This is a genomic window from Variovorax sp. GW821-FHT09D05 (assembly GCF_059416325.1).
In genome coordinates this window covers 1-109,310 of sequence record NZ_JBWKOZ010000016.1, presented here as the reverse complement: position 1 = coordinate 109,310, position 109,310 = coordinate 1, and the positions used below count along the sequence as shown (strand labels likewise).

At 67.4% G+C, this 109,310-nt stretch carries 112 protein-coding genes; 57 read left to right on the top strand and 55 right to left on the bottom strand.

The window, feature by feature from the left end:
* Positions 1-14 precede the first annotated feature (14 nt).
* From AC07O3_RS32645 to AC07O3_RS32635, 3 genes are read left to right on the top strand one after another with little or no spacing between them, the layout of a single operon-like run.
* On the top strand, positions 15-1,172 hold the full coding sequence (locus tag AC07O3_RS32645) for a DUF1963 domain-containing protein (protein WP_495341321.1): 1,158 nt from the start codon (positions 15-17) through the stop codon (positions 1,170-1,172).
* 16 nt (positions 1,173-1,188) lie between these two features.
* Entirely contained in the window at positions 1,189-1,683 is a 495-nt protein-coding gene (locus AC07O3_RS32640) for a hypothetical protein (RefSeq protein WP_495341320.1), read from the top strand.
* Positions 1,684-1,743: 60 nt separating this feature from the next.
* Positions 1,744-2,862 carry a DKNYY domain-containing protein gene (locus AC07O3_RS32635; protein WP_495341319.1) on the top strand — a complete coding sequence of 373 codons (1,119 nt, stop codon included), beginning with the start codon at positions 1,744-1,746 and terminating at the stop codon, positions 2,860-2,862.
* Between the two features lie 20 nt (positions 2,863-2,882).
* Here AC07O3_RS32635 and AC07O3_RS32630 read toward each other — a convergent pair whose 3' ends face one another.
* Positions 2,883-3,800 (bottom strand): DUF3883 domain-containing protein, encoded by a 918-nt coding sequence (locus tag AC07O3_RS32630; protein ID WP_097199512.1) that lies wholly within the window; start codon positions 3,798-3,800, stop codon positions 2,883-2,885.
* Between the two features lie 96 nt (positions 3,801-3,896).
* On the opposite strand from AC07O3_RS32630, the gene AC07O3_RS32625 reads away from it, so the two are divergent.
* The 5 genes from AC07O3_RS32625 to AC07O3_RS32605 all read left to right on the top strand — a co-directional run bounded on the left by AC07O3_RS32625 (position 3,897) and on the right by AC07O3_RS32605 (position 9,083).
* Positions 3,897-4,457: a hypothetical protein gene (locus AC07O3_RS32625; protein ID WP_093082416.1), complete on the top strand. Its 561-nt coding sequence runs from the start codon at positions 3,897-3,899 to the stop codon at positions 4,455-4,457.
* Positions 4,454-5,641, top strand: a complete 1,188-nt coding sequence (locus AC07O3_RS32620) for a PrsW family intramembrane metalloprotease (RefSeq protein ID WP_495341318.1) — start codon at positions 4,454-4,456, stop codon at positions 5,639-5,641. The genes AC07O3_RS32625 and AC07O3_RS32620 overlap by 4 nt, the downstream gene beginning before the upstream one ends.
* Entirely contained in the window at positions 5,638-7,473 is a 1,836-nt protein-coding gene (locus tag AC07O3_RS32615; protein ID WP_495341317.1) for a sensor histidine kinase, read from the top strand. The genes AC07O3_RS32620 and AC07O3_RS32615 overlap by 4 nt, the downstream gene beginning before the upstream one ends.
* A 163-nt stretch (positions 7,474-7,636) precedes the next feature.
* Positions 7,637-8,203 (top strand): PadR family transcriptional regulator, encoded by a 567-nt coding sequence (locus AC07O3_RS32610; protein WP_093059065.1) that lies wholly within the window; start codon positions 7,637-7,639, stop codon positions 8,201-8,203.
* 40 nt (positions 8,204-8,243) lie between these two features.
* Positions 8,244-9,083, top strand: a complete 840-nt coding sequence (locus AC07O3_RS32605; RefSeq protein ID WP_093082408.1) for a siderophore-interacting protein — start codon at positions 8,244-8,246, stop codon at positions 9,081-9,083.
* Between the two features lie 10 nt (positions 9,084-9,093).
* On the opposite strand, the gene AC07O3_RS32600 is transcribed toward AC07O3_RS32605, so the two are convergent.
* The 4 genes from AC07O3_RS32600 to AC07O3_RS32585 form a co-directional block, all read right to left on the bottom strand.
* Positions 9,094-10,626 carry a DHA2 family efflux MFS transporter permease subunit gene (locus AC07O3_RS32600; RefSeq protein ID WP_093059063.1) on the bottom strand — a complete coding sequence of 511 codons (1,533 nt, stop codon included), beginning with the start codon at positions 10,624-10,626 and terminating at the stop codon, positions 9,094-9,096.
* Positions 10,623-11,090, bottom strand: coding sequence for a MarR family winged helix-turn-helix transcriptional regulator (locus AC07O3_RS32595; protein WP_093082406.1), 468 nt, complete (start codon positions 11,088-11,090; stop codon positions 10,623-10,625). The genes AC07O3_RS32600 and AC07O3_RS32595 overlap by 4 nt, the downstream gene beginning before the upstream one ends.
* Positions 11,091-11,161: 71 nt before the next feature.
* Positions 11,162-12,139: a magnesium and cobalt transport protein CorA gene (locus AC07O3_RS32590; protein ID WP_354337541.1), complete on the bottom strand. Its 978-nt coding sequence runs from the start codon at positions 12,137-12,139 to the stop codon at positions 11,162-11,164.
* A gap of 32 nt (positions 12,140-12,171) precedes the next feature.
* Positions 12,172-12,801, bottom strand: coding sequence for a hypothetical protein (locus AC07O3_RS32585; protein ID WP_093082402.1), 630 nt, complete (start codon positions 12,799-12,801; stop codon positions 12,172-12,174).
* Positions 12,802-13,021: 220 nt separating this feature from the next.
* On the opposite strand from AC07O3_RS32585, the gene mutS reads away from it, so the two are divergent.
* From mutS to AC07O3_RS32570, 3 genes are read left to right on the top strand one after another with little or no spacing between them, the layout of a single operon-like run.
* Entirely contained in the window at positions 13,022-15,616 is a 2,595-nt protein-coding gene (mutS, locus tag AC07O3_RS32580) for a DNA mismatch repair protein MutS (RefSeq protein ID WP_495341316.1), read from the top strand.
* Between the two features lie 28 nt (positions 15,617-15,644).
* A complete protein-coding gene (locus AC07O3_RS32575; protein WP_093059103.1) occupies positions 15,645-16,484 on the top strand; it encodes a proteasome-type protease in 840 nt (279 codons plus the stop codon).
* Positions 16,485-16,489: 5 nt separating this feature from the next.
* Entirely contained in the window at positions 16,490-17,302 is an 813-nt protein-coding gene (locus tag AC07O3_RS32570) for an alpha/beta fold hydrolase (protein WP_354337544.1), read from the top strand.
* 12 nt (positions 17,303-17,314) lie between these two features.
* Here AC07O3_RS32570 and AC07O3_RS32565 read toward each other — a convergent pair whose 3' ends face one another.
* Positions 17,315-18,787, bottom strand: a complete 1,473-nt coding sequence (locus tag AC07O3_RS32565; RefSeq protein ID WP_495341315.1) for an amidase — start codon at positions 18,785-18,787, stop codon at positions 17,315-17,317.
* 127 nt (positions 18,788-18,914) lie between these two features.
* Here AC07O3_RS32565 and AC07O3_RS32560 point away from each other — a divergent pair, with 127 nt between their 5' ends.
* The 6 genes from AC07O3_RS32560 (at position 18,915) to AC07O3_RS32535 (ending at position 24,747) form a co-directional block, all read left to right on the top strand.
* The gene (locus tag AC07O3_RS32560; protein WP_495341314.1) at positions 18,915-20,162 is read left to right on the top strand and encodes an RNA polymerase sigma factor; all 1,248 of its coding nucleotides are present in this window, start codon (positions 18,915-18,917) and stop codon (positions 20,160-20,162) included.
* Between the two features lie 44 nt (positions 20,163-20,206).
* Entirely contained in the window at positions 20,207-20,587 is a 381-nt protein-coding gene (locus AC07O3_RS32555; RefSeq protein ID WP_093177748.1) for a YciI family protein, read from the top strand.
* 103 nt (positions 20,588-20,690) lie between these two features.
* Positions 20,691-21,494: an SDR family NAD(P)-dependent oxidoreductase gene (locus AC07O3_RS32550; protein ID WP_495341313.1), complete on the top strand. Its 804-nt coding sequence runs from the start codon at positions 20,691-20,693 to the stop codon at positions 21,492-21,494.
* A 51-nt stretch (positions 21,495-21,545) separates the two neighbouring features.
* A complete protein-coding gene (locus tag AC07O3_RS32545) occupies positions 21,546-22,166 on the top strand; it encodes a GNAT family N-acetyltransferase (RefSeq protein WP_495341312.1) in 621 nt (206 codons plus the stop codon).
* 47 nt (positions 22,167-22,213) lie between these two features.
* Positions 22,214-22,930, top strand: a complete 717-nt coding sequence (locus AC07O3_RS32540; protein WP_495341311.1) for a response regulator transcription factor — start codon at positions 22,214-22,216, stop codon at positions 22,928-22,930.
* A complete protein-coding gene (locus AC07O3_RS32535) occupies positions 22,840-24,747 on the top strand; it encodes a sensor histidine kinase (protein ID WP_495341310.1) in 1,908 nt (635 codons plus the stop codon). The genes AC07O3_RS32540 and AC07O3_RS32535 overlap by 91 nt, the downstream gene beginning before the upstream one ends.
* Here the strand turns inward: AC07O3_RS32535 and AC07O3_RS32530 are convergent, their stop codons facing one another.
* Both AC07O3_RS32530 and AC07O3_RS32525 read right to left on the bottom strand, forming a co-directional pair.
* Positions 24,748-27,096 (bottom strand): cytochrome P450/oxidoreductase, encoded by a 2,349-nt coding sequence (locus AC07O3_RS32530; RefSeq protein ID WP_495341309.1) that lies wholly within the window; start codon positions 27,094-27,096, stop codon positions 24,748-24,750. It lies immediately after the preceding gene.
* Positions 27,097-27,106: 10 nt separating this feature from the next.
* On the bottom strand, positions 27,107-28,066 hold the full coding sequence (locus tag AC07O3_RS32525) for a Bug family tripartite tricarboxylate transporter substrate binding protein (protein WP_495341308.1): 960 nt from the start codon (positions 28,064-28,066) through the stop codon (positions 27,107-27,109).
* Positions 28,067-28,179: 113 nt separating this feature from the next.
* Here AC07O3_RS32525 and AC07O3_RS32520 point away from each other — a divergent pair, with 113 nt between their 5' ends.
* Positions 28,180-29,001 carry an IclR family transcriptional regulator gene (locus AC07O3_RS32520; protein WP_495341307.1) on the top strand — a complete coding sequence of 274 codons (822 nt, stop codon included), beginning with the start codon at positions 28,180-28,182 and terminating at the stop codon, positions 28,999-29,001.
* Between the two features lie 15 nt (positions 29,002-29,016).
* On the opposite strand, the gene AC07O3_RS32515 is transcribed toward AC07O3_RS32520, so the two are convergent.
* On the bottom strand, positions 29,017-29,844 hold the full coding sequence (locus AC07O3_RS32515; RefSeq protein WP_093059047.1) for an undecaprenyl-diphosphate phosphatase: 828 nt from the start codon (positions 29,842-29,844) through the stop codon (positions 29,017-29,019).
* Between the two features lie 148 nt (positions 29,845-29,992).
* On the opposite strand from AC07O3_RS32515, the gene AC07O3_RS32510 reads away from it, so the two are divergent.
* Complete coding sequence (locus AC07O3_RS32510) at positions 29,993-30,877, top strand: hypothetical protein (RefSeq protein WP_093059046.1); 885 nt, start codon at positions 29,993-29,995, stop codon at positions 30,875-30,877.
* On the opposite strand, the gene AC07O3_RS32505 is transcribed toward AC07O3_RS32510, so the two are convergent.
* From AC07O3_RS32505 to AC07O3_RS32495, 3 genes are read right to left on the bottom strand one after another with little or no spacing between them, the layout of a single operon-like run.
* Positions 30,871-31,515 carry an aspartate/glutamate racemase family protein gene (locus tag AC07O3_RS32505; RefSeq protein ID WP_495341306.1) on the bottom strand — a complete coding sequence of 215 codons (645 nt, stop codon included), beginning with the start codon at positions 31,513-31,515 and terminating at the stop codon, positions 30,871-30,873. The genes AC07O3_RS32510 and AC07O3_RS32505 overlap by 7 nt on opposite strands.
* A 24-nt stretch (positions 31,516-31,539) precedes the next feature.
* Positions 31,540-32,451: a transporter substrate-binding domain-containing protein gene (locus tag AC07O3_RS32500; RefSeq protein ID WP_495341305.1), complete on the bottom strand. Its 912-nt coding sequence runs from the start codon at positions 32,449-32,451 to the stop codon at positions 31,540-31,542.
* A 55-nt stretch (positions 32,452-32,506) separates the two neighbouring features.
* Positions 32,507-33,841, bottom strand: a complete 1,335-nt coding sequence (locus AC07O3_RS32495; RefSeq protein ID WP_495341304.1) for an aspartate aminotransferase family protein — start codon at positions 33,839-33,841, stop codon at positions 32,507-32,509.
* A gap of 137 nt (positions 33,842-33,978) precedes the next feature.
* Between AC07O3_RS32495 and AC07O3_RS32490 the strand changes: the two genes are divergently transcribed.
* Positions 33,979-34,848 (top strand): MurR/RpiR family transcriptional regulator, encoded by an 870-nt coding sequence (locus tag AC07O3_RS32490; RefSeq protein ID WP_495341303.1) that lies wholly within the window; start codon positions 33,979-33,981, stop codon positions 34,846-34,848.
* 10 nt (positions 34,849-34,858) lie between these two features.
* Here AC07O3_RS32490 and AC07O3_RS32485 read toward each other — a convergent pair whose 3' ends face one another.
* Both AC07O3_RS32485 and AC07O3_RS32480 read right to left on the bottom strand, forming a co-directional pair.
* The gene (locus tag AC07O3_RS32485) at positions 34,859-35,554 is read right to left on the bottom strand and encodes a GntR family transcriptional regulator (protein ID WP_179830459.1); all 696 of its coding nucleotides are present in this window, start codon (positions 35,552-35,554) and stop codon (positions 34,859-34,861) included.
* Between the two features lie 238 nt (positions 35,555-35,792).
* Positions 35,793-36,590, bottom strand: coding sequence for an alpha/beta hydrolase (locus AC07O3_RS32480; RefSeq protein ID WP_495341302.1), 798 nt, complete (start codon positions 36,588-36,590; stop codon positions 35,793-35,795).
* 81 nt (positions 36,591-36,671) lie between these two features.
* Between AC07O3_RS32480 and AC07O3_RS32475 the strand changes: the two genes are divergently transcribed.
* Both AC07O3_RS32475 and AC07O3_RS32470 read left to right on the top strand, forming a co-directional pair.
* The gene (locus tag AC07O3_RS32475; protein ID WP_495341301.1) at positions 36,672-37,673 is read left to right on the top strand and encodes a phosphotransferase enzyme family protein; all 1,002 of its coding nucleotides are present in this window, start codon (positions 36,672-36,674) and stop codon (positions 37,671-37,673) included.
* A 78-nt stretch (positions 37,674-37,751) separates the two neighbouring features.
* Positions 37,752-38,117 carry an SPW repeat protein gene (locus tag AC07O3_RS32470; protein WP_093059100.1) on the top strand — a complete coding sequence of 122 codons (366 nt, stop codon included), beginning with the start codon at positions 37,752-37,754 and terminating at the stop codon, positions 38,115-38,117.
* A gap of 57 nt (positions 38,118-38,174) precedes the next feature.
* On the opposite strand, the gene AC07O3_RS32465 is transcribed toward AC07O3_RS32470, so the two are convergent.
* From AC07O3_RS32465 to AC07O3_RS32450, 4 genes are all read right to left on the bottom strand, one after another.
* Positions 38,175-39,677 (bottom strand): efflux transporter outer membrane subunit, encoded by a 1,503-nt coding sequence (locus AC07O3_RS32465; protein ID WP_093082355.1) that lies wholly within the window; start codon positions 39,675-39,677, stop codon positions 38,175-38,177.
* A 13-nt stretch (positions 39,678-39,690) separates the two neighbouring features.
* Complete coding sequence (locus AC07O3_RS32460) at positions 39,691-42,963, bottom strand: efflux RND transporter permease subunit (RefSeq protein WP_495341300.1); 3,273 nt, start codon at positions 42,961-42,963, stop codon at positions 39,691-39,693.
* Between the two features lie 517 nt (positions 42,964-43,480).
* Entirely contained in the window at positions 43,481-46,600 is a 3,120-nt protein-coding gene (locus AC07O3_RS32455) for an efflux RND transporter permease subunit (RefSeq protein ID WP_495341299.1), read from the bottom strand.
* Positions 46,601-46,637: 37 nt separating this feature from the next.
* Positions 46,638-48,230 (bottom strand): efflux RND transporter periplasmic adaptor subunit, encoded by a 1,593-nt coding sequence (locus tag AC07O3_RS32450; RefSeq protein ID WP_495341298.1) that lies wholly within the window; start codon positions 48,228-48,230, stop codon positions 46,638-46,640.
* 268 nt (positions 48,231-48,498) lie between these two features.
* Between AC07O3_RS32450 and AC07O3_RS32445 the strand changes: the two genes are divergently transcribed.
* Genes AC07O3_RS32445 through AC07O3_RS32425 form a run of 5 tightly spaced genes read left to right on the top strand, consistent with a single transcriptional unit; the run spans position 48,499 to position 52,234 of the window.
* Positions 48,499-49,020, top strand: a complete 522-nt coding sequence (locus AC07O3_RS32445; protein ID WP_093059199.1) for a DUF6622 family protein — start codon at positions 48,499-48,501, stop codon at positions 49,018-49,020.
* 39 nt (positions 49,021-49,059) lie between these two features.
* On the top strand, positions 49,060-50,022 hold the full coding sequence (locus AC07O3_RS32440; RefSeq protein WP_495341297.1) for a sterol desaturase family protein: 963 nt from the start codon (positions 49,060-49,062) through the stop codon (positions 50,020-50,022).
* Positions 50,019-50,315 carry a 2TM domain-containing protein gene (locus AC07O3_RS32435; protein ID WP_097199539.1) on the top strand — a complete coding sequence of 99 codons (297 nt, stop codon included), beginning with the start codon at positions 50,019-50,021 and terminating at the stop codon, positions 50,313-50,315. The genes AC07O3_RS32440 and AC07O3_RS32435 overlap by 4 nt, the downstream gene beginning before the upstream one ends.
* A 53-nt stretch (positions 50,316-50,368) precedes the next feature.
* Positions 50,369-51,382 carry a sensor histidine kinase gene (locus tag AC07O3_RS32430; protein ID WP_495341296.1) on the top strand — a complete coding sequence of 338 codons (1,014 nt, stop codon included), beginning with the start codon at positions 50,369-50,371 and terminating at the stop codon, positions 51,380-51,382.
* 24 nt (positions 51,383-51,406) lie between these two features.
* Positions 51,407-52,234, top strand: coding sequence for a LytR/AlgR family response regulator transcription factor (locus AC07O3_RS32425; RefSeq protein WP_307617253.1), 828 nt, complete (start codon positions 51,407-51,409; stop codon positions 52,232-52,234).
* An 81-nt stretch (positions 52,235-52,315) separates the two neighbouring features.
* Here AC07O3_RS32425 and AC07O3_RS32420 read toward each other — a convergent pair whose 3' ends face one another.
* The gene (locus tag AC07O3_RS32420) at positions 52,316-52,657 is read right to left on the bottom strand and encodes a hypothetical protein (RefSeq protein WP_093059189.1); all 342 of its coding nucleotides are present in this window, start codon (positions 52,655-52,657) and stop codon (positions 52,316-52,318) included.
* Positions 52,658-52,805: 148 nt separating this feature from the next.
* On the opposite strand from AC07O3_RS32420, the gene AC07O3_RS32415 reads away from it, so the two are divergent.
* The gene (locus AC07O3_RS32415; RefSeq protein WP_097199542.1) at positions 52,806-54,620 is read left to right on the top strand and encodes a glutamine--tRNA ligase/YqeY domain fusion protein; all 1,815 of its coding nucleotides are present in this window, start codon (positions 52,806-52,808) and stop codon (positions 54,618-54,620) included.
* Positions 54,621-54,639: 19 nt separating this feature from the next.
* Here AC07O3_RS32415 and AC07O3_RS32410 read toward each other — a convergent pair whose 3' ends face one another.
* Positions 54,640-54,942: a hypothetical protein gene (locus AC07O3_RS32410; protein WP_495341295.1), complete on the bottom strand. Its 303-nt coding sequence runs from the start codon at positions 54,940-54,942 to the stop codon at positions 54,640-54,642.
* A gap of 85 nt (positions 54,943-55,027) precedes the next feature.
* Between AC07O3_RS32410 and AC07O3_RS32405 the strand changes: the two genes are divergently transcribed.
* Both AC07O3_RS32405 and AC07O3_RS32400 read left to right on the top strand, forming a co-directional pair.
* Positions 55,028-55,579 carry a pseudouridine synthase gene (locus tag AC07O3_RS32405; RefSeq protein ID WP_093059185.1) on the top strand — a complete coding sequence of 184 codons (552 nt, stop codon included), beginning with the start codon at positions 55,028-55,030 and terminating at the stop codon, positions 55,577-55,579.
* 62 nt (positions 55,580-55,641) lie between these two features.
* On the top strand, positions 55,642-56,541 hold the full coding sequence (locus AC07O3_RS32400; RefSeq protein WP_495341294.1) for a peptidoglycan DD-metalloendopeptidase family protein: 900 nt from the start codon (positions 55,642-55,644) through the stop codon (positions 56,539-56,541).
* 24 nt (positions 56,542-56,565) lie between these two features.
* Here AC07O3_RS32400 and AC07O3_RS32395 read toward each other — a convergent pair whose 3' ends face one another.
* The 3 genes from AC07O3_RS32395 to AC07O3_RS32385 form a co-directional block, all read right to left on the bottom strand.
* Positions 56,566-57,501: a M14 family metallopeptidase gene (locus AC07O3_RS32395; RefSeq protein WP_495341293.1), complete on the bottom strand. Its 936-nt coding sequence runs from the start codon at positions 57,499-57,501 to the stop codon at positions 56,566-56,568.
* Positions 57,502-57,611: 110 nt separating this feature from the next.
* On the bottom strand, positions 57,612-58,814 hold the full coding sequence (locus AC07O3_RS32390) for an ammonium transporter (protein WP_093059179.1): 1,203 nt from the start codon (positions 58,812-58,814) through the stop codon (positions 57,612-57,614).
* Positions 58,815-58,965: 151 nt separating this feature from the next.
* On the bottom strand, positions 58,966-59,859 hold the full coding sequence (locus AC07O3_RS32385) for a LytTR family DNA-binding domain-containing protein (protein ID WP_093177785.1): 894 nt from the start codon (positions 59,857-59,859) through the stop codon (positions 58,966-58,968).
* A gap of 162 nt (positions 59,860-60,021) precedes the next feature.
* Here AC07O3_RS32385 and AC07O3_RS32380 point away from each other — a divergent pair, with 162 nt between their 5' ends.
* Positions 60,022-61,242 (top strand): acyltransferase family protein, encoded by a 1,221-nt coding sequence (locus tag AC07O3_RS32380; protein WP_495341292.1) that lies wholly within the window; start codon positions 60,022-60,024, stop codon positions 61,240-61,242.
* Here the strand turns inward: AC07O3_RS32380 and AC07O3_RS32375 are convergent.
* Complete coding sequence (locus AC07O3_RS32375; protein ID WP_495341291.1) at positions 61,172-61,606, bottom strand: PaaI family thioesterase; 435 nt, start codon at positions 61,604-61,606, stop codon at positions 61,172-61,174. The genes AC07O3_RS32380 and AC07O3_RS32375 overlap by 71 nt on opposite strands.
* A 139-nt stretch (positions 61,607-61,745) precedes the next feature.
* Positions 61,746-62,840 (bottom strand): suppressor of fused domain protein, encoded by a 1,095-nt coding sequence (locus AC07O3_RS32370; RefSeq protein WP_495341290.1) that lies wholly within the window; start codon positions 62,838-62,840, stop codon positions 61,746-61,748.
* Between the two features lie 114 nt (positions 62,841-62,954).
* Here AC07O3_RS32370 and AC07O3_RS32365 point away from each other — a divergent pair, with 114 nt between their 5' ends.
* A complete protein-coding gene (locus AC07O3_RS32365; RefSeq protein ID WP_426392189.1) occupies positions 62,955-63,773 on the top strand; it encodes a hypothetical protein in 819 nt (272 codons plus the stop codon).
* Here AC07O3_RS32365 and AC07O3_RS32360 read toward each other — a convergent pair.
* Genes AC07O3_RS32360 through ylqF form a run of 3 tightly spaced genes read right to left on the bottom strand, consistent with a single transcriptional unit; the run spans position 63,680 to position 65,905 of the window.
* Complete coding sequence (locus AC07O3_RS32360) at positions 63,680-64,279, bottom strand: anthrone oxygenase family protein (RefSeq protein ID WP_495341289.1); 600 nt, start codon at positions 64,277-64,279, stop codon at positions 63,680-63,682. The genes AC07O3_RS32365 and AC07O3_RS32360 overlap by 94 nt on opposite strands.
* A gap of 59 nt (positions 64,280-64,338) precedes the next feature.
* On the bottom strand, positions 64,339-64,932 hold the full coding sequence (locus tag AC07O3_RS32355) for a Crp/Fnr family transcriptional regulator (RefSeq protein ID WP_093177792.1): 594 nt from the start codon (positions 64,930-64,932) through the stop codon (positions 64,339-64,341).
* Positions 64,933-64,942: 10 nt separating this feature from the next.
* Positions 64,943-65,905 carry a ribosome biogenesis GTPase YlqF gene (gene ylqF, locus AC07O3_RS32350; RefSeq protein ID WP_093059163.1) on the bottom strand — a complete coding sequence of 321 codons (963 nt, stop codon included), beginning with the start codon at positions 65,903-65,905 and terminating at the stop codon, positions 64,943-64,945.
* A 213-nt stretch (positions 65,906-66,118) separates the two neighbouring features.
* Here ylqF and AC07O3_RS32345 point away from each other — a divergent pair, with 213 nt between their 5' ends.
* From AC07O3_RS32345 to AC07O3_RS32335, 3 genes are all read left to right on the top strand, one after another.
* Complete coding sequence (locus AC07O3_RS32345; RefSeq protein ID WP_093177794.1) at positions 66,119-66,730, top strand: cell envelope protein SmpA; 612 nt, start codon at positions 66,119-66,121, stop codon at positions 66,728-66,730.
* Between the two features lie 147 nt (positions 66,731-66,877).
* Complete coding sequence (locus AC07O3_RS32340) at positions 66,878-67,306, top strand: CBS domain-containing protein (RefSeq protein WP_093059159.1); 429 nt, start codon at positions 66,878-66,880, stop codon at positions 67,304-67,306.
* A 118-nt stretch (positions 67,307-67,424) separates the two neighbouring features.
* Entirely contained in the window at positions 67,425-67,784 is a 360-nt protein-coding gene (locus AC07O3_RS32335) for an HPF/RaiA family ribosome-associated protein (protein ID WP_093059157.1), read from the top strand.
* On the opposite strand, the gene AC07O3_RS32330 is transcribed toward AC07O3_RS32335, so the two are convergent.
* The 5 genes from AC07O3_RS32330 to AC07O3_RS32310 form a co-directional block, all read right to left on the bottom strand.
* A complete protein-coding gene (locus tag AC07O3_RS32330; RefSeq protein ID WP_093078727.1) occupies positions 67,771-68,247 on the bottom strand; it encodes a MerR family transcriptional regulator in 477 nt (158 codons plus the stop codon). The genes AC07O3_RS32335 and AC07O3_RS32330 overlap by 14 nt on opposite strands.
* The gene (locus tag AC07O3_RS32325; protein WP_495341288.1) at positions 68,237-68,665 is read right to left on the bottom strand and encodes a nuclear transport factor 2 family protein; all 429 of its coding nucleotides are present in this window, start codon (positions 68,663-68,665) and stop codon (positions 68,237-68,239) included. The genes AC07O3_RS32330 and AC07O3_RS32325 overlap by 11 nt, the downstream gene beginning before the upstream one ends.
* Positions 68,666-68,769: 104 nt before the next feature.
* Entirely contained in the window at positions 68,770-69,702 is a 933-nt protein-coding gene (locus AC07O3_RS32320) for an SDR family NAD(P)-dependent oxidoreductase (RefSeq protein ID WP_093059151.1), read from the bottom strand.
* Between the two features lie 123 nt (positions 69,703-69,825).
* Positions 69,826-70,209 (bottom strand): response regulator, encoded by a 384-nt coding sequence (locus AC07O3_RS32315; protein ID WP_093059150.1) that lies wholly within the window; start codon positions 70,207-70,209, stop codon positions 69,826-69,828.
* Between the two features lie 130 nt (positions 70,210-70,339).
* Positions 70,340-71,020 carry a glutathione S-transferase family protein gene (locus AC07O3_RS32310; protein WP_495341287.1) on the bottom strand — a complete coding sequence of 227 codons (681 nt, stop codon included), beginning with the start codon at positions 71,018-71,020 and terminating at the stop codon, positions 70,340-70,342.
* 171 nt (positions 71,021-71,191) lie between these two features.
* Between AC07O3_RS32310 and AC07O3_RS32305 the strand changes: the two genes are divergently transcribed.
* From AC07O3_RS32305 to AC07O3_RS32280, 6 genes are all read left to right on the top strand, one after another.
* Positions 71,192-72,013, top strand: coding sequence for an SDR family oxidoreductase (locus AC07O3_RS32305; RefSeq protein WP_495341286.1), 822 nt, complete (start codon positions 71,192-71,194; stop codon positions 72,011-72,013).
* A gap of 34 nt (positions 72,014-72,047) precedes the next feature.
* Positions 72,048-73,631, top strand: a complete 1,584-nt coding sequence (locus tag AC07O3_RS32300) for a class I adenylate-forming enzyme family protein (protein ID WP_495341285.1) — start codon at positions 72,048-72,050, stop codon at positions 73,629-73,631.
* Between the two features lie 174 nt (positions 73,632-73,805).
* Positions 73,806-74,993 (top strand): alpha/beta hydrolase family protein, encoded by a 1,188-nt coding sequence (locus AC07O3_RS32295; RefSeq protein ID WP_495341284.1) that lies wholly within the window; start codon positions 73,806-73,808, stop codon positions 74,991-74,993.
* Positions 74,980-75,708: an enoyl-CoA hydratase/isomerase family protein gene (locus AC07O3_RS32290; RefSeq protein WP_495341283.1), complete on the top strand. Its 729-nt coding sequence runs from the start codon at positions 74,980-74,982 to the stop codon at positions 75,706-75,708. The genes AC07O3_RS32295 and AC07O3_RS32290 overlap by 14 nt, the downstream gene beginning before the upstream one ends.
* A gap of 51 nt (positions 75,709-75,759) precedes the next feature.
* Positions 75,760-76,731, top strand: coding sequence for a tripartite tricarboxylate transporter substrate binding protein (locus AC07O3_RS32285; protein WP_495341282.1), 972 nt, complete (start codon positions 75,760-75,762; stop codon positions 76,729-76,731).
* 34 nt (positions 76,732-76,765) lie between these two features.
* Complete coding sequence (locus AC07O3_RS32280; RefSeq protein ID WP_495341281.1) at positions 76,766-77,533, top strand: alpha/beta fold hydrolase; 768 nt, start codon at positions 76,766-76,768, stop codon at positions 77,531-77,533.
* Positions 77,534-77,550: 17 nt separating this feature from the next.
* Here the strand turns inward: AC07O3_RS32280 and AC07O3_RS32275 are convergent, their stop codons facing one another.
* A complete protein-coding gene (locus AC07O3_RS32275; RefSeq protein ID WP_097199562.1) occupies positions 77,551-78,324 on the bottom strand; it encodes an IclR family transcriptional regulator in 774 nt (257 codons plus the stop codon).
* A gap of 178 nt (positions 78,325-78,502) precedes the next feature.
* Between AC07O3_RS32275 and AC07O3_RS32270 the strand changes: the two genes are divergently transcribed.
* From AC07O3_RS32270 to AC07O3_RS32255, 4 genes are read left to right on the top strand one after another with little or no spacing between them, the layout of a single operon-like run.
* The gene (locus AC07O3_RS32270) at positions 78,503-79,264 is read left to right on the top strand and encodes an SDR family NAD(P)-dependent oxidoreductase (RefSeq protein ID WP_495341280.1); all 762 of its coding nucleotides are present in this window, start codon (positions 78,503-78,505) and stop codon (positions 79,262-79,264) included.
* Positions 79,261-79,614, top strand: a complete 354-nt coding sequence (locus AC07O3_RS32265; RefSeq protein WP_256329654.1) for an NIPSNAP family protein — start codon at positions 79,261-79,263, stop codon at positions 79,612-79,614. Before AC07O3_RS32270 ends, AC07O3_RS32265 begins: the two co-directional genes overlap by 4 nt.
* 36 nt (positions 79,615-79,650) lie before the next feature.
* The gene (hmgA, locus tag AC07O3_RS32260) at positions 79,651-80,949 is read left to right on the top strand and encodes a homogentisate 1,2-dioxygenase (RefSeq protein WP_495341279.1); all 1,299 of its coding nucleotides are present in this window, start codon (positions 79,651-79,653) and stop codon (positions 80,947-80,949) included.
* Between the two features lie 18 nt (positions 80,950-80,967).
* The gene (locus AC07O3_RS32255; protein WP_426392165.1) at positions 80,968-81,942 is read left to right on the top strand and encodes a Bug family tripartite tricarboxylate transporter substrate binding protein; all 975 of its coding nucleotides are present in this window, start codon (positions 80,968-80,970) and stop codon (positions 81,940-81,942) included.
* 3 nt (positions 81,943-81,945) lie between these two features.
* Here the strand turns inward: AC07O3_RS32255 and gshA are convergent, their stop codons facing one another.
* The 7 genes from gshA to AC07O3_RS32220 all read right to left on the bottom strand — a co-directional run bounded on the left by gshA (position 81,946) and on the right by AC07O3_RS32220 (position 89,087).
* Complete coding sequence (gene gshA, locus AC07O3_RS32250) at positions 81,946-83,502, bottom strand: glutamate--cysteine ligase (protein ID WP_093177803.1); 1,557 nt, start codon at positions 83,500-83,502, stop codon at positions 81,946-81,948.
* Positions 83,503-83,667: 165 nt separating this feature from the next.
* Entirely contained in the window at positions 83,668-83,985 is a 318-nt protein-coding gene (locus AC07O3_RS32245; protein ID WP_093059133.1) for a putative quinol monooxygenase, read from the bottom strand.
* 23 nt (positions 83,986-84,008) lie between these two features.
* Positions 84,009-84,671, bottom strand: a complete 663-nt coding sequence (locus AC07O3_RS32240) for an alpha/beta hydrolase (RefSeq protein ID WP_093059132.1) — start codon at positions 84,669-84,671, stop codon at positions 84,009-84,011.
* A 151-nt stretch (positions 84,672-84,822) separates the two neighbouring features.
* Positions 84,823-85,815: a Bug family tripartite tricarboxylate transporter substrate binding protein gene (locus AC07O3_RS32235; protein WP_495341278.1), complete on the bottom strand. Its 993-nt coding sequence runs from the start codon at positions 85,813-85,815 to the stop codon at positions 84,823-84,825.
* Between the two features lie 82 nt (positions 85,816-85,897).
* Positions 85,898-87,082: an FAD-dependent oxidoreductase gene (locus AC07O3_RS32230; RefSeq protein WP_489017095.1), complete on the bottom strand. Its 1,185-nt coding sequence runs from the start codon at positions 87,080-87,082 to the stop codon at positions 85,898-85,900.
* 7 nt (positions 87,083-87,089) lie between these two features.
* Entirely contained in the window at positions 87,090-88,025 is a 936-nt protein-coding gene (locus AC07O3_RS32225; protein WP_495341277.1) for a tryptophan 2,3-dioxygenase, read from the bottom strand.
* Between the two features lie 81 nt (positions 88,026-88,106).
* Entirely contained in the window at positions 88,107-89,087 is a 981-nt protein-coding gene (locus tag AC07O3_RS32220) for an AraC family transcriptional regulator (protein ID WP_495341276.1), read from the bottom strand.
* A gap of 128 nt (positions 89,088-89,215) precedes the next feature.
* Between AC07O3_RS32220 and AC07O3_RS32215 the strand changes: the two genes are divergently transcribed.
* Positions 89,216-89,689: a Fur family transcriptional regulator gene (locus tag AC07O3_RS32215; protein WP_495341275.1), complete on the top strand. Its 474-nt coding sequence runs from the start codon at positions 89,216-89,218 to the stop codon at positions 89,687-89,689.
* Between the two features lie 7 nt (positions 89,690-89,696).
* On the opposite strand, the gene zigA is transcribed toward AC07O3_RS32215, so the two are convergent.
* On the bottom strand, positions 89,697-90,890 hold the full coding sequence (zigA, locus tag AC07O3_RS32210; RefSeq protein ID WP_495341274.1) for a zinc metallochaperone GTPase ZigA: 1,194 nt from the start codon (positions 90,888-90,890) through the stop codon (positions 89,697-89,699).
* A gap of 111 nt (positions 90,891-91,001) precedes the next feature.
* Here zigA and AC07O3_RS32205 point away from each other — a divergent pair, with 111 nt between their 5' ends.
* The gene (locus AC07O3_RS32205; RefSeq protein WP_093059126.1) at positions 91,002-91,589 is read left to right on the top strand and encodes a GNAT family N-acetyltransferase; all 588 of its coding nucleotides are present in this window, start codon (positions 91,002-91,004) and stop codon (positions 91,587-91,589) included.
* Positions 91,590-91,591: 2 nt separating this feature from the next.
* Here AC07O3_RS32205 and AC07O3_RS32200 read toward each other — a convergent pair whose 3' ends face one another.
* Together AC07O3_RS32200 and AC07O3_RS32195 are read right to left on the bottom strand one after the other, a co-directional pair.
* A complete protein-coding gene (locus AC07O3_RS32200) occupies positions 91,592-92,488 on the bottom strand; it encodes an SDR family NAD(P)-dependent oxidoreductase (RefSeq protein WP_093177813.1) in 897 nt (298 codons plus the stop codon).
* Between the two features lie 54 nt (positions 92,489-92,542).
* Complete coding sequence (locus AC07O3_RS32195) at positions 92,543-93,418, bottom strand: helix-turn-helix domain-containing protein (RefSeq protein ID WP_495341273.1); 876 nt, start codon at positions 93,416-93,418, stop codon at positions 92,543-92,545.
* A gap of 83 nt (positions 93,419-93,501) precedes the next feature.
* Here AC07O3_RS32195 and AC07O3_RS32190 point away from each other — a divergent pair, with 83 nt between their 5' ends.
* The gene (locus tag AC07O3_RS32190) at positions 93,502-94,158 is read left to right on the top strand and encodes a glutathione S-transferase (protein ID WP_495341272.1); all 657 of its coding nucleotides are present in this window, start codon (positions 93,502-93,504) and stop codon (positions 94,156-94,158) included.
* On the opposite strand, the gene AC07O3_RS32185 is transcribed toward AC07O3_RS32190, so the two are convergent.
* The gene (locus tag AC07O3_RS32185) at positions 94,159-95,061 is read right to left on the bottom strand and encodes a LysR family transcriptional regulator (protein ID WP_093059122.1); all 903 of its coding nucleotides are present in this window, start codon (positions 95,059-95,061) and stop codon (positions 94,159-94,161) included.
* A gap of 134 nt (positions 95,062-95,195) precedes the next feature.
* Between AC07O3_RS32185 and AC07O3_RS32180 the strand changes: the two genes are divergently transcribed.
* Positions 95,196-96,530, top strand: coding sequence for an MFS transporter (locus tag AC07O3_RS32180; protein ID WP_495341271.1), 1,335 nt, complete (start codon positions 95,196-95,198; stop codon positions 96,528-96,530).
* A 40-nt stretch (positions 96,531-96,570) separates the two neighbouring features.
* A complete protein-coding gene (locus AC07O3_RS32175) occupies positions 96,571-97,677 on the top strand; it encodes a M14 family metallopeptidase (protein WP_495341270.1) in 1,107 nt (368 codons plus the stop codon).
* Between the two features lie 4 nt (positions 97,678-97,681).
* On the opposite strand, the gene AC07O3_RS32170 is transcribed toward AC07O3_RS32175, so the two are convergent.
* The 3 genes from AC07O3_RS32170 to AC07O3_RS32160 form a co-directional block, all read right to left on the bottom strand.
* Positions 97,682-98,479: an enoyl-CoA hydratase/isomerase family protein gene (locus AC07O3_RS32170; protein WP_093078754.1), complete on the bottom strand. Its 798-nt coding sequence runs from the start codon at positions 98,477-98,479 to the stop codon at positions 97,682-97,684.
* Positions 98,480-98,512: 33 nt separating this feature from the next.
* Positions 98,513-98,935 (bottom strand): hypothetical protein, encoded by a 423-nt coding sequence (locus AC07O3_RS32165; RefSeq protein ID WP_489017112.1) that lies wholly within the window; start codon positions 98,933-98,935, stop codon positions 98,513-98,515.
* 63 nt (positions 98,936-98,998) lie between these two features.
* Positions 98,999-99,271 carry a DUF2164 domain-containing protein gene (locus tag AC07O3_RS32160; protein WP_495341269.1) on the bottom strand — a complete coding sequence of 91 codons (273 nt, stop codon included), beginning with the start codon at positions 99,269-99,271 and terminating at the stop codon, positions 98,999-99,001.
* 105 nt (positions 99,272-99,376) lie between these two features.
* On the opposite strand from AC07O3_RS32160, the gene AC07O3_RS32155 reads away from it, so the two are divergent.
* The 3 genes from AC07O3_RS32155 to AC07O3_RS32145 all read left to right on the top strand — a co-directional run bounded on the left by AC07O3_RS32155 (position 99,377) and on the right by AC07O3_RS32145 (position 102,378).
* On the top strand, positions 99,377-100,573 hold the full coding sequence (locus AC07O3_RS32155) for a YncE family protein (RefSeq protein ID WP_495341268.1): 1,197 nt from the start codon (positions 99,377-99,379) through the stop codon (positions 100,571-100,573).
* Positions 100,574-100,662: 89 nt separating this feature from the next.
* Positions 100,663-102,138 (top strand): PPC domain-containing protein, encoded by a 1,476-nt coding sequence (locus AC07O3_RS32150; protein WP_093059115.1) that lies wholly within the window; start codon positions 100,663-100,665, stop codon positions 102,136-102,138.
* Positions 102,139-102,165: 27 nt separating this feature from the next.
* On the top strand, positions 102,166-102,378 hold the full coding sequence (locus AC07O3_RS32145; protein WP_093177828.1) for a hypothetical protein: 213 nt from the start codon (positions 102,166-102,168) through the stop codon (positions 102,376-102,378).
* 58 nt (positions 102,379-102,436) lie between these two features.
* Here AC07O3_RS32145 and AC07O3_RS32140 read toward each other — a convergent pair whose 3' ends face one another.
* From AC07O3_RS32140 to AC07O3_RS32130, 3 genes are all read right to left on the bottom strand, one after another.
* Entirely contained in the window at positions 102,437-103,345 is a 909-nt protein-coding gene (locus tag AC07O3_RS32140; RefSeq protein ID WP_093078757.1) for a DUF808 domain-containing protein, read from the bottom strand.
* A gap of 75 nt (positions 103,346-103,420) precedes the next feature.
* Positions 103,421-104,104, bottom strand: coding sequence for a PepSY-associated TM helix domain-containing protein (locus AC07O3_RS32135; RefSeq protein ID WP_093177831.1), 684 nt, complete (start codon positions 104,102-104,104; stop codon positions 103,421-103,423).
* A 1-nt stretch (position 104,105) separates the two neighbouring features.
* A complete protein-coding gene (locus tag AC07O3_RS32130; protein ID WP_093059111.1) occupies positions 104,106-104,624 on the bottom strand; it encodes a GNAT family N-acetyltransferase in 519 nt (172 codons plus the stop codon).
* Between the two features lie 87 nt (positions 104,625-104,711).
* On the opposite strand from AC07O3_RS32130, the gene AC07O3_RS32125 reads away from it, so the two are divergent.
* From AC07O3_RS32125 to AC07O3_RS32115, 3 genes are read left to right on the top strand one after another with little or no spacing between them, the layout of a single operon-like run.
* Complete coding sequence (locus AC07O3_RS32125) at positions 104,712-104,861, top strand: hypothetical protein (RefSeq protein WP_013542593.1); 150 nt, start codon at positions 104,712-104,714, stop codon at positions 104,859-104,861.
* Entirely contained in the window at positions 104,858-105,172 is a 315-nt protein-coding gene (locus AC07O3_RS32120; protein ID WP_495341267.1) for a VF530 family protein, read from the top strand. Before AC07O3_RS32125 ends, AC07O3_RS32120 begins: the two co-directional genes overlap by 4 nt.
* A complete protein-coding gene (locus AC07O3_RS32115) occupies positions 105,169-105,456 on the top strand; it encodes a 2Fe-2S iron-sulfur cluster-binding protein (protein WP_093059109.1) in 288 nt (95 codons plus the stop codon). The genes AC07O3_RS32120 and AC07O3_RS32115 overlap by 4 nt, the downstream gene beginning before the upstream one ends.
* On the opposite strand, the gene AC07O3_RS32110 is transcribed toward AC07O3_RS32115, so the two are convergent.
* A complete protein-coding gene (locus tag AC07O3_RS32110; RefSeq protein ID WP_495341266.1) occupies positions 105,453-106,733 on the bottom strand; it encodes an MFS transporter in 1,281 nt (426 codons plus the stop codon). The genes AC07O3_RS32115 and AC07O3_RS32110 overlap by 4 nt on opposite strands.
* A gap of 95 nt (positions 106,734-106,828) precedes the next feature.
* Here AC07O3_RS32110 and AC07O3_RS32105 point away from each other — a divergent pair, with 95 nt between their 5' ends.
* Positions 106,829-107,491, top strand: a complete 663-nt coding sequence (locus tag AC07O3_RS32105; RefSeq protein WP_495341265.1) for an RluA family pseudouridine synthase — start codon at positions 106,829-106,831, stop codon at positions 107,489-107,491.
* Positions 107,492-107,499: 8 nt separating this feature from the next.
* Here AC07O3_RS32105 and AC07O3_RS32100 read toward each other — a convergent pair whose 3' ends face one another.
* The 3 genes from AC07O3_RS32100 to AC07O3_RS32090 form a co-directional block, all read right to left on the bottom strand.
* Entirely contained in the window at positions 107,500-107,940 is a 441-nt protein-coding gene (locus AC07O3_RS32100; RefSeq protein ID WP_007833935.1) for a universal stress protein, read from the bottom strand.
* Between the two features lie 128 nt (positions 107,941-108,068).
* On the bottom strand, positions 108,069-108,824 hold the full coding sequence (locus tag AC07O3_RS32095) for a 2OG-Fe dioxygenase family protein (protein WP_495341264.1): 756 nt from the start codon (positions 108,822-108,824) through the stop codon (positions 108,069-108,071).
* Positions 108,821-109,105, bottom strand: a complete 285-nt coding sequence (locus AC07O3_RS32090) for a DUF427 domain-containing protein (RefSeq protein WP_093059105.1) — start codon at positions 109,103-109,105, stop codon at positions 108,821-108,823. Before AC07O3_RS32090 ends, AC07O3_RS32095 begins: the two co-directional genes overlap by 4 nt.
* Positions 109,106-109,310: the final 205 nt, after the last annotated feature.

Here is a 109,310-nt window from a genome sequence, read left to right as displayed (position 1 = left end):
AGCAGTCCTGATGCATGCCCGTGTTTGCTGATACCCGGGCCCTGCGCGAATCGCTGCGCAAGGCAGGGCTGAGCGACTACGCCCGGCGCATCGAGGCCTCGGTGCGGCCCGTGGTGATGTTCGTTCGCCGCCAGGAGAAGGACGACACGCTACCCGTCGGCACCAGCAAGATGGCCGGCAACCCCGACCTTCCACCCGATGCGCCGTGGCCCATGCGCCCCGCGCTGGCCGCGCCCGAGCGACATCTGGCGCAGCTTCGCAAGCAGATCGAGGACATCCGGCACCCCAAGCCGTCGATGTCCGCAAGCGATGTCGAAGGGCTGCTGCAAACGATGCGCGCCAGCGGCGCCACCGAGAAAGACCTGGCGCTCATGCGCGACGCACTGCCAGGCACCAAGCGGCGCGACCCGAAGGTCGATGCGAGCCGCATCGCGTGGCTGCAGGCTCGCATGGCCGCACTGCAGACCGAATTTCCGCTCGCCTTCATCGCGCAGCTCGACCTGGGCCAACTGTCCGCGCTCCCCGGCTTCGATCCGAAGCTGCCGCGCAGCGGCGTGCTCTTCATCTTCATGGACGCGATGCGCGACGACGATGGCAAGACGCCGCTTCACCACGTGTACTGGCACGACGCACGGCCGGCCGCGCTGCGACGCCGCGAATGGCCCGTCGAGCTCCAGCGCTGGAACGACCGCTGGTCTTTCTACGGCCATCCTGCAAGCCCCGAAGAAGCCTGGTCCCGTCTGCCGATGGCCGACCGGCTGCTGCCGCATTCCGGCCTCAGCGTGCCGCATCACTGGAAGACGGCCCTGCCGCAGCACAGCAGCAAGGCGATCTGGGCCTGGTTCCAGGGGGCAGACCCGCTGCAGCTGTCGCCCCACCTGCCTCCAGGCGACACCGCGCACGGCGGCAACTTCGGCGATCGGCTAGGCGGCTGGCCCGACGACATCCAGGGCCACGCCGAAGATGACGTGGACCCGGCGGGCGGGCACATCGCAGTGCCCGGCCAGACGCCATGGCGGCATCTGTTTTCGTACGGCGGTGAATACCATGCCGGCGCCCGTCGATCGGATTCCGTAGCCAGTGGCGACGGCAACCATTTCCTCATGATCCGCGACGAAGACCTCGCGCAACGCCGGTTCGATCGTGTGCGCGATACCTACCAGTCGACCTGAGCACCACGGAGGCAGGATGGCTGACAGCAAGAAGCGCCTGTTCTTGAGACTCATGGCAATGCCTCTCGCCATGCTTGGGCTGTCCCCGCCGGCACCCGCAAAGCCCGTGTCGGAAAACATGCAACTGATGGGCGCCATCGCCCGCGCGATCGTGAACGGCGGCAGGCTCCAGGGCGTCGACTGGGTCGAGGTTTCGGCGATCTTCGCGATCGATTCCGACGGCGACGTCAACGAGAGCTACGGATACGCCTACGACGCCCAAGGCAAAGCCCACGCGGCAACCTTTCTCGATGACGCCGTCGCGCGTGAGGTGAAGGCGTATCGCGAATGGCTGCGCCAGAAAGATGACAAGGGCATCATCAAGATGCTCTTCCAGTTCAACCGGAACACGCGGCGAGTCCGTGCGGATTTCGAATACGACGATCCCCTGCGCTGGCAGGTTACGCCGAGAAATCTCGATGCAATGATCGAGGCGCTACGGCCCAAGCTCGGATCGGCAAGCGGCAAGTGACGCAGCGATTGAGGAAACGCCGTGACCGAGCGATCTGATCTCCGAATAGGCGACGGCACCGTGCCCGTCATTCCCTACGACACCTTCGAGGCCGCGAACCTGTTCCTGGCGACCGGCCGCACACCCGAAGAAGTGCTGCCGCTGATCGGCCTGAGCCCCGCGCAATGGGAGCGGCTGCGCGAGACCTATCGATGGTTTCCCTACACCTATGGTGAAAGCCAGAGGCGCAGCTATTTCGGGGGGCTGGGTGATGCCGAGATACTGCGGCTCGTTCTGGCGCCGCGGTGGAACCTGAAGCCGGGAGACGAGCCCGATCTGCGCTCGACATGGCATGTCCGCGAAGCCGTGCGGCGCAATCCACGCATCGGGCCTTTCGCCGGTTGCGACTGGCCGATCACCTGCATCGCCCCGCATCCCGAAGCGACCCTGTGCTGCTACACGCACGATGGGCACACGGTCTACTTCGACGGCAAGCCGCTCACCGATCGCAACGGCGAGGTGCTGGAAGTGGATGCCGGGAGCTTCGAGCCCGTTGGCGGGCGCTGGCTGCGCGACAGGCATCGCATTTATGGACAGGGCGAGTTCGGATCCAGGCCGACCTTCTATTGGTACGTTGTCGAAGGCGCGGATCACGCGACTTTCAAGGCACTGAACCTTCGTTACGCGCACGACAGGGAGCGCGCCTACTACATCACTGCCAAGGCGATCCGTACGAAGAGCCCGGAGGCCTTCGAGATCGTGCCGGAGATACGGCTCAACTACCGCGACGGTACGCGCGATGAGCTGCATGACATCAGCCACATCGCTCGTGATCGTGAAGCTGTCTATTTCTACGGAACCCGCCTGAAGGGTGCCAGGCCGGAAAACTTCCGCGACCTGGGCCACGGCTATGCGACCGACGGCACGACCGTGTGGTTTCTTGACGAGAAAAAGGTGATCGAAGGCGCGGATGCGGCCACCTTCACCGTTCCCGGTCCTGGCGAACCGCATGTGCCCGGCCGCGTGCGAGGCCACGCAGCCACGGATCGCTACCGCGTCTACGTTGGGGCCGAGCTGTGCGACCCGCAAGAATGGATCGAGGATTGGCGCCCGTTCTTCGAGGCGCGGCCCGATCTCGGCGGTTGGTGGTGGCACCAGCTTGCGGGCGAAGCGGCGGGCAACAAGGGCCAGCCGCTCTAGGAGCTCTTCTTGCGCGCTGTTTACGACGGGTCGTAACCCGGCGCCGAACTGATCTCGTTCGGCTTGTAGATCTTGTGCTGCGCTACCCCGCTGCCCGCATCCGTCACCACCAGCAAGCGCCACAGCGGCTCGCGCACCGAACACGCGCTCTCTTCGCTGCTGAGCTTGAAGCTGGGCACCCCGGGCGCCGTGCCTTTCACCACGACGCGCAGAAGCGTCTGCCCCTTGGCGTTCGACACTTCGAGGTCGAAGCCGATGTTCTGGGCGATCACGTTCTCGGCCTTGTAGCCATAGCCGGTGAAGTGCTTCGTCACGTACTCGATGGCGGCTGCGTGCACTTCTTCGGGCGAAGCCTGGCCGGTTGCGACTGCTGCTGCGGGCTCGGCCACCTTCGGCACGCTGCCGCGCGCCTTCGCGGCTTGCAGGTCGGCCTCGGTCGGAACCCAGCCGCGCGGGCCGCGCACCAGCACCGCGAGCTTTTTCTCGGGCTCCCAGGTGGCGACGTGCCATTCGTCGTCGTCGCGCACGCGGGTGGAAACCTTGGCGTCCTTGTTGCTCTCCAGCTCGGCGATGGCGATGCGGTTGGTCTGCAGCACGGCACGGAAGCCCTGGCCTGCGTCGAAGGTGCGCTTGAGCAACGCAAGCCGGTCCTTGGCGCGCTGCACCTGCTGCGCGTTGCGCGGGCCGCCGCCAACGCGATGCTGCGTATCGAGCGACTCGATGCAGAACCAGCGCCCGCCCGAACCGACACTCACGAACTCGCCCCAGATGGTGGCGATGACGTTGTCGCCGGTCGCCAGCCAGGCGTGATCGAATGGCTTGTCCCGCGCGTCGAACACACCCATCTTGGCGACGATCTCGACCGGCGTGAGCCGTGGTCCTTTGAGCCGCATTTCGTCGATGACGGCGAGTACGTGGGGTTCGACTTCCTTGTCCATTCAGTGGAATTCTGGTGAGTTTGAGGGGGGTGGGAGTATGCCGCATCGCTTGCCGCGCCCACCGGGACAGGCGCGATCGTATGGCAGGATCAAAGGATGAACGAGCCCTCACGCCGAATACCGTATCGCACCTGGCCGGGCGCGCTCGCGGTGCTTCTCGCCATTGCCGTCTACGTGGGCGGCCTGACATTCTGGGACCGCCATACCTCGGGCAGCAGACCGTTGCCCGTGGGGGAGACGATAGATGTCGGCCAGGCCCGGTTCATTCCCGCCGACGGATGGGAGATGGATGTGTCGCGCTCGAAGGCAGGCAAGTCGCTGATGCTGTTCAAGGGCGGCCACAAGTTCCTGGTAACCACGGGCCGGTGGGTGGGCGGACCCGACGGCCCCCTGATACGGCAGCAGCGGCTGATGGAGCGCGGCCAGCGCCTGAGCATCGAGGGCGACGTGTCCGACTTCGTCACCTCCTGGGGCCTGCAGGGCAAGACTTTCGCTTACTACGGCTCAAAGCTGGCCGGCCGGTTCTGGCAGGTGGTCGACCTGCGGCGCAAGTCGCTGGTGCAGATCGACTTCTACGGCTCCAACGACGGCATGGACGATGCGCTGACGGAAGCGCGGCGCATGCTGGACTCGATGGACCTGGAGGCGCCGCAATGAGCTCGCCTGTCTTCGAGCAGGACGACGCGGGCTGGCCGGTTGGCACCGATTCATTCTTCCAGCCGCAGCGCGCCGCGTTCTGGGTGCTGACGGCGCTGATCGTCAACGGCCTGTTCTACACGGTCAGCATGTTCTCGATGGGGTTCCGCGTGGTGCCCGTTACCGCGTTTCTGGGGCTGCTGGTGTGGGGGCTCTACTCCCTGGCTTTCTTCCAGGCGTTTCGCACGCTGGACTTGCTCGAGCAGCATCCGCCAGAGGCTTATGTGCTGGCCTTTGCGTGGGGCGGCATGGGCGCTGTCTACTTCGCCGCGCCGGCCAACATCGCGATTCAGAGCCTGTGCGCGAAGCTGGTGTCGCCGGAGTTCGTCGCGGTCTGGGGGGCGGCGATTGCGGGGCCGATCACGGAAGAATTCCTGAAGCTGGCCGGCGTCATCCTGCTGGTGCTGGTCGCGCGCAACCAGTTTCAGACTTATCTCTCGGTGCTGATCGTCGGTGCGATGGCGGGGCTGGGCTTTCAGGTGATCGAGAACCTGAGCTACACCGTCAATTCGTCCATGCACTTTCCGCTCGAAAACCAGGTGTATCCGGTACTTCTGAACCTGCTGACGCGCGGGCTGCTGAGCGGGCTGTGGAGCCACGCGGCCTACACAACGATCGCGTCCTTCGGCGTTGCATGGTTCCTGCTCCACCCGGAGCGGCCGATGGTGATGCGGATTGCCTGCGCGCTGCTGTGCTTCGGCCTTGCGTGGGCCATGCACTTCGTGTGGAACGCGCCGTTTCTGGAAGACCTCTTCGACGGCGGATACGGCGAGATGGCCGTACTGCTGATCGTCAAGGGCATTCCCGTTGTCATCGCGGCAGGGCTCTTCTGGCGGGTTGCCGTTCGCGAGAACGGCACATACCTGCATGCCCTCGCAGCCTGGTTCGTGCCGGAGCGCGAGTTGATCCGCGACGACGAATGGGTTCGCCTGGGCGCGCCCATGCAGCGCTACAAGGTCCGCAGGGAGATGGGATGGACCTTCGGCTGGAAAGCAAGGCGCCTGAAGACTCAGCTGCAGCGCGAGCAACTACGGCTGATCCGCAAGGCCGGCACCTACGGGCGCGGAGCGCAAACGCTGCGGCATGAAGTGGCCATACGGCGGCTGCGCGCGGAGCTTGATCCGCTCATCGGGGCGAAAGCATGAGGGCACTGCTGTTGCTGATGCTCGCGGTGCTGGGAGCCGGATGGAGCGCTCCTTCGCGGGCAGTCACGCTCATCGAGCAGGCGCAGCTCACGCTGGCCTTGCGCGGTCAGGCTCCAGCCCAGGCACCGCAGCCGCAGACCGTCGCACTGCCCTATGACTGGGATCAGCGGCAGGGCGCAGTCGACGGCGAGGCGCGGTTCGCGTTCGACATACCGGTGGCCGACCCTGCCGCGCCGCTGGCGCTGTTCGTGCCGCGCCTGGGCAACAGCTTTCGTGTGCTGGTGAACGGCCAGGAACTGGCCCGATTCGGCGCCTTCCCGCCAGGCCCCTACGACGATGCCTCCGTTGCGCCGCAGTACTTCGTGCTGCCGGCCTCGGGCTCGACGGCGCCGCATCGCGTTGAAGTCGTCATCGCGGCGCAGGCTGCGAGGCAGGGAGGGCTGTCGCCCGTGGTGGTCGGCAGCAAGGCCGAGGTTCTTCCGTTGTACGAAGACGCCCTGTTCTGGCATGTCAGCGGCGGACGCTTCATTGCCATCGTGAGTGGCGTGCTGGGAGCGCTGTCGCTGCTGGTGTGGCTGCGACAGCGCGAACCGATCTACCTCTACTACGGCCTGGGAGAGTTGTTGTGGTCCGTGCAGACGGCGCGCGTGCTGTTCACGCATGTGCCGCTGCCCTGGCCCTGGTGGGGTGTGCTGCCGCTGGCTGCGTTCCAGGCGGCGGTGCCGCTGCTGTGCCGCTTCGCCCTGGCCGTGGTGGGACGCGACGACACTCGCCTGGCACGCCTGCTGGGCCTGATGGCCTGGCTGGCACCGGTTGCAGCCGTGCTGGGCATCATGGTGCCTTTGCTGTGGCTGATGCCGCTGTGGCGGTCGCTGGGCCTGCTGGCCGCACTGGCAATGATGGTCGTCGTGGTGCGCGTGGCGCTGCGCAGTGCCGTGCTGGAACACCGCGTGCTGGGCGTGGCCGTGGTGCTGGTCGTGCTGTGCGGCGCGCGCGACGTCTGGGTGATGCGCACATCGCCGGAGGCCTACGCGATGGTGCCGTGGATCCGCTTCGCCTGGGTTGGCTTCGCCATCACGCTGGCATGGGTCATCGCCGAGCGCATGCGCAAGGACGCCCGGGCGATGGCGGCAATGAACGCCTCGCTGGAAGCGGAACTCGCAGAGCGCAACGCTGCCCTGGAAGCCTCCTTCGCCCGCGAGCGGGAAGGAGAAAAAGCGCGCGGCGCGCTGGAAGAACGCCAGCGCCTGACGCAGGACCTGCACGATGGTCTCGGTGGGCAGCTGGTCGGGCTGCTGCAGATGACCCAGCAACCAGGAACGGCCCTCGGCGATGTGGCGCTGCACCTGCGCGACGCGGTGGACCAGCTCAAGCTCACGGTGGACGCCATGCATGGCTGCGAGGGCGACGTTGCCTCGGCCCTGGGCAGCGTGCGCTACCGCCTGGGGCCGCGCCTGCAGGCTGCCGGCATCGAACTGCACTGGGACGTGGGCCCCCTGCCGCTGATGACGGGCTGGAGCGCGCGCGAGTCTCATCAGACGCAGATGCTGCTGTTCGAGGCGTTCGCCAACCTGATGGCGCACGCGCAGGCGACGCGGGCCAGCCTCGGCGCGAGACTGGTGCCCACCAGCACCGGCGAAATCATCGAGATCGAGTTGCGCGACAACGGCCGCGGCTTCGATGCAGAAGCCAAGTTCGCGGGCAAGGGACTGACGAACATGCACACGCGCGCCGCCGCGCTGGGTGGCGCACTCACGGTGCGCTCTAAGCCCGGAGAGACCAGCCTGCGCCTGCGACTGCCCGTGCCGGCGGCGACAGCAGTCGGCAAATAAAAAAGAGAAGGGCTTCAGGGAGAAATTCAGGGAGAAATCGAGCGCTGCGTCGCGCTCGACAAGGCCCGTGACACCCATGCCGGGTATCCCGGTGCGTATCGATTTGACTTTATTTTAGATATATCTAAAATAATTCCGATACACATCACAAAGGATGCCCACCATGAGACATTTCCATCTCAACCATCACCACTGCCACACCGCCCGCGGCGAACATGAAGACGGCCTTTCCGGCGGCCGCGGACACCGTGGCGGCCGCGGCGGCGGCCGCGTGTTCGGCCATGGCGGCCTGCGCTTCGTGCTGCTGCAGCTCATCGCCGACAAGCCGGCCCACGGCTACGAACTGATCAAGGCCATCGAAGACCGCCTCGGCGGCAGCTATGCGCCGAGCCCCGGCGTGGTCTACCCAACCCTCACGCTGCTCGAGGAAATGGGCTACCTCAGCGTGGAAACCGCCGACGGCAGCGGCCGCAAGCGCTACAGCATCACGGCCAGCGGCCAGGAATTCCTCACGGCCAATCGCGAGATGGCCGACGCCATGATGTCCCGCATGAGCGGCGGCGTCGACGGCGCCGGCCCGCGCGGCGGACGCCCGCCGCAGGTCACGCGCGCCATCGAGAACCTCAAGCTCGCAATGCGCATGCGCCTGTCGGGCGTGCTGACCGAGCAGCAGGCCCACGACTTCGCCGCGGTGCTCGACAGCGCCGCGCAGCAGATCGAAAAGATCTGAACCCCATCTCAACCCGCCCTGCTCACCCAGGACTTCTGCAATGACTGACTTCAGTACTTCATCTGCTTCCACCGCCCCCGACCGCACGCCGCGCCGGGTGCGCCACGACCTGCGCTTTCGCCAGCTCACGGTGAAATCCGCGCAGCGCGTAACGCCGCACCTGATCCGCATCACCCTCACGGGCGACGACCTCGCGGGCTTCACCAGCCCCGGCTTCGACGACCACGCGAAGATCTTCTTTCCCGATGCCACCACCGGCAAGCTCACGCTGCCCACGGCCGGACCCGAAGGCCCGGTGTGGCCCGCAAGCGGCCGCCCCACCATGCGCGACTACACGCCGCGCCGCCACGACGCCAAGGCCGGCACGCTCGAAATCGACTTCGCGCTGCACGAAGCCGGCCCCGCCACGCAGTGGGCCGAGCAGGCCAAGCCCGGCGACGTTGTCGGTGTGGGCGGCCCGCGCGGCTCGTTCATCGTGCCGACCGAGTTCGACTGGCACCTGCTGATCGGCGACGACACCGCCCTGCCCGCCATCTCGCGTCGCCTGGCCGAACTGCCGGCCGGCTCTCGCGCGGTAGTGCTGGCGGAAGTCGACAGCGAAGCCGACGAGATTCCGTTCGACACGCAGGCCGAACTCACGTTGAAGTGGGTGCACCGCCGCGGCACCGAGCCGGGCCTGAGCCCCGTGCTGCTCGACGCGCTGAAGGCCATGCAGCTACCGGCCGGCGATTTCCATGCGTGGGTAGGCTGCGAATCGGCCATCGCCAAGGCGCTGCGCGCGCACCTGGTGGGCGAGCGCGGCGCGAACCCGAAGTGGACGCGGGCCTCGGGCTACTGGCGTCGCGGTGCGGTGGCAACGCACGACACGCACGACGAGTGATGCGGGTCTTTCAGTGCGGCACTTCGGCCGGGCCTGAGGCGGCCGCACTGCGCCTCGGGCTCTTGATCAACAACAGCAGCGGAATCGCCAGCACCGTGATGATCATCATGATCGCGAAGTCGTCCAGGTAGCCGATCAGCGCGCCCTGCCGGGTCACTTCCGCATTCAGCAGCGCCAGCCCCGTCATCGTGTCGGGCGACATCATCTGCGGCAGCGTCGACAGCGCGGTGTTGCCCGGCGCCACGGTCGACGCGATCTGCGCATGCGCCTTGCTCGAGCCTTCGGTCAGCAGCGCCTGCACGATCGAGATGCCTACGCTGCTGCCGATGTTGCGCAGCAGGCTGAAGATCGGTGTGCCCTGGTTGCGCAGCCGCGGCGCGAGCGTGGCGAAAGTCGCGGTCGACAGCGGCACGAAGGTGAAGCCGATGCCCAGGCCCTGGATGAAGCCCGAGACGATGATCAGCGTGCTGTCCATCTGCAGCGTGAGCCGCGTCATCTGGTAGAGCGAGAACGCCGTGAGGCCGAAGCCCACCGCCATGATCGCGCGCACGTCCACCTTCTGCACCAGCCGGCCCACGATGATCATCGCGATCATCGTGCCGACGCCGCGCGGCGCCGTCACCTCGCCCGTGTAGACCACCGGATAACCCATCAGCCCCTGCAGGAAGTTGGGCAGCAGCGCCATCGTCGCGAACAAGATCATGCCGACGATGAACGCGAACAGCAGGCCGGTGACGAAGTTGCGGTCTTTCAGCAGGTCGCGGTCGAAGAAAGACACGCCCTGCACCGTCCACGTGTGGACCACGAAGAAGCCGAAGGCCACCAGCGCGGCGGCGGCTTCGAGCTTGATCTCCCACGAATCGAACCAGTCGAGCTGTTCGCCACGGTCGAGAAACAGCTGCAGCATGCCGATGGCCAGGCTCAGCGTCACGAAGCCGAAGATGTCGAGCTTCTCGCCCTGCGGCCGGCTCTCGGGCAGGTAGCGTGCGATGCCCCAGAACGCGAAGATACCCACCGGCAGGTTGATGAAGAACACCCAGCGCCAGTCGAAGTTCTCGGTGAGCCAGCCGCCCAGCAGCGGCCCGAGGATGGGTCCGACCATGATGCCCGCGCCCCAGATCGCCATTGCCTGGCCGACTTTCTCGCGCGGGTTGATGTCGAGCAGCACCGCCTGCGACAGCGGCACCAGCGCCGCGCCGAAGATGCCCTGCAGCAGCCGCGCGGCCACGATGCCGACCAGCGAGGTCGCAAGCCCGCACAGCGCCGAGGCCACCGTGAAGCCGATCACCGAGATGATGAACACGCGCCGCCGGCCCCAGTGGCCGCACAGCCAGCCGGTCAGCGGCAGCGCGATGGCCGAGGCCACGATGTACGAGGTGAGCACCCAGGTGATCTGGTCCTGCGAGGCCTGCAGGCTGCCCTGCATGTGGGGCAGTGCGACGTTGGCGATCGTGGTGTCCAGCGCCTGCATGATGGTCGCCAGCATGATCGAGATGGTGATCATGCCGCGGTGCGGCACCTTGGTTCCGGGCGCGACGCTCATGGCTTCTTGCCCTCGCCCGAGGTGATTTCCACCAGGCTGCCTTGCACCTTGGCGAGCAGGCTCAGCAGTTGCGCGCGCTCGGGCTGCGACAGCACCGCCATCACGCGGGCATTGAGCCCGTCGCTGAGGCTGAGCGCGCTGTCGAGCGCTTTCTCGGCGCTGGGCTCCAGATGAATCTTGTTGACGCGGCGGTCCGTGGCGCTGGGCTCGCGGCGGATCCAGCCGGCCGCAGCCATGCGGTCGCACAGGCCGGCCACGGCCATCGGGGTCAGGTCGAGCCGCTGCGCGAGTTCGGCCTGAGAGAGGGGTTCTTCATCGCCGTGCATGGCCAGCGCGCCGAGCAGGCGGCACTGGGCGCTGGTGAGGCCGATGCGTTCGCGCGCGAGGCGGTCGAACTCTTCACTGTAGAGCTTGCCCACGCTCTTGACGAGGAAGCCGAAGCGCTGGGTGAAGTCCCTTTTCATAAGGGACTTGATTATCTACATGTTTATTAGTTGGGACTTAGCAAGCCCCCCTCGCACTCACACACTCACAGTCAAAGCCAACCGGCGCGCCTGAACCGGTAGTAGAGATAGCCGCAGGTGCTGACGATCAGCCCCAACGCCACCGCATAGCCATAGCGGAATTTCAGCTCCGGCATGTTCTCGAAGTTCATGCCCCAGATGCCGGCGAAGGCGGTGCACACCGCGAAGATGCTGGCCCAGGCCGCGAGCCGCTTGGTGACTTCGCTTTCCTCGATGGTGACCATCGACAGGTTCACCTGGATCGCCGTGCCGATGGTGTCGCGCATCGCGTCGATCGAGCCGTTGATGCGCCCCAGATGGTCGCCCACGTCGCGAAAGTATTCCTGCGAGGTCGCGCAGATCTGCGGCACGCGCCCGCCGTGCATCTTGCCCGATGCCTCCAGCAGGGGCGCCACCGCGCGCTTGAGGATCATGCTGCGCCGCTTCAGGTCGTAAAGCTGCTTGATCTTGTCGCGCGCTGCGCCGCCCTGGCCGAAAAGCTGCTGCTCGATGGCTTCGAGCTCGTCCTCCAGCGCATCGATCACCGGAAAGTAGCGGTCGACCACCGCGTCCATCAACGCATACAGCACGAAGCCCGCGCCGTTGCGCAGCAGGTCCGGCTCGCGCTCGCAGCGCTCGCGCACGCCAAGAAAGCCCTGCTTGCTGCGGTTGCGCACCGACAGCACGTAGTTGCTGCCGACGAACACGTCGACCTCGCCCACGTTCGTGCAGTGCTCGCCCTCGGGCGATGGCTCGACCATGTGCATGACGACGAAGAGCGAGTCGCCGTATTCCTCCATCTTCGGCCGCTGGTGGCCGTTGCGGGCGTCTTCCACCGCGAGCGGGTGCAGGCCGAATTCGTGCTGCATCACGCTCAGTTCTTCCGGTGAGGCGTCGCTCAGCGCCACCCAGACGAAACAGCCCGGCCGGCTGATGTAGTCGCTGATGGCCTCGACCGAGATGTCGGCGAGCTTGGCGCCGTTTTCATAAGCGACGCAATTGATCAGCATCGGTACTCTTCCATGTTCAATCTGGACGTCGATCAGGTCGTCGCGTTGGAATTCGAAGTTGCGGCCAGTTGGGCGGTGGCCGCCAGCGAAGCCTCGATGGCTTGCGTTTCGCTCCTGAGCAGCGCGAGCCCCTTTTCAGCCAGCGCGGAATGGCTCGCAACATCGGCCCACAGGCTGGCCGCGGCTTCGGAGCATGTCAGCGATGCGAATCGGATGCGGCCTTTCGCGAGATCGACGAAGCGCGCCTCGCGCAGGGGGTCGGTCCGGTCCCAGGCACCGCCGATGATCACGCGCTTGCCGCGCTTGATGCGGGGTTCGAGTTCCGCGAAGAAAGGCAGCTTCGCCGACACCCAACCCAGCATGCCGGTGCTGGCCGCGGTGTCGAAGGCGGATGGAGCGGCGTGCGCTTTCGCAAAGTCGCGCAAGGCACCCAAGTTGTAGAGCACCGGGTCCTTGGGCCCCGCTGCGCCGCCTTCCACCGGCCTGATGACAGACGGGCTGTGGCCCGCGCGCCCCTCGGGCCGTTTCGACTTTCGCAGCTCCGCAAGCTGGGCAGGTGTTATGCACAGATACAGCGCGGCAAGCTCTGCGGGCAAGGTGGCGCTGCCGGGCAGCGCAGCCGCGTTCGCTTCAAGGCCTTTGAAATCATCCAGCTGGGCCATGGGCGCCTTGTTTGTTCTTCACGCGGGGGTCGCGTCGGAGGATTTTAGAGTGGTGGGTGCGGGCCCGGCCGGCGCCTTGCGGATGTCCCATACAAGATAATCCGAGCCAAGGCTCCCTCGGATACCCCGACACAGACACAAGGCGAAATCATTGAATTCGAAGGATAAATCGACGGCATCCCCTGGCGGGGCAGAAGCAACGCTCGGGCACACCCCGATGATGGCCCAATATCTAGGCCTCAAGGCGGACCATCCGGACACCCTGCTGTTCTACCGGATGGGCGATTTCTACGAACTCTTCTGGGCCGACGCCGAAAAGGCCGCGCGCCTGCTCGACATCACGCTCACCCAGCGCGGCCAGTCGGCCGGCCAGCCGGTGGTGATGTGCGGCGTGCCCTTCCACGCGGTCGATACCTACCTGGGCCGCCTCATCAAGCTGGGCGAATCGGTCGCCATCTGCGAGCAGGTGGGCGAAGTCGGCGCCAGCAAGGGCCCGGTCGAGCGCAAGGTGGTTCGCGTGGTTACGCCCGGCACGCTGACCGACTCCGAACTGCTCAACGACAAGAGCGAATCGCTGCTGCTCGCGGTGCATGCGGGCTCGCGCAATTTCTGCGGGCTGGCATGGCTCAGCGTGACCGGTGCCGAACTGCGGCTGGCTGAATGCCCGGCCGACGCGCTCGAAGCCTGGATCGCCCGCATCGCGCCCAGCGAGCTGCTGTACAGCGCCGAAGTAACGCCGGCCTTCGAGCAGCGCCTGAAAGCCGCGCGCAGCGCCACGCCCTTCACGCTGTCGATCCGCCCGGCATGGCAGTTCGACGGCGGCCTGGGCGAGCGCAAGCTGGCCGAGCAGATGGGCAGCAACAGCCTCGCCGCCTGGAACGCCGAATCGCTGACCAACGCACATGCCGCAGCCGCCGCGCTGCTGGGCTATGCCGAGCACACCCAGGGCCGCGCGCTTTCGCACGTGCAGCGCCTGTCGGTCGAGCGCGACGGCGACCTGATCGAGCTGCCGCCCACTACGCGCCGCAACCTCGAACTGGTGCAGACGCTGCGTGGCGAAGACTCGCCCACGATGTTCTCGCTGCTCGACACCTGCATGACGGGCATGGGCAGCCGCCTGCTGAAACGCTGGCTGCTCTCGCCCCGGCGCGACCGCTCCGAAGCGCAGGCCCGGCTCGAAGCCATCGGCGCCCTGCAGTCGACCGTGCTCGGTGGCACTGCCGCACCGTGGCGCACGCTGCGTGAGCAGCTCAAGAACACGAGTGACGTGGAGCGCATTGCAGCCCGCATCGCGCTGCGGCAGGTGCGCCCGCGCGAACTGCTGGCGCTGCGGCTGGCGCTATCGAAAGCGGAGCAGCTTGCGCCCATGCTGCCTGCGTCTGCAAACCTCCTGACCCAGATCACCGAACGCCTGGCCCCGCCGCCCGGCTGCGCCGACCTGCTGACCAGCGCCATCAAGCCCGACCCGTCCGCGCTGGTGCGCGACGGCGGCGTGATCGCTACCGGCCACGACGCCGAACTCGACGAGCTGCGCGCCATCAGCGAGAACTGCGACGACTTTTTGCTGAAGCTCGAAATCAGCGAACGCGAGCGCACCGGCATCAGCAACCTGCGGGTGCAGTTCAACCGCGTGCACGGTTTCTACATCGAGGTGACTCAGAGCGCGCTCTCGAAGGTGCCCGACAACTACCGCCGCCGCCAGACGCTGAAGAACGCCGAGCGCTTCATCACGCCCGAGCTGAAAGCCTTCGAGGACAAGGCCCTGAGCGCGCAAGACCGCGCGCTGGCCCGCGAGAAGTGGCTGTACGAGCAACTGCTCGACGCGCTGCAGCCCTCGGTGCCCGCGCTCACGCAGCTGGCCGGCGGCATCGCCACGCTCGACGCGCTGTGCGCGCTGGCCGAGCGCTCGCACACGCTGCACTGGCGCGCACCGAGCTTCGTGGCGCACCCCTGCATCGAGATACAGCAGGGCCGCCACCCGGTGGTGGAAGCGCGGCTGGCCGAGAAGTCGTCGGGCGGCTTCATCGCCAACGACACGCAACTCGGTCCGCAGCAGCGCATGCAGGTCATCACCGGTCCCAACATGGGCGGTAAGTCGACGTACATGCGGCAGGTGGCCATCATCGTGCTGCTGGCCTCCATCGGCTCGCACGTGCCGGCGGCAGCCTGCCGGCTCGGGCCGATCGACGCCATACACACCCGCATCGGCGCGGCGGACGACCTGGCCAATGCGCAGTCGACCTTCATGCTCGAGATGACCGAGGCTGCGCAAATCCTGCACAGCGCCACCGCGCAGTCGCTGGTGCTGATGGACGAGATCGGCCGCGGCACCAGCACCTTCGACGGGCTTGCGCTGGCCGCCGGCATCGCGGCCCAGCTGCACGACCGCAGCAAGGCCTTCACGCTGTTCGCCACGCACTATTTCGAGCTGACCGAGTTTCCGGCCACACACCACGGCGCCGTGAACATGCACGTGAGCGCGACCGAGGCGGGCCGCGACATCGTGTTCCTGCACGAAATGCAGCCCGGCCCGGCCAGCAAGAGCTACGGCATCCAGGTGGCGCGGCTCGCGGGCATGCCCGCGGCTGTGGTCAACCATGCGCGGCAGGCGCTGGAGGCGCTTGAATCGCAGCATGCGCAAACTCGTGCACAGGTCGACCTGTTTGCACCGCCTCCGGTGGCCGAGACACCGCTGGCCAGCGCCGTAGAATCCGCGCTGGCCGCGCTCGACCCCGACACCATGAGCCCGCGCGAGGCCCTCGATGCCTTGTATGCCCTTCAAAAACTGAATAAACGTGAACTCGGTGCCGCATGATCCGGCGCCGGTCATGCCAGACGAACCCATGACTTACTGCGTAGGCATCAAACTCAACGCCGGCCTGGTGTTTCTCTCCGACTCGCGCACCAACGCGGGCGTGGACCACATCAGCACCTTCCGCAAGATGATCGTCTACGAGCAGCCGGGCGACCGCGTCATGGTGCTGCTGTCGTCGGGCAACCTGAGCATCTCGCAGTCGGTGCGAGAAATCCTCCAGATCGAGGAGCTGCGCGAAACTCGCGAAGACGGCACGCAGGGCGAGCCCATCACCATCTGGAACGCGAAGAGCATGTTCGATGCCGCGCGCGTGCTCGGCTCGGCGGTGCGCCATGTGTACGACCGCGATGCCGAGGCGCTCAAGCATGCGGGGCTGGACTTCAACGTGTCCTTCATCTTCGGCGGGCAGGTCAAGGGCGAAGGCATGCGCCTGTTCCTGGTCTACGCGGCCGGCAACTTCATCGAAGCCACCACCGAGACGCCCTACTTCCAGGTCGGCGAATCGAAGTACGGCAAGCCCGTGCTCGACCGCGTGCTCACGCCCGAGACGCCGCTCGACGAGGCAGCCAAGTGCGCACTGGTGTCGATGGACTCGACCATGAAGTCGAACCTGTCGGTTGGCCTGCCGCTCGACCTGGTGGTGTACGAGGCCAACAAGCTCGAAACCGACCGCGTGATCTGCATCGACGCCGACAACCCCTACTACCGCATGGTGCACAGCAGCTGGGGCCAGAAGCTGCGCGAGGTGTTCGACAGCATCGAAGACCCGGTGTGGGACGACAGCCAGACCGAGCATCCGCTGAAGATGCCGGCCACGCGGCACAGCCCGCTGCGCAAGATTTCCACGCCAGACGAAAAGCTGATCTGACCCCCGTGCCCCCGGTCGTCTTCTCGCACGGCAACAGCTTTCCCGCGAGCACCTACCGCGTCGTCCTCGACAGCCTGCGCAACCGCGGCTTCGAGGTCGATGCCATCGAGAAATTCGGGCACGACCCGAAGTACCCCGTCACCGACAACTGGCCGCACCTGGTGCAGCAGCTGGCCGACTTTGCAAAGCTGCGTGCCGACCGCGCGGGCGGCCCGGTGTTCCTGATCGGCCATTCGCTTGGCGGATTCCTGAGCCTGATGTGCGCGGCGCTGCACCCGGAGCTGGCACGCGGCGTGGTGCTGATCGACTCGCCCATCCTCGGCGGCTGGCGCGCGAACACGCTCAACGTGGTCAAGCGCACACCGCTCATGAAGAGCATTTCGCCCGGCGCCATCAGCCGCAAGCGCAAGAACAGCTGGGAGCATCGCGAGGCGGTGTTCGAGCATTTCCGCAGCAAGAAGGCGTTCGCGAAGTGGGATGAGCAGGTGCTGCACGACTACATCGACCACGGCACCTTCGATGCCGACAAAGCTGGCGAGGACGGCCGTTCACTGAGCTTCGACCGCGACGTCGAGACCGCCATCTACAACACCCTGCCCCACAACCTCGGCGCGCTTCTGCGCGCGCACCCGCTCAAGTGCAAGGCCGCCTTCATCGGCGGGCGCCAGTCGGCCGAGATGAAGCGGGTGGGCATGGCGATGACCGAGCAGGTCACCAAGGGCCGCATCGCCATGATGGACGGCACGCACCTGTTCCCGATGGAAAAGCCGCTGGCAACAGCCGCGGCCATCGAGGCCGCGCTGCGCAACCTGCTCTGAGCGACCGCGCCGTCACCCCTGGGTGACGTGCACCCCGGGCCGCCGGCCCGCATTCCACTTGCCATCTAGCACCCGCTCGATCTGCGCGGCCAGCTGCAGCAGCAGCCCGTCGTTCGCCTGCGCCGCCTGTGCCTGGATGCCCAGCGGCATGCCGTTTTCCTGCGAGGCCATCGGCAACGAAATGCCCGGCATGCCGCACAGGTTGGCCAGCGGCGTGTACGCGAAGTTCTTCCAGAGGTTGGCGAACCAGTCGTAGACGGACGGGTTTGTGCTCGTCGTCAGGTACTCGCTGGTGCCGACCTTGGGCGTGGGCAGCGCGGTGATCGGCGTCAGGATGACGTCCCAGCGCTGGAAGAAATCACCGAAGGCGCGCGAGGTGGTGTTGAACACCGCCTGCATCTTCGAGCGCTCGGTGTACGAGGTGTGCAGCCCGGCTTCCCAGATCTTGATGTTGATCGGCTCCAGCAGCTCGGCCGGCGGGCGCTCCAGCCCAAGCCGGTGCAGGTGGCCGTCGATGACCTGCGCGAAGTTGCTGATGTAGCAGGTGGTCTGCGCGGCAAAGGCGGCTTTGAAATCGACCTCGGGCAGCACCCATTCGACGTGATGGCCCAGCCCCTCGAGAAACTTGCCGACGCGCTCCAGCTCGGCCACGAAATGCGGCGTGGCGCGGAAGTCGCCCCACTCGTGCGACAGCGCGATGCGCAGGCGACCCGGGTCGCGCCGGATGAGTTCGCTGTACGGCTCTGCCGGCGACCAGAAGGGCATGAACTCGCCGGGCGCGCCGCCGCGGCAGTGGTCGACGAAGGCCGCCGTGTCGCGCACCGTGCGGCTGTGGCAGCCCTGGATCGACACCAACCCCGAGAGGTCCGACAGGCCCGGCGCCAGCGAGAACACGCCACGCGACACCTTCAGGCCGATGTTGCCGTTCACGCCCGCCGGAATGCGGATGGAGCCGCCGCCGTCGGTGGCATGCGAGAGCGGCAGCACACCGGCGGCAACGGCGGCGGCCGTACCGGCCGACGAGCCGCAGGTGGTGTATTCGAGGTCCCAGGGGTTGCGCGTGGTGTGCAGCGCGTTCTCCGCCGAACTGCACACGCCGAACTCCGGCGTCGTGCTGCGGCCCACGATGTTGAGGCCCGCCTTGCGCAGCTGCTGCGTAAGAAAGCTGTCGGCAGCCGGGCGATGGCCCTGCATCATCATCGAGCCGAATTCCTGCAGCCGGCCCTTCAGCGTCGGCCCGAGATCCTTCATCAGGTAGGGCAGGCCCGCGAACACGCCATCGGGGTTCATGCCGTCCTTCAGCGGATCGGCCACCACGTCGTCGAACACCTCGACCACCGCATCGAGCTGCGGGTTGAGCTTCGCGATGCCCGCCGCGGCCTGCGCCGCCAGCTCCGCCGCCGTCACGTCGCCCTTGCGGACCCTCTCGGCCAACCCGATGCCGTCGTGATCGGCCCATTCGTTCCAGCTCATTGCCAGCGTCATCCGCGGTGCTCCATTCTTTCGAGATTTCGTTTCAAGGACTGAGCGCCCGATTTTGCCGAGCGTGTCGGCGCGACGCATACTCGCTCGTCCTTGGGTGAGCAGGAACGAGGGACAACGAGCGCATCGCATGACCGACACCGCCTGGATCGCCACCACGCTGACCGCCTCGCGCCCCCGCGCGGTGGCGGCGCTGCTGCGCTACTTCCGCGAGCTGGACACGGCCGAGGAAGCCTTCCAGGAAGCCAGCCTGCGCGCCCTGCAGCACTGGCCCGCAAGCGGCCCGCCGCGCGATCCGCTGGCCTGGCTGATCTTCGTGGGGCGCAATGCGGCGCTCGACGAGGTGCGCCGGCGCAACCGGCACGACGCGCTGCCCGAGGACGACACACTCATCTCCGATCTCGAAGACACCGAGGCCCGGCTCGTCGAGCAGCTTGACCACGCCCACTACCGCGACGACGTGCTGCGCCTGCTGTTCGTCTGCTGCCACCCCGAGCTGCCGCTCACGCAGCAGATCGCGCTGGCACTGCGCATCGTCTCGGGCCTGTCGGTGCAGGAGATCGCGCGTGCCTTCCTCGTCGGCGAAAGCGCGATGGAGCAGCGCATCACGCGCGCCAAGAAGCGCGTGGCGTCGGCCGGCATTCCCTTCGACACGCCGGGCCGGCGCGAGCGCGACGGGCGGCTGGCCGCCGTGTGCACCACGGTCTACCTGCTGTTCAACGAAGGCTACTCGGCCAGCGGCGGCACCGAGCACGTGCGCGCAGCGTTGTGCGAAGAGGCGATACGCCTCGCGCGGCTGCTGCTCGCGATCTTTCCCGACGAGCCCGAGCTGATGGGCCTTGCCGCCCTGCTCCTGCTGCAGCATGCGCGCGCCGATGCGCGGCTCGATGCCGGCGGCATGGTCGTGCTGCTCGAAGACCAGGACCGCGCGCGCTGGAACCGCACGCTGATCGGCGAGGGCCTTGCGCTGGTCGAAGGCGCGCTGCGGCAACGCCGGCCCGGCCCCTACCAGCTGCAGGCGGCCATCGCAGCCACCCACGCGCAGGCCGCGCGCGCCGAAGACACGAACTGGGCCGAGATCGACCGTCTCTACGTAGCGCTCGAAACCCTTCAGCCCTCGCCGGTCGTCACGCTGAACCGCGCAGTGGCCGTGCACAAGCTGCACGGGCCGCAGGCGGCGCTGGCGCTGACGGAACCGCTGGCCGGTGCACTGGCCGACTACTTCCACTTCCACGGCCTGCAGGGCACGCTGCTGATGCAGCTCGGCCACGGCGAGGAAGCCCATGCCGCCTTCGCGCGCGCCCTCGGCCTGGCCCGCACGGCCGCGGAGGCGGCGCACATCCGAACGATGCTCGACCGCCTCGGCGCGCCGCATTGATCGATCCTCCCGAACCACGAACCACAGCCAGAAAAAGGAAGACCATGCTCTATTCCATCCTCATCTACGGTTCCGAATCCGCGGTGGCCGCCTGGGAGCCCGGCGTCGAAGAGGAGATGCTCGATCGCCACACCGACCTGCGCGACGACCTGCAGGCGCAGGGCCGGCTCGGCACGGTGTTGCGGCTGATGCCGAACGTGGCTACCACAGTGCGCCGCGCGGGCGACATGCACCCGCTGGTCACCGACGGCCCCTTTGCCGAGACGAAGGAACAGCTGATGGGCATCTACATCGTGGAGTGCGAAACCGTCGAGGAGGCCACGCATGCCGCGCACCGGCTGGCCTTCGAGACCGGCGTGTTCGAGATCAGGCCGATCACCTGGTACGACCCGGGCGTGATTCCGGCGAGGATTCCGCAGGTCTGAAGCTGCGGAAGATTTTTTCGGCGGCGTTGTCGGATCGCGCCGCCGCCGTCCGTCCTTGGCTGGAACGCCCGCATGTCGCGGGCGGCAACCCAAGGAGAAGACGATGTCCCAGACATTCAAGGACCGGTGCTTGGTGATTCATGGCGGCAGCGGCGCCATCGGCGGCGCGGTGGCCCGCGCCTTTGCCCTCGAAGGCGCCCGGGTGTTCATCACGGGGCGCAACCGCGCCAGGCTCGATGCGGCGGTGCAGGCCATCGTGGCCGAGGGCGGCCGCGCCGAGGCGGCGGTGGTCGACGCGCTCGACGAGCAGGCCATGGTCCGTCACGCCGGCGAGGTGGCCGAACGCGCCGGCGGCATCGACATCGCGCTCAACGCCATCGGTATCCTGCACGTGCAGGGCACGCCGCTGTCGGCGCTGTCGCTGGAAGACTTCTTCGTGCCCGTGCACGCCTACACCCGCAGCCCCTTTCTCACGGCCAAGGCCGTCGCGCCGCACATGGCAAAGCGCGGCGGCGGCGTAATCCTTTCAGTGTCGACACCGTCTTCGCGCCTGCCCGGCCCGGGCTATCTGGGCCACGCGGTGGCCTGCGCGGGCGTGGAGGCGTTGTCGCGCCACATGGCCGGCGAGCTGGCAGCCTTCAACATCCGAACGGTCTGCATCCGCTCGCACGCCATTCCCGAAGCGGCGTTCGGCGGCTCGCATTCCTACGAAGTGTTCCGCCCGGCCGCGGAGAGCATGGGGATCACGGTCGAGCAGATGCTCGCGGACAAGCCAGCCGGCCTGCTCGTGAAGCGGCTTCCCTCGCTCGACCAGATGGCAGCCGCCGCGCTGTTCGCCGCATCGGAAGGCGCTGACGCGATGACAGGCGCGGTGCTGAACCTCAGCGGTGGCGTCACGCTGGACTGAGGGCGGCTCCCTAGAATCGCGCGGGTCATCCTGAACCTTGCCGACCTCCGCATGTCTCTCGAACTCCCGTCAGCGCCCGCATTGACCGACGCACTCATCGTCGATCCGTTCTATCTCGCAATCTCCGTCGACTTCGAGCACGACATGCCGACCCGCAAGGCGGTGCTCGCCAGGTACTTCGCCTACTCGCTGGGCGAGGCCGCGCGAACCGGGCGCTTCCTGGCGACGGAAGACGGCAAGCTCGGCGCGGCGGCCTGGCTGCTGCCGCGCACGAATGACGTCGACGCAGCCGAGTCGGCGGCAAAGAACGAATTCCTCGCGAGCACACTGGGCCCGCGCGGCTACGACAACTACCACCGCATCGTCGAATTCATGGCCGCGCGTGCGCCGGCCGTGGTGCCGGCGGGGGCCTGGTACCTGTCGATCCTCGGCATCTCGCCCGCCGCACAGGGGCGCGGGCTGGGTGCGCAGCTGCTGGCGCCAACGCTGGTCGAAGCCGACGCGGCAGGCGCGCCGTGCTTCCTGGAAACCTTCACGCCGCGCAGCGTGGCGTTCTACGAGCGGCTGGGCTTTCGCAGCGCGGCGGAACACCTGGAGCCGGTCACGAACTCGGCGTACGCGATCATGTGCCGGCCCGCCGCGGACATACTTCGCAACAACCACGGAAAATAAGCAAATACCGTTACCCGTCGCGCCGCGCTGGCCGAAGAATCCGCCGAATGTCCCCTCTCCCGATCGAAGACGCCGAACCCGTCTCGCTGAGCCCCGCCCTCATCGTCGAGGACGACCCCGCCATGCAGGCACGCCTGCGCTACGTGCTCTCCACGCTCGGCTGCGACGAGGAGCGCATTGCGGTGACCGACAGCGTCGCCGGGGCGCAGCAACTGCTCGGCGAGCATGGCTACGGCGTGGTGCTGGTGGACATCGGTCTGCCCGACGGCAGCGGCGTGGAGCTCATCGGCTGGCTGCAGGCGCACCACCCGGGCATTCCGGCGGTGGTGATATCGGCCTGGCGCACCGAGGAAATCATCTTCGCGGCACTGCGCGCGGGCGCCATCGGCTATCTGCTGAAAGAGCGTGACGACGTCGAACTCGGCATTGCGCTGCGCAGCATCGAACAGGGCGGTGCGCCCATCGACCCCAGCATCGCGCGCCACATCCTCGCGTGGCTCGCAACGCACCAGCCGACGGCCGACGCGCAGGTGCAAGCCTCCGGCGCCGCACCCGCCGCCGATGGACTGGCCCCGCTGACGCGCCGCGAGCGCAAGGTCCTCGAGCTCGTGTCGCAAGGCCTGAGCAATCGCGACATGGCCGAGTCGCTGTCGATCTCCAGACTGACCGTGGAATGCCACACCAAGAACATCTACCGCAAGCTGGCCGTCAATTCGCGCACCGAAGCCGTCTTTCAGGCGCGAAGGCATGGTTTGCTGCGCTGACGGGCGCGCTGCTCCTCCTGCTTCTTGCGGCCAGCCCGGCCTTCGCCCAGGCAACCGCCGCGCCCGCGCTGCACGTCGAAGCCGTGCGCGGCACCGGCTGGAACGACACAGCCCCGCCCGCTGAAGGCTGGGCACCCGTCACCCTGCCCGACAGCTGGGCCACGCGCTGGCCCGGCTTCGACGGCGTGGTCTGGTACCGGCTGACGTGGCAGGAGCCGGAGCAGGTGCGCGAAACCGGCCTGCTGCTGCACTACCTCAACATGGCCGGCGAGGTGTCGCTCAACGGCACGCCGATTTCGCGCGACGACAGCCTGGTCGAGCCGCTCACGCGCGCCTGGAACACACCGCGCCACTGGCTGCTGGCGCCGCCGCTGCTCAGGCCCGGCACCAACACGCTGCTGGTGCGCGTATCGGGCCTGTTCGCCTATCAGGCGGGACTTGGGCCGGTGAGCCTGGGCGCGCCGGCCGCGATGCAGGCAGAGTTCGAGCAGGAGCGCCTCGTGCGCCGCGACCTGCAGGTGCTGGGCCTCGCGGTGAGCGCGGCGGCCTCGGCCTTCTTCGCCGCCCTGTGGCTGCTGCGTCGGCGCGAGACGGCCTACGGATGGTTCGCGCTGATGTCCGTGCTGTGGCTGCTGTTCGGCTACAACCAGATCGCAACCAGCCCCTGGCCTTTTGCCAGCAACCACAGCTGGCAGGCGCTGAACATCTCGACGCTGCTGGTCTTCGGCGTTTCCTACGTCGTCTTCGCGCTGCGCTTCTGCGGGCGGCGCATGCCCCGGCTGGAGGGCGCGGCGCTGCTGGTCGCGGTGGTCGGCGTGCTCGACCTGTGGCTGGCGCCCCACGCAGACCTGATCGCGCACCGCGCCATCTGGACGCTGGTGGGCGGCTTCACCGTCATCGCGGTGAACGGCACCTCGATCGTCCACGCCCTGCGCCACCGAAACAGCCCGATGCGCTCGCTCGCGCCGTTCATGGCGGTGTCGGCGCTGACGGACGTGCACGACCTGCTGGTGTTCACACAGGTGATCGACAGCAACACCTACTACACGACGATGTCCTCGTACATCCTGCTGCTGGGCATGGCGCTGACGCTGGCCGCGCAGTTCGTGAAGAGCCTCAAGCGCATCGAGAACTTCAACACCGAGCTGATCGAGGAAGTGAACGCGGCCAAGGCCGACCTCGCCGCCACGCTGGCGCAGCAGCACGCGCTGGAGCTGACGCATGCGCGCATCGGCGAACGCGTGAACCTGGTGAGCGACCTGCACGACGGCCTCGGCGGCATGCTGGTGGGCAGCATCGCCACGCTGGAGCGCACGCCCGAGAACCTCAGCGCGCCCGAGCTGCTCGCCATGCTCAAGCACCTGCGCGACGACCTGCGGCTGATCATCGACGCCACCGGCCGCGACGACGGCGCCCGTGCACTCGGCGAACTGCTCGCGCCGCTGCGCCACCGCAGCGCCCAACTGCTCGACGCCAACGGCATCGACTGCCGCTGGCAGGTGTCGGGCATCGACACGCTCGAACTGCCGCCTTCGCAGAGCCTCGACCTGATGCGCTTCCTGCAGGAGGCGCTGACCAATGTGCTCAAGCACAGCGCGAGCCGGCGCGTGGACGTGACCGTGGCGCGCGCGGGCGCCGAGCTCCGGCTCAGCGTGCGCGATGACGGGCGCGGCTTTGCGGTCGAAGGCACTGGCGAAGCCGGCGGCGCAGGGTTGCGCAGCCTGCGCGCGCGGGCGCGCCGCCTCGGCGCCGAGCTGCAGTTGCAGTCGCGCCCCGGCGAGACGCAGGTTGCACTGCGAATGCCACTCGCGAGCTGACTAGAGTTCGAGCACCAGGCGCCCTTCGCAGGCACGCGAGCAGCAGGCCATCATCTTCGTGTTGGCGTCGCGCTCCGTACGCGTGAGCACCACGTCGCGGTGATCGACCTTGCCGGAGAGCACGCGCACTTCGCACGAGCCACACAGGCCTTCTTCGCAATCGCTCTGCACGTCGACGTTCGCGGCGCGCAGCGCGGTCAGCAGGGTCTGGTCGGGCGGCACGGTGAGGACGAGGCCGGAGTCTTTCAGCTCGACCTCGAAGGCGTGCTCCTTCGACGGATCGAGCGTGGCGAGCGTCGACTCGAAATGCTCCACGCGCAGCGCGCCTTCGGGCCACGCGGCGCAGCAGCTTTCCAGCGCTTCGAGCATTCGCAGCGGGCCGCAGGCATAGACCTGTGCGCCGGGCACGGGTTGCGTGAGCAGGGCCTGCAGATCGTTGCGGCGCCCTTCGTCGGCAGCGTGCACGTGCAGGCGTTCGCCATGCAGCGCGGCCAGCTCATCGACGAAGGCCATGCTCGCGCGGCTGCGGCCGCTGTAGTGCAGTTCGTAGTCCATGCCCAGCGCCTTCGCGCGCCGCGCCATCGCGCTGACCGGCGTGATGCCGATGCCGCCGGCAATGAAGATCGCCTTCTTCAGCGACTCGTCGAGGCGAAAGTGGTTGCGCGGACCGCGAATGCGCAGCCGGTCGCCCGGCTTCACGTTCGCATGCACCCATGCCGAGCCTCCGCGCCCATCGGGCTCGTGCAGCACGGCGATTTCCAGCACGCCCGCCTCGTCGGGGTCGCCGCACAGCGAGTACTGGCGCGACAGCTCGGGCGTGCCGCATTCGACGTCGATGTGCGAGCCAGGCGTCCAGCGCGGCAGCGCCTTGCCGTCGGGCGAGACGAGGCGCAGCTTGACGATGCCATCGGCCGCCGGCGTCACGCGCTCGACCACCACGGGCCTCGCGATCGAATGCGCCGAAGGTTCGCCGATGCGCACGGGCACCTGCGCATCGCGCAGGCCCTTGTTCGCGCGCTCGGGGTTGGCCGCCGGGTCCCATTCCACCCACAGGTGCTCGGGCCCGCGGAACGAAGTGTTCGGCACGTAGGTGAAGCGCTGCTCCGACAGCCGCATGTGCGGCAGCCGGCGCGTGAACTCCTCCAGGAAGATCTGCATTTCCATGCGTGCCAGGTTCTTGCCCATGCACTGGTGCGAGCCGTAGCCGAAGGTCAGATGGTCGCTGGCGTTGTCGCGGCGGATGTCGAACAGGTCGGCATCGGCGAAGTGCCCTTCGTCGTGGTTGGCCGACGAGGTGACGATCAGCAGGCGCGAGCCCGCCGGCAGGTCGACGCCGTCGATCTGCGTGTCTTTCGTGACGAGCCGGCGCCATGCGGCCACCGAGCCGTTGTGGCGCAGGCACTCTTCCACCGCGTTGGGAATGAGCCCCGGGTCTTCACACAGCTCGCGCCACACGTCGGGGTGCTGCAGCAGCAGCTTCATCGCGTTGGCCGCGGCGTTGGCGGTGGTCTCGTGCGCGGCGACGATGCCGGCCATCATCATCGAGTGCAGGTACGAGTCGGTCACCACCTCGGGGTGCAGCATCTGCTTGCGGATGCCGTACTGCATCCAGCCGGGTGCGTCGGGGTCTTGCCGCATCTTCTCGAGCACCTTGCCGGCGTACTGCCAGAAGTTGCCGACCGCGTGCGCCACGGCCACCTGCTCCTCGGGCTTCGGGCGGCCCCAGGTGTTGACGGTGTGCGCGATGGAATATTTGCGCAGCGTGTCCATGTCTTCCTCGGGCACGCCAAGGAAGTGCAGCGCCACGGTGAGCGGAATTTCCCACAGCATCTGGTCGACGAGGTCGGCCTTGCCGTCGTCGATGAAGCGGTCGACATACGTGCGGGCCAGCTCGCGCACCATCGGCTCGTGGTGCTTCAGCGCCTCGGGCGTGAACGGGTCCATCAACGCGCGGCGGCGCGGCATGTGGGCGGGCTCGTCCTCGTTGACCAGCGTGCGGTTCAGCGCGAAGCCGTACGAGGCGAGCACCGCGTTGGCTTCCTCGCCGGTGGGCGTGATCTTTTCCAGCGCATTCGACGGGCTGAAAGTGATGTTGTCGCGGAACACCGCCTTGATGTCCGCATAGCGCGTGAGCACCCAGTAGCCCAGCTTCGGGCTGTAGAAGATGGGCTCCTGCTCGCGCGCCCAGCGCACGTACTCGGGCGGGTCCTGCTGGTAGCCGTCTTCGAACGGGTCGAACCCGGCGGCGCGCTGGCTCACGGGGCAGCCGGTGGGCGTGCGCTCGGAAGACAGCGGCCCGTGCGCGACGGGACAGCCGGAAGCGCGTGGTGGCAAGGCGGTGTCGGGCATGGCGGCAGACTCAGTCGAGGGTGATCTTCAGGTCGCGGATCAGCTTGTGCCAGCGCACGGTTTCGTTCTTCAGCAGCTCGGTGTACTGGGCTGGCGTGTTGCCCACCGGCTCCACGCCGAAGTCGACCATGCGCGTGCGCACCGAGGGCTCGTTGATGGCCGCGACGATCTGGCGGTTGAGCGTGTTCACCACCTCGCTGGGCGTGGCCGAAGGCACCACCACGCCGACCAGCGCGGCAGCCTCGACGTTCTTGTAGCCGAGCTCGGCGAAGGTGGGCACGTCGGGCAACTGCGGCAGGCGCGTGGGGTTAGCCACGGCCAGCGCGCGCACCTTGCCGCCCTTGATGAAGCCGGAGCCCGCGGCCAGGTCGACCATCATGGCCGGCAGTTGTCCGCCGACCACGTCGGCCAGTGCCGGCGCCGCGCCGCGGTACGGCACGTGAACCATGAAGAGCTTCGCCTCCACCTTCAGCAGCTCCATCGCGAGGTGGTGCGGGCTGCCCGCGCCGGCCGAGGCGTAGTTGATGCCGCCGGGCTTGGCCCTGGCCTGGGCGATGAAGTCCTTGGCCGAGGCGAAGCCAGAGTTCGCGCCGACCACCAGGATCATCGGGAACTTGCCCATCAGCGTGACGGGCGCGAGGTCTTTCGTCGGGCTGTAGCTCAGCGACTTGTAGAGCGCGGGGTTGAAGACCAGCGTGCCGTTGTCGGCCGAGAGGATGGTGTAGCCGTCGGCCGGGGCACGCGCGGTTTCGGCGGCGGCCAGCGCGGTGTTGCCGCCGGGCTTGTTGTCCACCAGCACCGGCTGCGCGACCTGGGTGGACAGCGTCTGGGCGACCGTGCGCGCGAGAAAGTCGGAACCACCGCCGGCCGCGTACGGAACGATCCAGCGGATCGGCTTGGCGGGAAAGGTCTGGGCGCTTGTGCTGGCAACAGCTGCCAGCGAAAGGATCACGGCAATGCACTTCTTCATGGGGTGTCTCCGGATTGGATATTGTGTATTGCGTAATTATCATACGCATAGCGTAATCACAGAATCGCGGGTTTACCCGGCCATGCAGGCCGAGCACCTAACATGAAGGCGACATGACCTCATCTCCGGAACCCAGCCCTTCCTCCCCCGCCTCCCCTGCCCGCGAGCGCCGCCAGCGCGTGCAGTCCGCCGAAACCGGCATGGCCGTGCTCAAGGGGCTGGCGCACCTGGGCGGCCGCAGCAGCCTCACGGCGCTGTCGGCGCACGTCGCCGAGAGCCCGGCCAAGGTTCACCGCTACCTCGCCAGCCTGATGGAAGCGGGCCTCGTGCTGCAGGACGCCGCTTCGCAGCACTACTACCTGGGCACCGAAGCCATCCAGATCGGCCTGGCTGCCATGCGGCAGGCCGACCCGATCCGCGCGGCCGAGCCCTGCCTGATCCGCCTGCGCGAGTCGCTGGAGGTGACGTGCTTCGTCGCGGTCATGGGAAACAAGGGCCCGACCATAGTGCGTTTCGAGGAACCGGGCCTGCCGGTGACAGTGAACGTGCGCGCCGGCTCGGTGATGTCGATGCTGTGGTCGGCCACCGGCCGCGCCTTCCTGGGGCTGCTCGACGAATCGCGCGTGCTGGCGCTGGCCGAGCAGGAGCTGGGCGAGGCCACGCCCGAAATGCGGGCGCAGCTCGACGCGAAAGACCCGATCGGGCATCTGCGCCGCGAGGTGCGACTGGCGCACTGCGCCAGCGTGAAAGACACCTACCTGCGCGGCATCAGCGCCGTGGCGGCGCCGGTGTACGACTATGCGGGCCGGGTGTGCGCCGTGATCACCGCACTGGGCGCCACAGGGGGCTTCGATCCGGCCATCGACGGGCCCATTGCCACGGCCGTGCGGCAGGAGGCCCGGGCCGCGAGCGCCCTGCTGGGCGCTGCAGCCTGAAGCTTCAGGACTGGATCAGTCGGCCCAGACCACCGTGCCGGTCCACGCCGTGGCCAGCACCAGGATGCCGAAGGCAATGCGGTACCAGGCGAACGGAATGAAGTTGTGGGTGCTGATGAACTTCAGCAGCCAACGCACGCACAGCCAGGCGCTGATGAACGAGAACACCAGCCCCACGGCGAACAGCGGGATGTCGGCCATCGACAGCGCCGCGCGCTCCTTGTAGATGCTGTAGAGCCCCGCGCCAATCAGCGTCGGAATGGCAAGGAAGAACGAGAAATCGGTCGCCGCCTGGCGCGACAGGCCCAGCAGCATGCCGCCGATGATGGTCGAGCCGCTGCGGCTGGTGCCCGGGATCATCGCGAAGCACTGCACCAGGCCGACCTTCAGCGCGTCCCACGGCGTCAGGTCGTCCACGTGCTCGACGCGCACCGAGCCCGGCGGCCGCTTCTCTGCCCACAAGATGATGAAGCCGCCGATGATGAAGGTGCTTGCCACCACGGTCGGAATGAACAGGTGCTCCTTGATGACCTTGCCGAACAGCAGGCCCAGCACCACCGCGGGAAGAAAGCCGATGAAGATGTTCAGCGCCAGTCGCTGTGCCTTCGGTTGCCGCGGCAATGCGACAACGGTCGATTTGATCTTCTGCCAATAGACCAGGATCACCGCGAAGATCGCGCCGGTCTGGATGGCGATCTCGAAAACCTTGCCCCGGTTGTCGCCGAAGCCGCCGAGCAGCGAGCCCGCAAGAATCAGATGGCCGGTCGATGAGATCGGAAGGAATTCGGTCAGCCCCTCGACGATGCCCATGACGGCGGCCTTGGCCAGCAAAACAATATCCACGCGTACTCCTTTTAAGAGCAGCCATTATCACGATGGGTCGGTCAGGAGGAATTCAGGATCCCCAGTTCCGGTGATGTTCAGATGCAGTGCGTTAACACAAAGTAGTGCATTACCGGGCATGTGTGATGTCCGAAGGAGCTTGCGCCAAATGCGAACGCCAATGCCCGCCAACGGGCACGAAGAACATAACTCGACCGTCGACGACCACGGCGAAGACCGTCGCAAGAATGCACAGGACCTCGAGCGCGAGCAGTGCGCCTCGATGCGGCGCGTTACCGAGGCCACCGGCGCGTCGGCCCACGAACTGCAGCAGCTGATGCAGCGGCTGCTCGACATCGACCGCTCGGGCTCGAGCGCCGGCATCGTCGCGCAGGGCCACATCGCGGCCGACCGCATGCAGTCGGGCATGCAGGCACTCGACCTCGGCGACGGCCACCTGGCCGAACAGCACGGCGATGCCGCGCAGAGCATCGATTTCTGGCTGCTCGAGCCGCTCGACCCGGCGCACGACAAGAAGTGGTACGCCCGCTGGAAGTTCTGGAGCTTCATCCTCGGCGTGTCCGGTTCCGAAGCCGCACTCACCCTGCAGGGCCTGGCGCTGCGCCCCACCGAGCCCGGCGACACGCACGCGGACCTGGTGGCCAAGGCGCGCAAGGTGCTGGAGGCCTGGCGCCGCACTTCGGAGCCGCTCTTCTGGGCGGCCGTGGAATGCTACGTGCGGCAACAGTCGTTCTCGCTCGAAACACAGGCCTACCTGATGCACTGCATCGCCGCCATGTTCGCGGGCGACCCGATGAAGCTGTCGAACGCGCAGAGCGAACAGCTTGCGGGCGTTCTCACCGACACCTACTGCGACGCGCTGGGCACCTCGGCGAGCATGCCCTCGGCGGACATCTACCGACGCCTGTCGCAGGGGCTGGAGGCGACTGATCGCGAAACCGGCCTTACCCGCAACCTGGGACGCAGCGACGCGGCCCAGATCGCGATCACGGCGCTGTTCTCGGTCATCGAAGGCTCGCGCTCACGCTACTGAGCCGTGCGCCGGCGCAGCGCGCGCACCGCGCTGTCGACCGTGGTCAGCACCGGCAAGCCGCTGGCGGTTTCGCAGGCAGCACGTGCCCTGGCCATGCTGAACTGCGCCAGTGCAATGCGCGTGCAGCCGCGCTCTCGCAGCGCCACAGCCTGCGCGGCGATCAAGGCATCGTGTCGCTGCACATCGCCGGCATTCAGGGCGTCGAGTGCACCCTCGGCCAGCGCGGTTTCGAGTGCTGTGCCTTGCGGAAACTCCGGCGGCATCGAGGCCAGCGTGGGCGCAAAGGTCGCGATCAACCCGAGCCGCCCCTGCCCTTGCGCCGTCTCGTCGATCATGGCCTCGTTGGGCTTGAGCACCGGAATGCCCGCATGCCGCCGCGCCACCGCCTCGATGCACGGCCCGAAGGCCGAGCAGGTGAAGAGAATGCCCTGCGCGCCCGTATCGACCGCGTACTGCGCCAGGCGCTGAAAGCGCTCGTGCATCGCGGCGTCGAGCCCCTTGCCGTTGCGCGCCAGATCGGCCGAGAGGCTGTCGTCGAGCAGGTTCATGCGCACGGCCTCGGGCCAGTCGCGCGTGAAGGCTTCGTTGATGGGTGCGACGGAGTGCGAGAGCGCGTGGATCAGGGCAATGCGGGTCATGAAATTCAGAGGCTCTTCAAAAGCTCAGATGCCCTTCGAAGAAGGATTGGCGAACGCTTCCTTCGTCTCGGCATTCAGCGGGTAGTTGATGTTGATGCCCTTCGGCGGAATCGGCGACATGAACCACTTGGCATAGAGCTTTTCCATCTCGCCCGACTTCATCATGCCCGACACCACGCGGTCGACCAGCGCCTTGAAGGCCGGGTCGTCCTTGCGGAACATCAGCGACTGGTTCTCGGTGCGCAGGCTCTCGCCGGTGATGATGAAGTCCTTCGGGTTGCGCGCATTCGCGATCTGCCCGGCCAGCAGGATGTCGTCGAGCACGAAGGCCTGGGCGCGGCCGCTTTCCACCAGCAGGAAGGAGTCGCTGTGGTCCTTGCCCGCGAGGTTGTTCACTTCGAGGCTGCGGCCGCGGTCGGCCTCGCGCAGCAGGCGGAACGAGGTGGTGCCGCTGGTGGTGGCCACCGTCTTGCCCTGCAGGTCGGCAATGCTCTTGATGCCCGAATCGGCCTTCACCAGCATGCGCACGTTGTAGCGAAAGATGTCGGGCGAGAACGCCACCTGCTTCTGCCGCTCGACCAGGTTGGTGGTGGAGCCGCATTCGATGTCGACCGTGCCGTTCTGCACCAGCGGAATGCGGTTGGCCGAGGTGACGGCCTGGTACTTGATCTCAACGGCCGGCATCTTCAGCTCGCTCTTCACCGCCTCGACGATGCGGTTGCAGATCTCGATGCTGTAGCCCACGGGCTTGAGGTTGCCGTCGAGGTACGAGAAGCCGAAGGACGACTCACGGTAGCCGAAGGTGATGGCGCCGCTGGCCTTGATCTTGGCGAGCGTGTCGCTTTCCTGGGCCTGCGCGGCCGTGAGCGGCATGAAGGCCGCAAAAATCACCGCGAGCGCGGCACCAAAGGGAAACGGCAGACGAAGCTTGGGCATGGAACGCTCCTCGGAACGATGGTTGAAGAAAAAACGGACGGGAAAGTGGTAGCGCTCAGCGCGCGGCGGCGCGTGTGACCGCATCGATGGAGGCCGCGAGCCGCGCGGCGATCTCCTGCAGGTCTTGCCGCGTGGCAATGAAGGGCGGCGCGAGCAGCACGTGGTCGCCCAGCCGGCCATCGACCGTGCCGCCGAAGGGGTAGCACAGCAGGCCGCGCGCCATGGCGTCCTTCTTGACGGTGGCGTTGACCTTCAGCGCCGGATCGAAGGGCGTCTTGCTCGCGCGGTCGACCACCAGCTCGATACCCCAGAAGAAGCCGCGGCCGCGGATGTCACCCACGTGCGGGTGCGCGCCCAGCGCCTCGGCCAGCATCGCGCCGAAGGCAACGCCGTCTTCGCGCACCTTGGCGACCAGCCCGTCGCGCCGGATCACCTGCTGCACCGCGAGCGCAGCAGCGCAGGCCATCGGGTGGCCGAGGTAGGTGTGGCCGTGCTGGAAGAAGCCGCTGCCGCTGGACATGGCCTCGACGATGCGGCGCTGCGCCAGCACAGCGCCTACCGGCTGGTAGCCGCCACCCAGGCCCTTGGCGACGGTCATGAGATCGGGCACCACGCCCTCCTGCTCGCAAGCGTGCAGCGAGCCGGTGCGGCCCATGCCGCACATCACCTCGTCGAGGATCAGCAGCACGCCGTATTTGTCGCACACCGCGCGCACCGCCTTGAAGTAACCCGGCACCGGCGTGAGCACGCCGGCCGTGGCGCCGCCAACGGTCTCTGCCACGAAGGCGATCACGCGATCGGCGCCCTGCGCGAGGATGGCCGCTTCGAGCTCTGCCGCCAGGCGCAGGCCGTACTGCCCGGCGCTTTCGTCATCGCGTTGCTCGCGGTACGGGTAGCAGGGCGACACGTGCGTGGCCGGCACGAGGATGGGTGCGAAGGGCTCGCGACGCCATGCGTTGCCGCCCACGGCCAGCGCGCCCAGCGTGTTGCCGTGATAGCTCTGGCGGCGCGCAATGAAGTGCGTGCGCTGCGGCTGGCCGATTTCGACGAAGTACTGCCGCGCCATCTTCAGCGCCGACTCCACCGCTTCCGAGCCACCGCTCACCAGGTAGACGTGGCTCATGCCCTCGGGGGCGGAGCCGATCATTTCGTCGGCCAGCTGCTCGGCCACTTCGCTCGTGAAGAAGCTGGTGTGCGCATAGGCGAGCTTGTCGATCTGCGCGTGCATGGCGGCCAGCACCTCGGGGTGCGCATGGCCGAGCGACGACACCGCCGCGCCGCCAGAGGCGTCGAGGTATTCGCGGCCTTCGGCGTCGCGGATGAACATGCCGTGGGAGCCGGCGGCAACGGGCGGGGTCTGGCGAAGGTGGCGGTGGAAGACGTGCGTCATGGGGGCTGGCAACTGGATTCGAAGGTTGGAACTAACGTTTCCGCCGGATTATTGTTTGGAACATTTGTTCCGTCAACTGCCGCCATTCGACCCCTCCGGTACATTTGTTCCAACGACAGCCGAAGAGAGACACCGCCATGGGCGCCCGAGAGCAGATCCGCCAGCGTTTCAACGAACTGAGCCCCGCCCTGCAGCAGGTGGCGCGCTACGTGCTCGACCATCCGAACGAGGTGGTCACGGGCTCGATGCGCAACGTCGGCACGCGCTCGCAGAGCACGCCCGCCACCCTCGTGCGTTTCGCGCAGCATCTGGGCTTCGAAGGCTGGCCGCAGCTCAAGGAGGCCTTCGCCGCCGACATGGGCCTGGGCTCCGTCGAGACCTACGGCGGTCGCGCCAAGCAGCTCGTCGGCCGCGCCAAGGACCAGACGCTGACCGGCGAAATGTTCGAGGTGCAGCGCCGCAATCTCGAAGCCACGCACCAGCAGAGCGAGCAGGCGCTGCAAAAGGCCTGCGCGCTGATCGAGAAGGCCCCGGCAGTGCACGCCGCGGGGTTCAGGGCGTGCTTTCCGATCGCCTTTTCATTCGTCTACGTGTACCGGCTCTTTCGCGCCAGCGTGCACCTTGTCGATGGCCAGGGCGGCTCGCTGGAAATGCAGCAACGAGCCTTCGCCAAGGGCGACGCGCTGGTGGTGGCGAGCTTCGTGCCCTACTCGCGCGAGGCGCTGCAGGTGGCGCAGGCGGCCAAGGCAGCGGGCTGCCGCATCGTCGCCATTACCGACAGCGTGACCTCGCCGCTGTCGCTGCTGGCGGACGAGACCCTGCTCTTCACGATCAACAGCCCCTCTTTCTTTCCGTCGGTCGCGGCGGGGGTGGCGGTGACGGAAGCGCTGGTCGAGCTGCTGGCCAGCCGCGCGGGCAAGCCGGTGATCCGGCGCATCGACCAGGCGGAAGCGCAGCTGTTCGAATCGGGGGCCTACCTCACGCCGCCGACGGCGCGCGGCAGCTAGGGCCAGGAGCTCAGATCAGCGCCCGGGTGCGGCCGGCGGCCTGCTGGCTCAGGTGAAGCACCAGCAGGTCGCGGTTGGCGATGATGTGGTCGCGCATGGCGGTTTCGGCGCCGGAGGCTTCCTGCCGGCCCAGCGCTTCGACGATGCGGCAGTGCTCTTCCAGCGCCTGCAGAGCCTGCTCGTGGCGGTACAGCTGCATGGACGCATCGCGGTTGTGCGGACGCAGCTTGCTGTCGAAGATGATCGGCAACTGGCTGGCTCGCTGCACCGCCTCGGTCAGCCAGCGGTTGTCCGCCAGTGTCAGCAGCTTGTTGTGAAAGGCCTGGTTCAGGTCCTGCCAGCACTCGGCCCGGACGTCGGTCCATTCGCCTCTGCCGTGCAGCACTTCGTACTGCTCGTCGAGCATGGCCGTCAGTTGCGCCAGGGCTCCGCCTTCAAGACCGCGCTCGCTGATCAGGCGGCAGCACATGCCCTCCAGCGTGGCACGCACGCTGAAGGCGTCGAACACGTCCTTGGCGTTGAAGCGGCGCACCTGGAAGCCCTTGTTGGGCAGATACAACAGCAGCCCCTCGTCGGCCAGCCGCGCCATGGCGCCGCGCACAGGAGTGCGCGACACGCCAAGCTCGTTGGCGAGCGAGATCTCCATCAAATGGGAGCCAGGGGCAATCACACCATCGAAGATGCGATTGCGCAGCGTGTCGGCCACGGACAACGCTCGTGTCCGAGAGGGGTCTGGGGGGGTCATCGAAAGTCGGGAACTAGGGGGCGCCGGAAGCGGGTCGCGCGGATGGTACGGCCGCGTACAAAAGCTTCATATCCCCGATTTCCGTAAAAATTTTATTCCGGGACTTTTTCGATGATTACTTCAAATTTATTAACTTTTGTAAACTTCTCTTCAGCTGTACGCGTTAACCCGCCCCCGGTAGCCCTTTCGGACAGCCTGCCTATCTGGCAATGATCCAGTCGGCGATCTGCGGGACAACTTCGCGATCAAGCCCGTTGAAGCCGTGATACGCCATGGCCTCGCACGGGTCGCCCCTGTTCTCCCCGCCCTTGAAGCTCAGCAGCGCCTTCCTCGGCGAGTTCTCGAGCTTTCCCATGAGGACGGGCACGTTGGCAAACGCACAGAGCGCGCAGCCATCCTGCTCGTGATGGACGACGAGAACAGGCACCCGGATCTTTTCCAGCGGCATTGCCGGAACGGGCCGTCCCCTGTCGTCGGTGAGGATGGTCGAGCTCAGCACGATGCCGTCCGGTCCTTCAGCGCCCGCGAGCTCGGTCGCGACGTATGCCGCGGACTGCGTACCCCGGCTGGTGCCCACAAGCCACACAGGCACCTTGGATTGCTCTCGCATCCACGCAATGACCGCCTTGAGGTCGGCCGCATGCTCCGGCTTCTGGCGAAAACCGCTGAGGTAGGGTGGACTCAGCCGGTCGGACGGAGCATCGACGACGGCGACCATGAGCCCCTGGTCTGCAAACAGCTGCCGCGTGCGAACGAGAAAATTCCCGGCGCCCCAGTTGAACGAACCATTGGGAAAGATCTGCAGCCCGCCGTGCCCGCCTGCGAGCAGGATCACGGCAGCCCTTGGCGCTGGCGGCGACAGCACGAGCATCCGCTGCGTTACGCCTGGCCGGGTGGGAATGTCGACCACCTTCTGCGTGGTCTGCGCCTGGGCTGGCGAAACCAGCGCAATCAGGAAGAGAAAGCCCGCGATCCAGTACCTGGCAATGTTGCGCATCGACGATCTCCTGGGGGTACAGCTTTGAGTCCGTTTGCCGCCGACCTGCATAATCGCGCCCTTTTTCCCTAGGGACGCCAGATGAATCTGGAAATCGCGCAATCCACGCCGACGGCGGCAAGCATTGCGAAGCTCGTTCAGGTGCACTACGGCCTGGGCGAAGTGGTCGAGAGCGAGTTCCTGCGGCGCAGCTTCAATCAAGTCTATCGGCTGAGCTTTGCCAGCGGGCGACGTGCCGTGGCGCGGCTCTGCGCCGAGCGGCCCCGAGGCGGCCCCAACATGCTGTTCGAATCAGCCGCGCTGCAGCATTGGGCCCAGGCCGGATGCCCCGTATCCCGTTGCCTGCCCACCGCGGACGGTGAAGTCGCCATCCATGTGTCGCTTCCCGAGGGCTCCCGGGCGCTGATGCTGTTCGAGTATCTGGACGGAGAGTTCACCGGCGACTCGGCCGATGACATCGAAGCCTTTGCGCACGGGCTGGCCGCCTTGCACATTGCGGGCGAAAGCTACCAGGGGCCGGCCAGCAGCTATCACCTGGACCTGGACTACCTGCTGCTGCGCCCCCTGCAAGGCCTGCTGCACGCTCCGACCATGACCGCCGAGTTGCGCCCGCAATTCGAGAGGCTGGGCCAGCGGCTGCACAGTGACGTCCTGGCATTGGGCGAGCTCAGCCGCGTGCTGTGCCACGGCGACGCGCACGGCAGCAACAACTTCATCGTGCGCGGTGCGCAGGAGCAGCACGAGGCGGTGTTCTTCGACTTCGACGAGGCAGGCCCCGGCTACCTAGCCTATGAACTGGCGGTCTATCCGTGGAGCCTGCATCCGCGCACGCCCGATGGCGTACTGAGCGACAAGGCAACGGGGCAGTGGCGGAACTTCATATCCGCCTATCGCGAGGCCCGGCCTGTCGCCGATGCCGACCTCGCCGCCGTCGCACGCTTCATGGCGGTGCGGCAGATCTGGCTGCTGGGAGAGTGCGCAGGACGGGTTCCTGTCTGGGGCTCCCAGACCATACCGACCGACTACCTCCGCCGGCAGGTGACCATGCTGCGCAAGTGGGAAACATTGGAGTTGCCACTCTAGTAGGGCCCGGAACCCTCCCCTGCCAGCGCAAGTCAAACCGCTTGTCGCGGCGCCTTGTCGCGACAGGAGGTAATGACCATGAAGCAAGTGAAGCATTGGCAAGACCCCGTCAACGCCGTCGCCGGCGCCTGGCTGATCGTCTCGCCCTGGGTCCTGGGCTTTTCGGACCTGACGCCCGCCATGTGGACGATGGTGGCGACCGGCATCGTGCTCGGCGCGGTGGCGCTCGGTGCGACCTTCGTGCCCCGACAGTGGGAAGAATGGACCGAGGTCGCGCTGGCGGCCTGGCTCGCGATATCGCCCTGGGTGGTCGGCTTCCGTGGCGTCGAGACGGCGATGGTCAATGCGGTGCTCGTCGCCGCGGTGATCCTCGTGCTGGCGCTCTGGGTGCTGGTGACCGACAAGGACTACCTGGGCAACATCAGCGACCGTCCGGCACATTGAGCTGAGCGCCGGGCCTGAGGATGGGCCCAGTGCCCATCCTCCATATCGATCAGCCGCTTACTGCGTGCGCGAAGCGGCGGGTTGCGGTGCTGCCGCGTCCGCTTTGGCGTTGTTGCCATCGCCCATCCACCCAGCCTGCCAGCCCCCGCCCATCGCCTGGATCAGCGCGATGGCCGTGGTCTGGCGACTGACCTGCAACTGCACAAGCGTGCGCCGCGCGCTCAGCGCGGCGGCCTGTGCGGTGACCACGTCGGTGTAGCTCACCTGCGCGGCGCGATAGCGGTTCAGCAACTGCTGCTCGGTCTTGTCGGCCGCAGCCGAGGCCTCGCGGCGGAAGCCCTCCTGCTCGGCGAGCGTCGCGCTCGCGGTGAGCTGGTCTTCCACGGCCTGGAAAGCCGTGAGCACGGTCTGCCGATAGCGCGCCACGCTCGACTCGTAGGAGGCCTTGGCCGAATCGACGTTGGCCGCGATGGCGCCCGCGTCGAACACCACCTGCGCCACCGAGAAGCCCAGCGACCACAGCGAGTTGGCCGAGCTGAACAGGTCCTTCACGCGGCTGGCGCTGCTGCCGACCGAGGCAGTGAGGCCGATGTTCGGAAAGTAGGCTGCGCGCGCAATGCCGATCTGCGAATTGGCCGCCGCCACGGTCCGCTCGGCGGCCGCGATGTCGGGCCGGCGCTGCAGCAGCGTCGAGGGCACGCCGAGCGGCACGCCAGGCACCACGGGCGTCCATTGCGCGGCCGGCAGGCTGAAGTCGGCTGGTGCCACGCCCAGCAACGCGGCAATCGCGTGCTCGTAGGTGGCGCGCGTGCGCTGCAGGCCCACGCGCTCGGCCTTGGCGTTGACAAGCTGCGTCTGCGCCTGCAGCACATCGGTCTGCGCGGCAATGCCGGCCTGATAGCGGTTGCTCGTGATCTCGAAGGCGCGCTGGTAGCCCTGGATGGTTTCGTCGAGCAGCACGATCTCCGTGTCGGCCTCGCGCAGCGAGAAGTAGTTGGTGGCCAGGTCGCCGATGGCCGACAGGCGCGCCGCGGCCAAGTCGGCCTCGCTCGCCTGGGCATTGGCCTGCGCGCTGCTCACGGCTTCGCGCAAGCGGCCCCACACGTCCGGCGTCCAGCTGGCACCCAGCGTGGCCGAGAAGGCATTCGAAGGACTCGACGTGCTGCTGCCGCCCACCGTGCCCGAGCGCTTGCCGCTGCCGTCCAGCGACACCGACGGGAACAGCGCCGCCCGCTCGCCGCGCACCAGCGCCTGGGCCTGCGAATAGTTGGCCACCGCCGCGGCGATGTTCTGGTTCGACACCTGCACGCGGCCGGCCAGTTCGTCGAGCGTGGCATCGCCGAACAGCTTCCACCATTCGCCGCGGTCGAGCGCATCGGCCGGCGCGGCGGGCAGCCAGCCTTCGGCGGTCTTCTGCTCCTTCCAGTTGACGGAAGCTGCGGTGGTGGGCTGTTCGTAGCGCGGGCCGACGGAGCAGCCGGCGAGCACAGCAGCCAGAGCGAGCGCCGAGAGCGGGAAGCGGCTCGCGCGGAAGGAGGAAAAGGAAAGCAGTGCGTTCATGGCGGTGTTGTTCTCAAGCTGGCGCGACCCGGCTCAGTTCGTGTTCGTTCTTGCCGCGGCGGCGCAATTTGTCGAGCAGCAGATAGACGACCGGCGTCGTCAGCAGGGTCAGCAGCTGGCTGGCGATCAGCCCTCCGATGATGGCCACGCCCAGCGGCCGGCGCAGCTCGGCACCCTCCCCGAAGCCGATGGCCAGCGGCAGTGCGCCCAGTGCGGCCGCCAGCGTGGTCATCAGGATCGGGCGGAAGCGCAGCAGGCAGGCCTCGCGCACCGCCTCCAGCGGCGAGAGCCCGCGCGAGCGCTCGGCCTCCAGTGCGAAGTCGATGATCAGAATGGCATTCTTCTTCACGATGCCGATCAGCAGGAACACGCCGATCAGCGCAATGATCGAGAACTCCATGCGGAACATCAGCAGCGCCAGCACCGCGCCCACGCCAGCCGACGGCAGCGTCGACAGCACGGTGATCGGATGCACCAGGCTCTCGTACAGGATGCCCAGCACGATGTAGATCACGATCAGCGCGGCCAGGATCAGTATGGCCTGCTGGCCCTGCGACTGCTGCGCGCTGGCCGCCGTGCCGGCGAAGGCGCCGCGCACGTTGGTGGGCATCGCGATGTTGGCCTCGGCCTTGGCAATGGCCTCGCGCGCATCGCCGAGGTTCGCGCCTTCGGCGAGGTTGAACGAGATGGTGGTCGCCAGTTCGCCGTCCTCGTGGCTCACCGAGGTGGCGACGGATTGCTCTTCGAACTTCGCCACCGCCGACAGCGGCACGAGCGCAGTGGCCGTGTTGCTCAGCACGTTGCCGGTCGATGCGCTGCGCAGGCCCGCGTTGGCCGACACCGGCACGGAGGTGCTGCTGGCTGTGCTCGAGGACGACGACGAACTTGAACTCGTCGACGTCGTGGTGCTCGCCGCCACCTGCGTGGTCACGGTCTGGCCCGCCACCACCGTTGTCTTGGTGGCCGGCACGTACACGTCGCTCAGGGCATTGGGACTGCGCGCGTAGCGCGGCGCCCATTCCATCACCACGTGGTACTGGTTCAGCTCGGTGTAGATGGTCGCCACCTGACGCTGCCCGAAGGCGTTGTAGAGCGCGTTGTCGACGGCCGTGGAAGTAAGGCCCAGCCGGCGCGCGCTGTCGGGGTCGACCTTGGCCACCGTCTCCACGCCGTTCTCGTCCTGGTCGGTGTCGATGTCGGTCAGCACCGGCTGCATCTTCAGCTCGTCAGACAGCTTCAGGGCCCAGGTGCGCAGGTCGGCGAGGTTGTCGCTCTTGAGCGTGTACTGGTAGGTGGAATTGCTGGCGCGGCCGCCCGAGCGCACGTCCTGCACGGTGCCCAGGAACACACGCAGGCCCGTTACTTCGTTGAGCTGTGGCCGCAGCCGCGCGATCACGGCCAGGCCGCTGTCCTTGCGCTGGTTGGCCGGCTTCAGGTTGACGAACATGAAGCCGCCCCCTGCCCGGCCTGCGCCGGTGAAGCCGACCACGGTGTCGACCGCCTCGTCCTTGCGGATGATGTCGACCACCTGCCGCAGCTTGGCGGCCAGCGCCTGCGACGAAATGCTCTGGTCCGCGCGCAGGCCGCCGTTGAGCTGCCCGCTGTCCTGCTGCGGGAAGAAGCCCTTGGGTGCGGCGCTGAAGAGATACACATTGAGCCCGACCACCGCCACCAGGATCAGCATGACCAGCGCCTTGCTGTCGAGCGCCCAGTCGAGGCTGGTCTCGTAGCGCTTGAGCACCCAGTCGTAGCTGCTTGCCGCCATGCGACCGAAGCGGCCCTGCGGCTTGCTCTTGTCATGCTCACCACCGGGCTTGAGCAGCCACGCGCACATCATGGGCGTGGTGGTCAGCGAGATGACGAGCGAGATCATCACCGCCGCCGACAGCGTCACCGCGAACTCGCGGAACAGCCGGCCCACCTGTCCGCCCATGAACAGCAGCGGAATGAACACCGCCACCAGTGACACGCTGATCGACAGCACGGTGAAGCCCACTTCCTTCGCGCCCAGCAGCGCCGCCTTCATGCGCGTCATGCCCGACTCGATGTGCCGGCTGGTGTTTTCGAGCACGACGATCGCGTCGTCCACCACGAAGCCGGTGGCCACCGTGAGCGCCATCAGGCTCAGGTTGTTGAGGCTGAAGCCCAGCAGGTACATGACTCCGAAAGTGCCCAGCAGCGCCGCCACCGTGGCCACCGCAGGCACGATGGTCGCGCGCACACTGCGCAGGAACAGGCTGACCACCAGCACCACCAGGATGACCGAGATGACCAGCGTGAGCTCGACCTCGCGCAGCGAGCCGCGGATGGAGTTGGTGCTGTCCGACGCCACCTGCAGCGTGACGTCTGGCGGCAGCTGAGCCTGCAGCTCGGGCAGCAGCGCGCGCACGCTGTCGACGGTCTCGATGATGTTGGCCGAGGGCTGCCGCGTGATCAGCACGATGATCGCGGGCTCGCCGTTGAACAGGCCCAGCGTGCGCGTGTCTTCCACGCCATCGACCACCTCGGCCACGTCCTGCAGGCGCACGGCCGCGCCGTTGCGCCAGGCGATGACCATCGGGGCGTAGTCGCTGGCACGCAGGGCCGGTGTCTGCGTGTAGATCTGCAGCTTGCGGCCCTCGCCCTGGACCATGCCCTTGGGGCGGTTGGCGTTGGAGGCCTGGATGGCGGCGCGCACGTCTTCGGTGCTGATGCCGTAGCGGCTGAGCGCGAACGGCAGCAGCTCGATGCGCACAGCCGGGAGCGAGCCGCCGCCGATTTCCACGTCGCCCACGCCATCTACCTGGGACAGGCGCTGGCTGACGATGTTCGAGACGGCGTCGTAGATCTGGCCCGGGGTCTTGGTCTTGGACGTGAGGGCCAGGATGATGACCGGCGAGGCGGCGGGGTTGGCCTTGCGGTAGGTCGGGTTGCTTCTCAGTGTGGCGGGCAGGTCGACGCGGCTGGCGTTGATGGCGGCCTGGACTTCTCTGGCCGCGCCGTCGATGTTGCGGCTCAGGTCGAATTGCAGGGTGACTCGGGCGGAGCCTACCGAGCTAGTGGACGTCATTTCGTTGACGCCTGCGATGGTGCCCAGGTGGCGCTCCAGTGGGGTTGCTACGCTGGTTGCCATCGTCTCGGGGCTTGCTCCGGGGATGGAAGCTCTTACTGAGATGACTGGGTAATCGACTTGGGGGAGTGGGGAGACTGGGAGGACGAAGAATGCGGCTATGCCTGCCAGGGCTATGCCTATGGTCAGTAGGACTGTGCCTATGGGGCGGCGGACGAAAGGTAATGAGAGATTCATCGCTGCTCTCCTTGCGGAGGGCTGAGGCCGGGTCTCGCCCCGGCGGGCGAGCTACTTTCTTTTGCTTCGCCAAAAGAAAGTAGCCAAAGAAAAGGCGACCCTACTGTCTGCGACCCCTTCGCTGCGCTACGGGGCAGCCAGAGGGGAGGTGGAGACAACACGGGCCTTTGCTTCGCTCGGCCCCCATGCGGCTGCAGGCGCGCAGCGCCTGCAGCCGCACCGCGCCGAGCGCAGCGATGGCCCGCCCGGTTCCCCAATCCCTTCTGGCTGCGCCGAGGAGCGCAGACGTAGGAGGGATCAGGGCCGCAGCTGTTTGAGCGCAACGCAGTGGAGCGAGTTCTGCGGACCCCCTCCGCAGTCGAGCACCGCAGGTTGCCCGTAGCGAAGCGAAGGGACGCAGACAGTAGGGTCGCCTTTCTTTTGCCTACTTTTCTTTGGCGAAGCAAAGAAAAGTAGGTCGCCCGCCGGGGCGAGACCCGGCCCCGGAAAGCAAACAAGCAGCAAGAGAAAAACCGGCTCAAACCGCTTCCTCCTCAATCACAGCCCGCCGAGAACTCCCCCCACCCAACCGATCAAACGCAAGGTAGATCACAGGCGTAGTGAACAAGGTCAGCAGTTGGCTGACGATCAACCCCCCAAAAATCGCCAACCCCAACGGACGCCGCAATTCAGCACCTTCGCCGAAGCTCAGCATCAGGGGAACGGCCGCAAACAAGGCAGCCAGCGTAGTCATCAAGATAGGCCGAAACCGCAGCAAAGCAGCCTGATGAATAGCCTCCCGAGGAGACTTCCCCTGAGTCCGCTCAGCATCGATAGCAAAGTCGATCATCATGATCGCGTTCTTCTTCACGATGCCGATCAGCAGAATGATCCCGATGATCCCGATCACCCCCAGGTCGTTGCCGGTGATCATCAAGGCAAGCAAGGCCCCGACGCCGGCCGAAGGCAGCGTAGACAAGATAGTCAGCGGATGCACGTAGCTCTCGTACAGCACCCCCAGCACGATGTACACGCAAACCACCGCCGCCAGAATCAGCCACAACTGGTTAGACAGCGACTTCTCGTACGCCCCTGAAGCCCCCAGGAAGGTCATCGTCACGCTGCTGGGCAGCCCGATCTCCTTCGCAGCCGCCCTGATCGCATCGACCGAAGACCCAAGCGAAACCCCGGGCGCCGTATCGAAGTTCAGCGTGCTCGCCGGGTACTGCGCCACGTGCGTGATCTGCAGCGGCGCCTGCTGCTCGGTGATGTCCGCAATCGCGGACAGCGGCGTCGCGGTGCCGGAGCCGGCGATCAGGCTCAGCTGCCCCAGCGTCTGCGGCGTATTCACCATGCCGGGACGCGCTTCGAGAATCACCCGGTACTGGTTTGTCTCGGTGAAGATCGTCGACACGATGCGCTGGCCGAAGGCGCTGTACAGCGCATCGTCCACCGTGCTGGCCGTGATCGACAGCCGCGCCGCGGTGTCGCGGTTCACGTTGACGAACGCCGCCAAGCCCTGCGCGCCGGCATCGCTGCTCACGTTGCGCACCTTGTCCGATGTCTGCAGCTTCGCCACGAGCTTCTTCATCCACTCGGTGATCGCGGCGCTGTCTACGCCCTCCAGCGACACGCGGTACTCGGTCGGGCCGGTCTCGGCGTCGATGGTCAGGTCTTGCGTGGGCTGCAGGTACAGCGTGACGCCGGCCACCTGCCGCACGCGCTCGCGCAGCCTGTCCATCACGTCCTGCTGGTTGCCGCGGCTCTTCGTCAGGTTGATGAGCATGCTGCCGGTGTGCAGCATGGTGTTGTTGGCCGCGTCCACACCAACGAAGGAGCTGAGGTTCTCGACCTCGGGGTCTTCGAGAATGGCCTGCGCCGCCTGCAACTGCAGCTGCGACATGCGGTCGAAGGACACGTCCTGCGCGGCCTGCACGCGGGCCTGCAGCTGGCCGGTGTCCTGCGTAGGGAACAGGCCCTTCGGGATCGTGAGGTACAGCACCACCGTCAGCACCATGGTCAGCAGCGCGACCAGCAGCGTGAGCGGCTGGTGCTCGATCACCCAGTGCAGCGAGCGGTCGTAACGCTCCATCACGCCGCTGAAGAAACGCTGCGCGCGCGCGCCGAAGCCATGGCCGGCCGGGTCTTTCTTTTCTTCGTGCTTGAGCCAGCGCGCCGACATCATCGGCACCAGCGTGAGCGACACCACGGCCGAGATCAGGATGGTGATGGCCAGCGTCACCGCGAACTCACGGAACAGGCGGCCCACCACGTCACCCATGAAGAGCAGCGGAATCAGCACCGCGATGAGCGACACGGTCAGCGAGATGATGGTGAAGCCGATCTGCGTCGCGCCCTTGAACGCGGCCTGCAGCGGTTTTTCGCCCTCTTCGATGTAGCGCGCGATGTTTTCGATCATCACGATCGCGTCGTCCACCACGAAGCCGGTGGCAATGGTCAGCGCCATCAGGCTCAGGTTGTTCAGGCTGTAGCCCAGCAGGTACATCAGCCCGAAGGTGCCGATGAGCGAGATGGGCACCGCAATGCTTGCGATGACGGTGGCGCGCAGGCTACCCAGGAAGGCGAAGATCACCAGCACCACCAGCACCACGGCCAGCACCAGTTCCATCTCGACGTGCTGGACCGACGCGCGGATGCCGGCCGTGCGATCGCTGAGCACCTCGATCTTCAGCCCTGCGGGCAAGCCGGCCTGCAGCTCGGGCAACTGCTTCTTGATGGCATCGACGGTGGCGATCACGTTGGCGCCGGGCTGGCGCTGCACGTTCATGATGATCGCGGGCGACAGCTTGTTGGTGCCGTCGGCCTTGTTGCCGGCCCAGGCGCTCAGCTGGTTGTTCTCGGCGCTGTTGACCACCTGCGCCACGTCGACCATGCGGATCGGCGCGCCGTTCTTGTACGTGACGATGAGGTTCTTGTAGTCGTCGACCGTGAGCAGCTGGTCGTTCGAGTTGATGGTGTAGGCGCGCTTGGGGCCGTCGAAGCTGCCCTTGGCGCCGTTGGAGTTGGCTGCCGAGATGGCTGTGCGCAGCGTGTCGAGCCCGATGCCGTTGGCTGCCAGCGCCTGCGTGTTGGCCTGGATGCGCACCGCCGGGCGCTGCCCGCCGCTGAGCGAGACCAGCCCCACGCCCGAGACCTGGCTGATCTTCTGCGCGAGCCGGGTGTTGACGAGGTTCTGCACCTCGGTGAGCGGCAGCGTGTCGGACGTGATCGAAAGCGTGAGCACCGGCGCGTCGGCCGGGTTGACCTTGGCGTACACGGGCGGCGCCGGCAGGTCGGCCGGCAGCAGCGAGCCGCCGGCGTTGATGGCGGCCTGCACTTCCTGCTCGGCCACGTCGAGCGTCTGGCCCAGCGAGAACTGCAGCGTGATGATCGACACGCCCGCGGCGCTGGTCGAGCTCATGCGGTCGAGCCCCGACATCTGGCCGAACTGGCGTTCCAGCGGCGCGGTGACGGTGTTGCTCATGACCTCGGGGCTGCCCCCGGGGTAGAGCGTCTGCACCTGGATGGTCGGGTAGTCGACCTGCGGCAATGCCGACAGCGGCAGGAAGCGGAACGCCACCAGGCCGGCCAGCACGATGGCGACCATCAGCAGCGAGGTCGCCACCGGCCGCAGGATGAACGGACGTGACGGGTTCACCGGACAGCCTCCGCGCTACGGCTGCAGCTGCGACCGCTCATGGGCGACGCCCGCCCTGGCCACCTTCGCCACCGCCTTCGGACATGCGCTGCCAGCGCTCCAGTGCCGCCGGGTCGCCACGGTCCAGTGCTTCGAGGAAGCGCTTGCGGCGCTCCAGTTGCTGCGGGTCGTCCTTGGCGGCGTCGAGCATGCGCTGGCGCTGCTCGGCGGTCGGGAGCTTGGCGGGTGTTGCGGGTTCCGCTGCGGGAGCGGCAGCAGCCGGGCCCGATGCACCTGACGCACCTGATGCGCCGCCCTTCGGTGCCGCCGCGCCGCCTTGACGGTGTTGTCCACGGCGCGAACCGCTCGCGGGCGCCGACGCCGCACCGGCCGGGCGTTCGACCTGGGTCTGTACGCGCGCGCCGTCCTTCAGCCGGTCGCCGCCTTCGGTCACGACCTGCTCGCCGGCCTTCAGGCCCGACATGATCGCGACGTTGTCCACGCTCGATTCGCCGCGTGTCACCGGCCGCTGCGACACCGTGCTGTCTTCGTTCAGCACATACACGTAGTCGCCGTTGGGGCCGTGGCGCAGCGCCGTGACCGGCACCACCACCGCGCTGGCCACGGTGCGCAGCAGCAGCCGCAGGTTGACGAACTGGTTCGGGAACAGCGCGCTGTCGGCATTGGCGAATCGGGCCTTGGCCTTGACGGTGCCGGTGGCGGTGTCGACCAGGTTGTCGAGCGTGGAGAAGGCTCCGTTCGCAAGCTGGCGCGTGCGCGTGCGGTCGAAGGCGGTGGCGTCGAGCTTGGCGCCCTGGGCGAGGCGCTCCTGCACTTCGGGCACGCGGTCTTGCGGAATGGCGAATTCGACGTCGATGGGCGCGATCTGCGTGATGGTCGCAATGCCGTTGGTGGTGCCGGTGGAGATGTAGTTGCCCCCGTCCACCGGCCGCAGGCCGATGCGCCCGCTCACCGGCGCGGTGATGCGGCTCCAGGCCAGGTTGAGCTTGGCCGTGTTCTCGTTGGCGCGGTCGATGGCCACGGTGCCTTCGAGCTGCTTGACCAGCGCGGCCTGCGTGTCGACGTCTTGCCGGGCGATGGAGTCCTGCCCCAGCAGGGTCTGGTAGCGCTGCAGCGTGACGCGCGCCGCCGCCAGCTGCGCCTCGTCGCGCTGCCGCGCCCCGCTGGCCTGCCCCAGCGCGTTCTGGAACGGCTGCGGGTCGATGGTGGCGAGCACGTCGCCCTTCTTGACCATCTGTCCTTCCTGGAAGAGCACGGCCGTGAGCACGCCCGACACCTGCGGCTGCACGATCACGTTGGCCAGCGGCGTGACGGTGCCCAGCGCCTCGAGTTGCACCGGGATGTCGGCCTGCCTGGCCGTGGCAACGCCGACCGTGCTGGAGGCCCCGCCGCCGCGCCCACCCGGGCCGCCCGGCCCACCGGGCCCACCACCCTGCCGGCCGGCGCCAGGAGCGCCACCGGGGCCGGCCGCGGGCGTCTTCGACCGCTGGATCAGATACCAGGCGCCGGCACCCAGCGCCACGAGCAGCAGCAGGGTCAGCAGCCCGCCCACCCACCGGCGTCTGCGCACCGTCGGATGTGTTGGCGAGACGGTGGAAGGCAGAGGCTCGGGTGGTTTTTCTTGTTCCATGGGCGGTGCGTGCGAAAGATGCAGGGGGTGCGGACCGGGGTAGTACAGCGCGGAATGGTAGTCCCGCTCTTTGCTGCGCCGTAAAGCGACGGTAAAGCTGTCCGCACGGCATCCGCAATTCACGCCGCCCGGCTGCAATTCGCGCCGCATGCATGCATTCCGTCGCAAGCCGGTGGCTGGGGCGGGCGGGGGCCGGCACAGTCCACTCCATCGATTCCCTTCCGCCCTTTTTCTTCAAGATTTCTTCCACTTCCAACGGAGCGCCACCATGCTGATGCAAATCATCCTTCACACGCCCAAGTGGGTGTTCGCCGTGTTCTTCCTGCTGCTGTGGCTCGGTGCCAAGCAGCTGCTCACCAACGAAGTGAGCCTGAGCCGCGTCACGCTGATGCCGGTGGCCATGGGCGCCCTGTCGATCTACGGCGTGGTCTCCGTCTTCGGCGATTCCTTCGGCGCCCTGCTGGGCTGGGCCGCTGCCGCGGTGGTGATGCTGGCGCTGGTGCTGCAACGCCCGCTGCCCGCCACCACCCGCTACGACGCGGCCGAGCGCCGCTTCCACGTGGCCGGCAGCCCCGTGCCGCTGATGCTCATGATGGGCATCTTCCTGACCAAGTACGTGGTGGGCGTGGCCCTGGCCATGCACCCCGAGGTGCGCCAGCAAGCCGCCTTCGGCCTCGTGATCCCGGTGCTGTACGGCGCCTTCAGCGGTGTCTTCGCGGCCCGTGCGGTGCGCCTGTGGAAGCTGGCCATCCGCACTGACGCTATGTCGGCCACGGCCCGCGCGGCCTAAGATTCCCTCGGCCACGACTTTCATCCAGGACCCGCCACCATGAACGCGCTCTTGCTGATCCTCAAGATCTCCGTCACGGTGGTGCTCGTCGCCTCCATTGCCGAGGCGCTCGTGCTGTCCTGGCGCAACGGCTGGCGCAGCTACGACTGGAAGGCGGCCGGCGTCTCGGTGGTCGACTTTCTTGTGCGCGAGTACCCGTTGCGCTGGCTGCTGCCGCTGGCCTTCTGGACCGGCGCGATGAACTGGTTCTATGACCACCGCCTCTTCACCCTGCCGATGGACCACTGGAGCGGCTGGGCCGCCTGCTTCATCGGCCAGGAGTTCTGCTATTACTGGTACCACCGCGCGGCGCACCGGGTGCGCTGGTTCTGGTGCACCCATTCCATCCACCATTCGCCGAACCAGCTGAACCTGTCGGCCGCCTACCGCTTCGGCTGGACCGGCCGCCTCACCGGCACGCTGGCCTTCTTCATGCTGGCGCCGCTCCTGGGCATGCCGCCCCGGGTGATCCTGCTGATGCTCACGCTGAACCTGCTGTACCAGTTCTGGATTCACGCAACCTGGATCCCGCGCCTCGGGCCCCTCGAATGGGTGCTGAACACGCCCTCGGCCCACCGCGTGCACCACGCCTCGAACCTGGAATACCTGGACGGCAACTACGGCGGCGTGCTCATCGTGTTCGACCGCCTGTTCGGCACCTACATTCCGGAGCGCGCCGACCTTCCCTGCCGCTACGGGCTGGTGAACCCGATCACCTCGCACAACCTCTTCGAGATCGAGTTCAGCCAGTGGCGCGCGCTGTTGCGCGACCTGGCATCGGCCCGCTCGGTGCGCGCCTTCGTCGGCTACCTCGTGAAGCCGCCGGGCTGGAAGCCCGACGGGCCTGGCGAGACGACCGAGGAACTGCGGCAGCGCGCGGCATTGCAGGCGGCACCGCCGCCACAGTCGCCGCAGCCCGCCTCTTCCGATTTCATTCCTGTCCAATACAAGGAGCTGTCATGACTTCTCTTGCATCGAACTCTTCCCGCTCCGACGTCGAGCGCCTCGCACGCCGCCGCGCCGGCGCCAAGATGGGCTGGTACATCCACGCCTTCGTCTACGTGGTGGTCAACCTGGGCCTCGTCACGATCTCGGCCGCAAACGGCCGCACCTGGGCGATGTACCCGCTCATGGGCTGGGGGCTGGGCCTGCTGATCCACGGCGCCGTCGTCTGGTTCGTGGCGCCCGGCGGCGGCTTCTACGACAGGCTGGTGGAGCGCGAACGCCGCGCGCTGGACGCCGGGAACCGCGGGTGAGCCTGGACCAGGCTGCCACCAACCAAAGGTTCAGGGCTGAAAACCTGAAGTCCATGCTGCGGCATGGCCTGATCACCGCTGTCTTCTGCTGCCTCATTGCCACCGTGATGACCATCACCGGCGGCGGCAACTGGGCCGGCCACCTGGTCTATTCGCTGTCGATCGGCACCGTGAGCTGGCTGTTCATCGACGGCGGCCGGCTCCTGATCAGCGGGCACCGTGAAAACCTCTGGCCCGGATGGCCGGGGGGCTTTCTCCTGATCGCGGCGGGCGCGGCCGTCGGCTTCTTTGTCGGCAACCTCATCGGCGACGCCTTGTTCGGCGCACCCGCATTCGACTTTCTCGAATTTAAGGGCCACAAGCTGGCCACCGGCGTCACGATCACCATCATCGCGACGGTCGGCATGTGCTTCTTCTTCTACAGCCTCGGCAAGAGCAAGCACATGCAGAGCCAGATCGACCTGGCGCAACGCAACGCCACCGAGGCGCGGCTCAAGCTGCTCGAAACGCAGCTGGAGCCGCACATGCTCTTCAACACGCTGGCCAACCTGCGCGTGCTGATCACCGTCGACCCGCCGCGCGCCGTGGCCATGCTCGACCGGCTCAACAGCTACCTGCGCATGACGCTCAGCGGCTCGCGCGCGCTGTCGCATCCGCTGTCGGCCGAGTTCGAGCGGCTGGGCGACTACCTGGAACTGATGTCGGTGCGCATGGGCGAACGCCTGCGCTACACGCTCGACCTGCCGGAAGACCTGCGCGATGCGCCCGTACCGCCGCTGCTGTTGCAGCCGCTGGTGGAAAACAGCATCCGCCACGGGCTGGAGCCGAAGGTGGAAGGCGGCGAGATTGTCGTACGCGCCCGCAGGGAAGCGGGCCAGCTGGTGATCGAGGTGAGCGACACCGGCGTGGGCCTTGATGCAGCGCCGCCTTCGGAAGGCAGCAGTTTCGGGCTGGAGCAGGTGCGCGACCGGCTGGCCACCATGTACGGCGACCGGGGGCACATGAAGCTGGCGCCCTCGCCCAGCGGCGGCACCAGCGCCACGCTGAGCTTCCCTACGCCTGCCTGAACACGACACAACAACAGCGACAAGATGAACCCCACCGCCCTCATCGCCGAAGACGAGCCCCTGCTCGCGCAGGCCCTCAAGGCCGAACTGGCCGCTGTCTGGCCCGAACTGCAGATCGTCGCCACCGCCGGCGACGGTCGCAGCGCCGTGCGCGAAGCGCTGCGCCTGCTGCCGCAGGTGCTGTTCTTCGACATCCGCATGCCCGGCCTCGACGGCCTCGGCGCCGCCGCCGAACTGGCCGATTGCTGGCCCACCGACGAGGCGCCAATGCCGCAGCTGGTGTTCGTGACGGCTTATGACGAATACGCCACCCGCGCCTTCGATGCGCAGGCCATCGACTACGTGCTCAAGCCCCTGCAGCCCGAGCGCCTGCGCAAGACCGTGAGCCGGCTGCAGCAGGCGCTGTCCGCGCGACAACCGGAGCCCACGCCCGCCCTGGCCGACGCGGCGCTCGAACAGACGCTCGCCCAATGGCGCCAGGTGCTGACGGCCGCCGGTGCCGGAACTGCGGCCGCCCCCGCCCCGCTGCGCATGATCGCCGCCAGCGACGCCGGCGGTAGCACCGTGCGCATGGTGCCCATCGACGAGGTGCTGTATTTCGAAGCGGCCGACAAATACCTGCGCGTGCTGACCGCCACGCACGAATACCTGATCCGCACGCCGCTCAAGCAGTTGCTGCCCCAGCTCGATGCCGACACCTTCTGGCAGGTGCACCGGGCGGTGGTGGTGCGCAGCGCGGCCATCGAGTCGGTGCATCGCGACGAGGCCGGCAAGCTTCATCTGATGCTGCGGGGGCGGGCGGAGAAGATTCCGGTCAGCCGCCTGTACGCCCATCTCTTTCGCGCCATGTGAAATCGGCCAAGGCGCACCCAAAGAAAAAGCCGGCCCTTTCGGGGCCGGCTTTTTTCATTCAGTCACGAATGCCGTGGCGTTTTAGCGCCAGTGGCCATGGCCGCGGTAGTAGCCACGACCGTAGTAGCGCGGGCCGTAATACGCCGGCGGAGCGTAGTAGACCGGGGCCGGACGGTAGTACACCGGCGGCGGCGCGTAGTAGGCGGGCGCTGGCGGGGCGTAATAGACAGGGGCCGGCGGCGCGTAGACCGGGGCCGGGTAGTAGGCCGGACCGCCCACGCCCACAGCCACGCCGGGAACGCCGACACCGATGGACCAGCTGACGTCGCTGCGGGCGCTGGCCGAAGTGGCGGCAAACAATGCACCGGCTGCCACGACGCCTGCGGCGGCCCATTTGAAGAAGGTTGAACGTGTGAGGCTCATGATTCGGACTCCTTGTTACGGTGGGCTGCGTTCGGGTGTGAACCGCCCATGTGTGTATTGAACGCGGCAATTGCAAAGGGGGTGCACCGGGCAATGTGAAGAACGTTGCCAAAGGTAACTCATAGGGGGTGACCCCTAAAATGCAACGATGACCTCCCCGACCGACAAAAACGGCGCCAAAACGACCGCTGCCCCGAGCAATTTCCTGCGCCACGTGATCGAGAACGACCTCGCACAGGGTGCCTATTCTGGCCGCAAATGGGGCGGTTCGCCCGGCAACGCCGCCCATCACGCCCAGGGCATGGTCGATCCGGCCAAGGTGCGCATGCGCTTTCCGCCCGAGCCCAACGGCTACCTGCACATCGGCCACGCCAAGAGCATCTGGCTCAATTTCGAGCTGGCCAAGGAATACGGCGGCGTGAGCCACCTGCGCTTCGACGACACCAACCCCGAGAAGGAAGACCAGGAATACGTCGACTCCATCCGCGACGCGGTGAAGTGGCTCGGCTACGAAACCTACCTAGCCGACCGCCCCAGCGCCCCCGGCACGCTGCAGCCGCACGAATACTTCGCAAGCGACTACTTCGACTTCATGTACGAGGCCGCCGAATACCTCATCGGCGCCGGCCTCGCCTACGTCGACGAGCAAACCGCCGACGAAGTGCGCGCGAACCGCGGCGACTTCAACACGCCCGGCACCGACAGCCCCTTCCGCACCCGCACGCCCGAAGAAAACCTGGCGCGCTTCCGCGCCATGCGCGACGGCCAGGTGGCCGACGGCGCCGCCATCCTGCGCGCCAGGATCGACATGGCCAGCACCAACATCAACATGCGCGACCCCGCGCTGTACCGCGTGCGCCGGGCCACCCACCACAACACCGGCGACAAGTGGTGCATCTACCCGATGTACACCTACGCGCACCCCATCGAAGATGCGCTGGAGCAGATCACCCACTCCATCTGCACCCTGGAATTCGAAGACCAGCGCCCCTTCTACGACTGGCTGCTCGACCGCCTCGCCGAAGGCGGCCTCGTCGCCAGCCCGCATCCGCGCCAGTACGAATTCGCGCGCCTCAACGTGACCCACGTGCTCACCAGCAAGCGCAAGCTGCGCCAGCTGGTCGAAGAAAAATACGTCGACGGCTGGGACGACCCGCGCATGCCCACCATTGCCGGCCTGCGCCGCCGCGGCTATACGCCCGAGGCGCTGCGCCTGTTCTGCGAGCGCAGCGGCACCACCAAGTCGGGCGGCTGGATCGACTACGCCAGCCTCGAAGCCGCGCTGCGCGACACCCTCGACCCCGTCGCCCCGCGCGCCATGGCCGTGCTCGACCCGGTGAAGCTCGTCATCACCAACTGGGGCGAGCTGATGGGCGGCGACGACGTGCTCGACGACTGCTCGGCGCCCGTGCACCCGCACCACCCCGAAATGGGCAAGCGCGACTTCAAGCTCGGCCGCGAGGTGTGGATCGAACGCACCGACTACGAAGAAGTGCAGCCCAAGGGCTTCTTCCGCCTGTTCCCCGGCAACAAGGTGCGGCTGAAGTACGGCCACGTCATCGAATGCACCGGCGGCACCAAGGATGCGAGCGGCAAGCTCGTCGAAGTGCAGGCCACGCTGGTGCCCGACACCAAGAGCGGCACGCCGGGCGCGGACGCGATCAAGGTGAAGGGCAACATCACCTGGGTGGCGGCTGCGGATGCAGTGCAGGCCGAAGTGCGGCTGTACGAGCGGCTGTTCGCGGCAGCGAACCCGGGCAGCGGCGAGCTGCTGGACGAGCTGAACAAGCAGAGCCTTGAAGTCTGCTCGGCGTTCGTCGAGCCTTCGCTGGCCAAGGCCGAACCCGGCGTCGGGATCCAGTTCGAGCGGCACGGGTACTTCGTGCGCGATTCGAAGGGCGGCACGGACGGCAAGCTGGTGTTCAACCGCGCGGCCGGCATGCGGGACAGCTGGGGCAAGTAACCCGGTCGTTCCTGGCTATTTATTCGGGCCGCTTGTAGATCACGCCGATCACCGCGCTGTTCTCATCGGTGGTGCACACGGCGGAGCGGCCCTGCGGCCCGACCTTCAGGTTGATCGTGTAGACGCCGTCGCGCGGCGTCGTCCCCTTGTCCGCGACGATGCTGCCCGGCGGCACCCTGAGTTCGCGCGCAGCCGCAGCCACGCAGTTCTTGACGCTCGCCTCGGGCGCGCCGCCCACGCGGATGCCTGGGCTGTTGCACGCCGCCAGCAGAAGGCCTGCAATCGCGGCGCAGGCAAGATGGATGAAGCTTCGCATCGTCATTCCAGGTTCTCCTGTGTGATGAACCGATTGGAGCTACCAGGGCCATCGAATGTTGCAGGACAGACCCAGGCTATCCTGTCGGCCAATGAATTTTCCGAGCCCTTCTTCCCGCCTGATCCGCTTCAACAAGCCTTACGGCGTACTCAGCCAGTTCACGCCCGAGGGCCGCTGGCGTGGCCTGAAAGACTTCATCGACATCCCTGACGTCTACGTCGCCGGCCGGCTCGATGCCGACAGCGAGGGCCTGCTGCTGCTCACCGACGACGGCAAGCTCCAGGCACGCATCGCCGATCCGCGCTTCAAGATGGAGAAGATCTACTGGGTGCAGGTGGAAGGCGTGCCGACCGAAGCGGCACTCACCTCCTTGCGCAGCGGCGTGCAGCTCAACGACGGCCTCACACGCCCCGCGAGGGCACGCCTGCTCGACCCACCACCCGAAGTGTGGGAGCGACAGCCGCCCATTCGCGAGCGCAAGAGCATTCCCACCGCGTGGCTGGAGCTGGCGATCAGCGAAGGCCGCAACCGCCAGGTGCGGCGCATGACGGCGGCCGTGGGGCTGCCAACGCTGCGCCTGATCCGCGCCGCCATCGGGCCTCATACGCTCGACGGACTGGCGCCCGGCACCTGGCGCGAATAGACAACCGGCGCGGCGACGCACGAACAGCCGTACAACCTTCATTCATTCTTCAAGCCTCTTCCATGCACATCCCCGATCTCGCTTCCCTCGTTCTGAACCGCCGCAGCACCGTGCTCGGCGTCATCGGCTTGCTTGCATTGCCCGCAACGCACGCCAACGCCGCAACCCCGGCCAAGACGAAGAAACAACCGGCGCAGCCCGGCGTATGGCCACACGCGTCCCAGGTGCCGGGCGGCGTGGCCCGCTTGTCGCTCGGCCCATCGGCGAAGCGGCCTCAGGCCTTCGCGGGCGACGTGCCTTTGCTGGTGCTGGGCGATGCCATCGAATGGACCGCACTGGTCGGCATTCCGCTCGCAGCCGAACCCGGCGAGGCCAGCATCGCGATGCGCGCCGAAGGCAAGCCCGAGCGCCAGATCGCCTACACGGTGGCCCCGAAGCAATACCGCGAACAACGCCTGACGGTGGCGCCCCGCACGGTCGACCTGTCGCCCGAGGACCAGGCCCGCTACGAGCGCGAACGCGACCACCAGGCCACCGTGATGGCCACGCTCACGGACATGCGGGCGGATGCGTCACTGCAGATGCGCGTGCCCGTGCCGGGCCGCCGCTCAAGTTCATTCGGCCTGCGCCGGGTGTTCAACGGCCAGTCGCGCAATCCGCACAGCGGGATGGACATCGCGGCGGGCACAGGCACGCCGGTGCTGGCGCCGCTACCCGGGAAGGTAATCGACACGGGGGACTATTTCTTCAACGGCGGCACCGTGTGGCTCGACCATGGTGGCGGCTTGCTCACGATGTACTGCCATCTGAGCCGGGTCGATGTGAAAGTCGGCGATGTGCTGAAGACCGGCGAGCCGTTGGCCGCCGTGGGTGCGACCGGCCGGGTGACTGGGCCGCACCTGCATTGGTCCGTGATGCTGAACCGGGCGATGGTGGACCCGGCGCTGTTCATCGCGGCCTGAGGCAGACAGGAGACCGGCTCAGCCTCAAATCGGCTTGGTCAGATACACCGCCTCGCGCCCCACGATCGCGCGCTGCGCCGGCATGAAGATCGTGCAGTCGTCGCACAGCGCGCGGATTTCCTCCGCACCGTTGGTGGCGATCAACTCGCCCTTCGCAAAGGTCTCGAAGCCGATCAGCGGCCGCACGAACGCAAAGTCCGCCGACTTGATGACATACGTCTGCAGCAGCTGAAAGCGCCGCTGCGGTTCGGGCGGCGGCGTGGCCGGGTCCTTGTCGACGAGGCCGAAGTACGCAAGGAAGTCGTAGGTGACGGCTGTGGCCAGTTCCGACGCGGAGCGCAAGAAGTGCTGGCCGCACTCGACCACCATCGCCACGCCCTTGCCGTCCGGGCCGCCGTGGCTGCCGTACTGGATCAGCGGCGTGCCCGAGCCCAGGCCGTCGGGCATCACGAGGTGCACCGACGGGCGGCCGATGGCCAGTGCGACCTTGGCGTTGCGCTCGAATGCCGGGTAGACCCAGAAGGGCACGACGGGCTGGCTGGTCGAATGGATGTCGAGGATGTGATCGGCCGCGTCCACCACCGGACGCAGGATGCGCGCACGGCTCAGCTCGGGGCTGTCTTCGGTGCCATCGAGCCACTCGGGCGACCAGATGCGGTTGAGGTTGTGCACGAGCTGGCGGCTGTCGAAGGGCAGCGCCTCGTTGAACGACTCGTACGCTGCCACGTTGGCAAAACTCACTGTGAGCGTGCCGATCTTCGGGCGCACGTCGTTGTCGAGCAGGTGGGTGGCGGCCGTCATGCCGCAGATTTCGTTGCCGTGCGTCAGCGCGTTGATCAGCACGTGCGGGCCGGGCTTGCCGGACTCGAAGCGGTGCACGTAGTCGACGCCGGTGTTGCCCTTGCGGTAGGCGGAGAGGTCGCGGGGGAGGACTTCGAGGGCGGGGGGAGATTGGGTCATGGGCGTCAGAAAATGGAACGAAGCGGTCCGGCAAGTTTGCTACAGGGCGCGCGTTCGTGCTGAGCGGCCCTGCGCGAAGCAAACACAGACCCGCCCTGCCGCACTGGTGACTACCAGTTGACCTCGCGCTCCGGCGTGGCCGAGATGTGGTGAATCGACAGGTCAGCGCCGTCGTATTCCTCCTCCTGCGACAACCGCAGCCCCAGCGAGGCCTTCAGCGCGCCGTACACCGCCGCGCCCGCCAGCCCCGCCCATGCCACGCCGATGACGGTGCCGATGAGCTGCGCCCACACGTTCACACCGCCGATGCCACCCAGCGCCTGCGTGCCGAAGATGCCCGCCGCTATACCGCCCCAGGTGCCGCACAGGCCGTGCAGCGGCCACACACCGAGCACGTCGTCGATCTTCCATTTGTTCTGCGTGAGCGTGAACATCTTGACGAAGATGGCGCCCGCCACGCCGCCCACCACCAGCGCGCCCAGCGGGTGCATCAGGTCGGAGCCGGCGCACACGGCCACGAGCCCCGCGAGCGGGCCGTTGTAGACGAAGCCCGGGTCGTTCTTGCCCATTGCCAGCGCCACCAGCGTGCCGCCGACCATCGCCATCAGCGAGTTGACGGCCACCAGGCCCGAAATCTTGTCGATGCTCTGCGCGCTCATCACGTTGAAGCCGAACCAGCCTACGCACAGCACCCACGCGCCCAGCGCCAGGAACGGAATGTTCGACGGCGGATGCGCGCTCAGCGAGCCGTCGCCCCGGTAGCGGTTGCGCCGCGCGCCCAGCAGCAGCACCGCCGGCAGCGCCAGCCAGCCGCCCACCGCGTGCACTACCACCGAGCCCGCGAAGTCATGGAACTCATGGCCGGTGAGCGAGGCAATCCAGCCCTGGATGCCGAAGTGCTTGTTCCAGGCGATGCCCTCGTACAGCGGGTAGACGAAGCCGACGATCACCGCCGTGGCGATCAGCTGCGGCCAGAACTTGGCGCGCTCTGCAATGCCGCCCGAAATGATGGCCGGGATGGCCGCCGCGAAAGTGAGCAAAAAGAAAAACTTCACCAGCTCGTAGCCGCTTCTTGCCGACAGTTCGGTGGCGCTCACGAAGAAATGCGTGCCGTAGGCCACGCCATAGCCCACCAGAAAATACACGATGGTCGAGACCGAGAAGTCGACCAGGATCTTCACCAGCGCATTGACCTGGTTCTTCTTGCGCACTGTCCCCAGTTCGAGAAAAGCAAAACCGGCGTGCATGGCCAGGACCATGATGGCGCCGAGAAGGATGAACAGCGCGTCTGCGCCCTGTTTGAGTGCGTCCATTGGAGCTTCTTGCTGATTTTTGGTTTGAATTGGTGCGCCGCACCCGAATCACCCGGAGCGGCGGGCCAATGAAGCAAAAATGGTGCCCAAAGCTCTTCGATGGTGCGTTGTGAACCAATAGCGGGCTTTACTCAGCCCGCGATGCACCGGATCAGCCCGCCCCGGCGCGCAGCGCGTCCCGGTAGCGGCGGCTGCAGGGCACGGTAGTGCCGTCGTGCATGTGCAGCCGGGCGTCGCCACCGTCCAGCGGCTCGATTTCCTTGATACGCCCCAGGTTCACGGCGTGGCTGCGGTGCACGCGCACGAAGCGGGCAGGGTCGAGCTGGGTCAGGAAGTCGGTGAGCGTGGCGCGCAGCAGGTAGTCGTGGCCGTTGACGTGCAGGCCGACGTAGTTGCCCTCGGCCTGGAGCCAGTCGATGTCGGTAGCCGCGATGAGGAATTCGCGACGCAGCTTGCGCACCAGAAAGCGCTCGGGGCGCGCAGGCTGCGGGGTTTCGGGTTCGACGGGCTCCGGCTCCGCCGGTGCTTCGGGCGCATCGAGCACCCGCGCCTCGCCCTGCAGCCGCAACATGAACAGCCGGTACGCCCAGATGCCGAAGACGATGCTCGCGTACACCCGCACGTCTTTCAGGTACTCGTAGCCCCACTGGCTGACCCAGCCGCCGAAGTCGTAGCGCTCGCCGGCCATGGCATAGACCAGCGCCCGCAGCCCGAACATGCCCACCACGTGGATCACGCTGAAGACCACGCTGGCCACCGCATGCCAGGCCACGAAGCGCAGCACGTGGGTGCGCACCAGCGGCGACAACCGGCGCTCGACGGCAACCAGCGCCGGAACCAGCAGCAACAGCACCAGGTGGCTCGAACCCTCCCAGGTCGCGACCTCCCAGTTGGCCCGCGGCACGGCGCGCGTGCGCACGTCGACGATCGCCACCATCGTGCTGAACACGGCCTGCAGCGTCATCAGCACGATCCAGAACGCCACCTCCACATAGCGGCGGACTGGCTCGTAGCGCTCGTACAGGTTCTTGCGGGGGTCTCCCATGTCCGGGATTCTCCCGAAAACGGGCCTTGGGGCGGCGAATTTCGTCCCTTTTCGTCCCTCAGGGCCACCGCTCGTCACAAAGCGCGGGCGATCCGTCCCCCGGGCGTGCCACGCGGGGAACACGAGGCCGAGCATCGCCGCTTCCAGCTTCAAGGAGCCCCGATGACCACCCAAAACCTCCCGCCCGACCATCGCCGCCACGACATCGACGCCCTGCGCGCGCTGGCCTTCCTCTTCGTCATCCTCTATCACGTGGGCATGTACTACGTGGCCGACTGGCCGTGGCACCTCAAGAGCCCGCATGCGGCCGAATGGCTGCAGTGGCCGATGCGCATCCTGAACCTCTGGCGCATGGATCTCGTCTTCCTGATCTCCGGCGTGTCGCTCGGCTTCCTCAGCCGGGGCCAGGGCACCTGGGGCCTGCTGCGCAGCCGGGGCCTTCGGCTGATGCTGCCGCTGGCCTTCGGCATGGCGGTGATCGTGCCCTACCAGGCCTATGCGCAGGGCGTGGCCAGCGGGCTGGTCGCGCCGGGCTTCGGCGCCTTCCTGCTGCGCTACCTGTCGATGGCCGAGCCGTGGCCGAAGCGGGCCTTCGATGGCGCGGAGTTCGGCATCACCTGGAACCATCTCTGGTACCTGCCCTACCTCTTTACCTACACCGCGCTGATCGCGCTGACGCTGCCGCTGTGGAACTCCGCCGCCGGCCAGTGGCTGCGCCGCGGCTTCAACGGCCTGCGTGGCTGGAAGCTGCTGTTGCTGCCTGTGGTGCCGCTGCTCGTCTTCACGATGCTGCTGGCCTCGCGCTTTCCGCCCACGCACAACCTGGTGCGCGACTTCCACCTGCACAGCCTCTACTTCACGATGTTTCTCTACGGCTACTGGATGGGCGTGGACACCGGCGTGTGGAAAGAGCTTGAGCGGCTGCGCCGCGTGTCGCTCGCGCTGGCGGTCGCGGTGATCGCCATCTTCATCGCGCTGCGCACCGGCGCGAAGGGCCAGGCCGCCGGCCCGCTGATGGACACCCTGCGCATGCTCTACCTGTGGCTTGCCGTCGCCACCATCCTCGGCCATGGCCACCGCCACCTGAACCGCCCGTGGCCCTGGCTGCGCTGGGCCAACGAATCGGTGTACCCGTGGTACGTGCTGCACCAGACGCTGATCATCGTCGGCGTGACCGCGCTGGCTCCGCTCGCGCTCGGCCCGGTGATCGAGCCCGCGCTGCTGGTGGCGTTGACGCTTTTCGGCTGCTGGGCGCTGACGGATGGGCTGATCCGCCGCTTCAACGTGCTGCGGCCGCTGTTCGGGCTGAAGCTCAGGCGCGCGGCTTCAGCTGAAGCTCGTCCACGGGAACGAGGATTGCGTTCCCCGTCGCCACGAGCTTGAGAGCATCGTCGACCTTGCCTTCGGGCTGCGCATAGAGCTCGGACGCGACAAACACCTGCTTGCGCCCGGCCTTCGCCACGCGCCCGCGCGCCACGAAGGCACTGCCCACCGCGGGCGACATGAAGTTGACCGAGAAGTGCGAAGTCATCACGCGGCCCGCCAGCGTGCCGGCCGCGTAGCCGCTCACGGTGTCGAGCAACGCGGAGATCATTCCCGCATGGAGGAAGCCGGCGAACTGCCCCATGTCCTCCGCGCGCCAGTTCATGCGCAGTTCCGCCTCGCCGTTGCCGGCCTGGGTGGCCTCGATGCCGGCCCAGCGATTGAAGGAAGCGGCCGCGTTGGTGGCCTTGACGATCTCGAGCATGGCGTGTCCTTTGCGAGTGGGTGAGAAGTGGTTCGATCCACTCTACGAACCGCTCATGGCAAACGCCGTCACACGCGTGACGAAAGGGGTCGTGCTAAGTTGCATTGGCGACAGCGGCGCCCATCGCGCCGACCAGCAATCAGCCGACGGTGCGCACCACATTTCCCTGCGGATCCCTGATCGTCGTCTTCTGGACCTTCCAGCGCACAGCGCCGAAGCCCGGCACCTCATACGTGCCCGCGACCGGCTTCAGCGTGCGGGCCAGTTCGCGCACGGTGGCGTCGCTCAGGTGCAATGTCAGCTTGCCGTCTTCCTCGGCCACGCGGTCGGCATCACCGTGCTCGAAGACCAGCGCGCGCTCGCGGCTCGCAAAATGAAACCCGCGGCCGAAGGGCAGTCGCAACGGCAGCAGCGCGACCAGTTCGTCGACCTGGCGTGCGCCGACCGTGATCTCGGTGACCGGCGCGCGCAGCAGCCGCTTGCTCGTCTCCCAGCCGAGCACGTCGGTGAAGAGAAAACCGCTGGACGAACCGTCGCGCGCCGCGCCCTCCTCCACGCGCCGGCGCACCTCGGGGTCGTCGAGCAGCGAAGGCCGCGCGAGGTCGGTCACCCACAGCGGCATCGCGGGCAGCAGCGCATCAAGCAGCTTGCGCGTGTCCCAGCGCTTGCATGCCCGTTCCTCGTCTTCCGTCAGCCCGACGACCTGGAGGAAACGCATGCGCCCGTTCGGCGTGTCGATGGCCGGCAGCTCAGGGTCGAACACGAAGCCCATCGAGCAGATCAGCGTCTCGCGCTCCAGCGCGATGGGGCCGTTGGCGGTCATCCAGTGGCCGTCGTCGAATACGTTGCCGCTCTTGAACACGTAGCGCGCGAGGTTCTGCAGGAAGTTGATGGCCCATGCGGGCGGCTCGGCCTCGTCGGGCTCGCAGGCCAGGCGAAAAGTCAGCTCGAAACCGTAGCCGCTGGTGTCGGCATCGCCCGATTCCTTGGCGTACAGCTCGCTGAGCCCATAGCTGAGGTAGTGCCAGTGCGACACCGGCTCCATGCGCTTCCACACGCTCACGCCGTCGAGCGGATCGGGCCCGCCGAACATCCACTTGAGGACGGTGGCGTAGTGCTTCGGCTCCTGGCCCGGATAGAGGCGCTCCAGTGCGGCGGTGATGGCGTCCCAGCCCGGCGAGAGGTTTTCGTCGTCGCCAGCGTTGTCGTCCTGGCCCTGCGCTGCTTGCGTCATGTCGCTCCTTGCGATGTCGATGACCGGCAAGCCTACACCGGGCCATCCTCAGGCCCGTGTCAGGCCGGCGTGGCATCCTCGGGCGTCGAATTGCTTTTTTCGGGAGACAGCAACGTGAGATGGATCCATCGGCGGGACGCATTGGCCCTGTCGGCCGCCTGCGCCGCGTCCGCCCTGCTCGCCGCAACGGGCTGCGAGCAGAAAAACGTGCCCGCCGCATCCGCACCGACCCAGCCTTCACCCGGCAGCATCGAGATCACGCAGGCGGACATCGACTGGTTCCGCCGCAGCCGGGCCGAGTGGATCGACTGCGAATCGGGCGCGCCGGGCATGGTGCCGCCCGACATGTCGCTCGAACAGTACGAAGACCTGCTCGACGGCGGCAGCTCGCCGGCCTTCGACCGGTTCGTGAACGTGACCAGCGCCTTCTTCCTGCATGCGAGCTTCGTCGCCGGGCACTACACCTTCGAGCCGCCCTTCGCGCAGCGCACGGCCTTCGACGTGACGGACGAGCACATCCGCCTGCTGCGGCGTGCGAACTGGCTCAGCTTCCTCATCGACTGCAAGCGCCCCTACGGCGACTTCACGCATTTCGAGATCGACATGGCCGACATCCTCGGCCTGCCGGTGACGAAAGACGCAAAGGGCTACGCGCAGATCGGCAAGGAGGCGGAAAAGCGCATGGACGCGCTGCATGCCGACATGCTCCCCACGCTGCAGGCGTACATCCGCTTCGCGCGGCTCAACCCGGGGCGCTACGTGGTGCCCGGGCGCGGCGTGGCGCAAACGGCGGGGCGGCCGCTGTGCCGGCCGGTGTCGGCCACGCGCCTTGCGATGTATCAGCGCGCGCTGGCGGCCGCCGGCCCGCGCTCCGATTCGCACCGCGTCGCCGCGCTCGACGAGGCCGCCAGGGCGCTGTTCGCGCTGGACTGACCTGCTGTCACAGCACGTGCGCACAGTGCCGCGAGCGCTAGCCCGAAGGCCAGCGCGGCGGCGACTGTGCGCCAGAGATTCGCTGCGTTCCAGCGCGAGCGCGTCTGCGCCCAGTCGGAGGGCAGCCCTTGCGGATTCCACGACTCGGTGTAGGCATTGAGCGGCAGATTGACCTGCGCCGTGAACACCACGATCCCCAGGCCGTAGAGCACACCGGCCAGCAGCAGGCACCACCACCAGCCCTCGCGGCGCGCGGTCCATGCCGTGCCCACGGCCAGCGCGCACAGCAACGGCGGGCCGAAGAAGAAGCCGAAGAACATCGCGTGCCGCACGTTGCGGTTCAGGCTCGACTGCACCAGCGCGTAAGTGGCGCCGTCCATCTGCAGGGTGGCGAAGTTGACGTTGGCACTGTAGGTCCAGAAGAACCCGGCCATCACGCCCAGCCAGAAGATGGCGAGCGCATGGCACGCGAGCGACAACCGGATCGTCGACGGGTGAAAGAACATGGCGGGGCTCCTCCTGCACAGAAAGGCCCTCACTGTCGGGCCGCTGGCGGCCCGGCGCCTTAACCGTCGATAAGCCCCATCTCGGCACGCAGCCGCGACAGCGACACGTCGGTCATGCCCAGGTACGACGCCAGATGGCGCAGCGGAATGCGGCCGGTCCATTCGGGGCGCTCGCGCAGCAGGGCCTCGTAGCGCTGGCGCGCCGTGCACTGCAGGAAGACCTGCTCGCGCCGCATCTTGTCGTCGAGCAGCCCGGCCAGTGCGTGCAACTGCAGCGCGGTCCACGAAGGCAGCGCACCCACCGAAGCCTGCAGCGCGCCATACGGAAGGCGCCAGACCGTGGCCGGCGTCAGCGCCGCGATGAAGAAGGCTGCTGGTTCGCGCCGCATCATCTCGGTCACGGGCCAGATGAACGCGTCCTCGGCGTGGAAGTTCTTGTTCGACTCGCGCCCCTCGCTGTCGATGTAGAAGAGCCGCAGCAGGCCGCGCTCGACCCAGAATGCATGCTGCCAGGCGCTGCCGGCCGCCAGCAGGGTCTGGTGCGCGTCCAGCGGCTCGCTGCGCGCCTGGGCGACGAGTGCTGCCAGCGATGCCGGCGCCAGTTCGGGAAAGCGCCGCGCCAGCGCCTGCTGCCAATCGGACACGGCAGGCATCGCGGCAGCCTCAGGCGTCCTGTTCGGGCGCAGTCTCGGGCTTCGGCTTGCCCTTTTGCTTGCGCGCCGCCTTCTTTGCAGCACGCTCGGCGTCGGCACGCTGGCCATCGGCCAGCCACAGCGCGAACTCGTCGGGCGTTTCGAGCGTGACGCGCCCGAGGTTGCCTGCGCGGAACTCGTGCATCACGATCTCCGCCGCCTTCTGCAGGTTGACCTTGCCCTTGCCCAGCAGCGCGCCGCGCTTGCGGCCGATGGTGTCGAGCAGCGACTCGTCCTTCATGCTGGCCATGGTCTCGGCGTCGAGCTCCACGAGCTTGAAGCGCGCGGCCACGCCGGCGGCGTAGTGCATCTTGAGATAGTTGAGCAGTTCCAGCGCCACCTCTTCCTCGTCGAAGGCGTTGCGCCCCACCGCACCGCTGGCCGCGAGGTTGTAGCCGCTCTTGGGCACGATGATGCGCGGCCACAGCATGCCGGGCGTGTCCCAAAGATAGAAGTCGTCGGCCAGCGTGATGCGCTGTTCGAGCTTGGTGATGCCGGCCTCGTCGCCGGTCTTGGCCTTGCGCCCGCCGGTGAGCGTGTTGATGAGGGTGGACTTGCCCACGTTGGGAATGCCGCAGATCAGCACGCGCATCGGCTTGGCCATGCCGCCGCGGTTGGGCGACAGCTCGTGGCAGGCCTTCACGAGCTGTTGCGCGGGCGTGGTCTGGCTCGCGTCCAGGCCGATAGCGCGCGTGGCGGGCAGCGCGTTGTAGTGCGCCAGCCAGAGCACGGTGCGCGCGGGGTCGGCCAGGTCCTGCTTGTTGAGCACCTTGAGCGTGGGCCGGCCGGCCGTGAGTTCGGCCAGCATCGGGTTGGCGCTGGAGCCAGGCAGGCGCGCGTCGAGCAGCTCGATGACCACGTCGATGTCCTTCACCCGTTCGGTGATGGCCTTCTGGGTCGAATACATGTGACCGGGGAACCACTGGATCGCCATCGATGGGCTCTTTCTTTCGCGCTGTCTGGCTGTCTGAGAATGGGGGGCCGCCGAGGGGGCCGGGTGCGCATTGTGAACCGGGAACCTGAACGGGAGCTTGTTGCTACGCTTTCGATAGCTGCAACCGGGCATTGTGCCTTCGCCTTCGGCTTGTTCGACCCTAGAATCCGCGCGCTGCCCCCGCAGCAATACCAACAACTCCGAGGGAAATCCATGCTCAAGCGCCTTGCCGCTGCCGCCCTGCTGGCAGCCACCGTCGTGCCCGTGTCCGTCGTCCATGCCCAGCGGCCCTCCCCGCCGCCCGGCCCGCTGGTCAGCGGCTTCCTGTGCTGCAACATGCGCACCTACGGCGACTCGATCAGCGACATCAACTACGACGAGCAGGGCACGCGCATCGTCGCCGTGGGCACGCCGGCGCGCATCACGGCCTACGACTTCCGCTGGTTCAGCCTGGACCTCGCCGGCAAGCCGCAGCGCATCAAGAACGACTACAGCCGCAACATCCCGCTGCCCGCGTTCGCGCAGCGCTACGTGGTGACCGAAGACCCGAAGCAGAAGATGGCGGCCTTCCCGCCCGCAGTCCGCGACGCCATCCTCGCCGGCAAGGTGATGCCCGGCATGACGCGCGAGCAGGTGCTGATGGCCATCGCCTACCCGGTGGCCAGCGAGAACCCGAGCCTCGATGCACCCGTGTGGCGCTACTGGCGCGACAGCTGGTCGGAGTTCCAGGTGCAGTTCGACGAGAAGGGCCTCGTGAAGGCGGTGGTGGGCGACCCTGTGGCGCTGAGCCGCGTGCTGGCGGCAGCGCCTGCGCAACAACCTTAAGTTCTCTCGCATTGCGCGTGCCTTGCACACACGCGCAATCCCTTAGAGGGTTTTGCATCGCGGGGGCAGTTATCGCCCCTATGATTTGACCGAGTGCGGCGCCCGAGCGTCGGTCGAATCGAAAACCCTTTGATGGAGTTACCCGCGATGAAACCCGTCTCCGAACTGCTCAAGCGCCATGATTCCGCAGCATGGCGCACCTCCCCCGACACCAGCGTGTTCGACGCGCTGGCCACCCTGGCCCGCTTCGAGGTGGGTGCGCTGATGGTGATGGAAGGCGAGAAGCTGGTGGGCTTTCTCTCCGAACGCGACTACACCCGCAAGGTTGCGCTGCAGGGCAAGAACTCGAAGGAAGTGAAGGTGCGCGAGATCATGACGCCCGACGTGATGACCGTCACCCCGCAGACCCGCACGCGCGCCTGCATGACGCTGATGAGCCAGCGCAAGTTTCGCCACCTGCCGGTGGTCGACGGCGACAAGGTGGTCGGCATGATCTCCATCCAAGACCTGATGGACGACATCATCTCGGACCACGAGGCCACCATCGAGCAGCTGACCACGTACATCCAGAGCTGACCCGGCTCGCCGCATTGCGGACCCTGCCCGGCACATGGGTAGGGAACAGACCTACGTGCACCGCGGCGCTTCGGCGCGCAAAGTGGGCTTTCGTTCATCCATCCAGCAGGGACATTGCATGCAGATTCAGGTCAACACGAGCAACGGCATCACCAACAAGGACGCGCTGGAGCGTTGGGCCGACACCGAGATCAAGCAGCACCTGAGCCGTTTCGTCGAGGACGTGACGCGCGTCGAGGTGCATCTGAGCGACGAGAACCACGACAAGACCGGCGGCGGCGACAAGTGCTGCGTGATGGAAGCGCGCCTGGCGCACCACCAGCCGCTGGCGGTAACACAGCACGCGGCCAGCCTCGACGAGGCCTTCCGCGGCGCGGCCGACAAGCTCAAGCGTTTGCTGGACAACACGCTGGGCCGCCTTCACAACCACCGCGACCGCGGCTCGATCCGCACCGACCCGAGCTTTATCGCGGAGTAGCCGCAGCAGCAGCAGCGCTGCGCCTGCCGCGTTTCGGCGGCTTCAGGCTGGGCGTCTCGGCAGGAACGAGCGGCGGGCGGTGGCCGCTGGCCATCCACTCGTCGTAGAAGTCGATCTTGCGGTCGACCAGCGACAGCGCCCGCTTCCACTCGGCGATGGTCTCGGTCACGCGCTCGCGGTGGGCCGCGAGCATGTCGCGCCGCTGGCGCAGCGTGACCTTGCCCTGCACCGCCAGCGCGGTGTATTCGCGCATCTCGGCAATCGACATGCCGGTGCGGCGCAAGCGCTCCATCAGGTCGAGCCAGCCGACGTGCAGCTCGACGTACAGGCGCCGGCCGCCCTCGTCGCGCGCCACGCCGGGCACGAGGCCCTGCGTTTCGTACCAGCGGATGGCGTGCACCGTGCGGCCGGTGCGCGTGGCCAGCTCGCCGATGTGAAAAGGCGTGCCCGTGTCAGCCGGCATGGGCGGCCGCCGTGGCCGAAGGCGCCTGCAGCGCCTCCTGGACCAGTGCGGTGTCGAAGTACTCGGTCAGCTCTTTCACCTTGCCTCCTTCAAGTCGGTAGACGTAGCAGTAGCGGTTGTTGTAGCGCTTGCCGGCCTTGGTGGGCACGTCGCCGCTGAACAGCACCACCACCCGGTCGCCCTCGGCAATGAGGCGCTCGGTCTTGCTCACGTAGGGCCCCGCGAACTGCGCGAAGAGCGGGTTCAGCAGCTCTTCGCGAATCGCCTTCTTGCCCCGGTAGGTGCGCGACCACGCGGTGGAGCCTTCGAGCTTCCAGCTGGCGTCGTCGGCAAGGCTGTCGACGAAGACCTGGCCGTTGCCCTTGTCCAGCTCGTCGTGGATGCGCTGGACCAGGGCCTTGTTGTCGATCGTGTTCATGGCTTCATTTCCTTGTCTTCGATGAATGAACCGGACATCCGGTGAATTCATTGGAAATGCTCGAGTGCACTCGAGGTCAAGCGCGCCATGAACACCCGGGCCGGTCAGCCCCTCTTCGCGTTCGCCATGCCCTTGGCGACTTCGTTCGCGCCCTGCGCCGCGCCGCTTTGCGGCACGGCCTCGCCTTCGCGCTCGGTCACTTCCGACAGGCGCGCCGCCAGCTGCTCGGGTGTGTCGGCGGCAATGCCCAGCCAGGCGCCCTGCGTCAGCGTGATGTGCGCGGCCTCGAAGGTGCCTGCGCCGGCGCAGAGGATGGTGCGGTTGGGCGCGTCCTGCGCGGCCAGCACCAGCATCGCGGGCACCACGGCCTCGGGGCGGAAGGCTTCGAGCATTTCCTTGGGGAACAGGTCCTCCGTCATGCGGGTGGCGGCGGTGGGCGCCAGGCAGTTCACGCGGATGTCGTTCTTCGCGCCTTCGATGCTCAGCGTTTGCATGAGGCCCACCAGCGCGAGCTTGGCTGCGCCGTAGTTGCTCTGGCCGAAGTTGCCGTACAGGCCGGTGGACGAGGTGGTCATCACGATGCGGCCGTACTTCTGCTCGTTCATGAGCGCCCAGACGGCCTTGGTGCAGTTCACGGCGCCCATCAGGTGCACGTCGACCACCAGCTTGAAGTCGGCCAGTTCCATCTTGGCGAAGCTCTTGTCGCGCAGGATGCCGGCGTTGTTGACGAGGATGTCGACGCGGCCCCAGGCATCGACCGCCTGCTTGACCATGGCCTGCACCGCCTCGAAGTCGGTGACGGATGCGCCGTTGGCAATGGCCTCGCCGCCGGCCGCCTTGATCTCGTCGACCACCGCCTGCGCGGCGCTTACCGAGCCGCCGGAGCCGTCGCGCGCGCCGCCCAGGTCGTTGACCACCACCTTGGCGCCACGCGCCGCAAGTGCCAGCGCATGCTGGCGACCCAGGCCGCCGCCCGCGCCGGTCACGATGGCCACGCGGCCCTTGAAGTCGATGTTGCTGCTGTTGCTGTTGCTCATGTCTCTCTGTCGCTTTCCTGGGGAGTTGCCGTTGTCCGGTTGCCGCTAGAGCGGCAGCGTGGCGTTTTACCCCAGAAAGGCGCGCGACCCAGTCATGCGCGCGTCAGCCGGCGTCACCCTGCATCAGCCGGGAAGGGACGCGCGCACCTGCGCACAAAAGTCCACCAGCTGGTCGAGCTCGGCCGACTTGTCGAAGAAGGCGTCGGCGCCCAGTTGCCGCGAACGCTCGCGCATGGCGGCGTTGGCGTAGTTGCTCAGCACGATCACCTTCTGGTGCGGCGCCCGGTGGCGGCAGGCGCGGATCACGCCCAGCCCGTTGCCGCGCCGCAGGAACAGGTCGACGATGGTCAGGTCCCAGTCGCCGGTGTGCTGGTGCAGCCAGGCCACGGCCTCCTCCTCGGTGCTGGCGGAGGCCACCACCTTGGCGTCGGTCACGTCTTCCAGGAATCCGACGAGGTTCTCGCGAATCACGGGGCTGTCCTCGACTAGATAGGCCTTGAAAGTCATGGGGAGGTCGCGAGGTCGGTGCTTGCGCGGTGCATGGACGCATCCTCGCAGCCCCATGGCCACGCGCGGTGAGCCATGCAGGCCAATGCCTGTAGGCCATCGGCCAGCGCCGCTGTCGGTCATCCCGTGCCTATGGGCGTCTGCCGAGCCCTATTCCGGGCGTCGGCAACTGCTGAATACCCTGCCGGGCGGCCGCCGCGTCCTGCACCGCCATCGCGCGCTCGAAGCCTGCGCGCGAGCTCAGGCGCTTCCAATACTGCTGTACCGCGGGGCCGAAGCGCTCGTGATGGCCCAGCACCCTGGCCAGCAGCAGCGCGTAGCCGATCGAGATGTCAGCCGCCGTGAACCGGCCGGCGCATGCGAAGTCTTGCGCCTCCAGCAACCTCTCGAGCGCCCGCAGGCGCACGAAAAAGAACTGGGCGTAGTCCTCCGCGGCCTGGGGCTGGCGGCGGTCCTCCGGCTCCAGCAGCGTGTAGCGAAGCACCAGGGTCTGCGGAAAGGTCAGCGAGGCCTCGCCAAAGTGAAGCCAGTTCAGGTAGTCCCCATAGCCGGCCTCCTCGCGCTCCACGTTCAGCGAGGTGGGAGCGTTGATGCTGGCCAGGTACTGGCAGATGGCCGCCGACTCGGTCATGCGCGTTTCGCCATCGACCAGCAGAGGCACCGTGCCCTGCGGGTTGATCTTGAGGTACTCGCGATGCAGCACCCGCGGCGGAAACGGCAGCATCTCCAGCCGGTAGGGAGCGCCGAGCTCTTCCAGCATCCAGAGAACGCGGAACGAACGTGCATTCGCGCAGTGGTAGAGCGTGATCATCGGATGGAGGGCTCGACGCCGGAAGTTGCCGCGCCGATGGTCGCACGCACATTCCGCGGCGCCTTGCGTCGATTGGCTGCGACGCGCGCAGCCAGTCGGCGCAAGTTTTCTTCCGCGCCGGCGAATAGCCTGCGGACTCTTGCGATAGCCGATCGCGATTGCGGAGTGTCCATGCCGTCCCTGAAATCGAAAACCCTCTTCATCACCGGTGCCAGCCGTGGCATCGGCAAGGCCATTGCCCTGAGGGCCGCGCGCGATGGCGCCAACATCGTGGTTGCGGCCAAGACGGCAACGGCCGACCCCCGCCTGCCCGGCACGATCCACAGCGCAGCCGAAGAAATCGTCGCCGCCGGCGGACAGGCCCTCGCGGTGGTGGTCGACGTGCGTGACGAAGCCCAGGTCCGCAGCGCAGTCGACGCGGCGGTGGAGCGCTTCGGCGGCATCGACATCCTGGTCAACAACGCCAGCGCGATCCACCTCGAGACCGTCGAGCGCACGCCGATGAAGCGCTACGACCTGATGTTCGAGATCAACGCACGGGGCAGCTACCTGTGCGCACAGGCCTGCCTGCCGCATCTCGAGAAGGCCGCCAACCCGCACATCCTGACCCTGTCGCCGCCGCTGGACATGAGCCCCAAGTGGTTCGCGCGCCATGCGGCCTACACCACCTCGAAGTACGCAATGAGCATGCTCAGCCGAGGCCTCGCCGAAGAGCTGCGCGGGCGCGGCATTGCGAGCAACTCGCTGTGGCCGCGCACCGTCATCGCCACCAGCGCCCTGCGCATCGCGGCGCCCGACGTGGCGGGACAGGCCCGCCTGCCGACCATCATGGCGGACGCCGCGTGGCACATCCTGACCCGGCCGAGCCGCGAGCTCACCGGCCAGCTGCTGATCGACGAGCAGGTGCTGCGCGATGCCGGCGTCACCGACTTCGAGCCCTACCTGGTAACGCCGGGCGTCGAGCCGCTGATCGACTTTTTCGTGGAACCGTGACCAGGCCGCCGTGCCGCCCCAAGGAGACCAACGCATGCAAGCAGCCGACGCCGAACGCGCAAGCATCGCCCGTATTTCGCTCGCAGACGTCGTGCGGCGTAGCGCTAGGCGAGATCCGGAGAAGATCGCAGTCATCCAGGGTGACCGGCGGGTCACGTTTGCAGCGCTCGATGCCGCGAGCGAGCGCGTGGGAGAGGCACTGCGCGACCATGAACTCGCCGATCGCCGCATCGCGACGATGTGCGTCAACTCGATCGAGCACCTCGCGGCCATCCAGGCCATCCACAAGTCGGGCAACGTCTGGGTGCCGGTCAATGTCCAGCTCGATGCGGCCTCGATCGAGCATGTGCTGAGTCACGCCGAAGCCAGCGCGGTCTTCATCGATGCAGCGCTGTTCGAAGTGGCGGCGCTGCGCACGCTGGTCGAGCGCCTGGGCCTGCTGACGGTGGTGATCGGCGCACAGCACCATGCCACCGCCGGCACGCTGCATTTCGACGCGCTGGCATCGCGCCCACCGGCGCAGCCGCTGGCCACTGCCCGAGGCGACGATGACCTCGCGCTCATCATGTACACCAGCGGCACCACGGGAAAGCAGAAGGGCGTGATGCATTCCCATCGCTCGGTCCATGGCGCGCTGCTGAGCTGCGCGCAAAGCTTCGAGGCCACCGAGCGCGACGTCGTCGTCTCGGTGCTGCCGCTGTTCCATTGCGCCCAGCACGCCATCAGCACCGGCGCATTGATGGTCGGCGCAACGCTGTGGCTCGCCAACGGCTTCGATCCCGTGGCCATGCTGGCGGCCATCGGGCGCGAACGCATCACCTGGCTGTCGTGCCTGCCGATGATGTTCGATGCGCTGATGAAGCACCCCCAGCGCCCGCAAACCGACTTCTCTTCGCTGCGCCTGTGCATGTACGGCCTGGCGCCGATGCCGAAGAACCTGCTCGCGGACATCCGGCGCGACATGTGCCCCGACGTGCGCCTGGGCACCGGCCAGACCGAGATGTACCCGCCGACCATGGTCTACCGCGCGAGCGACCACCCGGGCAAGGACGGCAACTGCTGGGGCGTATCGGTGGCGGGGGTGGAGACCGCCGTCATGGACGACGACGGCCGGCTGCTCGGGCCGGGCCAGGTCGGCGAGATCGTCCATCGCGGGCCCAACGTCTTTCTCGGCTACCTCAAGGACCCGGAGGCCACCGCCGCGGCGCGCCGCTTCGGGTGGCACCACACCGGCGACATCGGCATGCTCGACGCCGACGGGCACATGCTGTTTCTCGACCGCAAGAAGGACATGATCAAGACCGGCGGGGAGAACGTTTCCAGCGTCAAGCTGGAGGCCGTGCTGCTCGCCCACCCCGCCATCGGCGCCGCGGCCGTGGTGGGCCTGCCGCATCCGCACTGGGGCGAAGCGGTCGCCGCGTTCGTGGTCTTGCGCCGCAATGACGGCTCGTGCGGTGAAGATGAACTGCTGGCGTTCTGCAAGGAGCGCCTCGGCCGGTTCGAGGTGCCCAAGTCGATCCGCTTCGTCGACGGGATGCCGATGACGCCGACGGGCAAGATCCAGAAATTTCAGCTGCGCACTGCTCACCTGGCGCTCTTCGAGTCCGGGGAAAGGTAGGCGCCGGGTCCGGCCACCGGGTGACGGAGCAACGCCAGACGCAGGCGTTGGCAATTCTCATGTTCATCTATCGGACAAAGCCATGGTTTCGGGAGATGGGTGCGCGAACAATGGATCGATTCATCGACCTGACGCGGGACCGCCGGGCGCCAGCCCGCCCCCCTCTGAAAAACCATGTTCTTCTACTTCCCCGAAAACTACCGCTGGTCTCTCGCCGTGCTCCGCGCCATCGCCGCGGGCGGACTGTTCGGCGAAATCGACTGGGCCTGCTCCCGCCTGAAAGACGCGGCGCGGGTGCAGCCTTCCGGCGACGTGGAGGCCTGGCATCGCGCGTGGGGAGAGCTCGGGCGCCAGCTGGAGCAATCTGCCGCCGACGCCCTGTCGCGCGGCCATCGCGTCAGCGCCAGCGATTTTTCGTTGCGCGCCTCGGTCTATCACCAGTGGGCCGAGGGGCTGCTGGACCCCGACGACCCCCGCGCTGAACTTTCCTACGCCAAGCACCTGTCGTGCTTCGAGACCTTCGCGCGGAACCGCGACCCGGGCATCGAGCTGGTCGACATTCCTTTCGAGGGCAGCGTGATTCCGGCCTACCTGGTGCCCGCCGTGGGCCGCAGCGGCCCGGGGCCGGTGGCGCTCCTGTCCGATGGACTGGACGCCAACAAGGAAGAGATGTTCTACGTGGCGTTGAATCTCGCGCGGCGCGGAATCGCCACGCTCGCCTTCGACGGTCCGGGCCAGGGCTCGGCGCTGCGCGTGCATGGCCTGACCGCTCGCCACGATTTCGAGAAGCCGGTGACGGCCTGCGTCGACTGGCTCGTGCAGCGCCAGGACGTGGACCCTGCACGCATCGGCATGGTGGCGGCCAGCTGGGGCGGCTACTACGCACCGCGCGCCGTCGCGTTCGAAAAGCGAATCAAGGCCTGCGCCGTGATGGGCGCGGTCTTCGACACGCATGCCTGCATGGTCCGGCGCGTCGGCTACGTGCCGGGCCAGGGCGCCACGCAACTGGGCAACAGCGCGCCGCTGGGCACTACCGGCAAGCAGATCCTGCGAATCCTCGGCGTGCCCGACTGGGAAAACGCATTCCGCAAGCTGGAGGATTTCCGCCTCGAGAGCGTAGCCAGTCGCATCGACTGCGACCTGTTCATCGTGCACGGCGCCAACGACCGGCATGCGCCGCCTTCGGAAGCCCAGCGCCTGCTGGAGGCGGTGAGTTCGCGCCACAAGCAGCTGCGCGTGTTCACCGAAGAAGAAGGCGGTGCAGCCCACGTGAACCTCGACCGGCCGGAGCCCGCGCTGAGCCTGGTCTGCGACTGGATGGCCGAACGCCTGCAGGAGACGGCACCCAATGACCACGCCTGAAACTTCCTGGATCGGTTGCGATGTGCGCGACGAGGTGGCCACCATCCGGCTGCAGCGCGCGGAGGCCGGCAACCGGCTCACCAACGCCATGGCGCTGGCGCTGGCCGAAGCGCTGGATGCCGCGCGCGACAGCCGGGTGATCGTGCTGCGCGCCGAAGGCCCTGACTTCTGCCTGGGCCGCGAGATGGCGCCGCCGCCGCCCGGTGCCGGGGTCAATGCGGCCGACGTGCTGCGCGACGACGCGGGGCCGATCCAGAGGCTCTACGAGGCGTTCGGCCGCTGCCGCTCGCCGGTGGTCGGGATGGTGGCGGGCCGGGCATGGGGCATCGGAACGGTGCTGGCCGCGCGCTGCGATCTCACGCTGTGCGAGGAAGACAGCAGCTTCGCGCTGCGCGAACTCGAACGCGGCATTCCGCCCTGCATCGCCATGGCACCGCTGCTGGACCGCATGCCGGCCAAAGCGCTGGCGCACCTGGTCTTCGGCGCGGAGCCCATCGGCGCGCGCGAGGCGCTGGCTGCGGGAATCGTGGGCCGGGTCGTCGAGAGCGGTCGACTGCAGGCCGAGGGCGATGCCCTGGTGCAGCGCCTTCTCTCCTTCCCCGTGCCGGCCGTGCAAGCGGTGAAGCAGTTCCTGGCGACCGCGCCGCGCCACCACGAACCCAATGCAGTGCTCTACGGGGCGGGCCTGCTGGCCAACGTGCTGGGCTCGCGCTGAACGGCAGCGCCGGCGCGGCGCGGCGAGGAAAACAAAAAAGGAGACATCACCATGCGACTTTCATTTCTTGCGCCCCTCGTGGCCGCCTTCGCGCTGGCGGGCGCATGTGCGCCCGCCGCATCCGCCACCTACCCGGAAAAGCCGATCCGCATCCTTGTCGGATTTCCGGCCGGAAGCACCGGGGACCTGATCGTGCGCATCCTCGGGCCGCGCATGGGGCAGGCCCTGGGGCAGCCCGTGATCGTCGAGAACCGGCCGGGCGCGGGCAGCAGCATCGCCGCCGAAGCCGTGGCCCATGCCGCACCCGATGGCCACACGCTGCTGCTGAGCACCACCGCGAATGTCATCAACCCCAGCCTGTATCCGAATCTCCGCTTCAGTTTCGTCAAGGACCTGACGCCGGTGACGCTGCTCGCCGAAGCGCCCGCGCTGCTGATCGCGCGCGCCGACCTGCCCGCCCGCACGGTCAAGGAACTGGTTGCCGCGGCGTCCGAAGCGCCCGGCAAGTTCAGCTACGGCTCTTCGGGCAATGGCACCTTCACGCACCTCTACGGCGAGCTGTTCAACCAGTCGGCCCAGGTGCGCCTGACGCACGTGCCCTACAAGGGAGGCGCCCAGGCGCTGACCGACGTCATGGCCGGCCGGGTGGACCTGGCCTTCACGCCGGCAGCGCCGGTGATGGCGCAGGTCACCGCCGAAAAGGTCAAGGCGCTGGCGGTCATCGGCCGGCATCGCCTTGCCGCCCTGCCGCAGGTGCCGACCTTTGCGGAAGCCGGCATCGCCGGCTTCGACTCGGCACTGTGGTTCGGCCTGCATGCGCCCGCGGGCACGCCGGGCGCGGTCATCGAACGGCTGTCTTCCGAACTGCAGAAAGTGCTTGCCGACCCCGAAGTCCGTCGGCAGCTGAGCGACCAGACCGTCGAGGCCGTCGCAAGCACACCGGCCCAGTTCGCGAGCACCATCGCGAGCGAATCGTCGAAGTGGGCCAAGGTGATCGGCACCGCGGGCATCAAGATCGACTGACACGGCACGCCCGCACGGGCAAAGGAGAACACACATGACTCTGGGCCACGAAATCCGGGGCAGCGGCCCCCAGCGGGTGATGGTCCTGCACGGCTGGTTCGGCGACCACGGCGTATGGGCGCCGACCTATCCGCTGCTGGACGAGAAAGCCTTCACGTATGCCTTTCCCGACTACCGCGGCTACGGCGCCTCCCGCGCCATCGGGGGCGAGCACACGATCGCGGAGATTGCCGCCGACAGCCTCGAACTCGCCGACCGGCTGGGGTGGGGGCGCTTCAGCCTGCTCGGCCATTCCATGGGCGGCATGGTGGCGCAGCGAGTGGCAATCGATGCGCCCGACCGCATACAGGCCGCCGTGTGCGTGACGCCGGTGCCGGCTTCCGGCGTGCCGCTGCCGGCGGAGGTCGCGGCGCTGTTCGCATCGGCGGGCAGGAGCGACGAGGCGGCACTCGGCGTGATCGAGAGCTCGCTGGGCTCGCGCCTGACGCCTGCACTGGCCCGCTCGATCCTGGCCCACCAGCGCAGCACCTCCGAGCCCGTCGCTTTCGAGGACTACTTCGGCGCATTCTCGAAAACCGATTTCTCCGACAGGGCTGCGGGGCTGCGCGCGCCGCTGATGGTGCTGGTGGGCGAGCACGACGGGGGCGTGTCTTCCGACTTCGTGCAAGCCACCTTCCCCCGCATGTACCCGCACGCGCAGATCGAGACGCTGCCGAATGCCGGCCACTACCCGATGCTCGAAACACCGGCGTATCTCGTGACGCGGGTCGAAGCCTGCCTGCGGCAGCACGGCGGCGGCTGAAGAAGCAGCCAGCCGCCTCAGGTCTTGCGCTTGCGCAGCAGCACCTCCACCGACTGCGTGGCACTGCGCAGCATCTCGGCCACCTGCTCGATGCGCCGCTGGCTCAGCCGCTGCGACAGGGCGGCAACGCTCAGCGCGCCCACGGCCTGCCCCATCGAATCCCTGAAGGGCACGCCGACCGCCTTGACGCCCAGGCTCACACGGTTCTGGATCACCGCGGCGCCCATGGCGCGCGTCTGCACACAGGCCTGCGCCAGATCCTGCGGCGACAACTTTCCGAAGGCCGCCAGGCTCGGCCCCACCCTTTCGATGATGTGGGCCCGCTCTTCGTCGTCGATGGCCGACAGGATCGCGAGCCCGCCGGCGCCCACGCCCAGCGGGCGCCGGCTGCCGACCTCGAGCACCAGCGCGCGGACGGGAAAGGCCCCCTCGCGGCGGTGCATGCAGACCGCATCGAAGCTGCTGCGCACGACCAGGTAGACGGTGTCGCCCGTCTCCTGCGCCAGCGTGCCCATCGCAGGGTCGCACAGGTCGCGGATGTCGTGCATGGTCGAGCCGGCCACACCCAGTTCGAATGCCAGGGGCCCGAGCTTGTAGCGCCGGAGCTCATCGTTGAAGACCGCCAGTCGTTCCGCGGCCAGCTGCCCCAGGATGCGATGCACCGATGGATGCGGGATCTGCGATTTCTCGGACAGCTCGGTCAGCGCCAACCCGCGAGGGCCAGCGGTGGCCAGCAATTTGAGAATCACCACGCCTCGTTTCAGCGAGCCTGCATCGGAGGGCGTTTTCATGTTCGATTGATGGACAAACGACTGGTTTGAAGCGAGTCATTAGAAAACAATTCCCGCTGGAGCCATAGCGGCGCCCCGTCTATCGGACACCACTCTTGCCGAACGGCGGGACGAGCGATGGAACCCAACGATCAAGGGCAGTCATGAAAAAGCACAGGGCGCTTTGCGGGAGGTTTCGATGAGCACGATGCAGGAATGCGCTCTGGCGCTGAAAAACAGGGTCGCCGTCGTCACCGGCGGCAGCAGCGGCATCGGCGCCGCCTGCGTGCGCGTGCTGGCGGACGCGGGAGCGACGGTCGTCATCGGCTACAACGAAGGCGCGGAGCGTGCACAGGCACTGCGCGATGAACTGCCAGGCGATGACCACAGCACGCTGCGGATTCCGCTGACCGACAGCGCGGCGCACGCCGCCATGGCGGACACCCTGCATCGCAGCTTCGGCCGCGTCGACGTGCTCGTGAATTCCGCCGGCTTCACGCAGCGCATTGCGCACGGCGACCTGGATGCGCTGGCACCAGCGCTGTTCGACGAAATACTCGCAGCCAACGTCGGCGGCCCGTATGCCATCACGCGTGCGCTCATGCCGCTGCTGAGTGCGTCCACCGATGCGGTCGTCGTCAACGTGTCTTCCGTGTCCGCCTTCACGGGCCTGGGCAGCAACATCGCCTACTGCGCGGCCAAGGCGGCGCTCGACACCATGACCGTGTCGATGGCAAGAGCCTTCGGCCCCGTGCGCTTCGTCGGCGTTTCGCCCGCAGCGGTCGACACCGATTTCGTTCGCGGGCGCAACCGCGACGACCTGCTCAAGAAGGCGGCCGCCACGCCGCTCGGGCGCATCGTCACGCCGCAGGACGTGGCGCTCGCCGTGCTGGCCTGCGTGACGCACCTGCGCACGGCCACGGGCACGCGGATCGTCATCGACGGAGGGCACAGCCTGTGACAGCCGGACCCGACACGACCGCCCGCATGCTCGTGGAGCAACGCACCTACACCACCCACCCCGGCCAGTGGCGGGCCTACCTGTCGCTGTACGAGGCCAAGGGCCTGGCAATACAGCGCCGCATCCTCGGCCGCATGGTCGGCTACTACCGCACCGAAACCGGCCCGCTCAACCAGGTGATCCACATGTGGGCCTACGTGGACATGAACGAGCGCGCCGAGCGGCGGGAGCTCCTGATGGCCGACCCGGCATGGAAGGCCTACGTGGTGGAAATGCTTCCGCTGCTGCAGAGCCAGGAATCGAAGATCCTGCTTCCGGCGCCCTTCTTCACGCCCCGGTGGCAGGACTGACGACCGCATCGATCCGGAACAAAGGATGGAGACACCATGACAACGCTCGACTACCAGAGCGGATTCGGCAACCAGTTCGCCAGCGAGGCGCTTCCGGGCGCCCTGCCCGTCGGGCACAACTCGCCGCAGCAGGCGCCGCTGGGCCTGTATGCCGAGCTGCTGTCAGGCACGGCTTTCACGGCGCCGCGTGACCACAACCGGCGCACCTGGATGTACAGGAGGCGCCCCAGCGCCATGCACGAGGCCTTCGCGCGCATCGACGACGGCAACTGGCGCAGCGGGCCATTCACCGAAGCGGAAACACCGGCCAACCGGCTGCGCTGGAACCCCTGGCCGATGCCGGCCGGGGACGCGGACTTCGTCGACGGCATGCTGACCATCGCCGGCAACGGCGACCCGCACGCGCAGACAGGCTCGGCAGTGCATGTCTATCGCGCGAACCGCTCGATGGACGGGCGCTACCTCGCGAACTCCGACGGCGAACTGCTGATCGTGCCGCAGCATGGCGCGCTGCTGCTCCATACCGAACTGGGCCGCCTGCACGTCGCCCCCGGCGAGATCGCGCTGGTGCCGCGGGGCATGCGGTTTCGCGTCGCGCTGCAGGAGGGCGAGGGCGAAGGCGAGGCGCGGGGCTATGTCTGCGAGAACTACGGTGCGCCCTTTCGCCTGCCGGAGCTGGGGCCGATCGGGTCGAACGGGCTGGCCAATGCACGCGACTTCCTGGCGCCCATGGCGGCCTTCGAGGAAGACGCCGGCCCCGTGCGCATCGTCAACAAGTTCATGGGCCACCTCTGGGAAGGCACGCAGGCCGGCACGCCGCTGAACGTGGTCGCGTGGCACGGCAACCTGACTCCCTGCAAGTACGACCTGGCGCGGTTCATGGCCATCGGCACGATCAGCTTCGACCATCCCGATCCGTCGATCTACACGGTGCTGACCTCCGGCACCGACACGCCCGGCGTTGCCAACTGCGATTTCGTGATCTTCCCGCCGCGCTGGCTGGTGGCGGAAGACACCTTCCGCCCGCCCTGGTTCCACCGCAACGTGATGAGCGAACTGATGGGGCTGGTGCGCGGCGTGTACGATGCGAAGGCCGAAGGCTTCGTGCCCGGCGGCGTGAGCCTGCACAACTGCATGCTGCCGCACGGGCCGGACGCCGCCACCTTCGAGCGGGCAAGCACGGCCGAACTCAAGCCGCACCGCCTCGACAACACGCTGGCCTTCATGTTCGAGAGCCGCCACGTGTTCCGGCCCACGGCGCAAGCGCTTGGAGCCGCCAATCTGCAGCCGGACTACGACACGGTATGGCACGGGTTCAGGGCCGCCAAGGCCTGACGGAAAGAGACAACGACCATGACGGCTTTCACCCGGCGCGACTTCGTCGTCGCCACCGCCTCCGCACTCGCGCTGCAGCCCCCGGCTCGCGCGCAGAGCGACTACCCCAGCCACCCGATACAGCTTTGCCACGGATTCGGTGCAGGCGGCAACGCCGATGTCGTCTCGCGCCTGCTCGCGCAGAAGATGCAGGAGACGCTGAAGCAGCCCGTGGTCGTCGATATCAAGAGCGGCGCGGGCGGGCTGATCGCCACGGACTTCGTGGCCAAGGCCCGGCCCGATGGCTACAACATCGTCATGCTCACCGGCGCGCACACAGTGTCGGCCGCGCTGCGCAAGACGCTGCCCTACGAACCGGTGAAGGACTTCGCATTCGTCTCGACCGTGACGAGCTTTCCCTTCGTCATCGCCGTGCGCGCGGAGCATCCGGCCAGGAATCTCGCGGAACTGCTCGCCACTGCGCGGCAGGCGCCGGAGCGGGTCACATTCACTTCCGTGGGCGTGGGCTCGACGCAGCACATGGTCGGGGAACTGCTGGGCGTCAGCGCCGGCGTCAGGCTGCTGCACGTGCCCTATCGCGGCGGCGGCGCACCGGTGCAGGCGGTGATCGCGGGCGACGTCGACATCCTGGCGGACACGCTGACCGTTGCAACGCCGCACATCCAGTCGGGCCGGCTGCGTGCGCTGGCGGTCACCAGCGCACAACCCTGGCCGTCGATGCCGGAGGTGCCTGCCGTCGCGAGCGTGCTGAAGGGCTTCGAGATCCGCTCCTGGCTGGGACTCGCGGCGCCCGGTGGCACGCCGCCGCAGGCAATCGAGCGCCTTGATCGCAGCGTGCGAGCGGCGCTCGGCGACCCGGGCGTCAAGGCAACGCTGGCATCACTGGGCAGCGAACCCGCGCCCTCTTCGCCCGTCCAGATGAAGTCGATGATCGAACGCGAGATCAAGCGCTGGAGCGAAGTCGTCGCCCAGGCCGGGATTCCCCGGCAATAAGCCTCAGGCAGCGACCGCCATGCGGCCGCGCGCCATGCCCAGCCGCGCGGGCGAGACGTACTGCTCGCGGTAGATCTCGAAGGGCATGGTGTCGGCCGCCTCGATGCGCTTCTGCTCCTGGATCGACTCGGCAGTCATCTGCTCGAACTCGGCCTGCTGCGCGGCCGAGAACGGCAGGCCCAGCAGTGCGGCGCGGGTCTGCTCGGACTGGGCACGCACGAAGCCGATGAAGGAGTTGCCGTGGTCTTTCTCGATGGCCGCGAGCACGCGGGCGGAGGGCAGGCTGTCGGGGTTCTGCAGCGCGGCCCTCGCGGCGCGCACTGCGTCGGCATGCGCCGTGCCACCCTGCGCCGCGTCGAGCGCGGCGGCAATGGGCAGGCACTGCTCGACCAGCTCCAGGCCCCAGTCGGCCAGCGCCACTTCGCGTCCGTCGCGCTGCAGCTTCAGGCCCGGCTCGCGGCCGCGCGCGGCCGTGAGGTGCTGGTTGTGGGCGAGGTCGGCGATTTCCTGCGGCGTGTCGTCGGGGCTGTCGCTCAGCAGGCAGTGCAGCAGGAACACGTCGATGAAGCGCATGGTCTGCGCGTTGATGCCGACGGTCTCGAAGGGGTCGAGGTCCATCAGGCGCACTTCGACGTATTCCACGCCGCGTTCGCGCAGCGCGTGCAGCGGGCGCTCGCCGGGGTTGATGACGCGCTTGGGGCGGATGGTGCCGTAGAACTCGTTCTCGATCTGCAGCAGGCTGGTGCCCAGCTGGTTGTAGTCGCCGCCGAGGTTGCGGATGCCAATGGATTCGTAGGCCGGCCACGGGCGCGTGAGCGCGTCCTGCAGCGAGGCGCCGTAGCCGTCGAGGCTGTTGTAGCTCACGGCCAGCGAGGCCTGCGCGTCGCTCTGGTAGCCCAGGCGGCCCATGCGCAGCGAGGTGCCGTGCGGCATGAACATGCTGCCGTCGCCCAGCGGCTGCAGCTCGTGCGGGCGGCCCGCCACGAAGCTCGAACACAGGGCCGGCGAGGCGCCGAACAGGTACAGCAGCAGGAAGGCCTGGCGGCGGAAATTGCGGATCAGCGCGAAATACTGTTCGCTCGACACGTCGGGCAGCGACCAGTTGTAGTGAATGCCCGAGATGGTCTGCATGCGGCGGCCATAGCGGTGGCTCAGGCCCATGCGGTAGACGCTCTTGGCGCGGCCCACGTTCGACGAGCCGTAGCGGCCGATCGGAATGGTCTCGTCGGTCGGCAGGCCGCAGGGCATGCTCGACACCCACAGGCGCTCGTCGCCCAGGCCGTCGAGCACGCGGTAGGTGAACTGGTGCACCCGCGTGAGCTCTTCGAGCGCCGATTCGACGTTCGCGTGCACGCCCGTGATGAGTTCGAGCTGCGATTCGCTGAAGTCGGTCGTGATGTGCGGATGCGTGAGCGCGGAGCCCAGGGCCACGGGATGCGGCGTCAGCGCGAGCTTGCCGTCCGGCAGAGCGCGCAGGCTTTCCTTCTCGATGCCACGTCGCATGCCCTGGAGGCGTGCGGCTGAAAGTGCACCCAACCTCTCCAGCAATCTGTTGCTCATATTGTTATGACCCATCAATCTTCTGAGGGGCTGGAAGGTAGCACGGGCACGCGGGCATTGCTCGTGCAGGGAATCCCGAGGCAGGCTACCCTGTGGTTCGCTATGTTTTTGATAGCTATCTGCATAGACGACGCGCCAGTGAACGGCCCCGATGGCTGGTGAATTTCAGGCCTTGGCGCGGCCCGCCGACAGGTCGATCTCGTCCGACTGGTAGACGTGTATCTCCGGCGTGCCGTCGGCCATGGCCGCCAGCGCCTTGCCGAAGGCGCGCGAGGCGTCCACGCGAAAGTGCGTCTGCAGCGCGGCCATGTCGCTCCAGCGCTCCACGAAGGTCAGTCGCAGCGGGTCCTGCACGTCGGTCGTGACTTCATGCGAAATGCAGCCGGCTTCGGTGCGCGAGCGCAGCACGTGCTCGGTGCTGATGGCGAGCATGGCCTGCAGGGTGTCGGGCTTTGCCAGGGCGTGTCCGATGACCAGGATCATTTTCTTGTCTCCTTCGACGAAGTTCAGCCGAGCACCCGCAGCAGGAAGCGGTTCAGATCGGCGATTTCTTCCATGCACACCGAGTGCGCCATCGTGTATTCGTGCCACTCGACGGTATAGCCCAAGGCGGCCAGCGCGTCGCGCGAGCGCATCGCCGCGGCAAGGGGCACCACGGGGTCTTGCCGGCCATGGGCGAGGAACACGGGCGTTTCGTGGTTGGCCGCGTGGCGTTCGGCCGCCGTGGTGGCCGCGATCGGCAGGTAGCCGGAGAGGCCGACGATGCCGGCCAGCCGCTCGGTGTGGCGCAGGCCGGTCATGAGCGCCATCGCGCAGCCCTGCGAGAAGCCGGCCACCACGATGCGCTCGGCGGCGATGCCGCGGGCTTTTTCACTGGCGATGATCGCCTCGATGGTCGCCTGCGAGCGGCGCAGTCCGGCCTCGTCTTCCTGCGCTGCCAGGTCGGGCAAGGCGATGTCGTACCAGGCCGGCATCTGGTAGCCGCCGTTGATGGTCACGGGCATGACCGGCGCATTGGGGAACACGAAGCGCACCGGGCCCACGGCCGAGAGCTCGAGCTCGTTGGCAATGGGCACGAAGTCGTTGCCGTCGGCGCCGAGGCCGTGCATCACGATCACCGTGGCGGTGGGGTTGGGGGCGGTTTCGATCTCGATGGGAGGACGGGACATGGTCGGGCAAAGGTATTCAGGAACGCGGATGACCGCACCTTAGCGCATCCGGGGCCCGCCCAAGGCACGGAAACGGCCGGTTGGCTGACTTGCACATCGTTGCGATGTGCCACCGTGCGGTTGCCCGGGCAGGCGACTGTCTGACTGTCTGTTACTCGGTCTTGATGCCCACGGCCTTCACGATCTGCGCATAGCGCTCGTATTCGGCCGCCACCTGCGTCTGGAACTGCCGTTGCGGATGGCCCGTGGCCTCGATGCCCTGCACCGCGAGTTCTGCACGGGCGGCCGGAGCCTGCACGATGCGCCCCGCCTCCGCCGCGATGGCGTCGAGTACCGGCTGCGGCGTTCGCGCCGGCGCGAACAGCCCGAACCACGTGCCCGAGCGGTAGCCCGCATAGCTTTCGCCCACGGTCGGCACTTCGGGCAGCAGCGCATGGCGCCTCTCGCCGCTGGTGCCCAGCGCCACCAGCCGGCCGCTGCGGATGTGCGGCAGCGCGGGGCCGACCGCGATGAACATCACGTCGACCTGCCCCGCGATCACGTCCTGCATGCCCAGCGGGCCACCACGGTACGGGATGTGCGTGACGTAGATGCCGGCCTTCTGCTTCAGCAGCTCCATGCTCAGCTGCTGCGGGCTGCCGTTGCCGGCCGAGGCGTAGTTGATGCGCCCAGGATGCGCCTTGGCCGCGCGAATGAAGTCGGCCACCGTGTGGAAGCCGGTCTTCGGGTTGGCGACCAGCACGAAGTCGATCTGCCCGAGCGACACCACCGGCACCAGGTCGCGCCGGGCGTCATAGGGCAATCCGGCCTGGATGTTGGGGAGGATGGTGATGGGCCCGTCTGCGCCCACCAGCAGCGAGTAGCCGTCGGGCTGCGCCTTGGCCAGCCCATCGGCGGCCAGGATGCCGGCCGCGCCCGCGCGGTTGTCGACCACCACCGGCTGCTTCCATTGCTCCGACAGGCGCTGCGCCAGGTAGCGCGCCAGCACGTCGGGCGAACTGCCGGGCGTATTCGCGACCGTGATGTGCACGGGCTTCGACGGGTAGGCCGCCGCCGGTTGCGCCTGCGCGGCCACGGTCAACGAAGCGCAGGCCCACAGGGCAAGGACCGGCTTGAGCAGCTTCGACAGGAAATGGGCACGCATGGCGAACTTTCGGTTGCAGGAGGCAAAGCGCGCGATTCTGTCGCGCCCTCGCCCGCAAACGAACGACCCATTTGTCAGATGCTTAGGCTGGTTCCGGCATATGCAGCGAGCCGAACTCTCCCAGCTGCCGGTAGAAGGCATCGACCTGCTGCTGTGCCCCCTCGCGCATCGCCGCATTGCGCCGCGCGCAGCTCTCGGCATCTTCCATCGCCCCCGCCTCGCCCACCTTGCGCGAGGCGTCTTGCACGAAGCGGCACATCGGGTAGCGGCGTTCGCCGAAGGCGCGCAGCGTGGCGTCGGCGATGCCGTGCCGCGCGAGCATGTCGGCCAGCACCACCGCGTCTTCCACCGCCATCGCCCCGCCCTGCCCCATGAAGGGCGTCGAGGCATGCGCCGCGTCGCCGATCAGCAGCACGCGGCCCGCGTGCCAGGGCAGCGGCGTGTGCACCTCCTCGACGGCCGTGTAGAGCACTTCGGAATCCGCGCCTAACTGGTCCAGAAACTGCCGCGCCGGGCCGCCGAACTCGGCGAAGCGCTCGCGCATCTGCCCTGGCCAGGTCTCCTTCGGATACCAGCGGCCAGCCGGCTCGGCGACCGTGCCGAAGATGTAGAGCCTGTCGTCGCTGATCGGCATGATGCCCAACCGCTTGCCGACGCCCATCATCATGATCTTGGCGTCCAGCGCACGCGGCCGCTCGTGCACGCTGCGCCAGACGCCGAAGCCGGTGTAGCGCGGTGCGACGGGGCCGGCGACGGCCTCACGCACCTGCGAGCGGATGCCGTCTGCGCCAATGACGAGGTCGAAGCGCTGTGCCGTGCCGTCCGAAAACATGACCTCCGCGCGATCGCTGCCGCCGGGCGAATCGATCTCCGCGACCGTCGTCGCCAGCCGTATCTCCACGCCCAACGCATCGAGCCGCGCGGCCAGGATACGGTGCATCTCCGCGCGCCTGATGCCCACGATAGGCGCCGAGCCGCCGCTGGAGCGCGGATAGAACACATCGACGATGGGCTCGCCGTGGTGGTCGAGGTAGACATTGCGGCCGTCCTCGATGGCGAAGCCCGCTTCGAGGATGCCGGGCAGAACACCGACCTTGCGCAGCGCCTCGAGCCCGTTGCCGTAGATGAAGATGCCCGAGCTCTGGAAGCGCCACTCGGCCTGCTTCTCGACCAGCGTGACGCGAAAGCCCTTGCCGGCCAACGAGATGGCGGCCGAGCAGCCCGCGATGCCCGCGCCGACGATCAATACCCTTGCTGCCTGTGTCATGCCGTGCTCACAGCTGCGTCCGCACGGACCACAGCTCGGGAAAGAATCGGTGATCGACCACGCTGCGCAGCCACCCCACGCCAGCCGAGCCGCCCGTGCCCGGCTTGAAGCCCAGGATGCGCTCGACCGACACGAAATGCCGCCAGCGGTACTGCGAGAACACGTCGGCGATGTCCATCAGCGCCTCGCCCAGCCTGTACAGGTCGTTCTCCGGCGTCGGATCGCCGTACACCCACAGCCACGCCGCCTCGACGCCCGGGTTCGGCACATAGAGCGCCGACCAGTCGCGCACCAGCGCCTCGGGGGGCACGGCGATGTCGCGCCGGTGCAGCAGCGCCAGCACGTCGTCATACAGGCTCGGTGAATTCAGCGCGCGCTCCATGTAGGGCCACACGTCGGGGTTGTTCGCATGCGCGCGCGCCAGCGGAATCGACTTGTTGCCGAGGATGAATTCAACATGCCGGTACATGTACGACTGCTGCCCCGAGGCAATGCCCAGCGTGTTGCGGAACTGGTTGAACTCGTGCGGCGTGATGGTCGAGAGCACGTCCCAGGTCTTGCCAAGGAATTCGAGCAGCGCGCGCACGCGCGGCACCAGTTGCAGCGCACCGGCCACGTCGTCGCCCCGGATGCGCGCCTGCATGTTGGCCAGCTCGTAGTGGATGGCCTTGAAGCTCAGCTCCTTGCAGTGCGTGATGCACATGAAGACCATCTCGTCGTGGCCTTCGCTGCGCATGTGCTGCAGGCTCAGCAGCAGGTCGTTGCGCTGGTGCTCCAGGTAGGGGTTGCTGCTGCCTTCGAAGGCCACCAGTGGCTCACCATCGGTGTTTTGCACGGTGGCCGCGCGCTGCTGGTTGTCGCCGGTGGCGATGGGCTTCACCAGCGACAGCTCGAGCGCGGGGTTGCGCACTTCGGGAATGACTCTTTTGCGTGGGGTTGCCATGCGCCGATTGTTCGACCCGCACGCCGCCGCCTCAACCTCCGGCAGGCCGGATTTGGGCACCGACCGTCCGGGACGGCAGATTCAGTCGGATTCGGGTCCGCCCTGCTGGCGGGCGTACGCGCTCGGGGTCATGCCCGTCCAGCGCTGGAAGGCGCGCGAGAACGCCTTCTCCGACGCATAGCCGACCGCCTCGGCCACCTGGTGCAGGCTCAGCTGCCGGTTCTTGAGTTTCTCGGCCGCCAGCGTCATGCGGTACGAGCCCAGGTAATGCATGGGCGTGACGCCCACGAGCGCGCGAAAGCGCTCGCTGAAGATGGTGCGCGACAGGTAGCTGGCCTGCGCCAGCGTGGCAACCGACCACGGATGCTCGGGCCGCTCGTGCATCAGCGACATCGCACGGGCAATGCTTTCGTCGTCCAGCCCGCGCAGCCTGCCGACCTGCCCCGTCCGGCTCTGCGCCTGCGGCTGGGCATAGAGGTGCTCGCACAGGATGTGCACCAGCAGCAGGTCGGCCATGCGCGCCGCCGACAGCTGCCAGCCCGGGCGCTGGGCCACGGTTTCGTTCACCAGCGATTCCATGGCCTGCGCCAGCGAGGCGGTGGTGGGAATCTGCGCCTGCCGAAGCACGATCAGCGACGGCAGGCTGCCGATGATCGAGCCCAGGCCCTGTGCGGGCATCCACAGGTGCAACGAGAACAGCTCGGTGACCGGGCCGCCGCCGCCATGCGAGAACACGATGGGGTGGTCGCCGTGCCGGCCGATCGAATGCGCCTCGATCAGCTCGCGGAAAGGCATCGCATCGAGCCCCGGCACGGACGACACGGTGTGCGCCCCGCCCTGCGGCAGCATCGCGATGTCGTGCGGCGCCACCTGCACCGGCTCGGCGCCGTCCACTGCAATCCAGTAGGGTGCGCCGGTGCACATGCGGATCAGCGGACCGGCCACGCCGGTCGAATGCAGCGCCCAGGGAGCAGAGAGCGAAAACCGCGCAGTCACCGCCCTTTCTGACTTGTACGTCGCAAGCACATGGCTGAGTACGTCGCCGCCCCGCTCTGTGTCCATGCTGTTCGTGCCGCCCGGTGGTGTGTCTCGATGGCGGCGATTATCTGGCATGCCAGGCGGGCGATTGCGCCCCGCGCTACCCAAGGCGCCCCGGGATGCAACACAATGGCGTTTCGCAAGAAGACCGCATGAAGACAACGACCTCGCACCCGAAGCCCCCTCGCGCCGCCCCGTTCGACAGCGAAGCGCTGCTGCGCGACAACGGCCTGCGCGTCACACGCGCCGCGCAGACCGTGCTCGAACTGATCGAACACAGCTCGCAACCCCTGACGCACGAGGAGGTGGCCTCGGCCTACACCACCGCCACCGGCGAAACGCCCGACCGCGTGACGGTCTACCGCGTGCTCGACCGGCTGGTCGAGGCCGGCCTGTGCGACCGCCGCGTGGGCCCCGACCGCGTCAACCGCTTCTCGCGCCATGTGGAGGCAGAGTCGGGCAACACCTTCGAGTGCGACCAGTGCCACAAGGTGCTGGCGCTGCCTTCGGACCCGGAGCTGCCGAAGGTGATGGGCCGTCTTGGCCGTGCGCTGCGCAAGCAGGGCATCGACACCCGCCACACTGCGCTGACCCTCCACGGCACCTGCGGCGACTGCGCCCGCTAGGCTTTTCTCACACGTTCCACGAAGGGAACGGATCCGGAAAGTTCTGCCACCACGAGGCGCCGAAGCGCATCTCGTTTTCCGTGAGCAGGCACTCGTCGAGCCGGGCGCGCAACGCGTCTTCATCCATGCCGATGCCGATCAGCACCAGTTCCTGCCGCGCGTCACCCGTGGCCGAGTCCCAGTTCTTGTGGATCAGTTCCAGCGCATCCGGCTCGGTCGGCCAGTGCTCGCGCGGCACCGCGGCCCACCAGAAACCCGCCGCGCCATAGCGGCAGGCGCCGCCGGCCTGCGACCACGAGCCCGCACGCGTGGCGCGACTTGCAAGCCAGAAGAAGCCCTTGGAGCGCACCACTCCTTCCCATTCGCTTTGCACCAGCTTCCAGAACCGCATCGGGTGAAACGGAATGCGCGAACGGTAGACAAAGCTGCGAATGCCGTACTCCTCCGATTCGGGCACGTGCTCGCCGCGCAGTTCGGCCAGCCAGCCGGGCGCCTGCTCGGCCTGCTCGAAGTCGAACAGGCCAGTGTCGAGCACGCGGTCGAGCGCCACGCGGCCGAACTCCGACACCTCGATGCGGGCGCGCGGGTTCAGGCTGCGCAAGATGGCCATGAGCCGTTCGCGCTCCTCGGGCGTGACGAGGTCGGTCTTGTTGACCACCAGTACGTCGCAGAACTCGATCTGCTCGATCAGCAGGTCGACCACCGTGCGCGTGTCCTCGTCGCCGAGCGACTGGCCGCGCTGGCCGAGGCTGTCGGGCGAGCCGTAGTCGCGCAGGAAGTTGAAGGCGTCGACCACCGTCACCATGGTGTCGAGCCGGGCCACGTCGGCCAGGCTCTTGCCGTCTTCGCTGGCGAAGGTGAAGGTCTCGGCCACGGGCAGCGGCTCTGAAATGCCGGTGGACTCGATCACCAGCTGATCGAAGCGCCCTTCCTTCGCGAGGCGGTTGACCTCGACCAGCAGGTCTTCGCGCAGCGTGCAGCAGATGCAGCCGTTGCTCATCTCGACCAGCTTCTCGTCGGTGCGCGAGAGCTCGGCGCCGCCGTCGCGCACGAGGGCGGCGTCGATGTTGACCTCGCTCATGTCGTTGACGATGACCGCCACACGGCGGCCCTCGCGGTTGTGGAGGATGTGGTTCAACAGCGTGGTCTTGCCGGCGCCGAGAAAGCCGGAGAGAACGGTAACGGGGAGGCGGTCAGCCATTGGGCAGGCTCCATATATGCAACAGGATTGCATTATATGGATCAACGCAACTTTGTTGCGTTTTACTGCCGAGCCCCGGTCGCCATCGACCCTTCGCCTACCATCCGGAAAATGACCTCCGAACCCCGCACGCCCTTGCAACTCGTCTGGCCTTCGCACGAACACCTCGCCGGCTACATCGCCGCGCTGGAACGCGGCTGGTCGCCCAACAACCTGCGGCCCGAAGCCGGCCAGGAAGAACTGGCGCAGATCCACGCCGACCCCGAACGCTTTCTGGCCAGCCTCGTCGACCCCGAAGCCAAGGGCCCGCCAGTCGCGCTGCCCGGCGGAGGCACCGTGCCCCGCCTGCCAGGCTACCGGCGCTGGATGTGGGACGGCGAGTTCTGCGGCAGCATTCAGCTACGCTGGCAGCCTGGCACCAACGCCCTGCCCATCTACTGCCTTGGCCACATCGGCTACGGCGTGGTCCCGTGGAAGGGCAACCGAGGCTACGCCAAGGCTGCGCTGCGCGCGCTGCTGCCCGAGGCGCGCACCAGGGGCCTCGATCACGTCGACATCACGACCAGCCCCGAAAACCTCGCCTCGCAGCAGGTGATCCGCGCCAACGGCGGCGTGCTGGTGGAAGAGTTCGTCAAGCTACCCGAGCTCGGCGGCACGCCTGAACTGCGCTTTCGCATCGACGTGCGGGAGCTCCGGTAGCGCTACATCTCGAAGGCCTCGACCTGCCTGCCGTCGATGTCGGTAAAGCCGTACTCGCGCGCCAGGTCGGCCACGCGCAGTACCTCGCCGCTCTTGTCCATCACCCGCGCATCGCCGGCCAGCGCCGCGATCGCCCGTCCCAGGTAGCGCGGCGACTCGGTGCGCGCCAGCGCGGGCCGCTCATGCCAGTGCGCCTCATCGGTCTTGTGGCCGGCCAGCACGAACTCCGTGCGCATCCAGCCGGGCGACACGGCAATGGAGGCGACGTTGTGCGACCGCAGGTCTTGCGCCATGCCGAATGCCAGCCGGGTCATCGAAGCCTTCGCGAGGTCGTAGAAGAGGCTGCCGCGCAGATAGTGGTCGCGGTCCCAGAAGGTGGTGGTGAGGATCAGCCCCTTTTTCTGTCGCACCATCAGCGGCGCGGCACAGCGGCTGGCCACGAGGTGGTTGCGCACGCCGCGGTCGAACATCGAATCCCAGTTCGACAGCGGGTGCTCCCAGAAAGGTGCTTCGAACACGCCATTGAAGGTCTCGTGGCCACCCCAGGCGTTGTTCACCAGCAGATCGATGCGGCCTGCCTCGCGCTCCACGCGGGCGATGAGCGCCGCCACTTCTTCTTCGCGGGTGTGGTCGCACTGCACGGCGATGCCGTGTCCGCCCATGCGGGTGAGTTCGTCTGCGGTGTCGTCGATGCTGCCGGGCACGGCCTGCATATCAGACAGGGCCAGCAACTGGCCGTAGGTTTGCGCGGGCCGTTCGCGCGTGCTGCGCCCGGTGACGTACACCGTGGCTCCGGCGGCGCCCAGTTCCAGCGCGATGCCGCGCCCTGCTCCTCGACTCGCGCCAGTCACCACTGCCACGCAATCCTTCAACGGGCGACGGGTGTTTTCGTTCTGCATGTTCGGTTGCTCCTTCGATCTGCCTGTGCAAGAGCGGACGAAGATAGTGCGCGCTCAACGCGCCGTCTTGGAAGAACCCGAAACGGCGTGCCCCATGAACTCCGTCGGCGTAACGCCGCAGAGCGCGCGGAACTCGTTGACCAGGTGCGACTGGTCGTAGAAGCCGCTGTCGAGCGCTACGTCAGCCCACGCGGGCGACGACTGCAGCCGCAGCGCGCGCAGACAACCATGCATGCGCGCGAGCCGGCTCCAGGCGCGCGGCGAAAGGCCCACATGGGCATGGAAGATCTGCTGCAGTCGCCGTTCGCCAACGCCGACGGTCGTTGCCACCTCGCGCAAGGAGCGACGCCCACGGGATGCGGCGATGAGCTGCGCGGCATGCATGGCAGCGGCTGTGTTGCCCGCGGCGGCGCTGCTGTCGCGAAGCCGGCGTTGCAGAACGGCGTGCAGCATCGCCACCCGCGCTGCATCGTCCGACGCCTCGGCCATGCGCCCCAGCAGCTCGGTGCCTTCACCCTGCCACAGCGCATCGAGGTGCACGGCGCTGCCGCCGATCTCACCCACTGGCAACCCCAACAGCGCAGCGGCGGCACCAGGGCGCAGGGTGACGGAGAGCCCCTCCACCTTGCGCCGCATGCGCACCACCACAGGCGCGGCCGAAGCGCCTATGGCTTCCACCGCCAGCCCCTTGCCTTCACCGGCGGACGGTGCATCGCCGAGGTTGAACACCAGCCGCACCGCGCCGTCTGGCAGCACGCGTTCGCGCACCTCGTGCCCTTCGGCGAAGGTCTCGCGGTACAGCATGATGTGCGAGACGTGGCCGCGCAGCGCAGCCCCAACCGGGAACGCGCGCAACGTATCCGCAGGCACGCCAGATTCCGGCCCGTGCAAGGGGTCGTCGTCGAGGCGAAGGAAGAGGCGTTCGGCCATGGCAGTCCATTGTGATGAAAACCCCGCCCGGGTGCGAGCCAGCCGCGGTCGCCGAAAATCGACCGCTTCGCCCGCGCACACGAATGCCCGCCACCGCCCTCCCCGTTCTCTATTCATTCCGCCGTTGCCCCTATGCGATGCGGGCCCGGCTCGCGCTGATTGCGAGCGGCCAGCGCTGCGAGCTGCGCGAGGTGGTGCTGAAGAACAAGCCAGCCGAGATGCTGGCGGCCTCGCCCAAGGCCACGGTGCCCGTGCTGCTGACCGAAGACGGCACGGTGCTGGAGCAGAGCCTCGACGTGATGCTGTGGGCCCTGCGGCGCAACGATCCGCTGCGCTGGCTGCAGCCCGGAACCGGCACGCTGCAGGACATGCTCGCGCTGGTCGCCGCCTGCGACGACGGCTTCAAGCCCCAGCTCGACCGCTACAAGTACCCCGACCGGCATGCGGATGGCGGCGAACCCGCGCGCGAGCGCGGTGCCCAGTTCCTGCGCGACCTCGAAGCCAGGCTGTCGACTTCGCCCCACCTGACTGGCGCGCACGCCACGCTGGCCGATGCCGCCGTCATGCCCTTCGTGCGCCAGTTCGCAATGGTCGAGCCCGCGTGGTTCGATGCACAGCCCTGCCCGCGCCTGCAAGCATGGCTGTCCGGCTGGACCGCCTCGGACCTGTTCGAGCGCGCCATGCACAAGTACGCGCCCTGGAAGACCGGCGACGCCGGTGTCAGCTTTCCGCCGCTCTAGCTAGCCGCCCATCGCCACCGCCGAGGCCCGCTGGATGCATTCGACGAAATGCTGCGCGGCCGGCGTCAGCAGTTGCCCGCGGCGCTTGATGACGCTGACGCTCAGCATGGGCAGCTCTTCCTCGATCTCCACTCGCCGGATGCCGTGGCGCTTGAAGGTCAGCGTTGCCAGCGGCTCCACGAACAGGCCGACCAGGTCCATCTGCCCGACCAGCGCCAGCGCCACCGTGACCGATTGCCCCTGGATCACCCGCGCCGGCGGCGGCAGGCCCAGCGGCAGCAGCGGCGACACGGCCTCGCGGCCGCTGAAATGGTCGTCGCCCGGAAGAATCCACTCGGCCTTGTAGAGCTCGCGGATCGAGCGGCTCGCGCGCAGCGGATGACGCTCGCGCAGACCCACCACCAGCCTCACCGGAAAGAGCTCCATCGCCTCGAACTGCGGATCGAGCCGGCCCGGCACCACATGCGCCACCGCAAAGTCGAGCGAGCCCTCTCGCAGGCGCCCCAGCATCCAGGGCAGCACCGTTTCGCTGAACTGCACGTCGACCGCCGGCAGACGCGCGTGAAAGTCCTTGAATGCAGCCGGCAGCACCGTGAGCGCGAACGAAGTGCTGACGGCCAGCGAGACCTTGCCCGTGAGCCCGTCGCGGATCTGCGCGATCTCGTCGCGTGCGCGCTGCATGTCGGCCAGCAGCAGCCGGGCGCGCGGCGCAAAGGCCTTGCCGAACTCGGTGAGCCGCACGCCCTTGACGCTGCGCTCTACCAGCGGCGCCCCGACTTCGCGCTCCAGCTCGCGCACGATCTTCGTCACGGCCGGCTGGGAAATGCCCAGCACGCGGGCTGCGGCGCGGATGCTCATCTGCTCGACCACCGCCACGAAGGCGTGCAACTGATTGGGTTTCATGACAACCAAAAGTTATCTTTGACGCCCAATTATTGTCTTTTCATGACAGCAGCGAGTCTCTAGCATCCGGCGCGGTCAGTGCGTAGATACCTTCGACCGACATCCTCGAAAAGCAAAGCCAACACTGGAGAGCCATGAGCAACCCAAGCAAGCAGCCCGCGCCGTCCTCGTCCCTCGCTCGCCCCGCACGCAGGCGCCAGACCATCGTGGCCACCACCATCGGCAACGGGCTGGAGTTCTTCGACTTCACCGTCTACGGCTTCCTGGCGCTGGTGATCGGCAAACTGTTTTTCCCGACCTTCAATTCGTACGGACAGCTGCTGCTGACGGTGGCCAGCTTCGGCGTGGGCTTCATCATGCGGCCGCTGGGCGGCATCGTGATCGGCGCGTATGCCGACCGCGCGGGCCGCAAGAAGGCCATGACGCTCACCATTTTCCTGATGGCGCTGGGCTGCGCGCTGATCGCCTTCACGCCCACGTACGCGGCCATCGGCGTGGCGGCGCCGGTCGTCATCGTGCTGGCGCGGCTCATCCAGGGCTTCTCGGCCGGCGGCGAAGTCGGCGCCTCGACCACGCTGCTGGTCGAGCACGCCACGCCGTCCAACCGCGGCTACATGGCGAGCTGGCAGTTCGCGAGCCAGGGCCTGGGCGTGATGCTCGGCGCTGTCGTGGTGGGCCTGCTGACCTTCACGCTGTCGACGGAATCGATGCAGAGCTGGGGCTGGCGCGTGCCCTTCATCATCGGCATGCTGATCGCGCCGGTGGGCATGTACATCCGCCGCCATCTCGAAGAGTCGCTGCACATCTCGCCGGAAGAGGCCGCCGCGTCGCGCGAGAGCAGCCTGAAGATCGTCTGCACGCAGCACGGCAAGACGGTGCTGGCAGCGATTCTTTCGCTGGTGGGCGGCACCACGGCCGCATATGTCGTCACGTTCTACATGCCGACGTACGCCGTGCGCGAGCTCGGCTTCACGCCGTCGGTGGCGCTGTTCGGCGCCGCGCTCACCGGGCTGATCTCGTTCGCCTTCGCGCCCTTCGTCGGCAAGCTGTCGGACGTGGTGGGCCGCAAGCCGCTCATCGTCTGGAGCCGCATCGCACTGGCGATCCTGATCTACCCGGGCTTCCTGTGGCTCAACGCCTCGCCCACGCCGACGGTGCTGTTCGTCGTGCTCGGCGTGTTCAGCTTCGGCCTGGTGGTGCAGACGGTGCCCGGCATCACGATGCTGCCGGAGATGTTCCCGAAGGCGGTGCGCGCCAGCGGCATGTCGCTGGTGTACAGCGTGGGCGTGGCGCTGTTCGGCGGCTTCGCGCCCTTCATCAGCACCTGGCTGCTCAACGCCACGGGCAGCAAGCTCGCGCCGGCCTGGTACCTTGTGGCGATGACGGTGGTTTCGCTGCTCGGCCTGCTCTGGCTGCGCGACCATACGGGCCGCGACATCGATGCCGCGGGCGCCCACGCAACGGCCTGACGACTTTCTTCACCATTCCACGCACAGGAGTCCCCACCTCATGCCAACAACACAACGCTCCGCCGCCACGCGTTATTTCTCGGGCACGTACGTCGAAGCCCGCGCCAAGTTTCTCGAGGCCGCAGCGCAGCGCGGCGCGGCCGTCGAGTCGTTCGTTCTCGAAGCGCACCGCGGCGCGCTCGGCGAAGAGCTCGCCACCGACGTGGCGTTGATCGGCGCGATCGACGCGAAGAAGCTGCTGCTCGTGACCTCGGGCACGCACGGCCCTGAAGGCTTCTGCGGCTCGGGCACGCAGATCGCCACGCTCAACGATGCCGACCTGCTTTCGCGGCTGGAGAAGGCCGGCGTCGCGCTGCTGCTGGTGCATGCGGTCAACCCGCACGGCTTTTCGCACCTGCACCGCACAAACGAAGACAACATCGACCTGAACCGCAACCACATCGACTTCAATGCGCCCCTGCCGGTGAACGCCGAGTACGCGGATGTCGAACCGCTGGTGCTGCCCGCGACCTGGCCACCGACACCCGCCGACGAAGCTGCCGTGGCCGCCTACGTCCAGCAGCACGGCATGACCGCCTTCCGCGCAGCCGTGACCAAGGGCCAGTACACCTCGCCCGACGGCCTGTTCTACGGCGGCACCGCGCCCTCGTGGAGCAACGGAACCATCCGCAAGATCCTGCGCAAGTACGCTGCATCGGCCACCCACATCGGCTGGATCGACGTGCACACCGGTCTCGGCCCCTACGGCCATGGCGAGAAGATCTACCCGGGCCGCAATACGCCCGAAGACCTTGCGATGGCCCACGCCTGGTGGGGCGCGGACGTGTTCGCGCCCTTTGCCGGCGACTCGGCCTCGGCCGACGTGTCGGGCCCGGTGATCTCGACCGCGTACGACGAATGCCCGAACGCGAAGATCGCGCCGATGGGCCTGGAGTTCGGTACCCTGCCCGACCTCGAAGTACTGACCCGCCTGCGCGCCGACACCTGGCTGCGCCGCCACCCCGAGGCACCGGAAGCGCAGAAGCGCGAGATCCGCGCAGAACTGCGCGACGCGTTCTACTGCGACAACGAGGAGTGGAAGGGAATGATCCTCGGGCAGACCCGCGTCGTGCTGCTGCAGACGCTGCAGGGCCTTCGCAAGGCCTGATCGATCAGCTGAAGTTCGGCGCGCGCCGTTCGCGCAGCGAGGCAATGCCCTCACGCACGTCGGCGCCCGCAAAGCCCATGAATTCGAGCGCCAGCGAGGCGTCGAAGGTCGGGCCGGCCTGGCGCAGCCAGTTGTTCAGCGCGTACTTGGTGAGGCGAATGGCGCTCTGGCTGCCGGCCGCGAGCCGGTCGGCCACTTCGTAGGCACGCGGCAGCAGGTCGGCCTCTTCCACCGCAAGCGACACGAGGCCGATGCGCTCGGCCTCCTCGCCGCTCACCGGCTCGCACAGCAGCAGGTGGTACTTGGCCTTGGCCATGCCGCACAACAGCGGCCAGACAATGGCCGCGTGGTCGCCCGCAGCCACGCCCAGTCGCGTATGGCCGTCGACGATCTTCGCGTTCTTCGTGGCGATGGAGATGTCGGCCAGCAGCCCCGCCACCAGCCCCGCGCCCACGGCCGGGCCGTGCATGGCGCTGACGATGGGCTTGTCGCAGTTGATGATGTTGTAGACGAGGTCGCGCGCCTCGCGCCACACGCGCTGGCGCACTGCGTCGTCGGTGGTCATGTCCTGCACCATCGCGAGGTCGCCGCCGCCCGAGAAGCCCTGGCCTTCGCCCCGCAGCACGGCGCAGCGCACCGTGTCGTCGGCGGACACGTCGCGCCAGATTTCGGCGAGTTCGCGGTGGCCGTCATGGCCCGCCGTGGGCAGCTTGCCGTTGGCCGCCCGCATCTGGATGTCGAGCACCGCGCCATTCGCACCACGGCGCGCGATGGCGAGGGTCTGGTAACGGGCGTAGTCCATGGCGGGTGTCTCTTTCTGTGGCTTGTCTGCCGTCTATTTTTTTGCGGCCACTTCGCGGCAGCGCTGCACGTTGGTGTCGAAACGCGAGGCCAGTCCGGGCTCGCACTCGTCAGACGGCGTGAGCTTGCACATGCCGACGACCACATAGTCCATGACCGCTGACGTGCACATCGGGTAGGCCGCCAGATCGGGGTTGGCCTTGACCTTGAAGCCCCAGCGTTCGGAGAACTGCACCGTGCGGATCATCGCGCCATGGAAGAAGCTGCGGTCCTTGGCGGCGATGGCGGCTTCCATGCGGGGCAGTTCCTCGTTCAGGTAGCCGACCGAATCCAGCGGGAAGCCGGACGGGTCCTGCTGCGCGGTGGCCATCGATGCGGCGACGACCATTGGCAAGGCAGCCAGGAGGCGCAGGACGGGAGAAAGCGAGGGGCGAAGGGGCGTGCGTGGAAGGTGCATGGCTTCGAATTCTGCAACGTTTTGAAGCACTTTTGAAATTGCCGCGGTGCGCCCGCGCCACACCTACTTGCCCTTCTTCTGCTTGTCGAACTTGCGCCAGTACTGGAATTCGTCCTCGTGCACCTCGAGATCGACCTCCGAAATACGCGACTGCAGGCGTTCCTGCACCTCGGCCACGGCCTTGTTGTAGACCAGCGGGCCGATCTCTTCCAGGAAGAAGCCGAGCAGCGCCCCCGCCGCGATGTTGCCGATCGGCTCTTCCATGTTCTCGCGGAAATAGCGCTCGATGGACGTGATGGCCTGCTGGCGCGCATCCTTTGGAATCTCGATGGTCATGGCGGGGTCTAGGGGGTTGGATCGATCGATTGTGCCGGGGCACGAGGCCTGGCGACGAAGCTGCCGCTACCATGCGCGCACACAACTACACCGGAGACACACACCATGCAGTTCCGCCCCGCCGCACTCGCGGCCCTGGCCCTGGCAGCCCTTGCCGCTCTCCCCGGCTGCACGAACCTGACCCCCACCGTGCCGCAGCGCCAGCTGATGCTGGTCGCCAATGACGAGAAGCAGTCGTGGAACGACGCCGGCGTCGTGAGCCTCGGCCCGATGGGGCGCGACACCGTGCAGGTGCTCGACATCGGCACCGACCCGCTGGCGCCCAAGGTCGTCGGCACGCTGCAGCTGGACAACACCATCGCCGGCCCGCCGACCAATCTCGCGATCACGCCCGGCGAAACGCTGGCGCTGGTCGCCAACTCGCTCAACGTGGTCGAGGAGAACGGCGCGCGCAAGCAGGTGCCCGACAACCGCCTCTTCGTGGTCGACCTGACGACCACGCCGCCCAAGCTGCTCGACACCCTGCAGGTCGGCAAGCAGCCCTCGGGCCTGTCGATCAACCGCACGGGCGACCTCGCGCTGGTGGCCAACCGCGCCGACAACTCGGTGAGCGTGCTGCGCATCTCGGGCAAGAAGGTGACGCTGATCGACACCGTGGCCATGGGCGATTCGGTGGCGCACGTGCGCTTCACGCCCGACGGCAAGCGCGCATTGGCGGCCAAGTTTCCGAGCCACAAGATCGCGCTGCTCGACGTGAACGGAGAGAAGGTCAGCTACAACAAGGTCGACCTCGCGGCGGGCCTGTGGCCCTACAACGTCGACGTGACGCCAGACGGCAAGCTCGCGCTCACGGCCGACAACGGCAACTCGGGCGCATCCGACGGCCAGGTCGACACCGTGAGCGTGATCGACCTCGAGGCCGCGCCGCCGCGCGTGGTCGACAAGGTGGTGGTCGGCGACGGCCCCGAAGGCCTGGCCGTGAGCCCGACCGGCAGGCACGCGGTGGCTGTGATCCTGCGCGGCAGCAACTCGTCGAAGAGCGCCTACTTCTACAACCGCAACGGCTCCGTGGTGCTGCTGAAGATCGACGGCAAGAAGGTCACGCGCGCCAACGAGGTGGTGGTGCGCGGCCTGCCCGAAGGCGCGGTGTGGAGCGCAGATGGCAAGTACCTCTACGTGGGCAACTTCATCGACCAGGATGTCACGATCCTGCGGCTCGATGGCGATACGCTGGTGCCGACGGGCAAGTCGCTCCCGCTGCAAGGGCATCCGGCTGCCATGCGAGGCGCCATGACGCACTGAAGAGGTAGGGACTGCCCCGCACAGATGAATCGGCTTTTCTTCGAGCCGTCAATCGAAGACTAAAAACGAAACTGAGGAAGAGGGAATTCATGTTGCTTGATTCATTGAAGCGTCTTTTGACAGCGTTCGGCAGCCTTTTACTTTTTGGCATTGCGGTTTCCGGTCACGCGGGGCCTCTCGGCAATCCGATCGTGGTCAACACCAATACAGCGGGCACGCAGGAACTCTCGGGCCAATTCGCGCTAACCGCAGGAGGAAATGGGGAAAAGCTGGTCATGTGGCGGGACTCGCCCACGAACATGACTTATGTTCAGCGGATCAACTCCTCGGGTGTGCTTTCTCCCATCAAATTTCCAGTCGCCAACGGGAACTGCATCTCGACAGATCGCATTGGAAATTTCGCGATCATCGGCAGCCTTGCGGCGATCACTCTCTACGACCGAAACGGGAACATCAGGACGAATGCGTTCCGCCCAAATCCAGGCGCTGAAGGTGGCTGCGTCAGCCTTGATACGGATGGCAATCTCTCGGCCTTCTACTCTGTCTATTCCGGTGGCAACCGCTCGCTTGCGCTGAGGCGGTTCACCGTCGCCGGAGTGGCGCTGGGCAACGAGATCCAGATTACCCCTCCGTCTACAGCCGTCGTGGTTGCCAACAGCATCGCCTCCGACGCGTCAGGAAACATCACTGTTGCCTGGACGATCAACAACCCCACGACCGCCGGCGATGTATGGATGCAGCGCTTCAACAGCGCCGGGGTTCCGCTCATCGGAGCAACACCGGTGGTCACGGCGCCTTCCACCCAGGACGGCGCATCGCTTGCCGTCAGCCCGCTTGGCAACTTCCTGATTGCATGGAATTCGTACGAGACCAACAACCTCCAGAATGCGTACGTTCAACGGTTCAACTCGGCGGGAGCGGCAATCGGATCACCGATTCGGATCACGAAAACTGCGTCTTCGGTCTTCTCCCTGCTGAACGTGAGCATGATGGAAAACGGCAGCTTCTTCGCCGCCTGGAACATCGACAACCCGACGCCCGGGACATGGCCTCTCGTCGTGGCGCAGCAATTCGCCAGCGATGGTGCGCCCATCGGCAGCGAGTTCCAGGTCGATCTGCCAGGCGTCGCCGGTCGCTATGCCAATATCGCGAGCGATCTCGCCGGCAACTTCACCGTCGCCTGGAATGCCTACGACCCCGTGTCCGGCTTCGATGTGAAGATCCGTTCGTACAGGATCGATACGCAGCCCGCGATCACCACTCTCAATAGCGGCCAACCGGCACAAGGCCTGACCGGCGCCGCAGGAAGCTGGAAGTACTTCAAGGTCACCGTGCCCGCCGGCACCACTCAAATGAACGTCAGCATGGCTGGACCGGCCGGCGGCGACGGTGACATGTACATCCGCTTTGGCGGCCTGCCGAGCGCAACTGCCTGGGACATTCGTCCCTACGTCAATGGCAGCAACGAAGTGGCGAACATCAGCAATCCTCCACCTGGCGACTTCTACATCGCAATCTACGGGTACATCGCCTATTCGGGGGTCAGCCTGAACGTCAGCTATTGACGCTCCGCCCGGTACACTCCCGCTCCCATGACACGACCATCCCGCCCTCTCCGCACGCTCGAACGCGGCATCCTCTGCCTCGTGATCGGGGCCGCCGTTCTGCTGGGGCCGCGCTTTCTACAGGGCACGCGCTGGTTCGAGATGGTCGCCGGTGCCTATCTGGTCGGCTGGTTCGCGCTGGTACTGGGCGTGGCGCTGATCGTGGTCGAGTTGGTGAAGCGCGGCAAGATGCGTCAATAAAAAAGAAACCCGCCTCGCGGCGGGTTTCAGCAGGAAGAGCAGCCGACCGGCAGCAGGCTCAGGCCTTCTTTCCGCGGAGCTTTCCGACCAGCTCCACCACGACCAGCACGATGGCGCCGGCCACGATGCCCACGCCGGCATTCACGCCCATCGAGCCCAACGTACCGAACACACCGCCCGTAGCCGCGGCCCAGCCCTCGACCGCATGCCCCAGCGCCGGCACGCCGTGCACCAGGATGCCGCCGCCCACGAGGAACATCGCGGCCGTGCCGGCCACCGACAGCGCCTTCATGAGCCACGGCGCCGTGGCCAGAATGCCGCGGCCCAGGGCCCGCGCGCCTGCGCTGGCGCGCTGGCTCAGGTAGAGGCCCGCGTCGTCGAGCTTCACGATGCCGGCCACGAGGCCGTACACGCCGATGGTCATGATCAGCGCGATGCCGACCAGCACGCTCAGCTGCGTCGTGAAAGGCTGGCCCTGCACGGTGCCCAGCGTGATGGCGATGATTTCGGCCGAGAGGATGAAGTCGGTGCGCACGGCGCCCTTGATCTTGTCCTTCTCCATGGCAACCACGTCGACCGATTCGTCGGCCACGGCCTTCTCGTGGCGCTCGGTGTCGGCGTCGTGCTCTTTCTTGTGCAGGAACTTGTGCGCGAGTTTCTCGGCGCCTTCGAAGCAGAGAAAAGCGCCGCCGACCATCAGCAGCGGCGTCACCAGCCAGGGCAGCCAGGTGCCGATGGCCAGCGCCGCGGGCACGAGGATGGCCTTGTTGACGAACGAGCCCTTGCATACAGCCCACACCACCGGGATCTCGCGATCGGCCTTGACGCCGGACACCTGCTGCGCATTGAGGGCAAGGTCGTCGCCCAGCACGCCGGCCGTCTTCTTGGCGGCCACTTTGGTGAGGATCGACACGTCGTCGAGAACGGTCGCGATGTCGTCGAGCAGCAGGAGCAGGCTGGTGGCCATGGGCAGGATTCGGGCTGAAAAAGAAGCGGCGAGCTTATCCGCTGCCGCCAACCGCCCTTGCAATAACCGTACGAATCACAGAGCGCTGAGCGCAATGGCCAGCACCGCGGCGAGCGACGCGCCGAACAGCGCCAGCCCCACGCGGCGTCGGCGGTGCGTGAGCATCCACAGCGCCATGCCCGACATCGACAGGAAAATCAGGCTGCCAGCCAGCGTGTCGACCAGCAGGATCCACGGCAGTGGCATGCCGCCGCCCTTGTGCATGCTGGTGAGCGTGGCGACAAAGCCGTTGTGCGTGGTGGTGACGCCGACCGAGCGGTTGCCCTGCCAGTACTCGACCTGCACGATCTCGTTGGGGCCGCCGAAGTTGAACACCCAGCGCGCGGGCTGCGTGAGCACGGGGGCGCTCTTGTCGCTCTTGTCGGCCCAGGCGACGGGCTTGGCGGGCTCGATGCGGCGGGAGTTGGGCGGGCCGCTCATGCGCAGCGCCCCCTGCAGCCACTGGCTCATGGCCTCGGGCGTTTCCGGCGCGGGGTCGGGCAGCACCAGCTGGGCGCGCGTGCGCTCCTGGGCCTGCGGCAGCTTCAGCACGTCTCGGTGGTTGAGCCAGATACCGCTGAAACCGAACAGCAGCCCCAGCACCGCGCCCCAGAGGCCGAACCAGCCGTGGGTGCGGCGGATCCACTGCACGGCGGTCGTGCGGCGCTGGTGCGCGCGCACGCGCGCAGCGTGGCCGAGGGCGGTGCTGCCGGAGTCCATGTCAGGAAACGTCGCGCTTCAGGCGGATTTCCTCGACGCGCACGGTGCCGAAGGCCGTGGTCTTGGCGGTCTTCATCTCGCGCTTGAAACCCGCGAGTTCGTGGAAGCGCATGGCGCGGTCGTTGCGGATCGGCACCCAGATGGTGACCGTGGTGCAGCCCTCTTCTTCCAGGCCTTCGCGCGCGGCGTCCCAGAGGGCCACGCCCACGCCCTTGTCCCAGTGCTCGGGCTTGACGTAGATGGCCCAGATTTCGCCGGTGGTGGGCGGGGTCTTGGGGTCGCGCGAACGGTCGAAGCCGACGAAGCCGACGATTTCGCTGCCCAGCACGGCCACGCGCACCTGCGGCTCGCTGTATTCGATGGCTTCGCGCCACTTGGCTTCGCGGGTGGCCGGGGCCAGGGCGCGCAGCTCTTCCTCGGGAAGGATGCCTTCGTAGGCGGCCTTGGCGGCGAGGGAATGGATCTCGGCGACGGCCTTGGCGTCGCGCAGGGTGGCGGGGCGAACTTCGTAATCTGACATGAATGCGGGGAAATCAATGGAACCGCGTATTGTCGCCGCACCGCTAAACTGCTTGCCGCATCCGTCGTAACAACAGGAGAAATCGACATGGCCAAGAGTCAGCAACGCAGCACCAAGGAAGCGAAGAAACCGAAGAAGGACACCTCGCCGCCCAAGCCTGTGGGCACTGGCGGCATCGAGCCCGTTCGTACGATCACGACGGCGGTCATTCCCCGCGGCAAGCTCAAGAACAAGTGACGAACGACGCCCCAGCACCTGCCCCAGCGGCCCCCGCGGCCGCGAAGGCCCAGCCGCGCAACCCGCTGCATGGGGTCACGCTGGAGGCCATCGTCACCGCGCTGGTCGACTACTACGGGTGGGAGCACCTGAGCGAGCTCGTTCCCATCCGTTGCTTCACGCTCGACCCGAGCGTGAGTTCGAGCCTCAAGTTCCTGCGCAAGACGCCATGGGCGCGCGAGAAGGTCGAGAGCCTTTACCTCTTCATGCTGCGCGAGCAACGCCGCGAACAGCAGCAGCAACAACAGCAAAGCCAGCCGCCGCAGCCATGAAGGTCCGACTCGAGCCCTCGGGCCTCGACTTCGAGACCGATGCCGGCACCACGCTCCTGAAAGCCGCCGAGGCCGCCGGCATCGAACTGCCGAGCTCGTGCCGCAACGGCACCTGCCGCACCTGCATCTGCCAGCGGCTGTCCGGCGAAACCCGCCACATCATCGAATGGCCCGGCCTGAGCGCCGAGGAAAAAGCCGAAGGCTGGATCCTGCCCTGCGTAGCGCAGGCGCTGGGCGACATCACGCTCGACGCGCCGGGCGCGCGCGCCCTGTTCGCAGACTAGGACTTGACCGGCGGCCTGACCGAAGGCGCCGCCACTACCAGCCGGTCCCGCTGGGCCAGCGACGGGAAAAGCCTGAACCAGGTCAGCGCGACCAGCATCGTCCCCACGCCGCCCACCACCACCGAGCCGACCGGCCCCAGCAGCGCCGCCGTGGCGCCCGACTCGAACTCGCCGAGCTGGTTGCTCGCACCGATGAAGATCGAATTGACCGCACTCACCCGCCCGCGCATGGCATCGGGCGTTTCGAGCTGCACCAGCGTCTGGCGGATCACCACGTTGACCATGTCGGCGCCGCCCGAGACCGCCAGCGCGATCAGCGAGACGACAAAGCTCTTCGAAATGCCGAACACCACCATGCACAGCCCGAAGAGCCCGATGGCCAGCAGCAGCGTGCGCCCCACGCGGCGCTCGACCGGCCGGCGCGTGAGCAGGATCGACATCACCAGCGCCCCCACCGCCGGCGCGCCGCGCAGCAGGCCGAGCCCCCAGGGCCCGGTGTGCAGGATGTCCTTGGCGTAAATCGGCAGCAGCGCCACCGCGCCGCCCAGCAGCACCGCGAACAGATCGAGCGAGACCGCGCCGAGCACGGGCTTGCGCTTCCAGATGAAATCGACGCCCGCGAACACGGTGGCCAGCGTCACCGGCTCGCGCGCGGCCGGCGTGTAGGCATAGCGAAGCCGCAGCACCAGCGCGCAGGCGACGACAAAGAAGGCCACGCTGGCGCCGTAGACCACCGCCATGCCCGCCACGAACAGCAGCCCACCGAGGGCCGGCCCGCCGATGATCGCGCCCTGCATGCCCGCCGAGCTGAAGGCCATCGCGCGAGACAACATGGTGGGCGGCACCAGCAGCGGCGTCAGCGCCTGCTGCGCCGGCATCTGGAAAGCCCGCACGGCGCCCAGCACCAGGGACAGGCCCAGCAGCAGGCCGCGCGAATCATGCTTTTCCAGCACCGCCAGCAGCAGCACGAGCGCCACCAGCCCCTGTACCGCGAAACAGGCCGCCACGATGCGCCCGCGGTGGTGGCGGTCGACGACGTGGCCGGCCAGCAGCGCCAGCAGCAGCGCGGGCACGAACTGGTAGAGGCCGACGAGGCCCAGGTCCCAGGCGCTGCTGGTGAGCTCGTACATGTGCCAGCCGATGGCCACCAGCAGCATCTGCGAGGCGGCGGTGCCGAACAGGCGCGCCGTCCACATCTGCATGAACGGGCGTTCGCGCGTCAGGTCGGAAAAGCTGGGGGGAGAAGAGGGAACGGAGGCTGGGGCGGGGCCGGACATTCGCTCAAGGATAGCCGAGGCCGGATGAGCGGGGCATGAGGGGCCGGGAACGCGGGAACGGGCCGCCATCGTGCTCTCTACACTCTGCGGCATCCATGACGACCGCGCCGCCGCTCCTGCAACCCGTTCACGAAGACCCGCACCTGCTGGTGCTCGACAAGCCCGCCGGCCTGCTCTGCGTGCCCGGCCGTGGCGAGGACAAGCAGGACTGCCTGAGCGCACGCGCCATGCGGCAGTGGCCCGACGCGCTGATCGTGCACCGGCTCGACATGGCCACGAGCGGGCTGGTGGTGATGGCACGCGGCATCGAAATGCAGCGTGCGCTGAGCGCGGCCTTTGCCGAGCGCCGGGTACACAAGCGCTACGAAGCCATCGTCGATGGCGCGATGCCGCTGCTGGAAGACTGGTCGCTGATCGACGCACCGCTGATGGCCGACTGGCCGCGCAGGCCGCTGCAGAAGACCGACCCGGCGGGCAAGCCCAGCGTCACGCGATGGAAGGCGATTTCATTGCTGCCCGGCGAGCCTGCCGCGACCCATGTGCTGCTGGAGCCACTGACCGGCCGTTCACATCAGCTGCGCGTGCACCTGCTGTCGATCGGGCATCCAATTCTTGGCGATGCGCTGTATGGCGATGCCGCCCTGCAGGCACGCGCGCCACGGCTGCTGTTGCATGCGAGCGAGCTGGGGTTCGTGCACCCAGTGACGCAGCAGGAGCTTTACTTCAAACGGCCGCCCGATTTCGCCGTCGTTTCCTGACCAATCAGTCAGCCGCCCTTGACGACCAGCACGGGCATGTTGGCGTCCTGCAGCACGCGCTGCGTCACGCTGCCTAGCAGCAGTTTTTCGATACCGCTGCGGCCATGCGAGCCCATCACGATCAGGTCGGCCGCGATGGCGATGGCCGTATCGACGATGCCTTCGTGCACCACATGGCCGTCGATCACGCGCTGGTCGCTGTGCAGGCCTTCGGCCGCCAGGGCAGCTACGCCGCGTGCGAGCGCCGCGTTGGCGCTGGCCGTGGCTGCTGCGAGGTATTCGTTCTGGCCGAGCGCATAGTCCGCGCCCACGCCGATGAAGGGGTAGTTGTCGATCACGTGAATGAGCGTGATGCGGCTACCGAAAGCCAGCGCGAGGCCGCTGGCCTTGCTGACGGCGAGCATGGAAGTTTCGGAGCCGTCGATCGGAACCAGGATGTGATTGAACATGGCGGGACCTCGCTTTCGTTCGCAGACAGACACGGCCCACATGGAGCCGGGCCCCGAATTTAACCGCTGTTCCGCGGACGGACTGTAGGACTCGTGCCAGCGACGGCGCACTGCACCGCCGCGCGACTTCAGCCCCCCTGGAAACCCTTGGCGCGGCAGGTGATCACAAGCGTGTCGCGCCAGCCTTCGCCGCCCTCTTCCAGCGGCTGGATCGGCGTCGATTCGTGGATCACGCGCGCATCGTCGAGCACCAGCAGGGTCCAAGGCTCGGTCATGGTGAAGCGCTCGCCGCGGCGGCCGTTGGCTTCGAACACACGCGTCTCTCCGCCCTTGATGCCGTGCCGGCCGACCAGTGCCACGGCCACGAGATCCACACCATCGCGGTGCGCGCCCTCGGGCGTCGGGCGGCCGATGCCACCGGCGGTGTCGATGCGGAACTGGTGCGCTTCCACGTACCAGCGCTGCGGCGCACCACGCATGTCGCTGCTGGCCTTGCCGAGCTGCTGCAGCAGCCGCTGCCACACGGGTTGCGCCACGGTGGCCTCGAGCATCGGCGCGAACCAGCGCTGCATGCCCCCGTGCAGGGCGTTGTATTCGACCGGCTGCCAGTGCGCGCGATGCGGCACTTGCGCCAGCGTGGCATGGTCGTCGGCTTCGACGGTGAAGCAGGCATGGCGCCGCGTGCGGTAGCGGCCGCCGTCCTTCAGGTATTCGTCGGGCGGGAGATCGTTCCAGTCCGCGTGCAGTGCATTCAGCTGCGCGAGCGGAACGCCGAGCCATTCGCCGACGCCCTGCGGGCTGAGCACCGCATAGCCTTGATCGCGCAATGCGGCAGGCAGCTCGGCGGGGGCGATGAACGGGGGAGTGAAAGCGGCCGTGGTCACTGCGCGCTGACCTTCACGTCCTTCCAGAACGCGACGCGGTCGCGGATCTCTTCGGCTTCGGGCTTCGGGTCGGCGTAGTACCAGGCGGCGTCGGTGTTGAGTTCGCCGTTGACCAGCAGCGAGTAGTAGCTTGCGGTGCCCTTCCAGGGGCAGGTGGTCTTGTGGTTGCTGAAGGTGACTGCGTCGCGATTGAGCGAACTCATCGGGAAATAGTGGTTGCCTTCGACGAGCACGGTGTCGTCGCTTTCGGCGATGGTGACGCCGTTCCAGGTTGCTTTCATGGTCTTGGTCTCCAGGGGGAGGGTTGCGGGCGCTGGCCGTTGCGCTGCCGCACGGGGCTTGGGTATTGTGCCGTTGCTTGGCTTGCCCACTTTCTTCGGGGCGATATGGGCACTATTGCTTTGTTTATTTTCCGGGGCCGGGTCTCGGCCCGGCGGCCGACTCACTTTCTTTTGCTTCGCCAAAAGAAAGTAAGCAAAGAAAAGG

Excerpts from the sequence above, each read along its gene's own strand:
- AC07O3_RS32325 (WP_495341288.1), bottom strand. The coding sequence starts at position 68,665 with ATGAACACGATCGACAACAAGGCCCTGGTCCAGCGCATCCACGACGAG.
- AC07O3_RS32290 (WP_495341283.1), top strand. The coding sequence starts at position 74,980 with ATGACCACGCCTGAAACTTCCTGGATCGGTTGCGATGTGCGCGACGAG.
- AC07O3_RS32495 (WP_495341304.1), bottom strand. The coding sequence starts at position 33,841 with ATGACGCACGTCTTCCACCGCCACCTTCGCCAGACCCCGCCCGTTGCC.
- AC07O3_RS32395 (WP_495341293.1), bottom strand. The coding sequence starts at position 57,501 with ATGACCCAATCTCCCCCCGCCCTCGAAGTCCTCCCCCGCGACCTCTCC.
- AC07O3_RS32090 (WP_093059105.1), bottom strand. The coding sequence starts at position 109,105 with ATGAAAGCAACCTGGAACGGCGTCACCATCGCCGAAAGCGACGACACC.
- AC07O3_RS32160 (WP_495341269.1), bottom strand. The coding sequence starts at position 99,271 with ATGACCATCGAGATTCCAAAGGATGCGCGCCAGCAGGCCATCACGTCC.
- AC07O3_RS32235 (WP_495341278.1), bottom strand. The coding sequence starts at position 85,815 with ATGCGTGCCCATTTCCTGTCGAAGCTGCTCAAGCCGGTCCTTGCCCTG.
- AC07O3_RS32610 (WP_093059065.1), top strand. The coding sequence starts at position 7,637 with ATGAGACATTTCCATCTCAACCATCACCACTGCCACACCGCCCGCGGC.
- AC07O3_RS32245 (WP_093059133.1), bottom strand. The coding sequence starts at position 83,985 with ATGATCCTGGTCATCGGACACGCCCTGGCAAAGCCCGACACCCTGCAG.
- zigA (WP_495341274.1), bottom strand. The coding sequence starts at position 90,890 with ATGGCTGACCGCCTCCCCGTTACCGTTCTCTCCGGCTTTCTCGGCGCC.
- AC07O3_RS32280 (WP_495341281.1), top strand. The coding sequence starts at position 76,766 with ATGACTCTGGGCCACGAAATCCGGGGCAGCGGCCCCCAGCGGGTGATG.
- AC07O3_RS32525 (WP_495341308.1), bottom strand. The coding sequence starts at position 28,066 with ATGAAGAAGTGCATTGCCGTGATCCTTTCGCTGGCAGCTGTTGCCAGC.
- AC07O3_RS32595 (WP_093082406.1), bottom strand. The coding sequence starts at position 11,090 with ATGAAAAGGGACTTCACCCAGCGCTTCGGCTTCCTCGTCAAGAGCGTG.
- AC07O3_RS32315 (WP_093059150.1), bottom strand. The coding sequence starts at position 70,209 with ATGACTTTCAAGGCCTATCTAGTCGAGGACAGCCCCGTGATTCGCGAG.
- AC07O3_RS32310 (WP_495341287.1), bottom strand. The coding sequence starts at position 71,020 with ATGATCACGCTCTACCACTGCGCGAATGCACGTTCGTTCCGCGTTCTC.
- AC07O3_RS32435 (WP_097199539.1), top strand. The coding sequence starts at position 50,019 with ATGACTTCTCTTGCATCGAACTCTTCCCGCTCCGACGTCGAGCGCCTC.
- AC07O3_RS32465 (WP_093082355.1), bottom strand. The coding sequence starts at position 39,677 with ATGAACGCACTGCTTTCCTTTTCCTCCTTCCGCGCGAGCCGCTTCCCG.
- AC07O3_RS32330 (WP_093078727.1), bottom strand. The coding sequence starts at position 68,247 with ATGCCGGCTGACACGGGCACGCCTTTTCACATCGGCGAGCTGGCCACG.
- AC07O3_RS32400 (WP_495341294.1), top strand. The coding sequence starts at position 55,642 with ATGCACATCCCCGATCTCGCTTCCCTCGTTCTGAACCGCCGCAGCACC.
- AC07O3_RS32305 (WP_495341286.1), top strand. The coding sequence starts at position 71,192 with ATGCCGTCCCTGAAATCGAAAACCCTCTTCATCACCGGTGCCAGCCGT.
- AC07O3_RS32510 (WP_093059046.1), top strand. The coding sequence starts at position 29,993 with ATGCGAACGCCAATGCCCGCCAACGGGCACGAAGAACATAACTCGACC.
- AC07O3_RS32195 (WP_495341273.1), bottom strand. The coding sequence starts at position 93,418 with ATGGCCGAACGCCTCTTCCTTCGCCTCGACGACGACCCCTTGCACGGG.
- AC07O3_RS32620 (WP_495341318.1), top strand. The coding sequence starts at position 4,454 with ATGAGCTCGCCTGTCTTCGAGCAGGACGACGCGGGCTGGCCGGTTGGC.
- AC07O3_RS32285 (WP_495341282.1), top strand. The coding sequence starts at position 75,760 with ATGCGACTTTCATTTCTTGCGCCCCTCGTGGCCGCCTTCGCGCTGGCG.
- AC07O3_RS32200 (WP_093177813.1), bottom strand. The coding sequence starts at position 92,488 with ATGCAGAACGAAAACACCCGTCGCCCGTTGAAGGATTGCGTGGCAGTG.
- AC07O3_RS32370 (WP_495341290.1), bottom strand. The coding sequence starts at position 62,840 with ATGACGCAAGCAGCGCAGGGCCAGGACGACAACGCTGGCGACGACGAA.
- AC07O3_RS32125 (WP_013542593.1), top strand. The coding sequence starts at position 104,712 with ATGGCCAAGAGTCAGCAACGCAGCACCAAGGAAGCGAAGAAACCGAAG.
- AC07O3_RS32140 (WP_093078757.1), bottom strand. The coding sequence starts at position 103,345 with ATGGCCACCAGCCTGCTCCTGCTGCTCGACGACATCGCGACCGTTCTC.
- mutS (WP_495341316.1), top strand. The coding sequence starts at position 13,022 with ATGGCCCAATATCTAGGCCTCAAGGCGGACCATCCGGACACCCTGCTG.
- AC07O3_RS32275 (WP_097199562.1), bottom strand. The coding sequence starts at position 78,324 with ATGAAAACGCCCTCCGATGCAGGCTCGCTGAAACGAGGCGTGGTGATT.
- AC07O3_RS32270 (WP_495341280.1), top strand. The coding sequence starts at position 78,503 with ATGAGCACGATGCAGGAATGCGCTCTGGCGCTGAAAAACAGGGTCGCC.
- AC07O3_RS32645 (WP_495341321.1), top strand. The coding sequence starts at position 15 with ATGCCCGTGTTTGCTGATACCCGGGCCCTGCGCGAATCGCTGCGCAAG.
- ylqF (WP_093059163.1), bottom strand. The coding sequence starts at position 65,905 with ATGGCGATCCAGTGGTTCCCCGGTCACATGTATTCGACCCAGAAGGCC.
- AC07O3_RS32205 (WP_093059126.1), top strand. The coding sequence starts at position 91,002 with ATGACCTCCGAACCCCGCACGCCCTTGCAACTCGTCTGGCCTTCGCAC.
- AC07O3_RS32625 (WP_093082416.1), top strand. The coding sequence starts at position 3,897 with ATGAACGAGCCCTCACGCCGAATACCGTATCGCACCTGGCCGGGCGCG.
- AC07O3_RS32460 (WP_495341300.1), bottom strand. The coding sequence starts at position 42,963 with ATGAATCTCTCATTACCTTTCGTCCGCCGCCCCATAGGCACAGTCCTA.
- AC07O3_RS32320 (WP_093059151.1), bottom strand. The coding sequence starts at position 69,702 with ATGAGCAACAGCAACAGCAGCAACATCGACTTCAAGGGCCGCGTGGCC.
- AC07O3_RS32545 (WP_495341312.1), top strand. The coding sequence starts at position 21,546 with ATGTCTCTCGAACTCCCGTCAGCGCCCGCATTGACCGACGCACTCATC.
- AC07O3_RS32550 (WP_495341313.1), top strand. The coding sequence starts at position 20,691 with ATGTCCCAGACATTCAAGGACCGGTGCTTGGTGATTCATGGCGGCAGC.
- AC07O3_RS32500 (WP_495341305.1), bottom strand. The coding sequence starts at position 32,451 with ATGCCCAAGCTTCGTCTGCCGTTTCCCTTTGGTGCCGCGCTCGCGGTG.
- AC07O3_RS32300 (WP_495341285.1), top strand. The coding sequence starts at position 72,048 with ATGCAAGCAGCCGACGCCGAACGCGCAAGCATCGCCCGTATTTCGCTC.
- AC07O3_RS32590 (WP_354337541.1), bottom strand. The coding sequence starts at position 12,139 with ATGCTGATCAATTGCGTCGCTTATGAAAACGGCGCCAAGCTCGCCGAC.
- AC07O3_RS32505 (WP_495341306.1), bottom strand. The coding sequence starts at position 31,515 with ATGACCCGCATTGCCCTGATCCACGCGCTCTCGCACTCCGTCGCACCC.
- AC07O3_RS32335 (WP_093059157.1), top strand. The coding sequence starts at position 67,425 with ATGCAGATTCAGGTCAACACGAGCAACGGCATCACCAACAAGGACGCG.
- AC07O3_RS32170 (WP_093078754.1), bottom strand. The coding sequence starts at position 98,479 with ATGGACTACGCCCGTTACCAGACCCTCGCCATCGCGCGCCGTGGTGCG.
- AC07O3_RS32215 (WP_495341275.1), top strand. The coding sequence starts at position 89,216 with ATGAAGACAACGACCTCGCACCCGAAGCCCCCTCGCGCCGCCCCGTTC.
- AC07O3_RS32605 (WP_093082408.1), top strand. The coding sequence starts at position 8,244 with ATGACTGACTTCAGTACTTCATCTGCTTCCACCGCCCCCGACCGCACG.
- AC07O3_RS32410 (WP_495341295.1), bottom strand. The coding sequence starts at position 54,942 with ATGACGATGCGAAGCTTCATCCATCTTGCCTGCGCCGCGATTGCAGGC.
- AC07O3_RS32615 (WP_495341317.1), top strand. The coding sequence starts at position 5,638 with ATGAGGGCACTGCTGTTGCTGATGCTCGCGGTGCTGGGAGCCGGATGG.
- AC07O3_RS32105 (WP_495341265.1), top strand. The coding sequence starts at position 106,829 with ATGACGACCGCGCCGCCGCTCCTGCAACCCGTTCACGAAGACCCGCAC.
- AC07O3_RS32100 (WP_007833935.1), bottom strand. The coding sequence starts at position 107,940 with ATGTTCAATCACATCCTGGTTCCGATCGACGGCTCCGAAACTTCCATG.
- AC07O3_RS32165 (WP_489017112.1), bottom strand. The coding sequence starts at position 98,935 with ATGCACCTTCCACGCACGCCCCTTCGCCCCTCGCTTTCTCCCGTCCTG.
- AC07O3_RS32405 (WP_093059185.1), top strand. The coding sequence starts at position 55,028 with ATGAATTTTCCGAGCCCTTCTTCCCGCCTGATCCGCTTCAACAAGCCT.
- gshA (WP_093177803.1), bottom strand. The coding sequence starts at position 83,502 with ATGAGCAACAGATTGCTGGAGAGGTTGGGTGCACTTTCAGCCGCACGC.
- AC07O3_RS32225 (WP_495341277.1), bottom strand. The coding sequence starts at position 88,025 with ATGGCAACCCCACGCAAAAGAGTCATTCCCGAAGTGCGCAACCCCGCG.
- AC07O3_RS32155 (WP_495341268.1), top strand. The coding sequence starts at position 99,377 with ATGCAGTTCCGCCCCGCCGCACTCGCGGCCCTGGCCCTGGCAGCCCTT.
- AC07O3_RS32375 (WP_495341291.1), bottom strand. The coding sequence starts at position 61,606 with ATGCTCGAGATCGTCAAGGCCACCAACGCGGCCGCTTCCTTCAATCGC.
- AC07O3_RS32345 (WP_093177794.1), top strand. The coding sequence starts at position 66,119 with ATGCTCAAGCGCCTTGCCGCTGCCGCCCTGCTGGCAGCCACCGTCGTG.
- AC07O3_RS32180 (WP_495341271.1), top strand. The coding sequence starts at position 95,196 with ATGAGCAACCCAAGCAAGCAGCCCGCGCCGTCCTCGTCCCTCGCTCGC.
- AC07O3_RS32640 (WP_495341320.1), top strand. The coding sequence starts at position 1,189 with ATGGCTGACAGCAAGAAGCGCCTGTTCTTGAGACTCATGGCAATGCCT.
- AC07O3_RS32145 (WP_093177828.1), top strand. The coding sequence starts at position 102,166 with ATGACACGACCATCCCGCCCTCTCCGCACGCTCGAACGCGGCATCCTC.
- AC07O3_RS32255 (WP_426392165.1), top strand. The coding sequence starts at position 80,968 with ATGACGGCTTTCACCCGGCGCGACTTCGTCGTCGCCACCGCCTCCGCA.
- AC07O3_RS32390 (WP_093059179.1), bottom strand. The coding sequence starts at position 58,814 with ATGGACGCACTCAAACAGGGCGCAGACGCGCTGTTCATCCTTCTCGGC.
- AC07O3_RS32555 (WP_093177748.1), top strand. The coding sequence starts at position 20,207 with ATGCTCTATTCCATCCTCATCTACGGTTCCGAATCCGCGGTGGCCGCC.
- AC07O3_RS32565 (WP_495341315.1), bottom strand. The coding sequence starts at position 18,787 with ATGACGCTGGCAATGAGCTGGAACGAATGGGCCGATCACGACGGCATC.
- AC07O3_RS32185 (WP_093059122.1), bottom strand. The coding sequence starts at position 95,061 with ATGAAACCCAATCAGTTGCACGCCTTCGTGGCGGTGGTCGAGCAGATG.
- AC07O3_RS32445 (WP_093059199.1), top strand. The coding sequence starts at position 48,499 with ATGCTGATGCAAATCATCCTTCACACGCCCAAGTGGGTGTTCGCCGTG.
- AC07O3_RS32415 (WP_097199542.1), top strand. The coding sequence starts at position 52,806 with ATGACCTCCCCGACCGACAAAAACGGCGCCAAAACGACCGCTGCCCCG.
- AC07O3_RS32130 (WP_093059111.1), bottom strand. The coding sequence starts at position 104,624 with ATGTCAGATTACGAAGTTCGCCCCGCCACCCTGCGCGACGCCAAGGCC.
- AC07O3_RS32470 (WP_093059100.1), top strand. The coding sequence starts at position 37,752 with ATGAAGCAAGTGAAGCATTGGCAAGACCCCGTCAACGCCGTCGCCGGC.
- hmgA (WP_495341279.1), top strand. The coding sequence starts at position 79,651 with ATGACAACGCTCGACTACCAGAGCGGATTCGGCAACCAGTTCGCCAGC.
- AC07O3_RS32575 (WP_093059103.1), top strand. The coding sequence starts at position 15,645 with ATGACTTACTGCGTAGGCATCAAACTCAACGCCGGCCTGGTGTTTCTC.
- AC07O3_RS32520 (WP_495341307.1), top strand. The coding sequence starts at position 28,180 with ATGACCTCATCTCCGGAACCCAGCCCTTCCTCCCCCGCCTCCCCTGCC.
- AC07O3_RS32475 (WP_495341301.1), top strand. The coding sequence starts at position 36,672 with ATGAATCTGGAAATCGCGCAATCCACGCCGACGGCGGCAAGCATTGCG.
- AC07O3_RS32380 (WP_495341292.1), top strand. The coding sequence starts at position 60,022 with ATGACCACCCAAAACCTCCCGCCCGACCATCGCCGCCACGACATCGAC.
- AC07O3_RS32230 (WP_489017095.1), bottom strand. The coding sequence starts at position 87,082 with ATGACACAGGCAGCAAGGGTATTGATCGTCGGCGCGGGCATCGCGGGC.
- AC07O3_RS32175 (WP_495341270.1), top strand. The coding sequence starts at position 96,571 with ATGCCAACAACACAACGCTCCGCCGCCACGCGTTATTTCTCGGGCACG.
- AC07O3_RS32220 (WP_495341276.1), bottom strand. The coding sequence starts at position 89,087 with ATGGACACAGAGCGGGGCGGCGACGTACTCAGCCATGTGCTTGCGACG.
- AC07O3_RS32115 (WP_093059109.1), top strand. The coding sequence starts at position 105,169 with ATGAAGGTCCGACTCGAGCCCTCGGGCCTCGACTTCGAGACCGATGCC.
- AC07O3_RS32630 (WP_097199512.1), bottom strand. The coding sequence starts at position 3,800 with ATGGACAAGGAAGTCGAACCCCACGTACTCGCCGTCATCGACGAAATG.
- AC07O3_RS32355 (WP_093177792.1), bottom strand. The coding sequence starts at position 64,932 with ATGCCTGCCGTGTCCGATTGGCAGCAGGCGCTGGCGCGGCGCTTTCCC.
- AC07O3_RS32535 (WP_495341310.1), top strand. The coding sequence starts at position 22,840 with ATGCCACACCAAGAACATCTACCGCAAGCTGGCCGTCAATTCGCGCAC.
- AC07O3_RS32430 (WP_495341296.1), top strand. The coding sequence starts at position 50,369 with ATGCTGCGGCATGGCCTGATCACCGCTGTCTTCTGCTGCCTCATTGCC.
- AC07O3_RS32530 (WP_495341309.1), bottom strand. The coding sequence starts at position 27,096 with ATGCCCGACACCGCCTTGCCACCACGCGCTTCCGGCTGTCCCGTCGCG.
- AC07O3_RS32425 (WP_307617253.1), top strand. The coding sequence starts at position 51,407 with ATGAACCCCACCGCCCTCATCGCCGAAGACGAGCCCCTGCTCGCGCAG.
- AC07O3_RS32480 (WP_495341302.1), bottom strand. The coding sequence starts at position 36,590 with ATGCGCAACATTGCCAGGTACTGGATCGCGGGCTTTCTCTTCCTGATT.
- AC07O3_RS32450 (WP_495341298.1), bottom strand. The coding sequence starts at position 48,230 with ATGGAACAAGAAAAACCACCCGAGCCTCTGCCTTCCACCGTCTCGCCA.
- AC07O3_RS32340 (WP_093059159.1), top strand. The coding sequence starts at position 66,878 with ATGAAACCCGTCTCCGAACTGCTCAAGCGCCATGATTCCGCAGCATGG.
- AC07O3_RS32490 (WP_495341303.1), top strand. The coding sequence starts at position 33,979 with ATGGGCGCCCGAGAGCAGATCCGCCAGCGTTTCAACGAACTGAGCCCC.
- AC07O3_RS32110 (WP_495341266.1), bottom strand. The coding sequence starts at position 106,733 with ATGTCCGGCCCCGCCCCAGCCTCCGTTCCCTCTTCTCCCCCCAGCTTT.
- AC07O3_RS32360 (WP_495341289.1), bottom strand. The coding sequence starts at position 64,279 with ATGTTCTTTCACCCGTCGACGATCCGGTTGTCGCTCGCGTGCCATGCG.
- AC07O3_RS32150 (WP_093059115.1), top strand. The coding sequence starts at position 100,663 with ATGTTGCTTGATTCATTGAAGCGTCTTTTGACAGCGTTCGGCAGCCTT.
- AC07O3_RS32420 (WP_093059189.1), bottom strand. The coding sequence starts at position 52,657 with ATGAGCCTCACACGTTCAACCTTCTTCAAATGGGCCGCCGCAGGCGTC.
- AC07O3_RS32240 (WP_093059132.1), bottom strand. The coding sequence starts at position 84,671 with ATGTCCCGTCCTCCCATCGAGATCGAAACCGCCCCCAACCCCACCGCC.
- AC07O3_RS32560 (WP_495341314.1), top strand. The coding sequence starts at position 18,915 with ATGACCGACACCGCCTGGATCGCCACCACGCTGACCGCCTCGCGCCCC.
- AC07O3_RS32135 (WP_093177831.1), bottom strand. The coding sequence starts at position 104,104 with ATGGACTCCGGCAGCACCGCCCTCGGCCACGCTGCGCGCGTGCGCGCG.
- AC07O3_RS32600 (WP_093059063.1), bottom strand. The coding sequence starts at position 10,626 with ATGAGCGTCGCGCCCGGAACCAAGGTGCCGCACCGCGGCATGATCACC.
- AC07O3_RS32585 (WP_093082402.1), bottom strand. The coding sequence starts at position 12,801 with ATGGCCCAGCTGGATGATTTCAAAGGCCTTGAAGCGAACGCGGCTGCG.
- AC07O3_RS32295 (WP_495341284.1), top strand. The coding sequence starts at position 73,806 with ATGTTCTTCTACTTCCCCGAAAACTACCGCTGGTCTCTCGCCGTGCTC.
- AC07O3_RS32440 (WP_495341297.1), top strand. The coding sequence starts at position 49,060 with ATGAACGCGCTCTTGCTGATCCTCAAGATCTCCGTCACGGTGGTGCTC.
- AC07O3_RS32190 (WP_495341272.1), top strand. The coding sequence starts at position 93,502 with ATGCCCGCCACCGCCCTCCCCGTTCTCTATTCATTCCGCCGTTGCCCC.
- AC07O3_RS32540 (WP_495341311.1), top strand. The coding sequence starts at position 22,214 with ATGTCCCCTCTCCCGATCGAAGACGCCGAACCCGTCTCGCTGAGCCCC.
- AC07O3_RS32385 (WP_093177785.1), bottom strand. The coding sequence starts at position 59,859 with ATGGGAGACCCCCGCAAGAACCTGTACGAGCGCTACGAGCCAGTCCGC.